This is a genomic window from Bradyrhizobium sp. 41S5 (assembly GCF_011516665.3).
In the GTDB taxonomy this organism is placed as follows: domain Bacteria; phylum Pseudomonadota; class Alphaproteobacteria; order Rhizobiales; family Xanthobacteraceae; genus Bradyrhizobium; species Bradyrhizobium quebecense.
Map to the genome: position 1 here is coordinate 2,384,308 of NZ_CP083721.1, position 115,343 is coordinate 2,499,650.

The 115,343-nt window shown below is 63.7% G+C and carries 91 protein-coding genes, 1 tRNA gene and 2 pseudogenes (2 of these 94 only partly in view); 40 read left to right on the top strand and 54 right to left on the bottom strand.

The window, feature by feature from the left end; all coding sequences use genetic code 11:
• Both HAP47_RS11255 and HAP47_RS11260 read right to left on the bottom strand, forming a co-directional pair.
• Nucleotides 1-695, bottom strand: partial view of a carboxypeptidase-like regulatory domain-containing protein gene (locus tag HAP47_RS11255; RefSeq protein ID WP_173638187.1) — the start only. Its footprint begins 1,819 nt before the window's first position; the window shows 695 of its 2,514 coding nt (coding positions 1-695); it begins with the start codon at nucleotides 693-695; its stop codon lies beyond the left edge, outside the window.
• Nucleotides 696-799: 104 nt separating this feature from the next.
• Nucleotides 800-3,028: a hypothetical protein gene (locus HAP47_RS11260; RefSeq protein ID WP_173638186.1), complete on the bottom strand. Its 2,229-nt coding sequence runs from the start codon at nucleotides 3,026-3,028 to the stop codon at nucleotides 800-802.
• 192 nt (nucleotides 3,029-3,220) lie between these two features.
• Between HAP47_RS11260 and HAP47_RS11265 the strand changes: the two genes are divergently transcribed.
• Nucleotides 3,221-3,655, top strand: coding sequence for a hypothetical protein (locus HAP47_RS11265; RefSeq protein ID WP_173638185.1), 435 nt, complete (start codon nucleotides 3,221-3,223; stop codon nucleotides 3,653-3,655).
• A 28-nt stretch (nucleotides 3,656-3,683) separates the two neighbouring features.
• Here the strand turns inward: HAP47_RS11265 and HAP47_RS11270 are convergent, their stop codons facing one another.
• From HAP47_RS11270 to HAP47_RS11315, 10 genes are all read right to left on the bottom strand, one after another.
• Nucleotides 3,684-5,579, bottom strand: coding sequence for an HAD-IIIC family phosphatase (locus tag HAP47_RS11270; protein ID WP_173638184.1), 1,896 nt, complete (start codon nucleotides 5,577-5,579; stop codon nucleotides 3,684-3,686).
• Nucleotides 5,580-5,586: 7 nt separating this feature from the next.
• Nucleotides 5,587-6,285 (bottom strand): SDR family NAD(P)-dependent oxidoreductase, encoded by a 699-nt coding sequence (locus tag HAP47_RS11275; protein ID WP_173638183.1) that lies wholly within the window; start codon nucleotides 6,283-6,285, stop codon nucleotides 5,587-5,589.
• A 77-nt stretch (nucleotides 6,286-6,362) separates the two neighbouring features.
• The gene (locus tag HAP47_RS11280) at nucleotides 6,363-6,794 is read right to left on the bottom strand and encodes a MaoC/PaaZ C-terminal domain-containing protein (protein WP_173638182.1); all 432 of its coding nucleotides are present in this window, start codon (nucleotides 6,792-6,794) and stop codon (nucleotides 6,363-6,365) included.
• 1 nt (nucleotide 6,795) lies between these two features.
• Complete coding sequence (locus tag HAP47_RS11285) at nucleotides 6,796-7,041, bottom strand: acyl carrier protein (protein ID WP_092124791.1); 246 nt, start codon at nucleotides 7,039-7,041, stop codon at nucleotides 6,796-6,798.
• 103 nt (nucleotides 7,042-7,144) lie between these two features.
• On the bottom strand, nucleotides 7,145-8,158 hold the full coding sequence (locus tag HAP47_RS11290; RefSeq protein ID WP_173638181.1) for a hypothetical protein: 1,014 nt from the start codon (nucleotides 8,156-8,158) through the stop codon (nucleotides 7,145-7,147).
• Nucleotides 8,158-9,288, bottom strand: coding sequence for a hypothetical protein (locus HAP47_RS11295; RefSeq protein WP_173638180.1), 1,131 nt, complete (start codon nucleotides 9,286-9,288; stop codon nucleotides 8,158-8,160). Before HAP47_RS11295 ends, HAP47_RS11290 begins: the two co-directional genes overlap by 1 nt.
• Before the next feature lie 112 nt (nucleotides 9,289-9,400).
• Nucleotides 9,401-10,603, bottom strand: coding sequence for an MBOAT family protein (locus HAP47_RS11300; protein WP_173638179.1), 1,203 nt, complete (start codon nucleotides 10,601-10,603; stop codon nucleotides 9,401-9,403).
• A gap of 261 nt (nucleotides 10,604-10,864) precedes the next feature.
• Nucleotides 10,865-13,519 carry a carboxypeptidase-like regulatory domain-containing protein gene (locus tag HAP47_RS11305; RefSeq protein ID WP_173638178.1) on the bottom strand — a complete coding sequence of 885 codons (2,655 nt, stop codon included), beginning with the start codon at nucleotides 13,517-13,519 and terminating at the stop codon, nucleotides 10,865-10,867.
• A gap of 5 nt (nucleotides 13,520-13,524) precedes the next feature.
• The gene (locus HAP47_RS11310) at nucleotides 13,525-15,702 is read right to left on the bottom strand and encodes a hypothetical protein (RefSeq protein WP_176396220.1); all 2,178 of its coding nucleotides are present in this window, start codon (nucleotides 15,700-15,702) and stop codon (nucleotides 13,525-13,527) included.
• A gap of 1,142 nt (nucleotides 15,703-16,844) precedes the next feature.
• Nucleotides 16,845-17,441, bottom strand: coding sequence for a DNA-methyltransferase (locus tag HAP47_RS11315; RefSeq protein ID WP_371821756.1), 597 nt, complete (start codon nucleotides 17,439-17,441; stop codon nucleotides 16,845-16,847).
• Here HAP47_RS11315 and HAP47_RS11320 point away from each other — a divergent pair.
• A pseudogene (locus HAP47_RS11320) lies at nucleotides 17,323-17,823 on the top strand (tyrosine-type recombinase/integrase); the annotation flags it as partial. The gene HAP47_RS11315 and the pseudogene HAP47_RS11320 sit on opposite strands and share 119 nt — an antisense overlap.
• Before the next feature lie 191 nt (nucleotides 17,824-18,014).
• On the opposite strand, the gene HAP47_RS11325 reads toward HAP47_RS11320, so the two are convergent.
• Both HAP47_RS11325 and HAP47_RS11330 read right to left on the bottom strand, forming a co-directional pair.
• Nucleotides 18,015-18,090, bottom strand: a tRNA-Ile gene (locus tag HAP47_RS11325).
• 194 nt (nucleotides 18,091-18,284) lie between these two features.
• Entirely contained in the window at nucleotides 18,285-19,253 is a 969-nt protein-coding gene (locus HAP47_RS11330) for a Bug family tripartite tricarboxylate transporter substrate binding protein (protein WP_173638176.1), read from the bottom strand.
• A gap of 119 nt (nucleotides 19,254-19,372) precedes the next feature.
• On the opposite strand from HAP47_RS11330, the gene HAP47_RS11335 reads away from it, so the two are divergent.
• Nucleotides 19,373-20,341, top strand: coding sequence for a TAXI family TRAP transporter solute-binding subunit (locus HAP47_RS11335; protein WP_173638175.1), 969 nt, complete (start codon nucleotides 19,373-19,375; stop codon nucleotides 20,339-20,341).
• A 139-nt stretch (nucleotides 20,342-20,480) separates the two neighbouring features.
• Here the strand turns inward: HAP47_RS11335 and HAP47_RS11340 are convergent, their stop codons facing one another.
• Nucleotides 20,481-21,692 carry an ABC transporter substrate-binding protein gene (locus tag HAP47_RS11340; protein WP_173638174.1) on the bottom strand — a complete coding sequence of 404 codons (1,212 nt, stop codon included), beginning with the start codon at nucleotides 21,690-21,692 and terminating at the stop codon, nucleotides 20,481-20,483.
• 184 nt (nucleotides 21,693-21,876) lie between these two features.
• On the opposite strand from HAP47_RS11340, the gene HAP47_RS11345 reads away from it, so the two are divergent.
• Together HAP47_RS11345 and HAP47_RS11350 are read left to right on the top strand one after the other, a co-directional pair.
• A complete protein-coding gene (locus tag HAP47_RS11345) occupies nucleotides 21,877-23,010 on the top strand; it encodes a molybdopterin-binding protein (RefSeq protein ID WP_173638173.1) in 1,134 nt (377 codons plus the stop codon).
• A 9-nt stretch (nucleotides 23,011-23,019) separates the two neighbouring features.
• Entirely contained in the window at nucleotides 23,020-24,969 is a 1,950-nt protein-coding gene (locus HAP47_RS11350; RefSeq protein WP_173638172.1) for a molybdopterin biosynthesis protein, read from the top strand.
• Nucleotides 24,970-25,424: 455 nt separating this feature from the next.
• Here the strand turns inward: HAP47_RS11350 and HAP47_RS11355 are convergent, their stop codons facing one another.
• Together HAP47_RS11355 and HAP47_RS11360 are read right to left on the bottom strand one after the other, a co-directional pair.
• Nucleotides 25,425-25,736, bottom strand: coding sequence for a hypothetical protein (locus tag HAP47_RS11355; protein ID WP_173638171.1), 312 nt, complete (start codon nucleotides 25,734-25,736; stop codon nucleotides 25,425-25,427).
• Between the two features lie 164 nt (nucleotides 25,737-25,900).
• Nucleotides 25,901-28,462 carry a fused MFS/spermidine synthase gene (locus HAP47_RS11360; RefSeq protein ID WP_173638170.1) on the bottom strand — a complete coding sequence of 854 codons (2,562 nt, stop codon included), beginning with the start codon at nucleotides 28,460-28,462 and terminating at the stop codon, nucleotides 25,901-25,903.
• A gap of 244 nt (nucleotides 28,463-28,706) precedes the next feature.
• On the opposite strand from HAP47_RS11360, the gene mobB reads away from it, so the two are divergent.
• The 4 genes from mobB (at nucleotide 28,707) to HAP47_RS11380 (ending at nucleotide 31,906) form a co-directional block, all read left to right on the top strand.
• A complete protein-coding gene (mobB, locus tag HAP47_RS11365) occupies nucleotides 28,707-29,234 on the top strand; it encodes a molybdopterin-guanine dinucleotide biosynthesis protein B (protein ID WP_173638169.1) in 528 nt (175 codons plus the stop codon).
• 57 nt (nucleotides 29,235-29,291) lie between these two features.
• Complete coding sequence (locus HAP47_RS11370) at nucleotides 29,292-29,561, top strand: sulfurtransferase TusA family protein (protein WP_173638168.1); 270 nt, start codon at nucleotides 29,292-29,294, stop codon at nucleotides 29,559-29,561.
• Nucleotides 29,562-29,885: 324 nt separating this feature from the next.
• Nucleotides 29,886-31,538 (top strand): OFA family MFS transporter, encoded by a 1,653-nt coding sequence (locus HAP47_RS11375; protein ID WP_173638167.1) that lies wholly within the window; start codon nucleotides 29,886-29,888, stop codon nucleotides 31,536-31,538.
• A gap of 89 nt (nucleotides 31,539-31,627) precedes the next feature.
• A complete protein-coding gene (locus HAP47_RS11380; RefSeq protein ID WP_173638166.1) occupies nucleotides 31,628-31,906 on the top strand; it encodes a hypothetical protein in 279 nt (92 codons plus the stop codon).
• Between the two features lie 318 nt (nucleotides 31,907-32,224).
• On the opposite strand, the gene lon is transcribed toward HAP47_RS11380, so the two are convergent.
• Together lon and HAP47_RS11390 are read right to left on the bottom strand one after the other, a co-directional pair.
• Nucleotides 32,225-34,600, bottom strand: coding sequence for an endopeptidase La (lon, locus tag HAP47_RS11385; RefSeq protein ID WP_173638165.1), 2,376 nt, complete (start codon nucleotides 34,598-34,600; stop codon nucleotides 32,225-32,227).
• Nucleotides 34,601-34,611: 11 nt separating this feature from the next.
• Nucleotides 34,612-35,019 carry an Hsp20/alpha crystallin family protein gene (locus HAP47_RS11390; RefSeq protein ID WP_092116215.1) on the bottom strand — a complete coding sequence of 136 codons (408 nt, stop codon included), beginning with the start codon at nucleotides 35,017-35,019 and terminating at the stop codon, nucleotides 34,612-34,614.
• A gap of 260 nt (nucleotides 35,020-35,279) precedes the next feature.
• Between HAP47_RS11390 and HAP47_RS11395 the strand changes: the two genes are divergently transcribed.
• Together HAP47_RS11395 and HAP47_RS11400 are read left to right on the top strand one after the other, a co-directional pair.
• Nucleotides 35,280-35,555, top strand: a complete 276-nt coding sequence (locus tag HAP47_RS11395; RefSeq protein ID WP_173638164.1) for a hypothetical protein — start codon at nucleotides 35,280-35,282, stop codon at nucleotides 35,553-35,555.
• A 1-nt stretch (nucleotide 35,556) separates the two neighbouring features.
• Nucleotides 35,557-35,721 carry a hypothetical protein gene (locus tag HAP47_RS11400; protein WP_173638163.1) on the top strand — a complete coding sequence of 55 codons (165 nt, stop codon included), beginning with the start codon at nucleotides 35,557-35,559 and terminating at the stop codon, nucleotides 35,719-35,721.
• A 112-nt stretch (nucleotides 35,722-35,833) separates the two neighbouring features.
• Here HAP47_RS11400 and HAP47_RS11405 read toward each other — a convergent pair whose 3' ends face one another.
• The 6 genes from HAP47_RS11405 to HAP47_RS11430 all read right to left on the bottom strand — a co-directional run bounded on the left by HAP47_RS11405 (nucleotide 35,834) and on the right by HAP47_RS11430 (nucleotide 40,183).
• Nucleotides 35,834-36,595: a slipin family protein gene (locus HAP47_RS11405; protein ID WP_173638162.1), complete on the bottom strand. Its 762-nt coding sequence runs from the start codon at nucleotides 36,593-36,595 to the stop codon at nucleotides 35,834-35,836.
• Nucleotides 36,592-37,989, bottom strand: coding sequence for an NfeD family protein (locus tag HAP47_RS11410; protein ID WP_173638161.1), 1,398 nt, complete (start codon nucleotides 37,987-37,989; stop codon nucleotides 36,592-36,594). The genes HAP47_RS11405 and HAP47_RS11410 overlap by 4 nt, the downstream gene beginning before the upstream one ends.
• Before the next feature lie 122 nt (nucleotides 37,990-38,111).
• A complete protein-coding gene (gene dapA, locus HAP47_RS11415) occupies nucleotides 38,112-39,053 on the bottom strand; it encodes a 4-hydroxy-tetrahydrodipicolinate synthase (RefSeq protein ID WP_173638160.1) in 942 nt (313 codons plus the stop codon).
• 8 nt (nucleotides 39,054-39,061) lie between these two features.
• Nucleotides 39,062-39,316 carry a hypothetical protein gene (locus tag HAP47_RS11420; RefSeq protein WP_173638159.1) on the bottom strand — a complete coding sequence of 85 codons (255 nt, stop codon included), beginning with the start codon at nucleotides 39,314-39,316 and terminating at the stop codon, nucleotides 39,062-39,064.
• A gap of 113 nt (nucleotides 39,317-39,429) precedes the next feature.
• Nucleotides 39,430-39,705 (bottom strand): hypothetical protein, encoded by a 276-nt coding sequence (locus HAP47_RS11425; protein WP_173638158.1) that lies wholly within the window; start codon nucleotides 39,703-39,705, stop codon nucleotides 39,430-39,432.
• A gap of 13 nt (nucleotides 39,706-39,718) precedes the next feature.
• Nucleotides 39,719-40,183: a hypothetical protein gene (locus HAP47_RS11430; protein WP_173638157.1), complete on the bottom strand. Its 465-nt coding sequence runs from the start codon at nucleotides 40,181-40,183 to the stop codon at nucleotides 39,719-39,721.
• Nucleotides 40,184-40,696: 513 nt separating this feature from the next.
• Here HAP47_RS11430 and HAP47_RS11435 point away from each other — a divergent pair.
• The 7 genes from HAP47_RS11435 (at nucleotide 40,697) to HAP47_RS11465 (ending at nucleotide 49,289) form a co-directional block, all read left to right on the top strand.
• Nucleotides 40,697-40,786 (top strand): K(+)-transporting ATPase subunit F, encoded by a 90-nt coding sequence (locus HAP47_RS11435; protein ID WP_016846764.1) that lies wholly within the window; start codon nucleotides 40,697-40,699, stop codon nucleotides 40,784-40,786.
• 119 nt (nucleotides 40,787-40,905) lie between these two features.
• Nucleotides 40,906-42,609, top strand: coding sequence for a potassium-transporting ATPase subunit KdpA (gene kdpA / locus HAP47_RS11440; protein WP_173638156.1), 1,704 nt, complete (start codon nucleotides 40,906-40,908; stop codon nucleotides 42,607-42,609).
• Nucleotides 42,610-42,633: 24 nt separating this feature from the next.
• The gene (kdpB, locus tag HAP47_RS11445; RefSeq protein WP_173638155.1) at nucleotides 42,634-44,745 is read left to right on the top strand and encodes a potassium-transporting ATPase subunit KdpB; all 2,112 of its coding nucleotides are present in this window, start codon (nucleotides 42,634-42,636) and stop codon (nucleotides 44,743-44,745) included.
• A 112-nt stretch (nucleotides 44,746-44,857) separates the two neighbouring features.
• The gene (locus HAP47_RS11450) at nucleotides 44,858-45,463 is read left to right on the top strand and encodes a K(+)-transporting ATPase subunit C (protein WP_173638154.1); all 606 of its coding nucleotides are present in this window, start codon (nucleotides 44,858-44,860) and stop codon (nucleotides 45,461-45,463) included.
• A gap of 39 nt (nucleotides 45,464-45,502) precedes the next feature.
• Entirely contained in the window at nucleotides 45,503-48,214 is a 2,712-nt protein-coding gene (locus tag HAP47_RS11455; RefSeq protein ID WP_173638153.1) for a sensor histidine kinase, read from the top strand.
• The gene (locus HAP47_RS11460) at nucleotides 48,211-48,900 is read left to right on the top strand and encodes a response regulator (RefSeq protein ID WP_173638152.1); all 690 of its coding nucleotides are present in this window, start codon (nucleotides 48,211-48,213) and stop codon (nucleotides 48,898-48,900) included. The genes HAP47_RS11455 and HAP47_RS11460 overlap by 4 nt, the downstream gene beginning before the upstream one ends.
• A gap of 149 nt (nucleotides 48,901-49,049) precedes the next feature.
• A complete protein-coding gene (locus HAP47_RS11465) occupies nucleotides 49,050-49,289 on the top strand; it encodes a DUF6496 domain-containing protein (RefSeq protein WP_173638151.1) in 240 nt (79 codons plus the stop codon).
• A 114-nt stretch (nucleotides 49,290-49,403) separates the two neighbouring features.
• Here HAP47_RS11465 and ku read toward each other — a convergent pair whose 3' ends face one another.
• Nucleotides 49,404-50,291 (bottom strand): non-homologous end joining protein Ku, encoded by an 888-nt coding sequence (gene ku, locus HAP47_RS11470; protein WP_173638150.1) that lies wholly within the window; start codon nucleotides 50,289-50,291, stop codon nucleotides 49,404-49,406.
• A gap of 125 nt (nucleotides 50,292-50,416) precedes the next feature.
• Here ku and ligD point away from each other — a divergent pair, with 125 nt between their 5' ends.
• Entirely contained in the window at nucleotides 50,417-53,041 is a 2,625-nt protein-coding gene (ligD, locus tag HAP47_RS11475) for a DNA ligase D (RefSeq protein ID WP_173638149.1), read from the top strand.
• 174 nt (nucleotides 53,042-53,215) lie between these two features.
• On the opposite strand, the gene HAP47_RS11480 is transcribed toward ligD, so the two are convergent.
• Nucleotides 53,216-53,380, bottom strand: a complete 165-nt coding sequence (locus HAP47_RS11480) for a DUF3309 family protein (RefSeq protein WP_076865768.1) — start codon at nucleotides 53,378-53,380, stop codon at nucleotides 53,216-53,218.
• A gap of 166 nt (nucleotides 53,381-53,546) precedes the next feature.
• On the opposite strand from HAP47_RS11480, the gene HAP47_RS11485 reads away from it, so the two are divergent.
• Nucleotides 53,547-53,855: a polyhydroxyalkanoic acid system family protein gene (locus tag HAP47_RS11485; RefSeq protein WP_173638148.1), complete on the top strand. Its 309-nt coding sequence runs from the start codon at nucleotides 53,547-53,549 to the stop codon at nucleotides 53,853-53,855.
• A gap of 9 nt (nucleotides 53,856-53,864) precedes the next feature.
• On the opposite strand, the gene treY is transcribed toward HAP47_RS11485, so the two are convergent.
• The 6 genes from treY to HAP47_RS11515 are packed head-to-tail and all read right to left on the bottom strand — an operon-like array spanning nucleotide 53,865 to nucleotide 67,907.
• On the bottom strand, nucleotides 53,865-56,648 hold the full coding sequence (gene treY / locus HAP47_RS11490) for a malto-oligosyltrehalose synthase (RefSeq protein ID WP_173638147.1): 2,784 nt from the start codon (nucleotides 56,646-56,648) through the stop codon (nucleotides 53,865-53,867).
• 4 nt (nucleotides 56,649-56,652) lie between these two features.
• Nucleotides 56,653-58,425: a malto-oligosyltrehalose trehalohydrolase gene (gene treZ, locus HAP47_RS11495; protein ID WP_173638146.1), complete on the bottom strand. Its 1,773-nt coding sequence runs from the start codon at nucleotides 58,423-58,425 to the stop codon at nucleotides 56,653-56,655.
• On the bottom strand, nucleotides 58,422-60,494 hold the full coding sequence (gene glgX / locus HAP47_RS11500; protein ID WP_173638145.1) for a glycogen debranching protein GlgX: 2,073 nt from the start codon (nucleotides 60,492-60,494) through the stop codon (nucleotides 58,422-58,424). Before glgX ends, treZ begins: the two co-directional genes overlap by 4 nt.
• Before the next feature lie 3 nt (nucleotides 60,495-60,497).
• Nucleotides 60,498-62,645, bottom strand: a complete 2,148-nt coding sequence (gene glgB / locus HAP47_RS11505) for a 1,4-alpha-glucan branching protein GlgB (RefSeq protein WP_173638144.1) — start codon at nucleotides 62,643-62,645, stop codon at nucleotides 60,498-60,500.
• On the bottom strand, nucleotides 62,642-65,947 hold the full coding sequence (treS, locus tag HAP47_RS11510) for a maltose alpha-D-glucosyltransferase (protein WP_173638143.1): 3,306 nt from the start codon (nucleotides 65,945-65,947) through the stop codon (nucleotides 62,642-62,644). Before treS ends, glgB begins: the two co-directional genes overlap by 4 nt.
• Nucleotides 65,948-65,957: 10 nt before the next feature.
• Nucleotides 65,958-67,907: an alpha-1,4-glucan--maltose-1-phosphate maltosyltransferase gene (locus HAP47_RS11515; protein ID WP_173638142.1), complete on the bottom strand. Its 1,950-nt coding sequence runs from the start codon at nucleotides 67,905-67,907 to the stop codon at nucleotides 65,958-65,960.
• A gap of 203 nt (nucleotides 67,908-68,110) precedes the next feature.
• Here HAP47_RS11515 and malQ point away from each other — a divergent pair, with 203 nt between their 5' ends.
• Together malQ and HAP47_RS11525 are read left to right on the top strand one after the other, a co-directional pair.
• Nucleotides 68,111-70,057, top strand: a complete 1,947-nt coding sequence (gene malQ, locus HAP47_RS11520) for a 4-alpha-glucanotransferase (protein WP_173638141.1) — start codon at nucleotides 68,111-68,113, stop codon at nucleotides 70,055-70,057.
• 18 nt (nucleotides 70,058-70,075) lie between these two features.
• Nucleotides 70,076-71,884 (top strand): glycoside hydrolase family 15 protein, encoded by a 1,809-nt coding sequence (locus tag HAP47_RS11525; RefSeq protein ID WP_173638140.1) that lies wholly within the window; start codon nucleotides 70,076-70,078, stop codon nucleotides 71,882-71,884.
• 43 nt (nucleotides 71,885-71,927) lie between these two features.
• On the opposite strand, the gene HAP47_RS11530 is transcribed toward HAP47_RS11525, so the two are convergent.
• From HAP47_RS11530 to HAP47_RS11565, 8 genes and pseudogenes are all read right to left on the bottom strand, one after another.
• Nucleotides 71,928-72,734: an HAD family hydrolase gene (locus HAP47_RS11530; RefSeq protein ID WP_173638139.1), complete on the bottom strand. Its 807-nt coding sequence runs from the start codon at nucleotides 72,732-72,734 to the stop codon at nucleotides 71,928-71,930.
• The gene (locus HAP47_RS11535) at nucleotides 72,731-73,219 is read right to left on the bottom strand and encodes a gluconokinase (RefSeq protein WP_173640545.1); all 489 of its coding nucleotides are present in this window, start codon (nucleotides 73,217-73,219) and stop codon (nucleotides 72,731-72,733) included. The genes HAP47_RS11530 and HAP47_RS11535 overlap by 4 nt, the downstream gene beginning before the upstream one ends.
• A 66-nt stretch (nucleotides 73,220-73,285) precedes the next feature.
• The gene (gene pgl, locus HAP47_RS11540; RefSeq protein ID WP_173638138.1) at nucleotides 73,286-74,038 is read right to left on the bottom strand and encodes a 6-phosphogluconolactonase; all 753 of its coding nucleotides are present in this window, start codon (nucleotides 74,036-74,038) and stop codon (nucleotides 73,286-73,288) included.
• 2 nt (nucleotides 74,039-74,040) lie between these two features.
• The gene (gene zwf, locus HAP47_RS11545) at nucleotides 74,041-75,534 is read right to left on the bottom strand and encodes a glucose-6-phosphate dehydrogenase (RefSeq protein ID WP_173638137.1); all 1,494 of its coding nucleotides are present in this window, start codon (nucleotides 75,532-75,534) and stop codon (nucleotides 74,041-74,043) included.
• A gap of 21 nt (nucleotides 75,535-75,555) precedes the next feature.
• On the bottom strand, nucleotides 75,556-76,539 hold the full coding sequence (gnd, locus tag HAP47_RS11550) for a phosphogluconate dehydrogenase (NAD(+)-dependent, decarboxylating) (protein WP_173638136.1): 984 nt from the start codon (nucleotides 76,537-76,539) through the stop codon (nucleotides 75,556-75,558).
• An 11-nt stretch (nucleotides 76,540-76,550) separates the two neighbouring features.
• Nucleotides 76,551-79,397, bottom strand: a complete 2,847-nt coding sequence (locus HAP47_RS11555) for a bifunctional transaldolase/phosoglucose isomerase (protein ID WP_173638135.1) — start codon at nucleotides 79,395-79,397, stop codon at nucleotides 76,551-76,553.
• Between the two features lie 218 nt (nucleotides 79,398-79,615).
• Nucleotides 79,616-79,951 carry a DsrE family protein gene (locus HAP47_RS11560; protein ID WP_173638134.1) on the bottom strand — a complete coding sequence of 112 codons (336 nt, stop codon included), beginning with the start codon at nucleotides 79,949-79,951 and terminating at the stop codon, nucleotides 79,616-79,618.
• Nucleotides 79,952-79,992: 41 nt separating this feature from the next.
• Nucleotides 79,993-80,610 (bottom strand): annotated as a pseudogene (locus tag HAP47_RS11565) (hypothetical protein).
• A 508-nt stretch (nucleotides 80,611-81,118) separates the two neighbouring features.
• Between HAP47_RS11565 and HAP47_RS11570 the strand changes: the two are divergent.
• From HAP47_RS11570 to HAP47_RS11585, 4 genes are all read left to right on the top strand, one after another.
• Nucleotides 81,119-83,062 carry a PrkA family serine protein kinase gene (locus HAP47_RS11570; RefSeq protein WP_173638133.1) on the top strand — a complete coding sequence of 648 codons (1,944 nt, stop codon included), beginning with the start codon at nucleotides 81,119-81,121 and terminating at the stop codon, nucleotides 83,060-83,062.
• Between the two features lie 111 nt (nucleotides 83,063-83,173).
• Nucleotides 83,174-84,442, top strand: a complete 1,269-nt coding sequence (locus HAP47_RS11575; RefSeq protein WP_173640544.1) for a YeaH/YhbH family protein — start codon at nucleotides 83,174-83,176, stop codon at nucleotides 84,440-84,442.
• Nucleotides 84,443-84,446: 4 nt separating this feature from the next.
• Nucleotides 84,447-85,991, top strand: coding sequence for a SpoVR family protein (locus tag HAP47_RS11580; RefSeq protein WP_173638132.1), 1,545 nt, complete (start codon nucleotides 84,447-84,449; stop codon nucleotides 85,989-85,991).
• A gap of 258 nt (nucleotides 85,992-86,249) precedes the next feature.
• Nucleotides 86,250-87,440, top strand: a complete 1,191-nt coding sequence (locus HAP47_RS11585) for an ABC transporter substrate-binding protein (protein WP_173638131.1) — start codon at nucleotides 86,250-86,252, stop codon at nucleotides 87,438-87,440.
• A 96-nt stretch (nucleotides 87,441-87,536) separates the two neighbouring features.
• Here the strand turns inward: HAP47_RS11585 and HAP47_RS11590 are convergent, their stop codons facing one another.
• From HAP47_RS11590 to HAP47_RS11605, 4 genes are all read right to left on the bottom strand, one after another.
• Nucleotides 87,537-88,592, bottom strand: coding sequence for a 2-oxoacid:ferredoxin oxidoreductase subunit beta (locus HAP47_RS11590; protein ID WP_173638130.1), 1,056 nt, complete (start codon nucleotides 88,590-88,592; stop codon nucleotides 87,537-87,539).
• Nucleotides 88,589-90,436 carry a 2-oxoacid:acceptor oxidoreductase subunit alpha gene (locus tag HAP47_RS11595; protein ID WP_173638129.1) on the bottom strand — a complete coding sequence of 616 codons (1,848 nt, stop codon included), beginning with the start codon at nucleotides 90,434-90,436 and terminating at the stop codon, nucleotides 88,589-88,591. Before HAP47_RS11595 ends, HAP47_RS11590 begins: the two co-directional genes overlap by 4 nt.
• Nucleotides 90,406-92,205, bottom strand: coding sequence for an FAD-dependent oxidoreductase (locus tag HAP47_RS11600; RefSeq protein ID WP_173638128.1), 1,800 nt, complete (start codon nucleotides 92,203-92,205; stop codon nucleotides 90,406-90,408). The genes HAP47_RS11595 and HAP47_RS11600 overlap by 31 nt, the downstream gene beginning before the upstream one ends.
• 319 nt (nucleotides 92,206-92,524) lie before the next feature.
• Entirely contained in the window at nucleotides 92,525-93,196 is a 672-nt protein-coding gene (locus HAP47_RS11605) for a DUF4286 family protein (protein WP_173638127.1), read from the bottom strand.
• A 195-nt stretch (nucleotides 93,197-93,391) separates the two neighbouring features.
• On the opposite strand from HAP47_RS11605, the gene HAP47_RS11610 reads away from it, so the two are divergent.
• The 4 genes from HAP47_RS11610 to HAP47_RS11625 all read left to right on the top strand — a co-directional run bounded on the left by HAP47_RS11610 (nucleotide 93,392) and on the right by HAP47_RS11625 (nucleotide 98,801).
• A complete protein-coding gene (locus tag HAP47_RS11610; protein ID WP_173638126.1) occupies nucleotides 93,392-95,698 on the top strand; it encodes a caspase family protein in 2,307 nt (768 codons plus the stop codon).
• A 35-nt stretch (nucleotides 95,699-95,733) separates the two neighbouring features.
• Entirely contained in the window at nucleotides 95,734-97,278 is a 1,545-nt protein-coding gene (locus HAP47_RS11615; RefSeq protein WP_371821758.1) for a DUF1800 domain-containing protein, read from the top strand.
• Nucleotides 97,279-97,293: 15 nt separating this feature from the next.
• The gene (locus HAP47_RS11620) at nucleotides 97,294-98,487 is read left to right on the top strand and encodes a DUF1501 domain-containing protein (RefSeq protein WP_173638125.1); all 1,194 of its coding nucleotides are present in this window, start codon (nucleotides 97,294-97,296) and stop codon (nucleotides 98,485-98,487) included.
• A 122-nt stretch (nucleotides 98,488-98,609) separates the two neighbouring features.
• Complete coding sequence (locus HAP47_RS11625; protein WP_173638124.1) at nucleotides 98,610-98,801, top strand: hypothetical protein; 192 nt, start codon at nucleotides 98,610-98,612, stop codon at nucleotides 98,799-98,801.
• A 9-nt stretch (nucleotides 98,802-98,810) separates the two neighbouring features.
• On the opposite strand, the gene HAP47_RS11630 is transcribed toward HAP47_RS11625, so the two are convergent.
• The 7 genes from HAP47_RS11630 to pqqA all read right to left on the bottom strand — a co-directional run bounded on the left by HAP47_RS11630 (nucleotide 98,811) and on the right by pqqA (nucleotide 103,729).
• Nucleotides 98,811-99,281 carry a hypothetical protein gene (locus HAP47_RS11630; protein WP_173638123.1) on the bottom strand — a complete coding sequence of 157 codons (471 nt, stop codon included), beginning with the start codon at nucleotides 99,279-99,281 and terminating at the stop codon, nucleotides 98,811-98,813.
• On the bottom strand, nucleotides 99,278-100,258 hold the full coding sequence (pip, locus tag HAP47_RS11635; RefSeq protein ID WP_173638122.1) for a prolyl aminopeptidase: 981 nt from the start codon (nucleotides 100,256-100,258) through the stop codon (nucleotides 99,278-99,280). Before pip ends, HAP47_RS11630 begins: the two co-directional genes overlap by 4 nt.
• On the bottom strand, nucleotides 100,248-101,468 hold the full coding sequence (gene pqqE, locus HAP47_RS11640) for a pyrroloquinoline quinone biosynthesis protein PqqE (RefSeq protein ID WP_173638121.1): 1,221 nt from the start codon (nucleotides 101,466-101,468) through the stop codon (nucleotides 100,248-100,250). Before pqqE ends, pip begins: the two co-directional genes overlap by 11 nt.
• Nucleotides 101,465-101,773 (bottom strand): pyrroloquinoline quinone biosynthesis peptide chaperone PqqD, encoded by a 309-nt coding sequence (gene pqqD, locus HAP47_RS11645; protein WP_173638120.1) that lies wholly within the window; start codon nucleotides 101,771-101,773, stop codon nucleotides 101,465-101,467. The genes pqqE and pqqD overlap by 4 nt, the downstream gene beginning before the upstream one ends.
• 9 nt (nucleotides 101,774-101,782) lie before the next feature.
• Nucleotides 101,783-102,538, bottom strand: a complete 756-nt coding sequence (gene pqqC, locus HAP47_RS11650; protein WP_173640542.1) for a pyrroloquinoline-quinone synthase PqqC — start codon at nucleotides 102,536-102,538, stop codon at nucleotides 101,783-101,785.
• A gap of 20 nt (nucleotides 102,539-102,558) precedes the next feature.
• Nucleotides 102,559-103,488 carry a pyrroloquinoline quinone biosynthesis protein PqqB gene (pqqB, locus tag HAP47_RS11655; protein ID WP_173638119.1) on the bottom strand — a complete coding sequence of 310 codons (930 nt, stop codon included), beginning with the start codon at nucleotides 103,486-103,488 and terminating at the stop codon, nucleotides 102,559-102,561.
• A 160-nt stretch (nucleotides 103,489-103,648) separates the two neighbouring features.
• Nucleotides 103,649-103,729: a pyrroloquinoline quinone precursor peptide PqqA gene (pqqA, locus tag HAP47_RS11660; RefSeq protein WP_035635412.1), complete on the bottom strand. Its 81-nt coding sequence runs from the start codon at nucleotides 103,727-103,729 to the stop codon at nucleotides 103,649-103,651.
• A 324-nt stretch (nucleotides 103,730-104,053) separates the two neighbouring features.
• On the opposite strand from pqqA, the gene HAP47_RS11665 reads away from it, so the two are divergent.
• The 8 genes from HAP47_RS11665 to HAP47_RS11700 all read left to right on the top strand — a co-directional run bounded on the left by HAP47_RS11665 (nucleotide 104,054) and on the right by HAP47_RS11700 (nucleotide 111,146).
• A complete protein-coding gene (locus tag HAP47_RS11665; RefSeq protein ID WP_173638118.1) occupies nucleotides 104,054-104,311 on the top strand; it encodes a DUF6894 family protein in 258 nt (85 codons plus the stop codon).
• A gap of 183 nt (nucleotides 104,312-104,494) precedes the next feature.
• Nucleotides 104,495-105,769, top strand: a complete 1,275-nt coding sequence (locus HAP47_RS11670; protein WP_176396219.1) for a PQQ-dependent sugar dehydrogenase — start codon at nucleotides 104,495-104,497, stop codon at nucleotides 105,767-105,769.
• Between the two features lie 72 nt (nucleotides 105,770-105,841).
• Complete coding sequence (locus HAP47_RS11675) at nucleotides 105,842-106,408, top strand: c-type cytochrome (RefSeq protein ID WP_173638117.1); 567 nt, start codon at nucleotides 105,842-105,844, stop codon at nucleotides 106,406-106,408.
• Between the two features lie 72 nt (nucleotides 106,409-106,480).
• Complete coding sequence (locus tag HAP47_RS11680; protein ID WP_173638116.1) at nucleotides 106,481-107,872, top strand: amidase family protein; 1,392 nt, start codon at nucleotides 106,481-106,483, stop codon at nucleotides 107,870-107,872.
• Between the two features lies 1 nt (nucleotide 107,873).
• Nucleotides 107,874-108,350 (top strand): glutathione peroxidase, encoded by a 477-nt coding sequence (locus tag HAP47_RS11685; protein WP_173638115.1) that lies wholly within the window; start codon nucleotides 107,874-107,876, stop codon nucleotides 108,348-108,350.
• Nucleotides 108,347-108,607, top strand: a complete 261-nt coding sequence (locus tag HAP47_RS11690; protein ID WP_092116110.1) for a DUF3297 family protein — start codon at nucleotides 108,347-108,349, stop codon at nucleotides 108,605-108,607. The genes HAP47_RS11685 and HAP47_RS11690 overlap by 4 nt, the downstream gene beginning before the upstream one ends.
• Nucleotides 108,608-108,744: 137 nt before the next feature.
• Nucleotides 108,745-109,914 carry a mandelate racemase/muconate lactonizing enzyme family protein gene (locus tag HAP47_RS11695; RefSeq protein ID WP_173638114.1) on the top strand — a complete coding sequence of 390 codons (1,170 nt, stop codon included), beginning with the start codon at nucleotides 108,745-108,747 and terminating at the stop codon, nucleotides 109,912-109,914.
• Nucleotides 109,915-110,084: 170 nt separating this feature from the next.
• Nucleotides 110,085-111,146, top strand: coding sequence for a hypothetical protein (locus tag HAP47_RS11700; RefSeq protein WP_173638113.1), 1,062 nt, complete (start codon nucleotides 110,085-110,087; stop codon nucleotides 111,144-111,146).
• 56 nt (nucleotides 111,147-111,202) lie between these two features.
• Here HAP47_RS11700 and HAP47_RS11705 read toward each other — a convergent pair whose 3' ends face one another.
• Together HAP47_RS11705 and HAP47_RS11710 are read right to left on the bottom strand one after the other, a co-directional pair.
• The gene (locus tag HAP47_RS11705) at nucleotides 111,203-112,567 is read right to left on the bottom strand and encodes a malonyl-CoA decarboxylase (RefSeq protein ID WP_173638112.1); all 1,365 of its coding nucleotides are present in this window, start codon (nucleotides 112,565-112,567) and stop codon (nucleotides 111,203-111,205) included.
• Nucleotides 112,568-112,725: 158 nt separating this feature from the next.
• Nucleotides 112,726-113,526 carry an AraC family transcriptional regulator gene (locus tag HAP47_RS11710; RefSeq protein ID WP_173638111.1) on the bottom strand — a complete coding sequence of 267 codons (801 nt, stop codon included), beginning with the start codon at nucleotides 113,524-113,526 and terminating at the stop codon, nucleotides 112,726-112,728.
• Nucleotides 113,527-113,615: 89 nt separating this feature from the next.
• On the opposite strand from HAP47_RS11710, the gene HAP47_RS11715 reads away from it, so the two are divergent.
• Together HAP47_RS11715 and HAP47_RS11720 are read left to right on the top strand one after the other, a co-directional pair.
• On the top strand, nucleotides 113,616-114,806 hold the full coding sequence (locus HAP47_RS11715; protein WP_173638110.1) for an MFS transporter: 1,191 nt from the start codon (nucleotides 113,616-113,618) through the stop codon (nucleotides 114,804-114,806).
• A gap of 212 nt (nucleotides 114,807-115,018) precedes the next feature.
• Nucleotides 115,019-115,343, top strand: the 5' portion of a protein-coding gene (locus HAP47_RS11720) for an SUMF1/EgtB/PvdO family nonheme iron enzyme (protein ID WP_173638109.1). Its footprint extends 1,229 nt past the window's final position; 325 of the gene's 1,554 nt are visible here — the first part of the coding sequence; it begins with the start codon at nucleotides 115,019-115,021; its stop codon lies beyond the right edge, outside the window.

Consider the following 115,343-nt stretch of genomic DNA (forward strand, 5'->3'; position numbering starts at 1 on the left):
CGGCTGAAATTGTCCCTCTCGATTCCAGTAATCTTGGTATCGCATCCGGTGGTGCAAGAGGGAGCGCGCAGAAGCAGGGCGGTTACGGCCGGTAACGGTGCGGAGACGTCGTTGATCCGCGAACCAAGAGGCCATTCTTCATTCAAAACCAGCGTTATGGTGCGAGGCGTCTGCGTCTTGGCGTCGCCGTCGCTCTCCATGCTTCTGATGACGTCATTGGTATAGCTTGATGAGGAGCCGTCAGCAAAGCGGACTTCGATGGTCAGATCCTGTGGCGCCGTTCCATCCAGCAGAAGCCGAAGTTGCTGATAGCCTCGGCGCTTTTCGAAGCTCTTCAACCACGGAGCATCGGGGAGCGAAACCTCGGTCGTACTGCGCGAGAGTTTCACCGGCTCGGGAAATGCTGCTTTATACTGAGGCACCATATCATCCGACCATGAATGGAGATGATCGATATTGCCCCGGTGCCATTCTCGAGTAAGCAGTTCGAACACAGGCAGGTTGTCAACCAATGAAGGCTGTCTGTTCAACCCGCTGAAAGAGTCGAAAAAGGCTCCCACATCGGGTAGTCCGCTGGAGCTGCTCACCCAGACACTATCGGAAATAGGCAGTCCTAGATCTTCGTTAAGGAACCTGTGAATGGCTGCCTCGTGCCATGGCGCCTCGTAGTCGGCGTCGCTGGAGATGGTGACCATCTGACCGAAGGGAAATGGCAACCGGCGAAGATCAGAGCTCGCTGCGTCAGCTGAGCCGCAAAGGCTCGCGCACAGGATCGCGCACAGAATCCGAGATCGCACGTTCAAAACCTCTTGCTTCCCGCCAGCCCTTCGTCGCGCACGATCTTCTCAAGGCCGTTGGCGAGCAGACGCCCCATCCATTGGTGTCCATGGACAGAGAAATGCGCATCGTCCGCATATTGGAGCGGTTCATGTGCTGCAACCGAGCCGTCAGGGGCGGGTGCCTGAATGCAGCTGATTCCCGCTTCCTTGCAGAGCGCTGAAAAATTCTGCAACTCCTGCTCAATGCCCATGGGAACGGTTCGCTGATCCGGCAGGGTTATCTTGCTGGCGCATGTCGTGGATTTGCGACAGTTTGCCTGGTCAAGAGCTGTTAACATCGCAATATGGGTCCGCGGGAAATCACTTTTCAATTTCTTGATGATCGCCAGCAGCAGATCGAATGATGCCTTTGCCTCCGGAATAAAGTCTTCGCGTGGAATCGAGAACGCTTGGTACATAGGTAGACCCGGGAGCAGCGGGCTGGGATCAGGCGCGACCGCATCGAGCGCCCACACCGCGTCCCAATTCCGGAATGTAAGTTGGCCTCCCTTGTCAAAATAAAAATCGTCGAGCGGGCTATGTTCGTAATTATAGCCGAGACTTTTCTTTATGAGAGCGGCATTCAACTGTAGCGCGTAGGCGGCATTGTGCTCGAACACGATGATGTCGGGATCGAATCTCATGCCGTAGTCGCGTATGGCTCTGTAGTTTGCGCCAAGATTTCCGTTGTCTCGCCCCGCCGAGATTACTTCGACACAGCGCCCCATCTTGATGCCTAGCTCTGACTCGGCAACGAGATTAAATTTTTCACCAGGTTTGACCTGCAGTGAAACGAGACCGCTTCCGCCAACAACAAAGATACGCAAACAGCGATCTCTGTTTTCAGATACTCGGTCTCGATCCAGTTGCCCGAAATTGTTGGCGAAACTGATCCCGGCAAATTCCTGGACAGAACCTCCGCCGGGCCAGCTCGTAACGCGATGCGGCGCGTATCGATAATAGCTGGGGACGCCTTCGACCGTAGCAAAGCCCCCCTCAAGCTTGACCGCCTCCGGATTGGGAGGCAAGTGCGCTGGATTGGGGAATTCTGGTCCCACGGGGATCGTGACATGGATTTGGCCTACCGGGAAAAGCCAACGCCCGGAGCTCGCATAATAATCAACTCCTCTCAAACGAAATCGGAGCGAGACGGGCTGGTTTGGTGGCAAGTCCGTAACTCCAAAGCCATCGTCGAGCGAAAGCTCAACATGGCGTCGGCGGCCATCCTCAAACACCAGCTCCAGTGACGATCCAGGTTCAGGTGCCGCCCCGGTTATCCGGCCATAAATACTTGCCGCTTCGGATGGATCAAAGATTGTTCCACTCTTCGTGAACGCTATGGCGCGAACTGCAAAAGCGGTATTCGTCATTCCCTCAATAGTCAGGATCCAACGACGAATGTGATGATCCTGCCCGCTACTCAATAGTGCATCGTGAAGTTCGCGCGGAACAGATCCAACCAGACGATGGTGTGCGGTCTCAGTCAGCGATAGGTGTGTCCCATTCGCGATACTCGCATCGATACCTTCCGGCTCATTGCCGCCTGCGGGCGCGGCTTGCGGAAGCCTGTCATCCCCCAATCGAGATTGCCACACAAAGACACGATGATCGTCGAGTGCCACTGCAATCGAGATCTGTCCAGCGTCAAGCGTATCGCTCGACAGTTCGACATTGATTTGATCAACATCTGCCGGCTCCGAACGATCGGGAGACCAGATCAGGCGCGCAACTTGCTGCTCGGAGGTCAGGATTGCAGCATCAACACGAATCGGACCAATACGGCGTTGGGTAAAGACACCACCATACACTTCTACCAGGCCGGCCTTTTGATACAGATCGACGGGATCTAGGAAAGCCAACCTTTCGTTGGCACCACTTTGCGACTTCGCTGCACTTTGGGAGTTCGCTACGGAAAGCTTTTCGCTTGCAGCCAAACGCTCGAAGCGAAATTGTAGCGCTGCCAGATCATTTGCGAGACTACTGGCCTTCTCCGATTGTGCTTTAGCTGGAGCGAGTTGTGCTTTAACTGCAGCGAGTTCCTTGGAAATTACTTCGATCCTGGCGCCCTGCTCATTTTGCACATCGTGGATGCCCGTAATCACATTTTTGATGCGCAACCATTGATGCTTTGCAATGGGGAATCCAACGGCGCCCACAAGGGCCACAGCCACCACAAGGGTGACGATCCCGATCGTGTTTGAACGCTTCATCTTCCCCAACCCTGGAGACACCAAGCTAACCGGAAGCGAATGCCATCGGTCGGCCTTATTGAACATCTTTTATGTGTTTAAGCCGACGCTACAAACGTGACAAGGGACTTGACACACCCCCGGCCATCAGAGAGATCTGGCCGCAACCTACGAGCGATTGAAATGACATGCTGCTTTAAAAAGGCTTTGGCCGTGGCCACGCTGGCCTTGTTCGCGCCAGATGGGCACGGTGCGGGTTCGTTGAGATGGATCGTTGCAAGTGCAACTGCTGCAGAGGCGCAAGGGGCCACTTCCGGGCTTACGCTGGATGAAAAAGATCAGGCCGCCGCGGTTCGTGACGATAAACTCATAATTCTGCTAAATTTTCAAAACGTGCGCGACGGACTTGAGCATAGTCCCGATAGTACCGCGGTCGTCGTCGCGACTTCAGCCCAATATGCGAAAGCTTACCTAGCCAAGCCAGAATACAAACAAATCAAGCAGACGACGGTTTATCCTGTTTTCATACAGAGCATGGATGAGTACAGAAACGCAAATTTTGCCGGAATGAAACGGCTCGGCACAATTACGTTTGAACGAACCGACTCTGGCGTATTGATCAGCGACAATAAATTGATGCTTCACTAGGTCGGGCCGACCTTCTTCTTTAGTATCATCAATCGACGGTCCCCGCACGCTTGATAGCCATCGGCACATCTTTGGGTTGGTAGTTGATGAGTTCAAGCGACCACACGGAGCTGCCATCCGGCTTCGTCTCCACTTGGGCAAAGCCAAGTTTTCGGTAGTGGTCGGCCACCATATCGTTTCGGCCACTCGGGCGGTAGATACCGATAAGCTCCTTGCCGCCCGATTGCTGGACCCGCGCGACAAGTTCGTTCAGGACGGCCTGTTCGACCCCGCGCCCCAACACCCTGCAGCTCATCAGCCATGTGTCCACCGTCCAGCGAGCGCCATCCGCTCGTGCAATAATGACGCTAATCATGCCGTTGTCGCCGTAAGAATCGGCCAAGCGTACTTGATAGGTCAGTACGTCTGAATTGCCGCCCAGTTGCTCGATATCGGCCTCGGTATAGCGCCGCGTCGTGAGATTAAATTGATTGGATTTGTTAATGAGCTGCGTGATCCGGCTACGACCGGCGTTGTCGAAGGGGCCGATCGTCATCACCATGTTCAGCGACTTCAAATATGAATTCAGGTCGCGGGCCTGGCTCAGCAACGATGCCCGTTGCGCATTGGCCTGGTATTGCGCCACGCGCTGACGATCTTCGTCCAAAAACGCTACCGCTTCAAAATAACCTGCGCCCATCACGTAATGCGGATACAGCGCTGGATCTTCGCCCAGCTCAGGTACAGCAACTTGGGGAAGGGCTTGTCGAACCTGGCCGCGTTCCACCGGGTTGTCGTCGACAAAGACCAGAGCATCGAGGCCTATATTCAGTGCTTTTGCTACCGCTTCAAGATTACTCGCCTTGTCGGTCCAGTTGGCCTGAAAGACGGAAACATGTTCCTCCCGCAACAACATTTCTGGATGTTCGGAAAAGGCGGAGCGAGCGACGCGCTCGTCGTTCTTGGAGCTGATCGCGAGCATAATTCCACGATCGCGAAGGTCGAGCGCCATTTGCTGAACGGCAAGAAACGCCTCGCCCTCGGCCGAACCCTGTCCAAGCACGATACCGTCCAGGCCGTCATCGCCGATCACGCCTCCCCACAGGGTATTGTCGAGATCGAGCACAAGACATTTGCGCGACTTGCCCATGAGCGCGCCGATAATCCGTGCACAATAGTCCGCGTAGATCGGTACATATTGCTGCGCGAATGGAAGCTTCGCCATATGCCATTGAACGGCATTGAACCAATTCTGACTGCCGAGATTCTGCGCAAGGCCAGAGACGTCAAATATCACGTCGGGACTTTGACGAAGCGTCTCACCAATATCCTGATTGAAGCGCTGGATTCGTCCGCGTTGGGTTAGCTCAAGTTTCGCGTCCAGGCTTCCGAACAGTTGTTCCGGCGGGCAGGCGACGGTTTGGAAAATGAGTGTTCCTTTGTACCGTTGCCTGAAAGCATCGCGCAGCGTGTTTAAATAAGCTACGGCATTTTCGACGCTGCCTGTTATTCCAAACTGCAGGTCTTCGTAAGCCCGATGATCCAGCGCCAACAGAATCGCATTCGGCTCTGACCTAATGACCTTGGAGCTGGATTCCGTCGCAGCCTGCATCACCTGGTTGAACTCTGCTTCGACGATGCGAAGGTCCACGCCATATCGTAATGCGCTTGCGCATAGCGACGGTGCGATCAATTTGGTCGTGGCATTGCTGACCAAGCCCAGCTTGAATGGCTGCAAGCCGGCAATCTGCCCGCCCTGCTTTTCGCGTACCTCACCCAACGTCCGTGCCAAAACGTTCAGCTGGCTCTCATTGAGCGAGTGCTGCGACAACGCCCGCAACGCGTTGGCCCCATTTGCCGGGGCGCCATCGATCTCACGGCACAATCGCCTGAAGCTCTCAGGCGCGGGCGGGAGCCAGGGCAGTAAGGATAGGTCGAAATTCATGGAAGGCTCACTTGATTGCGCTCAGCGCGAGACGATCAACGATTTCAACGGCGACATCCTCGGGCTTCGTAAATGCACCTTGCAGGCGCAGTTGGTCGAGAAAGCGCTCGTCGAAGACTTTCAGCATATCGGTCTCTGTAAATCCTGGCATAACCGAGGTCACGCGGAGCCAGGGAAATTCTGAATCTAGCTGCGCTATAACACCGAGAAGGCCGAATTTCGAGATGCTGTAGGCGCCCATGCTGCTCATTACCTTCGGAAGAGCGGATGCGGCCCCCGGGACCCCGATTGCCCCGGTCAACACGGCGGCGACGGATCCGGCCTTTCGGGGCCTGAAAAACTGCCGGACCAGCCCGGCCAACAGGTATTGCGGGCCGACTACATTTGCTGTCCAGAACAGGGAATGATCCGCAGCAGAAATCTTGCCGAACGGAGCAATCACGGGGGGCGGAGAAGCTGCGAGAACCGCGCCGACAACGGGGCGGCCGTCCTTGGCTAGCAGCGCGATGCCATGATCGATCGATGACGGGTCGGCCATGTCAAAGGCAATTGACAGTCCCCCGCACGCTTCCGCGATCGCGCGCGCCTCCTCGCTTTTATGCCGACGATGTCCAACGACCGGCACCAGTCCCTGGTTGCCGAGTTGTCGTGCGACACATCGACCAATCCCGCCTGTAGCGCCCGTGATGACAACAAGACCGCTCACACTTCCTCCGGAGGTGGTTCAGGGCGGCTCTAATCGACGTGGAACGTGCAGCGAGCGGCCCGGTGCATGCAAGTCAACTATGAGAGATGCAGCGTTGCCAAAGCGCTGGCCGTCGCGATGGTGCGCCCACCGGACGCTACCTTTATCTTAAGCGACAGGCTACGTGCGGCTTCTGAATAGTGCGTGACTTGAGCAAAAATGTGCGCGGCCTCTCCGACATATAGCGGTTCGCGAAAGTCGATCTTCAGCGAACTCCAGATGCCGGCGCTTCCCGGCAGTCGCATACCGATAATCCTGGAAATCTGGGCGACAATCATAGCGCCATAAACGACAGCCCCCTTAAGGCCGCGGCCACGCGCAAATTCCGGATCAAGATGCAGGGGATTGAAGTCACCTGAAATGCTCGCGAACGCCTGTTGCTCCTTTTCGCCGACAACGAAATCAAATTCGGCCGTCGCGGAGCTAAGCTCGGTTATGTCAACGAGACTGATCGGTGAATCCGTCTTCAACTTATCGGCCGTCCTTTTTAATGATGCTTTCGACCACCTGGCCGACGTTTTCGAACGATGATACCTCGGCGGCCGTGAAGCGTACGTGAAATGCCTGCTCTAGCGCTACGACGAGACGAATGTGGGCCAGGCTGTCCCAGCCATCGACATCAGCCGCGACCGTCGTTGGCTTAATGACAATGCCGTCATCATCGAAGACGTCGGCGAAAACCGGCTTCATGCGTTCATAGATTTCCGCCTCTGTCATCGAAACTCCAGCTCATTCTTCATGTCGCCCGGGCAACACGGCTAAACACCAGAACCATTCGGGCATGTTATCAGGCGAGACGTCTTTCGCAAGTTTCGCGAGATCACGCCGGTGTTCGAAACAGCAGGCCGCCCCATTGTGCGGCAAAAGCAGGAGAGGCTACCATCAACCATGCGCCGGCGGGCGGCTGCCGACGTTCGAGGTATTGTCGAATCGCAAAAATCGGATCTACGCCGCCGAAATGGGCAAATCGGAAGTCTGTTTGAAGACGCATCAGCAGTTCGCGATGTTCGCTAAAAAGAATGGGAACGCGGTTTTTCCCGGTCGAAGGCAAAAATATCGCCTCGATATCGTGCTGCGTCAAACCTTGCTGCGCAAGAAGCGCGTCCGTAACCGCAGCGAAATGCAGCTGTTCGCCGCGAACATAGTTGATCTGTGCCTCGGCATTCTTGAAATGAACCTTGATCAGGTGGTCGTCAGCACTTGGTTCGCCGCCGGGCGCGTCGCCGAAATCGATGCGCATCGCTCCCCAGTCTTCATTACTCGACGACTCAGAATAGCCGGCGACTTCGAGGCCGGGACCCTGGCTTGCCGTCAGGACAATCGCCGCCGCGGCGTCCCCCCAAAAAAACGCACCGTGATTCATATTTCTGGTGTGAGACGACGCGCGACAACTGGTAACGACCATAATGTCGCCTCGGTCAGGATCTGCTGCGAGCAGTCGCACCGCCAGATCAATTCCTCGGAGAACGCCGACACAGCCCTGAGCCAGATTAAGGCATTCCGCCTTGCTCGATCCAAGCGCAGCCCGGACGGCAACGGCCGGAATTTCCAAACCGTAAGATGTAATCAGCGAGGGCGCCGAGATCACCATGCGGATATCGTCCGGTGCAATCTGGCATTGCCTCAGCGCATCACGGCCCGCGTGCACCATAAGCGCCGTTGAGTCCTCGGTAGAAATATGCGTAATTTGTTGCCCGAGGCGCGGAAGTCGCTTGACCTCATCAGCCGTCAGAGGCAGCGTCAAGATCTCCACCGGCTCGCCCGGAAAGTGAAACCCAAACCCTCGGATCCGGATTCGCGGTCGATTGTCGGCCCGTACATTCATGCTTGCCATCAGGGCTCCCTCCGCAGCTGCGGGACGGATCGGCTTAGGCCGTTCTCAACGATATTTCTGGCGACGATTGCGTTCCCCGCATCATTTAGATGACCGTAGTCGAGATAGTACTCCTTGCCGATGGCGGGGAGGGGCGGCAGGAACATAATTCCGCGATTCTTGTAGGGCAGGAAAATCGCCGTAAGCGCGTCCTGCAACTTCTCATAATGCTGCGCATCCATCAGTTCGGCGAGCTGGCCTTTTTCTTCTGTCGCATAGAAAAATACAGCGCATTGCGCATTCGACGCCAAGCCATCAAGCGTTCGCTTCAATGCGGCGATCTGAGGGTTGTCATCTGTAAGGGTGACCGCGCCATATCTGTTCTTTGCCTTTATCGTCAGCAAGATATCATCGAGCGGATCGGCTTCCGCCGGTGGTCTTCCTAGTCGGCGATCCAGCCGATCGCGCAAACGCCTTATCACGCCGGAAGGCTCTCCGTCGAAAACGCGCCACTGGACAAAATCGCGCATCCGGTAAAGCCGCCAATGACTAAGCGCGAAGTCCTGCAGCGTGGTTTCCGTCCGCGACGTCCACGTCCGGCGTGTATCGTCGTCATGCAAATTAAAGGAGCTGTCGATAACCATGGTCGAGAGCCACGGCCGACTGTATCGATTGCTTTCCTGTGAAAAGTCGGTTGAAAAGGCGCGAAGACTAATATCCGCGACGATACAATCAGGTTTGAGCGGCGAGAGTAGCCGCACGACCTGTTCAACATCGGCCGGCAAGCCGCCATTCATGGCAAGGTTCATGATCGAAAGTGGCTGTTGAGGAAACCTCTCGTGCAGGATCTGTCCGACGTGCGCGGGAATGGTGTGCTGCCGCCAGTTTGCGTCGCCGGCTTCCTCCATGCGGCGACCGTAGACCACGGAGTCGCCCACGAATGCGATGCGACGTCCTTTTAGTTCCCGGAAATAATCCAGCTTCGCGTAAAGCGTGGCGGGTGTCTGGATGTCGACGGCATCTGCCAGAAAAGTAGTCGTCTTGGTGGCGTACGCGATCGCCGCGTCAATCGCTACAAAGGCAATCAGTACAGCGAGCAGCAGCCGTTGCAGACTTGGCGGAGAAGCTTTCTTCACTGGATCCGCCGGCATCAGAAATTCTGGTAGGCAAAGATCGCCAGTTTCGAGTTCATGAAATACAGGATGATGACGATCTTCACGACGATAACGGCGACTTGCAGGATCGTTGGTTGCAATGATCGCATTAGTGCCACCCGACCAGCCGTTGATAGGTCATGATCGCGTCAGGTAGCGACCCTTGCCACCAGATCATTGTCAGCGACACGAAGGCGTAGGTCGAAATTCGCCCCGTCCACAGACTGAGTGCTGTCTGCGACGCCGCATACCGTACGCCGCTTGCTTTTGCCCTGGCGCGGGCAAATTCACGTCGGATCTGGATTGCAAACAACACGGCGCCCTGGAGTATTCCGAAAATCAGGAACCCGATGGTCGTCCCGTGCCACATCGCCACGAGTACCATGGTCACGACATAGATCGACGCGATCGCGTACATCTGCTTCTCGCGTGGTATGTTGACAATGACGGCTTTGCTGAGCGGCGAAAAAACGTAATCCTGGATAACGGAGCCGAGCGACATGTGCCAGCGGCCCCAGAATTCCTGCAAATTACGTGAGGCGAATGGTGCGTTAAAGTTCTCTACGATCCGGAAACCCATCAGCGCAGATACTCCGATGACGATATCGCAATAGCCGACGAAATCGAGATACAGCAGTGCCAGCGTGGAAATCGCGCCAATCCAGAGAACAGGAGTTGAGAGGTCATTTGCGTGCGGCATCATTGAAAAGATGCCGAGATCCATGAAGTTGTCGGCAATGACAAACTTTTTGATAAAACCGTTGAGCACTCGGTTCAGGGCATCGAAGCTTGCTGGCTTAAGCGGCACGGGCTGGTCGGTTGTTTCATTGAACCGATGAAATCGCTCAATCGGACCCGCCAGAAGTGTCGGAAAAAAGATCATGTAGTTGAGGAACGTCAGCGGACTCAGCCGGTCGCCGGGAGCGACTTCGAGCACAAACGTGATCGCCCGAAATACGATATAGGAAATGCCGATAAGCTTTACCGGATGGGCATGAAATGGATTGACGGCGCCGAGAAGGTTGGGATCCTTCAACAGAAACAGGGCGGACCAAAACAGCGCGACAATAAGAAACGACGTGGCAATCGACCAGAAGCTTGCATTCGCAGCCTTGCTCACGCCCAACAGATAAACGATGGCCAGAAATGCGGCCAGCAGCGCTAGCTGGTCCCATTCCGTGATGAAGGTTGCGAGGAAATAGAGGCTCAGCAGCAGGACCACGAGCTCGCGCATCAGCCGCGGCGCACATAAGCGGCAGGCCAGAATCGCCGCAAACGTGATGAGGATGAAGCTGAACGAGTTTAGAGCCATTTTTCTACTGAAAAGACGTTTGCGAGCGGTCTCGCCCCGGCGACCCTAGCGAAAAGCCGAATGCGGGAAAACGGCCTCAATTCCGTGCTTTCCGGTCGGGATCTGGAATGAGGCCGATATCCCCTATTTTATTGGCGGTCAACTGAGACTGAAGACAGGGCCTATCCTGTCGGCGGCCCCGTGTGCCGGTCGTCCTTGAGCTGCGGGCGGCTCGACCCACCGGACCAAACAGGCAAATGGAGTGAAATTGGCTACTATGGTCTAATGCCTGCACTCGTTTATCGCAATGTCGAGTTCCGCTTCGTTTTTGACAACCTCGATTTTACGGCCTTGCTGCGGGAAGCACGATAATCCGCTGGAACCGAGCGCGCGGATCGTAAGCTGCTCTTCCCGCTTTCGGTGGTAGAAGAAATAGTATCCATCCACGTCTGTGGTGGTGTCGACGACTTCGCCGGACGAGGAGGTGAGTTGTACCGGCACCAGGGCCAGCGGAGCGCTTCCGTCGCGCGTGACGCGGCCGGCAATGAGCTTTCCGCCGTCCGGAGCCTCGCCGTTACCTGAGGGACGCAGCGCCCTGAGGTCACGAATGTCGATGGCTTCGCCGGGAGCCGCATTAGCCAGCGAGATCCGCACCTCCCGAATCCGTCCGAGCGGCAACGGCGGCCGCCGCCAGTCTTGCTGGTTTGCCAGTGGCTTTGGCCAGGCGAGACGCGCGACGTCAAGCGTGTGCGTTCGCCACTGGTCCGGGACCGTCAATGGGGGGACCACCCAGACGCTCGAGCCTTCGTGGTCTGCTGGCGGCTGTGCCGATTCCAGAGCCGTTACAACGCCGCCGTCTTGCATCAGCATTTCGATTTTCAACGCGGCATCAGAAGATGCGGCTGAACTACCGGCCGTCGATAAACGTTTCCGGATCGCAAAATGCAAATGACTGGTGTTCCAGAGATCGAGCTTCCAGGGCTCGAAAACGATCTCGGCTTGCCCCGCAGCATCCGCCTCGAGGCTGACGAAGTCGTTGGCCGGCGTCGCGTCGACAAACTTGCCGGAGCGGATTTCGACATCGCCGCGGTCATGCAACGCAACTTTTCCGATAATCGGCGTTGGGGCGTTATCGCCGACAATCGTAATCGATGGCTTGCCGGTCTCATCGGGTGGGTTGCGGGTAAAGGTATCGACGGATTTGCCCCCGACGTCGACCGAAGCCTGCTCTGGATCGCTAACATAGAGTGTAAGCCCATGCAGGTCGCGCGTTCCTGCCTTCAAATCCGGGACAGTGACATGCGTGACGGGATCTTCCCAAGGCGTGATTTCGACTGAAGATCCGCCCGCGCCGACCTTGAGGTTGGGCTTAATTCCCGCCTGCATGATCTGGTAGCCAAACCAGGTATTCGCAGGTGGCGACCACGGGCGCCGATCGACGCTCACGCTTCCATCAAAATTATAGACCTGGTTGGCGAGCTTCCTGATCCACTTCAGTGTTTTAGGTGTGAGCGGTTCTTCCTGCGAGGCCTCAAAATCCGAGCCGCCTGACCCGAAGTGCGTATACCAGAAATGCCTTACTTTCTGCCCCTTGTTGATCAGATAAAGGCTGTCGCTCAACAGTACCGGCAGCGCATCGCCTTGAGAGATATCGCAAGTGGGTGCGCAATACAGCGAACGGCGATCTTCTTCTGACATTTCCGGCGCGGTCAATCGCATACCGTCCGCAAAAGCTTGGACACCCGAAGGGTCGAAGTTAAGTATTGATGTTCGTCTAACATCGTAGAGGCCGTTGTAAGTCGTGGTCAAATTCGTAAGGTCGGAAGCTGTGCTATCAGAAACCACGAAGCTATACTGGTCCGTTCCGTGGGCAGGGAAGTATGACCAGACGGCTCGGACAGAGAGTTCACGGAGCAAGTCGGAGTAATACGCATACGTGTCTATGCGATCGGCCATCGCTTCACGGTGAACCACTGTTGCGGGGTCGGTAAAGAAGGTACCAGGCGTTCGTGGGAGATCGAGTGCTGCGCCTTCAATTCCAAACCCTGAGATCAGGGTGTTTCCGCCGTGCGATGTCGTTATCTGGGGCCGAATATTCCAGCGCTTCAGCCATGGGATTTCGTCCAGCACGATCTGTCGGCTGAAATGATCACGCTCCACCCGGGTGAGGCTTACGGGACAGCCCCCCGCGCAAGAGGGAGCGATGAAGTCTACCCGATCAATAAGCATTGGATTGATTGCCAGTGGCGTCGATCCGGAATTGGCGGACGGAACGATGGCTTCGACGATCCATCCGAGTTTGCCGACTCTGACCAGGACCTTTTTTCCCCGGCCGATGGAGCCCGAATTGAAAGATATGCTTTTGCCCTGGGTATCGTGCAGGGCGATCGTCAAATCGGCTGGCGGCTCTGCGGAAAAATAGAATCGAACACTTTGGGCCTCTTGACCGGAGATAGCGACGGGAACCTTGGGTAGTTCTTGACTGGTTCGGACGGCAGACAGCGCAAGGGGAGGATCAATCTGATTTTGTAGTTGTAAAACTCCGTCCTCGCTCCAACCGTGGAAATGATCGATGTTACCACGGTGCCATTGGCGGAGTAACAACGCGAAGGTGGGTTCGCTGCCGGCGCCTGAATTGCGTCGATTTAGCCGCCCTGGTCCCAAGAAAAGTGCTGACGTCAGGGGAGTGCCGCCCTGCGGCCACAGCGAGTCCGATATCGTCAAGCCGAGGTCTTCGTTAAAGACCCGATGGATCGCTGCCCCGTGCCACGGGCGCTGCTCATCGACATCGCTGATGAAGCTCACGACGTGGGAAAATGGATACGGAAGCGAACGAACGACAGGATTGGGCTCTGCTGCCTTCGCCGCGATCGGAAACAGCGCAATGCAGAGCAAGAGCCGGGTGCTTACCCGAGCGGCGGCTTGGGTTGATCGCAATGCCCTCATCTTGAAGCCGCACGCAAGATATCCACCAACGGCGCGGTCAACTGCTGAGCCAGCCATTGATGACCGAGCGGCGAATAGTGACCGTCGAATTCGAATGTCAGCAGGTTTGGCATCTGGCCATAGGCATCCGAGAAGGTCGGATTTATGCACTGATAGTCGTTTTTCTGGCAGTATTCGGTCACGTCTTTCGCGTAGATTTTTGCGCCGGCGGGGACAGTCCTGCCATCCGCAAGCGTCAATGTCGTCTCACAGCCTTTGCGGCATTGGGCCTGGTCGATGCCGGTGTGGAAGATGAATTTCTGGCCAGGATGATGCTGCTCGATGTACTTGACTATCTCTGTCCAGTACCGAAAAGCCTCCTTGCCGGGGTCGGGCATCACGTCAAAAGGCACACTCAACGTGTAGCCGAACGGAATGCCCTTGACGTACTCCGGATGGGTTGGCTTGCTCATAAACACCGGATAGACGGGTGATGCCGCACGAAAAGTGAAGGATCCGCTCTTGTCATAGTAGAAGTTCGGCAAGGCGCTATTTTCCGGATCGAAGCCAAGGCCATCGTGCAGCATTTGCGGGTTGACCTGATAGACCAGACCGGAAGCCATCGACACCAGCGTGTGATCGACATTGAACTTAGACGTATAGTCACGAATGCGAGGATAATTCGTACCAAGGTCGCCATTGTCGGCGCCGGCCGAAATTACTTCGACGCACTTTCCGAGCGCGATGCCGAGCGATTCCTCCAGGATGATATTGAATTTCTCGAAGGCGCGAACCTGAAGCGCGACCATGTCGCTGCCGCCCGTGCTCGCCAGACGAACGCAATGATCAGGATTGTCGAAAAAACGGTCGCTATCTTGATAGCCGTGATTGTTGGTGAACGTCGTTGAATCGTATTCCTGCACCTGGCTTCCGCCGGGCCAATATTGACGTGAATGGGGTTCATAGAGAGCGGAGTCTGGCGAAGGCACGCGCGGTCCCACAAATCGTGCTGTCTTTGGATCGGGAGCGTGTCCATCGCTATTGAAGTAGTGTGGTCTCATGTCGATCGAAATATCGTCCCGACCGTAACCCGGCACGAACCATCTTCCGAGAGTCGCGAAATGCTCCAGCTGCGGATACCGCACGCGTAGCGAGACCGGTTGCGCGGGATCGATGCCTTTAAAGGCAAAGCCGCCATCGGCCCCTAGCGTTTGTTTGGTCACCCGGCCGGAATCGTCAAGCAGTTCGATCGGCGTTTCCGGGGGAAGATCTGCTCCCGACACGCGCCCCGATAACGTGACGCCAATGGTGGTGACGGCGGGCATTGGCCGGATCAACGCCAGACGCTTGAAGCGTACCGTTGTCCCGGCTGCGCCATTTATTTTCACAAACCACTGCTGGATCTGGTCGGGCTGCCCATTGCGAAGCTGCAGCATTAGATTTGCCGGCAGTGGAGCAATCACTTTGTTTGCCGACGGATGAGGTTCTCCAATTGAGTTCGCCGCATTCGCTTTTGCGACGATGTCGGCTGGAAGCAACGGAGGTAGAAGCCCTGTTGGAGCGAGGGTGGGCGGTCCAAGATTGATCGTATAGGCGCTGGCCTGACCGTCCTTGCCAATAAAGCCAATGGTGAGCTTTCCCGCGGTGGGAACCGCTGAGAAATCCACCTCCAGATGCGTCGCATCGCGGGCTGGACTATAATCCGGTGACCAGATGACCCAGGCTTCGTCGTGCGTGATTTCGAGATCAGCCTCACTGACCCGAATTGCTCCGGTCCGGCGTTCGCGCAGGCTTGCTCCATAGATCTCGAAAAGACCATTCTTGCGATACGGACCGACCCGGTCGAACAATGCAAACACCGGGGCGCCGACGCCGCGGTAATCGCTGACAAGGGGGGGGCGATCGGAGTTGCTTCCGAAATTTGTCGCCAATGACAGCGATTCAAGTGCCTTGATACGCGCGTCAAGAGCCCCGATGCTCGCGATAAGCTGCGCGTTTCCAGCCGGCTGCCCTTCAACGACGGCCGTCTTCTGAGGCGAGGGCGGCACCATCGCCGGGAGTTTCTGAGCCAACATTCGATCAATGCGAGTGTTGATATACTTTCGTGTCAGCTCATAGCCGCTCGCAACGACGACGCAACCCACGACGATCAATATCGTCGTTACAATATTCTTTCTTACCTGGGTCATTTTCATGGTCGCAGAAAACTATGCCTTCGGCGGTTTCAGTTGGGGCGGCTGGGTACCGTGATTCGTCTCGCAAATACTGGGCTTCTTGAACGTCGTGTTTCTTTGGGCGCGCCGTTCGGCAAACTGTTCACGTTTTTTGCAAGGGCCGATAACTCAACCATAGCATCCGATAGCCGAAGATCACCGGGCGATCCAGTGCTTTGTCCTACATGACAGGGGCACGGTGAACGGAATTGCCTTCAGTGACAGATGTTCGGGCTGGTTGCGCCCTGCAGGCTTACGCACTATCAAATTGCACGAAGGGTCGCGCCGTAAACAGCGGGTCCGCCTTGTCTGCCGATGTTGTTATATGTATTGCGCAAATCTGCCAGGAGCCCCGTTGGGTCCCCCCGAGGCCCCAACCCCTACGGCCCAAACGCGCGCCGAAAACTCGCCAGCCGCAGCCGGAATTTTCTGACCTGACAACCCTGCCAACTTGACGAAGGTCGCGCGTCAACCGTGTCAACCAAGAATCTGAAGTCTGCCGCTGGAGGATTTTGGGGGTGCTCACCGTTCAGAGGAACAGAGACGCACTTCGTGTTCCCTGTAAGGTCCCATGACGTCATCCGCATCAATCGCGTCCTGCCGACGTCGATCCCCTGAGCGCCCTGCTTGTACCCGAACGTCTCACCGCCGTGGTCGATATCGGCGCCAACCCGATCGACGTTCCGCCCTATGTGCCGCTGCTGCAGAAGCGGCTATGCTGGCTGCCACCGCACCATGGCAGCCTCTCGCAGGCTCGAACCGCGGACCACTCGGCTCAGAGGGGAGCCGAAAGACTTCCGCAACCAGTGGTGGAGAGCGAGCCGGGTTTTCTACGGGGGCTACTTATTGCCTTCAGGCCGATCTCCACCAGCCGGCGGATGGCCTCGGAGCGGCCGCCCCCGCGCGCGGACTCTCCATTTTGTGGATAAGTATAATTTCCTATGGGCCGGTCGGAGCCCCTTTCTGCCAAGGACTGACCTCCCCCTAGTACTTGGTCCGATAGGCGCTTCGAATTCATTTCCCTCAAACCGTCGCTTCTATTTCATTCGGCAAGCCTGTCGACTGAAAGTGCGCGGGCGCTTTGCTGACTGCGTGTGATCCGTTCGGCACCAGGATCGGCTTTTCTAGGGGCGATGAACGGGCTGCCCTTTTTCAGCAAGCTTCACGCGCCGCTTGGCAATCTTAACATATTTGCTTTCGATATCGCAGCCCATGAAGCTGCGTTGCTCCAACACCGAAGCGACGGCAGACGAGCCGGAGCCCATGAAGGGGTCTACAACCAATCCTCCCGAGGGGGTCATCGATCTTATGCATCGTTGCACGAGCGCTACTGGAAACTGGCAAGGATGGGCTGTCTTTTCTATATGCAACGATTTCACGTTGGGGATTTCCCAAACGTCTGAGGGATTCTTTCCTGCCGGATTTCCGCTGAAGTCACCCTTCTTTGGGCCTCTGTAATGCCGTTTGCCCGGATACTTCTGCGGAACCTGAACTCGATCCAGATTGAAGTAGTAGTCGTCGCCTTTGGTGAACCACAGGATAGTTTCGTAACGACCACTGAATCGATGTGCTGCGTGGGCGCCGTGCCCGAATGTCCAGATGATGCGATTGCGAAGAGCAAGCTCAGGATATCGTGAAACCCAAACCGTGCATGTGGGGCCGCTTAAGGGGAAAAAGATCGAAACGGACAAAAGGCCGCTGAGGCACATTGCGCGCTTCATCTTGATCGGCCTCTACACGGGAACGCGGGCAGGCGCCATCGCCAGTGCGTCGCCATTCAAAGTCGAAGGCAAGTCCTACGTCGATCTTGCGCGCGGCATCTTCTATCGGTTGGCGATCGGCAGGCGGGCCACCACGAAGCGGCAGACGCCCGTACCGCTGCCTTCACGGCTGCTGACGCACCTAGAACGCTGGACGCGGCTTGGCATAGCGAAGAGCCACTTCGTGGAGTGGAATGGAAAGCCCGTTGCCTCGGTGAAGACAGGCTTCGCATCTGGCGTGCGTCTTGCGGCGCTCGATCTTGTGGTAGGCAACGTCACGCCGCATACCCTGAGACACACGGCGGCTACGTGGCTGATGCAGGCAAGCGCTCCGATGTGGGAAGCGGCCGGCTTTCTCGGCATGAGCGAGAAGACGCTTCGCGAGACGTATGGGCATCACCATCCGGACTACCTGCGCGGCGCCGCGAACGCTGTTGGTGCGCGTCGAGCACCAACAAAGAACGTAATATTGGTTGATCGATTGGTTGGCGAGAAATCTAAACCGGCTAAGGCTCTGCAAGTGACTGATTTCACTGGTGGGCCCGGCAGGACTCGAACCTGCAACCAGACCGTTATGAGCGGCCGGCTCTAACCATTGAGCTACAGGCCCCGCCGCCTTGCGGGCCGCGGGGCGCGGCCGGCAACGGTGCGGGCTCCGTTTACAGGGTGCGTGGGGTTTCGGCAATGCCAACCCCGGGCCTGTGCCACCGCGGTCGTGCCGCCACGTCGCACGGACGGCATCGTTGGAACGCCGGCCCGGCAGCCATCTACCGTGACCATCCGGCGCGCTCCACGATCGGCGCCTTAGTCCACCGAGACGCCGGCGAACTCGACCACCTTGCGCCATTTCTCGGTCTCGTCGGCGACCAGTCTGCCGAATTCGGCCGGGGTCATCGGCTTCGGGATGCCGCCGACCTCGGCGAGACGCGCCACCAGCTTGGGGTCCTTGAGGGCCTCGCCGACCGCCTTATTCAGGGTATCGATGACTTCCGGCGGCGTACCCTTCGGCGCGGATATGCCGTAGAAGCCGACCGCCTCGAAGCCCGGCACGGTCTCGGCGATCGCGGGCACATCAGGCACGCCTGGCCAGCGCTGCGGCGAGGTGACGCCGAGCGCACGGACGCTGCCGCCTCGCGACTGCTCCAGCGCCGACGGCAGGTTATCGAAGATCAGCTGCACCTTGTTGGAGATGATGTCGGGGAAGGCGATCGCGGATCCCCGATACGGCACGTGCTGCATGTCGCACTTGGTCATCGCCTTGAACAGCTCGGCCGACATATGCACCGAGGTGCCGTTGCCGGATGAGGCGTAGGCGATCTTGCCCGGGTTGGCCTTGCAGTAGTCGATGAACTCCTGAACCGTCTTCACCGGCATCGCGTTCGATACCACCAGCATGTTGGTGAGTTGCATGATACTGGCGACCGGGGTGGTGTCGCGCAGGAAGTCGTAGGGCAGCTTCTTGTAGAGCGAAGTCGAGATCGCGTTGTTGGGCGCGACGAACAAGAGCGTATAGCCATCCGCCGGCGAGTTGATCGCGGCGGCGGCTGCGATGTTGCCGCCGGAGCCGGCGCGGTTCTCGACCACGAATTGCTGGCCGAGATGATCCGACAGCCACTGGCTCATGATGCGCGCCACGATGTCGACCGGGCCGCCGGCGGCAAAGCCGATCAGCCAGCGCACCGGACGGTTCGGATAGTCGGATGCGGAGGAGGGGGCAACGGAGGCCAGGCAACAGATCAAACCAAGCAACGCGGAACGTGCGAACCGGAACATCGTCTCTCCCGTCATTTTCTTGTGACTGTTGCCTTCATGGTTTCACAAAACGCTGCCTTTGCCTACGACCCCGCCCGTGCGACGATAGTCGCGCTCATGTGCAATGCTTGAGGCTCGGGATGAAATTCGCTGTTATGATCTGCGCCGGCGCGCTGCTGCTCGCGGGCGGCGCGGCGGCGCAAGAGGGGGGCAAGACCATTTCCAAAACCACGATCAGTTTCGCCACGGCGACGCCGGGCGGCGGTTTTCCGCTCTATGGCAATGCCTTCGCCGAAGTGATGAACGCGACCGATGCGACGCTGTCGATCGAGCCGCGCAACACCAAGGGCTCCAACGAGAACATCCCGCTGCTCGAGGCCGGCAGCGTCGACATTGCAACCGTTGCGGGCGAGCCGTCCTACGAGGCCTTCATGGGCATCGGCCGGCCGCCGGCCACCAAGCTGAAGATCCTCACCGCGATGTATTCGAGCCCGGGCATGTTCGTGGTGCGGGCCGACAGCCCCTACAAGACGATCCAGGACCTGGTCGGCCAGCCCGTTGCGTTCGGCGCCAAGGGCTCCGGCCTGCCGATCCTGTCGCGCAACATCCTCGACGGCATCGGGCTGAAGCAGGACGAGGACTTCAAGTCGATCTATCTCGATCGCGCCGGCGATGGGCCTGCGATGGTCGAGGACGGCCGCGCCGCGGCGCTGTGGGGCGCCGGCATCGGCTGGCCCGGATTCAGCAAGGTGGCCGAGAGCACGATCGGCGCTCGCTTCATCGCGCCGACCGCGGACGAGATCGCCCGCATCCGCGCCAAGCACACGTTCCTGAAGCCGCTGACGATCCCGGCCGGCAGCTATCCGAAGCAGATCGCGGCGATTTCCTCGGTCGGCTCCTGGAGCTACATCCTGGTGCGCGAGAGCCTGCCCGACGATGTCGCCTATCGGCTGGCGAAGACGCTGCACGGCGTCGAGGCGACGTTCTGCAAGAAGCTTGCCCAGGCTTGCGAGACCACGGCGGCGAACACCGTCGCCGCCGCGCCCGATATCAATCTGATCCACCCCGGCGTGCTCAGATATTTCCGCGAGATCGGGGTGACGCGCTAGCGCGGTGCGAGGCATGTCATTGGCACAGTCGTTCCGGGGCGCGCATAGCGCGAACCTCAGGGGCGCAATTGCGCCCTGGGGAACCTCGAGATTCCGGGTCTGGTCCTTCGGATCATGCCGGAATGACGACCCTCGGCCGTCACTTCTTCACCATCGGACACGCCGGGTCCGGCGGGCCGAACGCGTCCTCGCCCGAGATCTTGGCCAGGATCTTGTAGTAGTCCCACGGATACTTCGACTCGGCCGGGGTCTTGACCTGCACCAGCCAGAGATCGTGCACCATCAGATTGTCCTCGCGCAGTCTGCCGTTGCGGGCGAAGAAATCCTCGACCGGCTTCTCGCGCATCTTGGCCGCGACCTTGAGCGGATCGTCGGTGCCGCTGTCCTTGATCGCGTTCAGATAGGCGGTCACGGAGGAATAGACGCCGGCTTGCCACATCGTCGGCATCCGGTTCATCTTGGCGAAATAGCGCTTCGACCATTCCCGGGTCTTGTCGTCCATGTCCCAGTAGAACGACGTGGTCAGCAACAGGCCCTGCGCAGCCGACAGGCCGATCGAGTGGACGTCGGTGATCAAGGCCAGCAGCGCGGCCATCTGCTGCCCGCCGGCGAAGACGCCGAACTCGGCGGCGGTCTTGATCTCGTTGGTGTTGTTGGGCGGTCCGCCGGCAATGCCGATGATCTTCGCCTTCGAGGCCTGTGCCTGCAGGATGAAGGACGACAGATCGGGCGTCGCAAACGGCGGCCGCACCGCGCCGAGCACCTTGCCGCCGTTCTTGGTCACGATTGCGGAAGCGTCCTTCTCCAGCGAATGGCCGAACGCATAGTCGTCGGTGATGAAGAACCAGCTGTCGCCGCCGCGCTTCACCACCTCCTGGGCGGTGCCGACCGCGAGCGCGCGGGTGTCGAACACCCATTGCATCGCATAGGGCGAGCAGAATTTGCCATGGAAGTCGGTCGCGCCGGTCGAATGCGTGATGAACAGCTTCTTCTTCTCGTTGGCGATGTTCTGCACCGCGAGCCCGACCGCCGACACCGGTACGTCGACGATCAGATCGACCTGATCGACGTCATACCAGCGCCGCGCGATGGTTGCGCCGATGTCCGGCTTGAGCTGGTGATCGCCGACGATCACCGAGATCGACTTGCCGAGCACCTTGCCGCCGAAATCGTCGACCGCCATCTGCGCGGCGGTGACCGAGCCCTGTCCGGTCGGCGTCGAGGCCGGGCCGTTCATGTCGGTCAGCACGCCGATCTTGACGATGTCGTCGGATACCTGTGCCGATACGGCCGAGGAGGCCAGCACCGCGGCTGCGAGCGTCCCGAACATGGCTAGTCTGGTGGCGATCATTCTGTCTCCCTCCTGAATTGGCGCATTGGCCATTATGGTTGTGCCGGGCCTTCTGGAACCCGGTCATATTGGTTTCTTTTGCAACTACTTTGGGGGCGGCGTCAACGCGCCATCGGTCTAATGGGGGTGCCCCGGAAAGGCGCTAACCGGTTTCTTTCGGGGCCGATTCAGTCCATAGCGGGCCATGGTCACCGCCCAGCGCCTTCCGGCTTCGCTCACCCCGCTCGATGCGGCGCTGGCTGCCGTGTTGCGCGACCTCGCGCCGGTCCAGCCGATCGAGCTGCCGCCGGCCAATGCACTGCGCTGCATTGCGGCCGAGATGCCGGCCCTGCGCGCTTATCCGCCGCACGATGTCGCCGTCAGCGATGGCTGGGCGATGCGCGCCAACGATTTGGTCGGCGCGTCGTCCTATGCGCCGCTGCCGCTGGCCGGACTCCCGGTCTGGGTCGCGGCCGGCGCGGCGATGCCCGACGGCACCGACTGTGTGGTCGATGCCGATGCCGTCGACACCTCCGGTCCGCTTCCGCAGGTGCTCGCCGAAGCCATCCCGGGGCAGGGCGTCCGGCGTGCCGGCAGCGACATTGCGGCTGGGCGTGCCGTGATGCCGGCGGGAGAACCGCTGCTGCCGCGCGGCCTGCTGCTCGCGCGCGCGGCCGGACTGGAGCTGTTGCGCGTACGGAGGCCTCGGCTTCGCATCGTCAACATCTGCAATGGCCAGCTGACCGCGCAACTGGTCGCTGACACCGCGCGCCTCGCGGGCGCTGAGATCGTCTATGCCGAGGCGGCGCCCGATGTGGGGGCGATTGCAAACGCGCTCGAGGCAGATGGTTGCGATCTCATCATCACGATCGGCGGCACCGGCGTCGGCCACACCGATGCGGCGGTGAATGCGCTGGCGACGCGTGGAGCGTTGCTCGCGCACGGCATTGCCCTGCAGCCCGGGCGCACCGCGGCGGTCGGCCGGATCGATGTAACGCCGGTCGTCGCCTTGCCGGGCGCGCCGGATCAGGCTTTCGCGGCCTGGTGGGCGATTGCGCTTCCGGTGCTCGATCGCCTGTCGGGCCGGCGCCCGCACAAAACGCTCGCCCTGCCGCTGGAGCGCAAGATCGCGTCCGGCGTCGGGATCGCCGAGGTCGCGCTGCTGACGCGTCAGCAGGATTCTCGGCAGGGCCTTCAACACGGTTCCTGGGCGGTGCTTGCGATCGGGGACCTGTCGCTCGATGCCATCGCGCGCGCCGAAGCCCTTCTGATCGTGCCCGGCCCTGCCGAGGGCTTTGCTGCGGGCGCGGTCGTCGATGCCTATATGTTGCGGGAGTGAGTTCCCGAGATGACCCATATCTTCACGCCGAAACGCAACCCATCCGTCGAGCAGGACCAGTTCCTGACCATCCTGTCGCGCGAGGAGGCGATCGCGCGCTTCGAGGCGGCGCTGTTCCCGCGCCAATTGCCGTCCGAGACGCGGCTGCTCGCTGATGCGCTCGGCCGTGCGCTGGCGGAGGACGTGGTGGCGCCGATCGACGTGCCGCCGTTCGATCGCTCCAATGTCGACGGCTTCGCCGTGCGCTCCGCCGATCTTGCGTCCGCCGGCGAAGCCACGCCGCTGCAACTCGCGCTGAACGACGAGATCATTTCGTGCGGCACTGTGCCGGGCCGGCCGGTGCTGCCGGGCACCGCGACCGCGATTGCGACCGGCGGTCCGGTGCCGCGCGGCGCGGATGCGATCGTGATGGTCGAGCACACCCAACCCGCCAGCAATGGCGCCATCGAGGTCCGGCGCGCGGCGTCGCCCGGGCAGTTCGTGTCCTATGCCGGCTCCGACATCGCGCGCGGCGAGGCACTGTTGCGCGCGGGAACGATGATCGGGTCGCGCGAGATCGGTATGCTTGCGGCCTGCGGCATTGCCGACGTTCAGGTGGTGCGCCGTCCGCGTGTTGCGATCCTCTCCACTGGTGACGAACTGGTGCAGCCGGGTGAGACGCTGCGGCCGGCCGCGATCTACGACACCAATGGCGCGATCGTCACCGCGGCGATTGCGGAGAATGGCGGTGACGCGTCGTTCCTCGGCGCGATCGCGGACAACGAGACGATGCTCGAAGCCGCGATGCGCAAGGCGCTGGCGGAGAGCGACATGCTGGTGCTGTCGGGCGGCACCTCCAAGGGCGCGGGCGACGTCTCGCACCGGATCATCACAAGGCTCGGCAAGCCCGGCATCATCGCGCATGGCGTGGCGCTGAAGCCGGGCAAGCCGCTGTGCCTTGCGGTCTGCGACGGCAAGCCGGTGGTCATCCTGCCGGGCTTTCCGACCTCGGCGATGTTCACCTTCCATGACATGATCGTGCCGGTGCTGCGGCGGATGGCCGGCCTGCCGCCGCGCTCCGATGCCAGGGTGGCGGCGAAAGTGCCGGTGCGGATCGCCTCCGAGTTCGGGCGCACCGAGTTCGTGATGGTGTCGCTGGTCGAAGGCGCCGACGGCCTCATCGCCTATCCGAGCGGCAAGGGCTCGGGCGCGATCACTTCGTTCGCCCAGGCCGACGGCTTCCTGAAGATCGAGGCGCTCGCCGACCAGCTGCCGGCCGGCAGCGAGGCCGAGGTAACGCTGTTTACGCCGCATGTGCGGGTGCCCGATCTCGTCATCGTCGGCAGCCATTGCACCGGGCTCGATCTCGTCACCGCGCCGCTGGCGCAGGCCGGCCTTGTGGTGCGTTCGATCGCGGTCGGCAGTCTCGGCGGGCTCGCCGCCGCCAGGCGCGGCGAATGCGATCTCGCTCCGATCCACCTGTTCGACGACAAGACCGAGACCTACAACACGCCGTATCTGACCGACGGTATCGAGCTCGTGCCGGGCTGGCGGCGCATGCAGGGCATCGTGTTCCGCAAGGACGACCCGCGCTTTGCCGGCCTGATCGCAGAAGAGGCGGTGCGCGCCGCGCTCGCCGATCCTGCCTGCATCATGGTCAACCGCAACCAGGGCGCCGGCACCCGCATCCTGATCGACCGCCTGCTGGCAGGCAGCCGGCCCGACGGTTACTGGAATCAGCCGCGCTCGCACAATGCGGTCGCGGCCGCGGTGGCGCAGCATCGCGCCGACTGGGGCATGACCATCGCCCCGGTCGCGCGCGCGTCCGGGCTCGGTTTCATTCCGCTTGCCGAAGAGCATTACGACTTCGCGCTGGTGGCGGCGCGCAAGCAGCGGCCGGCGGTACAGGCCTTTCTCGACGCGCTGGCATCGGATGAGGGCCGCGCCGCGTTGACGGCGGCAGGGTTCAGGCCGGTGTAGGCGATTGTTGGCGTCTGCATGGTAGATTCAAGAATGCCGCAGCAGTCACCGCTGTCGTCCCGGCGAAGGCCGGGACCCATACGCCGCGGCCGGTGTTGTGAACAAGACTCGTCGTGCCAACGTCGCGCAACAAGCAGCATTCGTGGTTATGGGTCCCGGCCTTCGCCGGGACGACAGTGAGTGTGTGGCGCGGCCTGCAAGTCACAGTTTTGCATTCTCGCGACGTGAATCGCCCGAGCCTTGCATTTCGGTCCGCCCCCTTCTTGAAGAGGGCGCAGGGAAAGCCGGGTGCCGATCGCACCCATGGGCCCCGTGCAAAAGGTAGAAAGCACGGGGAAGGACCACAGGTGTAACCGGAGCAATCCGGCTTTCCCGGCGCGATGGGTTACAGCTTACTTCGTGCTCTCCCCGGCGGGTTGTTTTGCCGCGGGTCTCGGTGCGACAGCGGATCCGGCTCAGTGCCGCATGGCCGTCTCGACGAACTCCAGCACGGAGCGCGGGACCTCATCGTATTCTACGAAGCGGCGCCGCAGCTCGTCGGCAATATCGGTCGTGACGTCGCGCGACCATCCTTCGCTGGTATTGAAGGCCACGATGCGGACCGGGCGGCTGTAATGGTCATCCAGCAGGCGGCGGATCAGCGTCTTCCGGTCGCTGCCTTCTTCATCGGTTTCGCACCAGGCGCGGCCAAGCCGGCCAAAATCGTTCAGCACCAGATAGGTGTCGTGGTCGATTTGGTGCGGCACGATCGAAGGCGAGCGAGGCATGGCTGATGCTCCAGCGCTGCACATTATCGCGTTCCGGTCGCACCGTGCATTGGAAACTTCGAGGTATATCCGCTGGATAGTCGGATGGCAGCGTGACGTGATTGATCCTGGGCACGCCCGGCGGCGACACCGGCTTCCAGTGGCCCTCTTGGGAGGTTGCCCGATCACTCACGCAGCTTGCGGTCCAGGAAGCCGACATAGGAATTATCCGGATCCAGTTTGACGGCCAGGCGAAGCGCGGCACGGGCGGCCGACTTGTCACCCTCAGCTGTGGCTTGGTGCTCATCCAGAATCGCATTGGCTACCGTGCGCGCGGTGTCGAGACGGGCCTCGTCGATGGATTTGTCGGCAAGGTAAGTTTCCACGGGCTCGCGGAGGCGCTTCAGTTCGTCCACGCTGACCGAACTCAGCGGATACCAGTTGTAATATTCGAGACGTGGTCGATCATCCGTGAGGCTCGGCACATCCCTGACAAAGGCCGCGAGCTTTTCATCAGCGGCGATGAACGTCGCCAGGAAATCCTCGGGCGAGCGCAGGCCGTTTGCTGTCAGGTCTTCAGCCACCCCAGGCTTGGACATGCGCGTGGCGAGCACGCGAGGATCGATTTTCAGCGGTTCATCGGAGGCGATGGCCACGCCTTCCATTCTGGACGGCAACCACAGGGAGACGTGCTTGAACTGGCCCATCATCGCCTTGAGGATCATCTTCGGAAGAATGCCGCGGTTGAAATCCAGCGGCACCCATTGCGCGAGAACGGCGCCGGGGCGCATCTTCTGCTTTGCCAGCGCATAGAATTCCTCTGTGTAGAGGTTGATGACGCCGGCGTCATGGGGCGGCGGGGGCTCGAGGGTGATGACGTCGAATGTCTCGTTTGTCCCCAGCAGGAAATGGCGTCCGTCCGCGACGATCTGGTGGACCTTGGGGTTCTGATAGAACTGCTTGTTGATCGGCACGAAACGGGGCGCAAACTCGAAGACCGTCGAGGCCAGATCGACCGCGTCGATGGATTGTAATTCCTGATGGGTGCTGACCGCACCCACCGTGGTTCCGGTCCCGATGCAAATGACGACCGCCGTTTCGACCGGCCCCGGGTGCAGCAGAATGGGATAGTGCCCCATCGCGGCCATGTAGCGTCGGCCCTCCGGACGGTTATTGGCATAGCTCTTCGAATTCACCACCAATTGCTGATAGGTGCCCGCCGCCTTCTCGCGATACTCGACCACCGCAAATGTTGCTTGTTTGGTCTCGCGCAGCTCGAGAACATTGCCGCCTTCGATCGAGGTCAGGACCCGTTCAAGATAGTGCGGGGTGAAGAGCAGGAGCGCTGCAGCGATGATGCTTGCTGCGACTGCCCCTTGCCGCCAAAGGCTGCTTTCTTTCAGAAGACCCGGTTGCGATACGGTCGTCGCGACAAAGAGCAGGACGTTCAGAACAATCAGTGCGGTAAGTGAGCCCTGGCTGCCCAGATAAGGGATCAGAAGAAACCCGGCCGCCAGGGAGCCCAGCACGCCGCCAATCGTGTTCAAGGCGTAGAGCGTGCCGATTCGACGGCCCAGCGCGCTCATCTGCATCACGGTCAGTTCGCTGGCCAGGGGAAAACTGATGCCGATCAGGGTGGTCGGCAGCAACAGGGCGACGGCACAGATCAGGAAGAATGAAACATCACCTCCCAAAAGCTCCTTCGCCGGGACTGGAACGAGGCCTGATACAATGGGAGACAGCACTGCTTCCACGGTGCGCGCCTTGCCGAGGATTCCGACGGTCAGCGTGGCCGCAACCGCGATGAGCAGCTGTGTTAGGGCGAAGTACCGCAGCAGTTGATCCTTGCGGGGGGCGAGCAGCCTCGCGCAGATCAGGGCGCCGATCACCAAGCCCAGCAGGTAGACGCCGAGCATGCCGGAGAAGGCGTAGACACTCGAGGTGCTGACATTGGTCAGGAAGCGGAACCAGACGACTTCATAGGCGATGGACACGAATCCTGAGCACGCGAAGATCGCGATGAGGATGGACGTCCCGCGATGTCCCGGCCCGGCGGTTTGCGCCGGTGCTTCCGCAGCGACCGGCGACAGGGGGCTTGTGCCGTGCGCGAGGAGCAGCGCCACGCCGCCGACGCAGACATACAGGCCTGCCGCGACCAGGCTCGATCCTGTGATCCCCCAGAGGCCCATCAGGACAAAGCCGACCGCCAGGGTGCCGATCGCGGCGCCCAGGGTGTTGAACCCGTAGAGCAGGCCGATGCGATTGGCGAGGTCGGTTTGCGTGCGGGTCAGGAACTTCACGAGGAAGGGCAGGGTCGCGCCCATCAGCATCGTCGGCAGCGACAGGATGGCGAGCGACAGCGCGACCACGAGCGGCAACCGGAGTGGAGACTCGAGGTCCAGCATGGGCGACAGCCAGCCCACCCAGGTCGACCAGTGCGACAGGAACGCGGTCACCGCCAGGGAAACGACCGCGAGCGCGAGTTCGAGAAGGCCGTAGATTTTCAGGGGGCGGCTGACAGTGTCGGCGATCCGGCCTCCGAAAGCGCTGCCCAGGGAGAGGCCGAAAAAGAAGCTCGCCACCGTGACGCTCACGGAGACGGTCGCGCTTCCCAGCACGAATTGCAGTTGCTTGAACCAGAGAACCTGGAGGATCAGGGATGCCGCGCCCGATGCCAGGAAGATCGTGGTGACCAGAACCTTGTTCTTGAGGCTTATGGCGTCTCGAACACCATCACGATTGGGCACTGGACAGGCCTCCCATTGATCGGGAGAACTGGTACGGCAAATGCCGTTAATATTGCCCTTATGGGGCGGTCTGCTGGCGTTTGCGCTGCCGCGGGCGCAGCTGCTCCGGAAGCTTCCCAAGGCGCTTACCAAGGCGATCCCCTTCGGGGCCTGATCGATCGCCATCCGCCGGCGGGGCTGGCATGACATTGCGTCAAGGCTGATATAAGCAGCACTGGACGTTATATGTCTGCGGAGATTGCGTATGAAAGTGATAGGCCTCGCGGGCTGGAGCGGAGCCGGCAAGACCACCCTGCTGTCGCGGGTGATCCCCTATCTGCTTGGCCGGGCCTTGCGCGTCTCCGTGATCAAGCACGCCCATCACGAGTTCGATGTCGACATACCCGGCAAGGACTCCTGGGTGCACCGGCAGGCCGGTGCGACCGAGGTGCTGGTGTCCTCGACGCGGCGCTGGGCGCTGATGCACGAGCTGCGCGGAGCCCAGGAGTCGCGGCTGCCGGAACTGCTCGCCAAGATGGCCCGGGTCGATCTGGTCGTGGTCGAGGGATTCAAGCGCGAGCCGGTCAACAAGATCGAGGTGTATCGCGCCGCCAACGGCAAGCCGCTGCTGTTCCCCGACGATCCGCGCGTGGTCGGGATCGCCAGCGACGTCGCGGTCGAAACCAGGCTGCCGGTCGCGCATCTCGACGACATCGAGGACGTCGCCGAATTGATGCTGCGCTCCGCTATTCCGGTCGACGATGCGCTGGCTTCGGCCGCGGCGGAAAGCTGAACGGGGTGAGAAGGTGCCGCCGTTGACGATGCATGACGGCTTCGCCATGGTCGAACCATGACCACGACGAAGCTCGATCTTACCGGCCTGAAATGCCCGCTCCCCGCGCTGAAGACGCGCAAGGCCCTGAAGAGCGTGACGGCGGGTGATTTCCTCGAAGTGCACTGCACCGATCCGCTTTCGGTGATCGATATCCCGGCCCTCATCCAGGAGACCGGCGACAAGGTCGAGATCACCGAACGAAGCGATGTCCGGATCGTTTTCCTGATCGAAAAGGCGAATGGAACGATAGATAACCCAAATGCTGCAGCGCCGCGTATGCGCTAGATCCGGCTTGATATCTACCTTTTGCCAATCGACACCTATTTTCCATTCTGCGCGAATTGATAATCTCCGCCGGGTTGCGGAGATGGAGGTGTGCCCGGATTTGGGCACACCGACGGACGGCGGTCGGCCAGCATCCAGATCACGGGCCGCACGGCTGGGCATATCCGGTCGTATTGGGGGTTAGCATTTGCGGAATGCGCGTGGTTGGTCCCGGCGCATCGAGGAAATGTGCGGAGTAGCCGCCTGACGGTGGCCGCAAAGGGCTGAGACGGGATCGAAGACGCAGATGCGCCTGACGTAACGGCGGCTGCAGGGGAGGAGTCAATGACCACAGTGAGCAGCGCCGAACGCGTATCCGCGGCAGGCGCAGGTTTCCTCGACAAGGAACACACGATCGCGACAGCCGGCTTCAACCGCTGGCTGGTGCCGCCGGCGGCGCTGTGCATCCATCTGTGCATCGGCATGGCCTATGGCTTCTCGGTGTTCTGGCTGCCGCTGTCGCGCGCGATCGGGCTGACCGCGCCGAAGGCGTGTCCCGATATCTCGCTGATGCAGGAATTGTTCACCACGACCTGCGACTGGAAGGTCGCGAGCCTGGGGTGGATGTACACCCTGTTCTTCGTCGTGCTCGGCGTTTCCGCCGCGGTGTGGGGCGGCTGGCTCGAGAAGGTCGGACCGCGCAAGGCCGGCTTCGTCGCCGCGCTGTGCTGGTGCGGCGGCCTCGTGCTCGGCGCCATCGGCATCATCACCCATCAGCTGTGGCTGATGTGGCTTGGCTCCGGCGTGATCGGCGGCATCGGGCTCGGCCTCGGCTACATCTCGCCGGTATCGACGCTGGTGAAATGGTTCCCGGATCGGCGCGGCATGGCGACCGGCATGGCCATCATGGGCTTCGGTGGCGGTGCGATGATCGGCGCGCCGCTGGCCGACAAGCTGATGAACTATTTCAAGACCCCGACCTCGGTGGGGGTCTGGGAGACCTTCCTCACTATGGGCGCGATCTATTTCGTGTTCATGATGATCGGCGCGTTCCGCTACCGTCTGCCGCCGTCTGGCTGGCAGCCGGACGGCTGGACGCCGCCCGCCAAGACCAACGCGATGATCTCGACCAAGAACGTCCATCTCGACAATGCGCACAAGACACCGCAATTCTGGCTGATCTGGTGGGTGCTGTGCTTGAACGTGTCGGCCGGCATCGGCGTGATCGGCATGGCCTCGCCGATGCTGCAGGAGATTTTCGCCGGCAAGCTGATCGGACTGCCCAATGTCGGCTTCAACGCGCTCGATGTGTCGCAGAAGGCGCAGATCGCGGCGATCGCCGCCGGCTTTGCCGGCCTTCTGTCGCTGTTCAACATCGGCGGCCGCTTCTTCTGGGCGTCGCTGTCGGACAAGATCGGCCGCAAGAACACCTATTACACGTTCTTCGTGCTCGGCATCGTGCTCTACGCACTGGCGCCGACCTTCGCTGCGATGGGCTCGAAGCTCTTGTTCGTGCTCGGCCTCGGCATCATCCTGTCGATGTATGGCGGCGGCTTCGCCACCGTGCCGGCCTATCTCGCCGACATGTTCGGCACCCAGTTCGTCGGCGCGATCCATGGCCGTCTGCTGACGGCGTGGTCGACCGCGGGCATCATCGGTCCGGTGGTGGTGAATTACCTTCGCGAATTCCAGCTCGCCGCCGGCGTGCCGCGCGACCAGCTCTACAACACCACGATGTACATTCTGTGCGGCATGCTGGTCGCCGGCTTCATCTGCAACTATTTGATCAAGCCGGTCGATCCGAAGTGGCACATGAGCGACGCCGAGGTGGCCAAGCTGCAGGCGGCGACGGCGACTGGCGGCAACGGCGCGACCGGATCGTTCGGCATCGGCAAGGGCGGCCTGGACGGCAGGGCGGCGCTGTTCTGGCTGTTCGTCGGCATTCCGCTGGCCTGGGGCATCTACATGACGCTGCTCAGCGCGGTCAAAATCCTCTGATCGCGACCATCATCGCCGCGGGCCGCCGATTCCCGGCGCCCGCGGCATTCGCTCTATTCCATGAACAGAAATCGGATTGGGGGATTTCAATGTTTCGCACCCGGATTTGCCTTGCCGTCGCGCTGCTCGCCTTCGGACTTCATGCTGCGTCGGCCCAGACCGCGGCGCCGGCAGCACCAGCACCGGCCGCCACCACCACGGCCAAGCCGTCGAAGATCAAGCTGACGATGGAGAAATTGAAGGCCATGAAGGAGCAGTGGCGCGCCAACAAGCCCAAGCTCAAGGCCTGCCGCAAAGAGGTGAAGCAGAAGGGACTGACCGGCGACGACCGCTGGTTCTACATCTCGGACTGCATGGCCAAGAGCTGAGCGCGACCGCTTCCAATGCGTTGAACTTGAGCGGAGAGAGTACGCCGCGCGGTACCCCTCTCCCTAACCCTCCCCCGCAAGGGGGGAGGGAACCCTTCCGCCGGTAACTCCCTTACACATTCGCTGCCGAGACCGTCCGAACGAGTTGGTGCTCGCAGCGCTTCGTGTGCATGACAGACCTTGCAGCTATCCAAACATCGCCTGCGGTTTTTGCGCGACGTAACGTGGGGTGAGCACGCTGGTCGGACTCCCTCCCCCCTTGCGGGGGAGGGTTGGGGAGAGGGGTAAGCCCCGGGCGCGATGCTCGATGCGAAGCAATCACTCCGCCGCGGCGGGTGTCGCCTTGGCGGGCTCCAGAGCTGCCGCAATCGCATCGTCGACGCGCTCGAGCCAGATGAACTCGAGCTTGGCGCGGGCGCCGGCGGGGATGTCGTCGTAGTCGCGCTTGTTGCGCGCCGGCAGCATCACGCGTGTCAGGCCCGCGGCCGCGGCGGCGACGACCTTCTCCTTGATGCCGCCGACCGGCAGCACGAGCCCGCGCAGCGAGATCTCGCCGGTCATCGCGGTGTCGCTGCGCACGGTGCGATCGGTCAGGAGCGAGGTGAGGGCGGTGAACATCGCGACACCCGCGCTCGGGCCGTCCTTGGGCGTGGCGCCGGCGGGAACGTGGACGTGGATGTCGCTCTTCTCGAACACGGCGGGGTCGATGCCGAGCTGGGAGGCGCGGCTCTTCACCAGCGTCAGCGCGGCCTGCACGCTCTCGCGCATCACGTCGCCGAGCTGTCCGGTGATCATCAGCGCGCCACGGCCCGGCGTGCGCGAGGCCTCGATGAACAGGATGTCGCCGCCGACCGGCGTCCAGGCAAGCCCGGTTGCGACGCCCGGAATGCTGGTGCGCATCGCGATCTCGTTCTCGAACCTCGGCTGGCCGAGCAGCGCCACGATGTCCTTCGGTGCGATGGTGACGTGGCTGGTGCTGCCTTCGGCGATCTGCACCGCGACGTTGCGCAGCACCTTGCCGATCTCGCGCTCCAGATTGCGGACGCCGGCCTCGCGGGTGTAGCTCTTGATGATCAGCCGCAGCGCATCCGGATCGATCTCGACCTGCTCGGCCTTGATCCCGTTGGCCTCGAGCTGGCGGCGCACCAGATAACGCTTGGCGATCTCGAGCTTCTCGTCCTCGGTGTAGCCGGGGAGGCTGATCAGCTCCATGCGGTCGAGCAGCGGACCGGGGACGCCGTCGAGCATGTTGGCGGTGGCGATGAAGACGACGCGCGAGAGGTCGAACGGCACGCCGAGATAGTTGTCGCGGAAGGTGCCGTTCTGCTCGGGGTCGAGCACTTCGAGCATCGCGGCCGACGGATCGCCCTGGATGCCGCGGCCCATCTTGTCGATCTCGTCGAGCATCATCACGCAATTGCGCGCGCCGGCCTTCTTGATCGCCTGGATGATGTTGCCGGGCAGCGCGCCGATATAGGTGCGGCGATGGCCGCGGATCTCGGCCTCGTCATGCACGCCGCCGAGCGAGACGCGGACGAACGGCCGCGACATCGCGCGCGCGATCGATTGTCCGAGCGAGGTCTTGCCGACGCCGGGCGGCCCGAGGAAGCAGAGGATCGGCGCCTTGCCGCCGGGCGCGAGCTTGCGCACCGCGAGATATTCGATGATGCGGCTCTTGATCTTCTCCAGGCCATAATGGTCATGGTCGAGGATCTTGCGCGCCTCGGCGATGTCGATCGGCTTCTCCTCGGGGATGCTCCAGGGCAGGTCGATCAGCCAGTCGAGATAGCTGCGCACCATGCCGGACTCGGCCGCCGCCTCCGGCATCCGCTCGTAGCGGCGCAATTCCTTCTGCGCCTGGCTCTCGGCCTCCGGCGGCATCTTGGCGTCCGCAATTGCCTTGGTCAGCTCGGCGACCTCGGCGGCCTTGCCGTCGCCTTCGCCGAGTTGGCGCTGGATGGTCGCCATCTGCTCGCGCAGGATCGCCTCGCGCTGCCGCTCGTCGAACACCGCCTTGGTCTTCTGCCCGATCTCCTGGCTCAACCTGAGCACCTCGATGCGCTCGGCGAGATGCCGCGAGACCTTGTCCATCCGCGCCACGAGATCGACGGTTTCCAGGATGTCCTGCTTTTCCGCCGGCTTGATGTCCATGTAGGAGGTCGCAAGATCAGCCAGTGTCGCCGGCGAGGTCGCGCCCTGCAGCGCGGCGATCAGCTCGGGCGGCGTCTGTGGCAGCAATTGCGCGGCCTCCAGCGCCTGGCGCTGCAGATTGAGGAAGCGCGCCTCGATCTCCGGCGAGGTGGTGGTCGGCTCGGGGATCTGCAGCACGCGCGCGGCGAGGAACGGCGTGCCGGGCAGATAGTCGAGCACGCGCATGCGCTGCACGCCCTGGCAGACCAGGTGGTGGCTGTCGTCGGCGCCGGTGATGTAGCGCACGATGTTGGCGATGGTGCCGACGCGGTAGAGCCCGTCGGGGCCGGGATCGTTGGTCTCGGGATCACGCTGCAGCAGGATGCCGATCGGCCGCTGCTCGCGCACCGCCTGCTGGGCCGCGGCAATCGAGGTCGCGCGCGCGATCGTGATCGGGATGATGACGTCCGGAAACAACACGGTGTTGCGCACCGGGACGATGATCGTTGCGTCGCTCGGGATCGGCGCCGAACTCGCCGGATTTGAAGCGCCTGAAGCAGCCATGTCGAAATCCCTCAGCTCGATTTTCCGAGCCGCAGGCCGACGCAGCCATGCGCGGCAAAACGGCTGATGGTGTAGCGCCCGGTCGGCAGCGCGATGCGGCGCTCGAACCGGCCCTGCGGCAGCTCGAGGCGCAGGATGCGGGCGTTGCGCAGCTCAGCGGGCAGGATGCGGCGGCCCGAGATCACCAGCGTGCCGCCGTCGAGTGCGGCCTCGACCTCGTCGGGATCGACCCCCGGCAGCGCGACCAGGATGAGGATTTCCTCCTCGGTCTCGATCACGTCCATTGGCGGTTCCCAGCTCGGCTCGCTGCCCTCCCCGCGCGGGTGCAAATTGAGGAAGCTCTGGTGCAACCGCTCGGCGCGGGCGAGCGCCTCGATCGCATCCGTCAGCATCCAGTTGGTCTGATCCTTGGGCCGCATGGGCACTCTCCACGTCGTATTGGGAGGCGACGTTACCGGTCTTGCAGCCGACCGTAAACCGCCCCCGGGCGGGGTCGTTCGAGGCAAAAATTGTCCAAAATGCTCGCGATTAGCACATGGTCGCGAAACGCACGCCATATGGGCCGTATATGCCGCGGCTATGTGACAGGGCTGCGGGTCGTCTCGAATTCCTACGGCCGTCCCAGCATGTTTGGCCTGACGCGGTGCGCTCGCGCGCGCCGCCAACAGGAAGGTGGGACATGACCTTGCTCCATTACCACGATATCCGGCCGCATGGTTCGGCCGGTGCGACGCCCCCGGCGCTGCGGCGGATCATCCGGCGGATTGGCCTTGCTTTCAGAACCATCCACCGCGCCATCGCCGCCGCCAAGATCCATCGGCTGCGCAACGAGCTGTTGCTGCATCGCGGCCATGAGGACTGGGCGCGCGCCAATCTCAATGTCGGCATGCTCGGCGGCGATGCCGAGAAATATCCCCGGGCGCCGGTCGTGCTCGGCGAGAAGTGGGACTACTGAGATGCGCGCAGCTTCATTCATCGCTGCCCTGCTGCGCCGCGCCGCGGAAGGGATGCTGAAATTCCTCGCCTCGATCGGCGAGGAGCCGATCAGCGGCTACCGGCCCGAGGCGCATTATATGCGCGGCCCGGGTCCGGCGTGGCGGGCCAAGCATCACGGGCATTAAAGCGGATGAGCTTTGGCTGAATCGGCTCGCCGCAATTTCGGTTCACCTCTCCCAAGGGAGAGGTGAGTCTTCGCCGTTCGGGCTCAAACTACTCTCACGCCAGCAAATCGGATCACGTCGTTCCACCTCGCGGCGTCAGGTGATCGAGCAGGTCCATCGGGAGCGGGAAGACCACGGTCGATGGGCGCTCGCCGGCGATGTCAAGCAGCGCGGCGAAATAGCGGAGCTGCATCGCCTGCGGCTCCTGGGCGAGGATCCGGCCGGCCTCGACCAGCTTCTCGGCGGCCTGCTGCTCGCCCATCGCGTTGATCACCTTGGCGCGCCGCAACCGTTCCGCCTCGGCCTGCTTGGCGATCGCCCGCACCATGGTTTCGTTGAGATCGATATCCTTGATCTCGACTGCGGTGACCTTGATGCCCCAGACGTCGGTCTGCTTGTCGAGGGTCTCCTGGATATCGGCGTTCAATTTGTCGCGTTCCGCCAGCATCTCGTCGAGCTCGTGCTTGCCGAGCACCGAGCGCAGCGTGGTCTGGGCAAGCTGGCTGGTCGCAGCCATGTAGTCGCCGACCTTGATGATGGCGCGCTCGGGGTCGACTATGCGGAAGTAGAGGACGGCGTTGACCTTGACCGAGACATTGTCGCGGGAAATCACGTCCTGCGGCGGCACCACCTGCACCATCACCCTGAGGTCGACCTTCACAAGCTGTTGCACCACCGGAATCAGGATGATGAGCCCCGGGCCCTTCACCCCGGTGAAGCGGCCGAGCGTGAAGATGACGCCGCGCTCGTATTCGCGCAGCACGCGCACGGCCTGGGTCAGGAATATGATGACAAGCAGGACGACCGCCGCATAGGTGAAATAATCAAGCATCATGCTGTACCTCCTTCGCCGGCGGAAGCCGGCGCACGCCGCACCACCAGCGTCAAATCGACGATGTTGGCCACCTCGACCGTCTCTCCGGTCTTGAACGTCTCGGTGCCCCGCGCCTGCCATCGTTCGCCATTGGTGAAGACGTGACCCGTGGTCTCAGACCAGTCGAGCACCTTGGCCGGTAGCCCGCGCATGGCTTGCGCACCTGTCCGGAGCGGACCGTTGCGCGCGCGGCGCAGCGCCCCGAGCACGACGAGAGCAAGGCCTGCGAACATCGCCGCGACGATGCCGATGAGCGGCCATGACAGGTGGTATCCGGGCGCCTCGATCCGGAACAGCATGGCGGCTCCCAGGACAAAGGCGACGATGCCTCCGAGGCCGATCACGATGGTTGGGTTGAAGGCTTCGATCGCGAGCAGCGCCATCCCGACCAGCATCAAGGCGAAGCCGGCATAGTTGATCGGCAGCATGTTGAGCGCGTAAAGGCCGAGCAGCAGGCAGATCGTGCCGACAACTCCGGGCGCCACGGCACCGGGGGACATGAATTCGAAGATCAGGCCGTAGATGCCGACCATCAGGAGAACGAATGCGATGTTGGGGTCGGTGATCACAGCAAGCACGCGCGAGAGCCAGTTGGGATCGATGGCTTCGATCACGGCGTCCTTCGTCGCCAGGCGTTGTGTCTTGCCGCCGGCAAGCTCCACCGTCCGGCCATCGATCTGCCTGAGCAAGTCGGCAGGATCATGCGCGGTGAACTCGATGACACGGGCCTGCAACGCGGCGTTGGCGGAGAGGGTGACGGCATCGCGGACCGCCTTCTCGGCCCAGTCGGCATTACGGCCGCGCAGTTCGGCGAGGCTGCGGATGAAGGCAACGGCATCGTTCGTCACCTTCGCCGTCATGGTATCTTTCGTCGTGGACAGGGTGCCGCCGTCCTTCGGCTCCTTGCCGTCCTTGTCCGGGGTGCTGCCCGGCAAACCTGGCACCGGGCCGCCGATCTGCACCGGCGTCGCGGCGCCGATATTGGTGCCGGGAGCCATGGCTGCGAGATGGGTCGCATAGAGAACGTAGGTCCCGGCGCTCGCGGCATGGGCGCCGGAGGGCGCAACATAGCCGACAACGGGAACGGGCGAGGCCAGCACGTCGGTGATGATCTCGCGCATGCTGGTGCTGAGACCGCCCGGCGTATTCAGGCGCAGAATGACGATCTCGGCGTGCCGCTCGGCCGCCTTCGCCAGGCCGTCCTTGACGTAGCTGGCCGATGCCGGCCCGATCGCTCCGTCGATTGAAATGGTCAGAGCAAGACGGTTGTTGTCCGCGGCCGTACCGGGACCAATGGAAACAACCAGAGCGACCAGGGCGATCGCCACAACGAGAGCCGCCTTGAAGGTCTGCACGGCAAGCACTCCCTTGCCGTGGATATGGGATGCCGTTCCGGAACCTCAATATGGCGCGGTGTCAAGGACGCCATTCGCTGATCCATTGTGCGTCGCGATGGCTGGCGTCGGGTCGGTAAAGCTCACTGCGCAGCGGCGAGGTACTCGTCGGCAAGCTCGGCCATCGCGTGCGCGAGTTCGGCCTTTGCCGTTGTATCCAGTTGCACGATCGGCAGCCGCGTCACCGGCTGCATGAACCCCAACAGTGCCAGTGCGAATTTCAGGGCGGCGGGATGCTCACGCTCCAGCAGCGTCGCGAGCGGCACCAGCCGCTGATGCAACTCACGCGCCTGATACAGCCGGCCCTCACGCAGATGCCGGGCCACCGCCACGCACAGATCGGGCGCGACGTTCGAGACCGACGAGATGCAGCCATCGCCGCCGGCGGCCATATAGGCGAGCGACATGGTGTCGTCGCCGGTCAGCATCCGGAATGTCGCCGGCAGGCGTGGACGCAGGCGCCTGAGGCGGGCGACATCGCTGCTGCCATCTCGCAGTCCAATGATACGCGGCGATGCTGCGAGCTCAATCAGCGTCTCGTCCGTGAGGCCTTTCACCGTCCGCGCGGGAATGTCGTGCAGGATCACGGGCAGTGTCGTGGCGGCGACGACGGCGCGGAAATGCGCCGCCATGCCCCGCGGCATCGGCTTGTTGTAATACGGCACGACCGACATGATGGCGTCGGCGCCGGCCGTTTCCGCCGCGCGCGTGAACGTGACGGCACGATCCGTCGCGTTCGACCCGGCGCCGGCGATGATGCGGACCCGCTTGCGCGCGACACGGGCCGCGATGCGAACCAGCTGCGCGCGCTCCGCGGGCTCGAGCGTCGCGTTTTCACCCGCGGTCTCGCCGACCACGAGCGCCGAGGCGCCGGCCGCGATCTGGCGCTCGCACAGCCGGCCGAACGCATCAGCGTCGATTTCGTCCCGGTGGTTGAAGGGGGTTGGAAGGTCGGGGATGAAGCCTGACAGCCATGCCGCTGAATCCGCTTTCGCAACCGTCTTCGCAATGACTTTCGCAGTCATGGGGCGGCTCAGGCGACGCGGCTGGCGGGGAGAGGCGCGGTCTCGCCGCGCATATCGAGCTCGAGCTCGCGCGACAGCTCGACGATCATTTCGGGGTGCTGACCGTTCTCGAACAGCGCGTATTTGACGGCCTGGGCGCGGTTGACGAACAGGCCGCCATAGAGGCCGTTCTGCTGCTGGGCGACCCACTGGCCGCGGTGATTTCGGCCGATGAAGACAATGGTGGACGCAGCGCTACACGAGGGAGGTTCGACGAGTTTCACGATTGTAGTCCTTCAGGTGGGAGTCACACGTTCAATGTCTGTCTTGCCGGATATGAAATCGAGCGCGGAGGACGGCCGACTTCATAGGAGCGGCATAGGATTTGAGGGTGGGCCTAGACGTGCTGGACGATGCCGGTGCCGAGCGCGCACAGCGCGACATAGGCGGTCATCTCGTCCCAGTGATTGAGGTTTGCGGCAAACGGCATCTCGCGCTTGACCAGTCCGGCCAGCGCGCAGATCAGCGCCGACATCCACAATAGCGTGACAAGGCCCCTGCCGAAGCCTGCGCCCGCGAAGACGGCGAAGCCGATCATGATGGCAAGCCGGAAACCGAACCGGACCAGGACCTGGACCGACTGCAGCTGCTGCGGCAGTTGTTTCGCGTTCATGACGGCGCCGCCATCAACCGATATTATCGACGAACAGCGGCTCGTAGAGCGAGCTGGTGTTGCGGCGGACGGTTGGTACGCTGGTGCGGCTCTCGGGCGCCGAGATCCGCTGCGCCTCGACGAAGCCGCTGAGGATTGCGAGCGCGAGATCCGCATGGCGGGTCTCAATCGACTGGTCGAGCCAGTCGGGCAACTCGCGTTCGCGCGACAATGCGCAATGCCACTCACCCTCGTCATAGACCAGCCGGCGGATCTGCCATTGCGGCAGCTCGAGATCGAGCAGCGCGATCGCGGCATCGGTCCAGGCGCCGGACTGGATCAGGCGTTCGACACGGGCGCTCTTGCCGCCTTGACCGGCCGAGGGAAAACGCCGGCAGGTCTGGCTGACGATGTCGGCCATGAACTCGGCTGTGACAGCATAGGCGTCGCGCAGCCGGTCGCCGAGCTCGGTGGAGGTGTGTTGGGATAGCACTGACATGGCGTCATCTCGTCGAAGGCGCGGCCCAACAAGGTGAGGCTCAAGGCTCAAGGCATTGGCCGCACGCCCAAAATGGCCTGATGGCCATTTGAAAACGAGATGAGGCAGAGGGCGGAGATATAGGGATTCCATAAAGATGGGTGACCTTGTGGTCCTCGCGAAAGCCGCAAGACGCGTCGATCTGAGAAGCGTGCCCTGTCCAGCGCGGGCGCAATGAATTGCGCCATGTCAACATCTGAAGCTGCCGCGGGCGCAAGGTGGTTTTAGTGAAGGTGGAGCATGTCGGGCCTTTATAGGATTCCTATAATGTCGTTATTCGCCACATCTCGAAAACCTATGCGCAGGATGGCACGTCACGACCATCCGGCGCGGAGCGCTTATACGCTCGCCCGCGCCCTGTGACGCATAGGAGTCTCTCATGATGGACATTCTCATGGCGGCGCTCGCGATAGGCTTCTTCGCGGCCGGCATCGGTTATGCCTACGCCTGCGAACGGCTTTAAGGGAGGCGGCGATGATCTTCGATTACTCGCTCGCCGGCCTCGTCTCGCTCGGCCTTCTGTTTTACCTCACCTACGCATTGCTGCGGCCCGAACGCTTCTAGGCGGCCCGCGATGTCAGCGCTTTGCACAATTCTGTTGGCTGACGCGATGCTGACCGGGCTGCTGCTCGGCGTGTTCGTGTCGCTGCTGCGCTTCGCACCCATTCGAAAGGTTTGACGCAATGACCGTCATCGGTTGGATTCAAATTATTCTGTTCTGCGCGATCGTGGTCGCGCTGGTCAAACCGCTCGGCTGGTACATGACCCGCGTGTTCAACGGCGAGCGCACCTTCCTCTCGCCCGTGCTGCGCCCGGTCGAGCGCGGCATCTACTGGGTCGGTGGCGTCGACGAGCGGCGCGAGCAGCACTGGCTGACCTATACGGTCGCCATGCTGCTGTTCCATGTCGGCGGCTTCTTCATCATCTACGGCCTGATGCGGCTGCAGGCGCTGTTGCCGTTCAATCCTGCCGGCCAATCCGCCGTTGCCGAGGATCTCTCCTTCAACACCGCGGTGTCCTTCATCACCAATACCAACTGGCAGAATTACGGCGGCGAAAGCACGCTGTCCTATCTGGTCCAGATGCTCGGCCTGACCCACCAGAACTTCCTGTCGGCGGCGACCGGCATCGCGCTGGCGATGGCGCTGATCCGCGGCTTCACCCGTTCGTCGATGCGCACGGTCGGCAATTTCTGGGTCGACGTCACGCGCTGCACGCTCTACGTCCTGCTGCCGATCTGCATCGTCTATGCGCTGTTCCTGGTATGGCAGGGCATGCCGCAGACGTTAGGTGCCTATGTCGATGCCACCACGCTGGAGGGCGGCAAGCAGACCATCGCGCTCGGACCAGTCGCCTCGCAGGTTGCGATCAAGATGCTCGGCACCAATGGCGGCGGCTTCTTCAATGCCAACGCCGCGCATCCGTTCGAGAACCCGACCGCGCTGTCGAACCTCGTGCAGATGATCTCGATCTTCGCGCTGGGTGCTGCGATGACCAATGTGTTCGGCCGCATGGTCGGCAACCAGCGCCAGGGTTGGGCGATCTTCGCCGTGATGGGCATCCTGTTCGTCGCCGGCGTCACCGTCACCTATTGGGCGGAAGCCAACGGCACCTCGGCGCTGCAGGCGCTGGGTCTCACCGGCGGCAACATGGAGGGCAAGGAGGTCCGCTTCGGCATCGTCGCGTCCTCGCTGTTCGCCGTCGTCACCACCGCGGCGTCCTGCGGCGCGGTCAACGCCATGCATGACAGCTTCACCGCGCTCGGCGGCATGATCCCGCTGATCAACATGCAGCTCGGCGAGGTTATCATCGGCGGTGTCGGCGCCGGCTTCTACGGCATGCTGCTGTTCGTCGTGCTGGCGATCTTCGTTGCCGGCCTGATGGTCGGCCGCACGCCGGAATATGTCGGCAAGAAGATCGAGGCGCGCGAGGTCAAGATGGCGATGCTCGCGATCCTGGTGCTGCCGCTGATGTATCTCGGCTGGACCGCGGTCGGCGTGGTGCTGCCGTCGGCGGTGGCTTCGATGGCCAATGCCGGCCCGCATGGTTTCACCGAGGTGCTCTATGCCTACACGTCCTCGACCGGCAATAACGGCTCGGCGTTCGCGGGCCTCACCGGCAACACCTTGTTCTACAATTTGACGCTCGCTTCGGCGATGTTCGTCGGCCGGTTCTTCATGATCGTGCCGGCGATGGCGATCGCGGGATCGCTGGTCGAGAAGAAGTCGATCCCGGCCTCGGCGGGCACCTTCCCGACCACCGGCGGGCTGTTCGTCGGCCTCGTCATCGGCGTGATCCTGATCATCGGCGGCCTCACGTTCTTCCCGGCGCTGGCGCTCGGGCCGATCGTCGAACACCTTGCGATGAACGTCAACACCCTGTTCTGATCGAATACGTCCGGAGTGACATCCATGGAAACCATGAAACTGCAGAAGCAGGTGACGGCGTCGACCATGCTCGACCCGAAGATCCTGGTGCCGGCGATCTGGTCGGCTTTCGTCAAGCTCGATCCACGGCTGATGATGAAGAACCCCGTGATGTTCGTGGTGGAGGTAGTGGCCGCATTGACCACAATCATCTTCGTGCGCGACCTCGTCACCGGCGGCGCCAACCTCGGCTTCACCTTCCAGATCATCGTCTGGCTCTGGTTCACGGTGCTGTTCGCCAACTTCGCCGAAGCCGTCGCCGAGGGCCGCGGCAAGGCGCAGGCGGAGTCGCTGAAGAAGACCCGCACCGAGAGCCAGGCCAAGCTGCTGACCGGCACCGACCGGACCTATCGCATGGTGCCCGGCACCTCGCTGAAGGTCGGCGATATCGTGCTGGTCGAGGCCGGCGACAATATCCCGTCCGACGGCGAGGTGATCGAAGGCGTGGCCTCGGTCAACGAAGCCGCCATCACCGGTGAATCCGCGCCGGTTATCCGCGAGTCGGGCGGCGACCGTTCGGCGGTCACCGGCGGCACCCAGGTGCTGTCGGACTGGATCCGCGTCCGCATCACCGCGGCGCAGGGCTCGACCTTTATCGACCGCATGATCAGACTGGTGGAGGGCGCCGAGCGGCAGAAGACGCCGAACGAGATCGCGCTCAACATCCTGCTCGCGGGTCTCACCATCATCTTCGTGTTCGCGACGGTGACGATCCCGAGCTATGCGGCCTATGCCGGCGGCTCGATCTCGGTCGTGGTGCTGGTGGCGCTGTTCGTCACGCTGATCCCGACCACGATAGGCGCGCTGCTGTCGGCGATCGGCATCGCCGGCATGGACCGCCTGGTGCGTTTCAACGTGCTGGCGATGTCCGGCCGCGCCGTGGAAGCCGCGGGCGACGTCGACACGCTGCTGCTGGACAAGACCGGCACCATCACGCTCGGCAACCGCCAGGCCACCGCGTTCCGGCCGATCCGCGGTGTCACCGAGCAGGACCTCGCCGATGCGGCGCAGCTCGCCTCGCTCGCCGACGAAACGCCGGAAGGCCGCTCGATCGTGGTGCTCGCCAAGGAGAAATACGGCATCCGCGGCCGCGACATGCACGAGCTTGCCGCGACCTTCGTGCCGTTCACGGCGCAAACCCGCATGAGCGGCATCGATGCCGGCACCTCGTCTGTCCGCAAGGGCGCGGTGGATGCCATCCTCGCCTATGTCGATGGCGGCTCGTCCCGCGCCGTCGCGTCGGGCAACACGGTGCGCGCGGTCGCGGCGACGATGAGTCCGGAAGCGCGCGAGATCCAGGCGATTGCCGACGAGATCGCCAAGGCCGGCGGCACCCCGCTGGCGGTGGCCAAGGACGGCAAGCTGCTCGGCGTCGTGCACCTGAAGGACATCGTCAAGGGCGGCATCCGCGAACGCTTTGCCGAGCTGCGCCGCATGGGCATCCGCACGGTGATGATCACCGGCGACAACCCGATGACGGCGGCGGCGATCGCGGCCGAGGCCGGTGTCGACGACTTCCTGGCGCAGGCAACCCCTGAGGACAAGCTCAAGCTGATCCGCGACGAGCAATCCAAGGGCAAGCTGGTGGCGATGTGCGGCGACGGCACCAACGATGCGCCGGCGCTCGCGCAGGCCGACGTCGGCGTCGCCATGAACACCGGCACGCAGGCGGCCCGCGAGGCCGGCAACATGGTCGACCTCGACTCCAACCCGACCAAGCTGATCGAGGTGGTCGAGATCGGCAAGCAGCTGCTGATGACCCGCGGTGCGCTGACCACGTTCTCGATCGCCAACGACGTCGCAAAGTACTTTGCGATCATCCCGGCGATGTTCCTCGCGTTCTATCCGCAGCTTCAGGTGCTCAACATCATGCACCTGGCGAGCCCGCAAAGCGCGATCCTGTCGGCGATCATCTTCAACGCGCTGATCATCATTGCGCTGATTCCCCTGGCGCTGAAGGGCGTCAAGTATCGCGCCGTCGGTGCCGGCGCGCTGCTCAGCCGCAACCTGATGATCTACGGTCTCGGCGGCATCATCATCCCGTTCATCGGCATCAAGGCGATCGACCTCATCGTCGCCGCCCTGGGCCTCGCGTAACCACAACGTCATTGCGAGGAGCGAAGCGACGAAGCAATCCATCGATCCCCGTGCCGAGCCATGGATTGCTTCGCTTCGCTCGCAATGACGAAGCAGACTGAGGAGACCTACAATGCTTAAAGAAATCCGCCCCGCCATCCTCGTGCTGGTGCTGCTGACCGCGATCACGGGCCTTGCCTATCCGCTCGCCATGACGGCGATCGCCGGCGTCATCTTTCCGAAGCAGGCGCAAGGCAGCCTGATCGAGATGGACGGCAAGGTGATCGGCTCCGCCCTGATCGGGCAGGAGTTCAAGGAGGATAAATACTTCCACGGCCGGCCTTCGGCGACGGTCGCGCCCGATCCAAACGATGCCTCCAAGACCGTACCGGCGCCCTACAACGCGGCCAACTCGGGCGGCTCCAACCTCGGCCCGACCAGCAAGGCGCTGAACGACCGGGTCAAGGAGGATGTCGAGAAGCTGAAGGCGGAGAATCCGTCGGCCAACGTGCCCGTCGATCTCGTGACCACCTCGGCCAGCGGGCTCGATCCGGACATCTCGCCGGACGCCGCGCTGTTCCAGGTGCCGCGGGTGGCCAAGGCGCGCAGCCTGTCCGAGGACGCGGTGCGCGAGCTGGTGACACAGAACACACAGGGCCGCTTCGCCGGCGTGATCGGTGAGCCCCGCGTTAACGTTCTTGCGCTCAACCTGGCGCTCGATGCGGCAAAGGCGAAATAGGGGAGTAGGCCCGCTCTCGCAGGATGACTATATTGCGGTATGGCCAATCAGCGTGACCCCGATAAACGACCCTCGCCGGATGCGCTGCTGGAGGCGGCGCGCCGGGAGACCGAGCGATCGGGGCGGCTGAAGATCTTCATCGGCGCCGCCCCCGGCGTCGGGAAGACCTACGAGATGCTCTCGAGCGCCCACGCCCGCCTCAAGGCGGGCGTCGACGTCGTGGTCGGCGTTGTCGAAACCCACGGACGGGCGGAGACCGAGGCGCTGCTGAAGGGCCTTGAGGTCATACCGCGGAAGCGGCTGGCCTATCGCGACCAGACGCTCGAGGAGATGGACCTCGACGCCCTAATCGCGCGGCGGCCGCAGCTCGCGCTGGTCGACGAACTCGCCCATACCAATGCGCCGGGCAGCCGGCATCCCAAGCGCTATCTCGATGTCGAAGAGCTGCTGTCGCACGGCATCGACGTCTACACCGCGATCAACATCCAGCACATCGAGAGCCTCAATGACGTCGTCGCGCAGATCACCCATGTGCGGGTGCGCGAGACCGTGCCCGACTCGGTGGTCGATCGTGCCGACGCCATCGAGCTGATCGACCTCACGCCCGACGACCTGATCCAGCGGCTGAAGGAGGGTAAGGTCTATGTGCCCAAACAGGCCGAGCGGGCGCTGGAGCACTATTTCTCGCCGGGCAATCTGACCGCGCTGCGCGAGCTGGCGCTGCGGCGAACTGCCGAGCGGGTCGACGAGCAATTGCTCACCCACATGCAGGCCAATGCCATCCAGGGGCCCTGGGCCGCCGGCGAGCGCATCCTGGTTTGCCTCAGCGAGGATCCGCGCGCGGCCGGCCTCGTGCGCTACACCAAGCGTCTGGCTGACCGGCTGCATGCGCAATGGACCGCCATCAGCATCGAGACCCGCCGCAGCCTGCAACTGAGCGACGAGCAGCGCGACCGGCTGGCCGACACCATGCGGCTTGCCGAGTCGCTCGGCGGCGAGGCGCTGACCATTCCCGGCGTCGGTCGCCGCATCGCCGACGACGTCATCAATTTCGCCCAGGCTAACAACGTCACCCAGATCATCATCGGCAAGTCGACGCGTTCGCGCTGGTTCGAGCTGACGCGCGGCTCGGTGGTGCACGATCTGGTGCGCCGCGCCGGCAACATCAGCGTCAACGTGATCGCTGGCGACGAGCTGCCGGTCGGCAAGGCGGCGGTGCAGACCGCGCAGCGGCAGGAGCCTTTCAACCCGCGGCCCTATCTGATGGCGCTGCTGCTGACGGCCATCGGGCTCGGCGCGGCCAAGCTGATCCAGCCGTTCTTCGGCATCGAGAATGTCGATCTCGTCTTCATCACCGCGGTGGTCGGCGTGGCGGCGCGCTACGGCCTATGGCCGTCGCTCTTGGCCAGCGTCGCGGCCTCGCTGTGCTACAATTTCTTCTTCCTGCCGCCGGTGTACACCTTCACCATCACCGACCCGACCAATGTCGCGGCGTTCTTCTTCTTCATGCTGATCGCGCTTCTGGTCTCCAACGTCGCGGCGCGGGTGCGCGTGCAGGCCGACACCGCGATCGGTCGTGTCCGCACCACCGAGTCACTCTATGCGTTCAGCCGCAAGCTCGCCGGCACCGCGACGCTCGATGACGTGTTGTGGGCGACCGCCTACCAGATCGCCCTGATGCTGAAGGTGCGCGTGGTGCTGCTGCTGCCGGAGGACGGGATGCTGACCGTCAAGAGCGGCTATCCGCCGGAGGACCAGCTCGATCAGGCCGACCTCGCCGCCGCCAACTGGGCCTGGGGCAACGATCGCCCGGCCGGGCGCGGCTCCGACACGCTGCCGGGCGGCAAGCGATTGTTCCTGCCGATGCGCACCGGCCGCGGCCCGATCGGCGTGATCGGCATCGACGACGACCGCACCGGCCCGCTGCTGACGCCCGACCAGCGCCGGCTGCTCGATGCGCTGGTCGACCAGGGCGCGCTGGCGATCGAGCGTGTGCTGCTGGTCGAGGACATGGATCGCGTCAAGCGCACGGTCGAGTCCGACCGGCTGCGTGGCGCGCTCTTGACCTCGATCTCGCACGACCTCAAGACGCCGCTGGCCTCGGTGCTCGGCTCGGCCTCGGCGCTGCGCGATCTCGGCACCAGCCTGAGCGACGCCCAGAAACACGATCTGCTGGCCACCGTGATCGACGAGTCGGAGCGGCTGAATCGTTTCATCGCCAATCTCTTGGACATGACCAAGCTGGAATCCGGCGCGATCGTGCCCAACACCGCGCGGCACGATGTCGGCGAGATCGTCGGCAGCGCGCTGCGCCGCGCCGCCAAGATCCTGGTGCATCACCGGGTGTCGCTGGAACTCGCGGCCGACCTGCCAATGCTGGAGCTCGATGCCGTGCTGTTCGAGCAGGTGCTGTTCAACCTGCTCGACAACGCCGCCAAATACGCCCCCTCGGACACCACGATCTCGATCCGCGGCGCGCGCGACCGCGACACCATCACGCTGCAGATCCTCGACGAAGGCAACGGCATTCCTGCCGCCGAGCTCGAGAGCGTGTTCGACAAGTTCTATCGCGCCGAGAAGGGCGACCATGTCCGCCCCGGCACCGGCCTCGGCCTTGCGATCTCGCGCGGCTTCGTCGAGGCGATGCGCGGCACGATCGCGGCGGCCAATCGCTCCGACCGGAGCGGCGCCGTCATCACCATCCGCTTGCCGATCACCGCCGACACCAACGCGCTGGACACTGCCGCATGAACGCGACGCCAATCAAAGTCCTGGTCATCGATGACGAGCCGCCGATCCGCAAGCTGCTGCGGATGGGGCTGAGCACGCAGGGCTACGACATTCTCGAAGCCTCCAGCGGCAAAATTGCGCTGGAGATGCTGGGCGAGGGGCCGGCGCTGATCATCCTCGATCTCGGTCTGCCCGACATCCAGGGCCACGACCTCTTGCGCATGATCCGCGGCCGCAACGAGAGCGTGCCGATCGTGGTGCTGTCGAGCCGCGGCGACGAGGCCGGCAAGGTGCAGGCGCTCGATCTCGGTGCCGACGATTACCTGACCAAGCCGTTCGGCATGGACGAATTGCTGGCGCGGCTGCGCGCGGCGCTGCGCCACCAGTTGCAGGTACAGGGCGAGCGGCCCGTGTTCCGCTCCGGCGATCTCTCGGTCGATCTGGTGCGCCGGATCGTCAAGGTCGCCGACAGGGAGATCAAGCTGTCGCCGAAGGAGTATGATCTCCTACGCGTGCTGGTGCAGCATGCCGGCAAGGTGCTGACCCACCGCTTCCTTCTGAAGGAATTGTGGGACGAGCTGACCGACGCGCAATATCTGCGCGTCTATGTGCGCCAGCTCCGCCAGAAGATCGAGGCCGATCCCGAGCGTCCGCAATTCGTGCTGACCGAAACAGGCATCGGCTATCGGCTGCGCGCGGCGGATTAGCATGTAGTCCGGATGAGCGAAGCGGCATCCGGGGCATCTCCCGCATGTCGCTCCGCTCATGCGGGTTACATCCGTATCAGTCGTCCGATGACGTCCAACGGAACTTTCGCTCCCATCGAGGCTTGTTTTCCGTTACCGGGAGAGAAGCCATGGCAAGAAAATACTCGCGGAAGGCATCAAGCGATGTCGAACGTGTGATGAAGAAGCGCAAGGCCGGCACACTGCGCAGCGGCCGCTCCAAGAAGAAGGTGACGAGCCGCAAGCAGGCGATCGCGATCGGTTTGTCAGAGGCCCGCGCCGAGGGGCGGAAAGTGCCGAAGAAGGCTTCCAAGAAGACGGCGAAGACGCGCAAGACGTCGAAGAAGCGAAAGAGTTCGAAGAAGAAGTAGGACGCCAAACCTATCCTGTCATCATTGCGAGCGAAGCGAAGCTATCCATCTGTCCACGTCTGCGGAAAGATGGATTGCTTCGTCGCGTCGCTCCTCGCAATGACGCGGAGAGGCTTACCCCGCCTTGCGCGACCGCGCACTCGACCGGTGTGCCTTCTTGGCGGCACGGCGGTGCGGGGCCGGGCGCCGCGCGACGGAGCGTGAGCGCCTGGCGCCACCCTTCCGGTCCTTCAGGCTCTGCTTCAGCGCGTCCATCAGGTTCACCACATTGCTCGGCTTCTCCTCGCGCGCGGCGGCCTTGATCGGCTTGCCGGCGGCCTTGCGGCGGACCAGCGCCTTCAGCGCGGTCTCGTACTCGTCCTTGAATTTCGACGGATCGAAATGCGCCGCCTTGCTGTCGAGGATGTGGCCACCGAGCTCGATCATGTCCTTGGTCACCTTCGGGTTCTTGATGTCGTCGAAATAGTCGCCGGCGTCGCGCACCTCGTAAGGATAGCGCAGGGTCGTGCCAAGCATGCCCTTGTCGAGCGGTTCGATCGCGATCACGTGCTCGCGATTGGTCAGCACTATGCGCGCCAGCGCGACGCGGTCCTGGTCTTTCATGGCGTCGCGGATCACCGCGAATGCGTCGACGCCGGCCTTGCCGTCCGGCCTGATGTAATAGGGGTGGTCGAGATAGCGCTTGTCGATCTCGCCCTCGGGCACAAAGCTGTCGATGTCGATGGTGTGGTTGCTTTCGATCTGGACCGCAGCGAGCTCGTCCGTCTCGATCTCGACATATTTACCCTTGGTGACCTCGTAACCGCGGCCCTTCTGGTCGCCCTCGACGACGTCGCCGGTCTCGGCATCGACCATCTGCTGCTTCAGCCGGTTGCCGGTCTCCCGGTTGATCATGTGGAAGCGGGTTTTCTCGACCGTGGTCGAGGCCGGGTAAAGCGCCACGGGGCACGACACCAGCGAGAGTTTGAGCGTGCCTTTCCAGTAGGCGCGGGGAGCGGCCATGATCGTCTCCAAACAGCTTGAGTTTGGAACTTGAACGGATACCGTAGGTTTTGGTTCCTGATGGCCGCACCGAGGGCGGTGGCCGGGGTTTGCGCCGAGGCCTGGATGTGTCGCTGAGAAATCACGTGTCGCTGAGAAATCTCACCACCTATCGCAAGAAGCGCGATTTCGAGAAGACCAAGGAGCCGTCGGGCGACGTCAAGGTGGCGCCCGGCAAGCAGCGGCGCTTCGTCATCCAGAAGCATGACGCGACGCGGCTGCATTATGACTTCAGGCTGGAGTTCGACGGCGTCTTCAAGTCCTGGGCGGTGACGCGCGGGCCCTCGCTCGACCCGCATGACAAGCGGCTGGCGGTCGAGGTCGAGGACCATCCGCTCGACTACGGCGACTTCGAAGGCACCATTCCGGAAGGCCAGTATGGCGGCGGCACGGTGCAGCTCTGGGATCGCGGCACCTGGGAATCCGACGATCCCGAGCGCGGCTTCAAGAAGGGCGACCTCAAATTCACGCTGCACGGCGACAAGCTGCACGGCAGCTGGGTGCTGGTGCGGATGAAGAACGACCGCTTCGGCGGCAAGCGCACCAACTGGCTGTTGATCAAGCATCGCGATGAATACGCCGTGGACGGCAACGGCGAAGCGGTCCTCGACGACGACCGCTCGGTTGCCTCCGGCCGTTCGATGGCAGAGATCGCAGCCGGCAAGGGCCGTGCGCCGAAGCCGTTCATGCTGGCCAAGGGCAACGGCAAGGCCAAAGCGGATGCGGTCTGGCAGTCCAATCACGGCATGGCCGCCGACGCGCGCGCCAGGACCAAGGCGCCGGCGCCCAGGGAAAAACTCAAGGCGCAATTGAAGGCGAGGACGAAAGCGCAACCGAAGCAGGCAACGGAGATGCCGGACTTCGTTTCGCCCCAGCTCTGCACCGTGGTCGAGAGTCCGCCCAATGGCGCAGGCTGGTGCCACGAGATCAAATTCGACGGCTACCGCGTGCAGCTTCGCGTCGAGGACGGCAAGGCCGTGGTGAGGACCCGCAAAGGGCTCGACTGGACCGACAAGTTCGGCGCGATCGTGAAGGAGGCCGGCAAGCTGCCGGATGCCCTGATCGACGGCGAGATCGTCGCGCTCGACGAGAACGGCGTGCCGCATTTCTCGACGCTGCAGGCGGCATTGTCCGACGGCAAGACCGGCCAGCTGATCTTCTATGCGTTCGACCTGCTGTTTGCCGGCAACGAGGATCTCCGCCCGCTGCCGCTCACCGAGCGCAAGGCGCGGCTGCAGGCGCTACTCGCCGCGCGCAAGGGCAGGCTGATCCGCTATGTCGAGCATTTCGAGGAGCATGGCGGCGCTGTCCTGGAGTCCGCGCGCAAGCTCGGTCTGGAAGGCATCGTCTCCAAGCGGCTCCATGGCGCCTATCGCTCCGGCCGCTCGGACGACTGGACCAAAGCGAAGATCCGCGCCGGCCATGAGGTGGTGCTCGGCGGCTGGAAGACCACCAACGGCAAATTCCGCTCGCTGATGGCCGGTGTCTATCGCGATGGCCACCTGGCCTTTGTCGGCATCGTCGGCACCGGCTTCGGCCAGGACACGATCCGCCGCATCATGCCGGCGCTGAAGGCTGCGGCATCGGACACCAGTCCGTTCGGCGGCAAGGACGCGCCGAAGAAGACCCGCGACGTGCACTGGCTGAAGCCTGAGCTGGTCGCCGAGATCGAGTTCGCCGGCTGGACCGGCGCCGGCAATATCCGCCAGGCGGCCTTCAAGGGCATGCGCCAGGACAAGCCGGCGCGTGAGGTCGAGGCCGAACGGCCGGTCGTAACCAGAGTGGTGAAGCCGATGGCCAAAGGAAAATCCAGCGAGGTGTTGGGCGTCGCCATCTCCCACCCGGACAAGGCCTTGTGGCCCGATGCCGGCGACGGCGAGCCGGTCACCAAGCTCGATCTCGCCAATTACTTCGAGGCGGTCGGCGGCTGGATGATCTCCTATCTCAAGGGACGGCCATGCTCGATCGTGCGCGCTCCTGATGGCATAAAGGGCGAGACGTTTTTCCAGCGCCACGCGATGGCCGGTACGTCGAAGCTCCTCAAGCTCGCCAAGGTGTCTGGCGACCGCAAGCCCTATCTGCAGATCGACCAGGTCGAGGGCCTCGCCGCGGTCGCGCAGCTTGGCGGCCTCGAACTGCATCCCTGGAATTGCGCGCCCGATGCCTATGACACGCCGGGCCGGCTGGTGTTCGATCTCGATCCCGCGCCCGATGTCGCGTTCTCCGATGTGATCGCGGCCGCCAAGGACATGCGCCAGCGGCTCACTACAGTCGGCCTCGAGAGCTTCTGCAAGACCACAGGCGGCAAGGGCCTTCATGTCGTGGCGCCGCTGCTCGCAGGCGCCAGGGACAGAGTGACATGGAGGGAGGCCAAGGCGTTCGCGCAGGCGATCTGCCAGTGGATGGCGCAGGACGATCCCGAGCGTTATCTGATCAACATGTCCAAGGCCAAGCGCACCGGAAAGATCTTCCTCGACTACCTGCGCAACGACCGGCTTTCGACGGCGGTCGCGGTGCTGTCGCCGCGGGCGCGGCCCGGCGCGACGGTGTCGATGCCGCTGACCTGGACCCAGGTGCGCGGCGACCTCGATCCGAAGAAATACACGGTGCGGTCGGTGCCGGCGCTGCTTGCGAAGAGCAAGGCGTGGAGCGGCTATGAGGATGCTGCCTCGTCGATCAAGGCAGCGATGAAGAAGCTCGCGGCCGAGTAGCAAACGTTTAGGCAAGCTTGTGCCGCTGGCTTATCCGTCATACCCCGCGAAAGCGGGGTATCCAGTACGCTGCGGCTCATCGGTTCAATCGTCGACGTCTCTGGAATACTGGATCACCCGCTTTCGCGGGTGATGACAGTTGTTGATGCGGATCGTGCGCGACCTCCGCGCAGGCTACAGGCGTCCCAGTAGCAGCAGGATCAGCAGGATCACGATCACGAGGCCGAGGCCGCCGCCGCCATAATAGCCGGTGCCGTAGAACGGTCCGCCGCCGATGCCGCTGAAGCCGCCAAGCAGCGCGATGACCAGAATGATAAGAATGATCGTTCCAAGTGACATTGAGTTTCTCCTCAGCCCGTGGGCCCATTGATCTCTGCCCTTCGGGAAAGGAAACACGTGGGAACTACGAAGGTTCCGGATTCGGCGGTGCGATAAACCTGTGTGGTCCTTCCATTTGCGGTGGAACAGAATTACATCAACGCAATCCATGGAGGAGTGCACCGCGATGTCGGCTCCGCTGATTGTCTCGATTCCCCACAGCCTCGGCCGCGACGAGGCGATGCGCCGCCTGAAGACAGGCCTGTCGCGCGCAGCGGCGAACGTGCCTGTGATGAGCGTCGACGAAGAGCGCTGGGAGGATAATCGCATGAGTTTCCGCGTCCGCGCGCTGGGGCAGGTCGCGGCCGGCCATCTCGATGTCGAGGATACCCATGTGCGGCTGGAGGTGACGCTGCCGTGGCTGCTGCAGCGCTTCGCCGAGGTCGCGCAGGCCGCGATCCAGAAGAGCGGGCAGTTGTTGCTGACCAAGCGTTGACGCGCTGCGCTAGCCGTGCACGCGCGCACGGCTTGAAGCTTGCTTGGCTCCGGCCCGGACTCTCGCCTTCAGCATCGCCGCGGGCAGTTTGGCGAACAGCGTCGAGAGCTGAATCCTGTTGTCGCCGCACGTGATCGTGTATCCAGCCACGTCGATCTCGCCTTCAAAGGCTTCGGGACGCGGCCAGCTGCGTCCGCCCTGCGTGAACGGGGCAAATGATTTCGCCACCGCGACGATGACCGCCTCGCGGCCATGACGCCGTACGAAGGCGATGACATGATCGCGATGCGGGCCGTTGACCGTGAGCGGCTGGTAGTCGCCGCTGCTGAAGACCGCGGGCAGCTCGTTGCGCAGCCGCAGCAGTTGCCGCGTCCAGGCGAACTTCAGGCGGCCGTCGCGCCAGCTCTGCGCCAGCGCGTCCCAGTCCGGCGCCTCCAGCGCCGCGAGCATGCCCGCGCGTGCGGCAAAATCGACCGGACGGCGGTTGTCGGGGTCGACAAGCGAAAGATCCCAGCTTTCGGTACCCTGGTAGAAATCCGGCACGCCGGGCATCGTCGCCTTCAGGGTGATCTGGCTCAGCGAGTTCAACGCGCCGATCAGCGCGGTGCGTTGTGCCAGCGTGTCCAGCGCGTCGAGGAATTCAGGCGAGGCCTTGCGATCGAGGATCCGATCGATGAAGGTCTTCACGCCCGCCTCGTAAGCTTCGTGCGGATTGAGCCAGCTGGTCTCCTGCTTGCCCTCGCGCGCGGCCTTCAAGGCATAGGCCTGGATGCGCCTGACAAGCGATGTGTCGTCCGGGTCCCAGGCGCCGAGCAGGGCCTGATACAGCATGTATTCGAATGTCGCCGACGGGGCGCGCGTTTCGCCGTCGAGCACCAGATGCGGCGCGTTCAGCACCTTCCAGCGTGCCACTGCGCTGGTCCATTCGCCGGGGATTTCCGCCAGCGCCATGATCCGGGCGCGGGCGTCTTCGCCGCGCTTGGTGTCGTGGGTCGCGGTCGCCGTCATGCCGTGCGGCCATTCGCGGGCGCGGGTCTGCATCATGGCGTGGAAGGTCTCGGGCGTAATCCCGCTCGCCGCCGGATCGCCGCCGACCTCGTTGAGCGCCAGCAGGCGGTGGTAGCGATAGAAGGTGGTGTCCTCCAGCGACTTCGCCATCATCGGGCCGGTGAATTGCTGCACCTTCAGTGCGAAGCGCCGGATCCGTGGCGCACCGTGCGGCGGCCGGCCGGGATTCAAGAGGTCCATGGTCAGGGCATCGCGCAGGAAGTCGAAGATGCCTTCGTCGGCGGCGAACCAGTCGGCACGGGCGCGCTCGATGGTCGCGCTGATCAGCGCGCGGTCATGCGCGGTCGGGCCGGAGGCGGTGAGATAGGTGCGATAGACCGGGAAGTGCAGCACATAGAGTTCGAGCGCCTGCCGCAGGCTGTCGGCGGAGAAGTCGCGGGTCGAATAGTGCCCGCTGGCGATACGCGCGAGCAGCCGCGCCAGCACGGTGAATTCGCTGGTCAGCAAGGTCTCCAGCACGCGGCGCTTGGCCGCGCGCAGCACCGGCGTCAAATTCGGTGACTGGTTGCTGATCTGGCGCCAGATCTCGTTGAGCGGATCGAGCCCGCCGCCATCGACCAACGCCTGGCTGATCGTGTTCATCCATTCATAGCCGGTGGTGCCATGGACGCCGCTGAATTTCATCAGCTTCTCGTCCTCGCCGAGGATCTTCTCGATCACCATGTAGATCGGCTTGACCTTGGCGCCCTGCGCGGAGCGGATCAGGCGGCGCAGGCGCTGGAAGTATTGGGCGGGATCGCGCAGGCCGTCGATATGGTCGAGCCGCAGGCCTTGCAGCCGGTCTTCCGCGATCAGCCGCTTCACGAGACTGTGGCTCGCCTCGAAGGTGGCGGCGTCCTCGACCCTGAGACCGGCCAGGGTGTTGACGTCGAAGAAGCGGCGATAGTTGATGTCGCTGGAAGCAAGCCGCCAGTGTCCGAGCTTGTAGTGCTGGCGTTCCAGTAGATGATGCAGCGCCAGCGTCTGGGTGGGACGATCCTCGCCGGCGCGATAGGCGTCGAGTCCGTGCGCGATGACCTCGGCGCCGCCTTCGATTGCCTTTATCGCGGCCTTCAGGGCCGGCGCTTCCTTGCGGTTCGGGTGACGCAGCCCGCGATACCTGGCGGCGAGCTCGAGCAGCGCGCGCCCGGCTGTGCTGTCTTCGGCGCCTGCCTCACGGACGACGGTCCGCAGCACCTCGCCATAGCGCTCCGGCGCGATCGGCAGGCGGTGCTCGAAATACCAGGCGGAGAAACTGCCTTCGCTTGCGTCGTATCGCAGCTCGATCTCGCCGTGCTCCAGCGCCTGGCCATAGGACGAGCCGAGGATCGGCAACAGCACGCCGCCGCGCGCGCGATAGGGCAAGAGGTCCCAGTCGATGTCGAAGGAGACCGCATGCGGCGACAGCGGTCCCCATTCCAGCACGTCGAGCCACCACGGATTATCGGCAAAGTGCACGCCGACATGGTTCGGCACGAAATCCAGGATCAGGCCGAGGTCATGGCGCTTCAGCGCATCGCTGAGCCGCGCAAAGCCCTCTTCGCCGCCGAGCTCTGGGTTGAATTTGGTGTGGTCGACGACGTCATAGCCATGGGTCGATCCCTTGCGCGCCTTCGTGAACGGCGAGGCATAGACATGGCTGATGCCGAGCGCCTTCAGATACGGCGCCACGGCGGCGGCGGCATCGAAGTCGAAATCGGCAGTGAGTTGCAGTCGGTAGGTTGCGATCGGGATCGCCGGAGGCATTGTACTATCCGATGTGCCAGCGCACCGCCCAGCCGGGGAGGTCGTTCGACAACGCGCCGCCCCAGATCGCAGTTCCCTTCGGTTCCGCTGCGCCGCTGATCTCCCGATCCGACAAATTGGCTTCCAGCCAGAGCGTGCGGCCGTCGCCCATCCGCCAATGCGCGGTCAAGAGATCGCCCGTGACGCGGTCGCCGCCGAATCGTGCCCCGATGAGCCGCGGTGTGATCTCGCGCCGCCGCACGGCGAGCAGGTCGCGTACCAGCGCGAGCCGCGCGCGGGCGGGATCGTGGCCAAGCGCAGCCCAGTCGAGCACAGCCGATTGCACCGTCTCCTCGGCGAGCGGGTCTGGAATGTCGTCGCCATATTTGGCGTAGGCCCAGGCGAATTCCTTGCGCCGGCCGGCGCGGACGGCGTTGGCGAGGTCGCCCTTGAAATCGCAGAAGAACGGGAAGGGCGTCGTCGCGCCCCATTCCTCGCCCATGAACAGCATCGGCGTGGTCGGCGCGATCAGCGTGACCGCGAGCGCCGCCTCGATCGCCGCCGGTTTTGCAATGCTCTCGAGACGATCGCCCAGCGGCCGGTTGCCGATCTGGTCGTGGTTCTGCAGGAAGTTGATGAAGCACATCGGCGACAGCGCGCCGCTCCGCTCGCCGCGGGCCTTGCCGCCCCAGAATGTCGAGACTTCACCCTGGTAGATATAGCCGGACGACAGCGCGCGTGCGAGGTCCTGCTTCGGCGTCCGGTAGTCGCCGTAGTAGCCTTGGGATTCTCCGGTCAGCAGCACATGCCAGGCGTGATGATAGTCGTCGTTCCATTGGCCGCGGAATTTGCCGTGCGGCGGGTCCTCGGCGGCATCGAGCAGGCTTGCAATGTTGTCGCCGTTCTCGAGCACGAGGTTGATGCGCCGGCCGGTCTCCGTGGCGAGCTTGCCGGCAGCCACGCTGAAGTCATGCAGGATGGAGATTTCGCCGGCTTCGACGATGGTGTTGACGGCGTCGAAGCGCAGCCCGTCGAAGCGATAGTCGCGTAGCCAGTTGACGACGCTGCCGATCGCAAACGCGCGCACCTCGGGTACGCGATAATCGATCGCGCTGCCCCATGGCGTATGCGCGTCGCTGAAGAAGGCGGGCGCATAGCGGCCGAGATAATTCCCCTCCGGCCCGAAATGGTTGTAGACCACGTCGAGCATCACCATAAGCCCGCGCAGATGCGCTTCGTCGATCAGGGTCTTGAGGTCCTCGGGGCGGCCGTAGGCACTGTCGGGCGCATACCACAGCACGCCGTCATAGCCCCAGTTGCGCTTGCCTGCGAAATCCGCCAGCGGCATCAGTTCGAGCGCGGTGATGCCGGTTGCAACCAGATGATCGAGCTTGTCGATCATGGCGCGGTAGGTGCCTTCCGACGTGAAGGTGCCGACATGGGCCTCGAGGATGACGGCCTCGTGCCAGGGCCGGCCGCGCCATTCCGTCGCGCGCCATTTGAAGGCTGAGTGATCGATCACCTCGCTCTGGCCGACCAGGTCGTCCGGCTGGAACGCGGAGGCCGGATCCGGCACATCGACGTCGTCGTCGATGCGGAATCTGTAACGCGTACCGGCGCGCGCGCCCGCGATCTCGGCGATGTACCAGCCGGCGGCATCGCGCGTGAGCGCATGCGCATCGCGGCTTCCCGTATGCGGCTTGTCGAGCAGGAGATCGACACGCTTCGCCGCCGGCGCCCAGAGCCGGAAGCGCGTGCCATCAGGGGTCAGTTCGGGTCCGAAATGCTGCGCACTCATGCGGAGCCTGCGAATGCCAGGACCGAGCGCGGCGGTGCCGTGGTGTCGGCGCCGGCTGCGAATTGCTCGGCCGTTTGTTCTGCCATGGTCGTGTTCAAGACTTGCTGCCAGCTCGTGTATTCCGCCATCCGCGGCATCCTGAATACGATCTCCTGCGGCGCGGCGTTCAGCACGATAAAGATCGGCGCCTGCCCTTGTTCCATCGGCCCCAGCACGTAGGCGAGGAACCGGCTTTCCGGGAATTTCCAGTCGGACTCCGTCATTTCCTCCGCTGATGGCGTCAGCCAGATCACGCCATAGGTGCCGTCGGCGCGGCGCCCGTCGAGCCAGCTCTGGCAGCGGATCTGGCCGAAGCGCTGGCGCAGCGCGGTGAGATGACCGATGAAGGCGACGGCGTCGTCGTCCGTGCCGAGGTTCTCCCAGCCGATCCAGCCTGTTTCGTTGTCCTGGCAATAGGCGTTGTTGTTGCCGGCTTGCGTGTTGGCGACTTCGTCGCCGGCAAGGATCAGCGGCGTGCCCTGCGCGAGCAGCAGGCAGGCCAGTGCGTTCTTCCTGAGCTGGCGGCGCAGCGCGATGATCGCGGGATCATCGGTCGGGCCTTCATGGCCGCAATTGTTGCTGTGATTGTCGTTCGAGCCGTCGCGATTGTCCTCGCCATTGGCCTCATTGTGCTTCTCGTTGTAGCTGAAGAGATCGGCGAGCGTGAAGCCGTCATGCACCGTGATGTGATTGACGCTCGCGCGGGTCGCGCGGTTGTCGTGGTGAAATAGATCCGAGGACGCGGTCATGCGGCCCGAGATGTCACCGATCAGGCTGCCTTCGCCGCTCCAGTAGCGCCGGATCGCGCTGCGATAGCGGTCGTTCCATTCCGACCATTGTGACGGAAACGCGCCGACCTGGTAGCCGCCGAGACCGAGGTCCCAGGGCTCGGCGACCATCTTGGCGGTTGCCAACACCGGGTCTTGGCGGATCGCGGTGAGGAAGGGATGGTTGCGATCGAATCCGTTGGGCCCGCGAGCCAAGGTCGTAGCGAGATCGAAGCGGAAGCCGTCGACATGGCAGACCTCGACCCAGTAGCGCAGCGAGTCCATCACCATCTGCAGCACGCGCGGATGGGTAAGGTTGACCGAGCTGCCGCAGCCGGTGAAGTCGTCGTAGAAGCGCGGGTTCTCGCGGTTCAGCCAGTAGTAGGAGGCGTTGTCGATGCCGCGGAAGCACAGCGTCGGGCCCATGTGGTTGCCCTCGGCGGTGTGGTTGTAGACGACGTCGAGCAGCACCTCGATGCCGGCATCGTGCAGCCGCGCCACCGTGGTACGGAACGAGTCCAGCGCATTGTCCTGGGCGTAGCGCGCCTCCGGCGCGAAGAAGGCAATGGTGTTGTAGCCCCAGTAATTCGAAAGCTTCTTCTCGACCAGGACGCGGTCGTCGATCAGGCCGTGGATCGGCAACAGCTCGATGGTGGTGACGCCGAGCCGCTTGAGGTGGTCGATCATCGCCGGCGACGACAGGCCGCCATAGGTGCCGCGCAGGTTCGGCGGCACGTCCTCGCGCTTCTGCGTCAGGCCCTTGACGTGGGCTTCATAAATGATGGTCTCTTGCCAGGGAACCTGCGGCCGGATCTCGCGGCGGCCCCAGTTGAAGGTCTCGTCGACCACGACCGCCTTGGGCATGCCGCGGGCATTGTCGCGCCGGTCGAACGAAAGGTCCTCGCGCGCGCTGCCGGTACGGTAAGCGAAATGCGCATCGCTCCACACCAGCCGGCCGGCGAGCCGCTTGGCATAGGGATCGAGCAACAGCTTGTTGGCATTGAAGCGGTGGCCGCGCTCCGGCGCGTAGGGCCCGTAGACGCGATAACCGTAGAGCTGGCCGGGCGAGACGTCGTTGAGATAGCAATGCCAGACGTCCTCGGTGCGCTCCGGCATCTTGATCCGCTCGAGCTCGCGGCGGCCCTGGCCGTCGAACAGGCACAGCTCCACCTTCTCCGCGTTCGCCGAGAACAACGCAAAATTGGTGCCTCTGCCGTCCCAGCTTGCACCGAGCCGTGCGGACGTACCCCCGGTCAGTCGCATGGATCAGCTTTCCGGTACGAGAAAGATCGCGGCCAGCGGCGGAATGGTCAGGCTCAGCTCGGGCGTGGCGCCCTCCGAGGCACGGACCTCGCCGATATTGCCGACATTGGTGCCGCCGTAATGGGAGGAATCCGAGTTGAACACCTCATGCCACTTGCCCGCGAACGGCACCCGGACGCGATAGTTGCGGTAGACGTTGGGCGAGAAGTTCAGGACCACGAGGCAGCGGGCGCGCGCATCATTGCCCTTGCGGATCCAGCCGAACACATTGTTGCTCGCGTCGTCGGTGATGACCCATTCGAAGCCAGCCTGGTCGCAGTCGAGCTCGTGCAGCGCCGGCAGCGCGCGATAGAGCCGGTTGAGGTCGCGGACCAGGTTCTGGATGCCGCCATGTCTCGGCTGTTGCAGCAAATGCCAATCGATCGAGTGGTCGTGATTCCATTCGCGCTCCTGGCCGAACTCGCAGCCCATGAACATCAGCTTCTTGCCGGGGTGGCCGAACATGAAGCTGTAATAGGCGCGCAGATTGGCAAAGCGCTGCCAGTCGTCGCCGGGCATGCGGCCGAGGATCGAGCGCTTGCCGTGCACGACCTCGTCGTGGGACAGCGGCAGGATGAAGTTCTCCGAGAAGGCGTAGTGCAGGCCGAACAGGATGTCGCCGTGATGGAATTTGCGGTGGATGGGATCCTTGCTGATATATTTCAGCGTGTCGTGCATCCAGCCCATGTTCCACTTGTAGCCGAAGCCGAGCCCGCCATATTCGACCGGACGCGACACTTGCGGCCACGCAGTGGATTCCTCCGCCGCCGTCATCGCCTGCGGGAAGTGTGCGTAGAGTTCGGTGTTGAAGCGGCGCAGGAAGTCGATCGCCTCGATGTTCTCCCGGCCGCCATATTTGTTCGGAATCCAGCCGCCGGCCGGACGGCTGTAGTCGAGATACAACATGGAGGCGACGGCATCGACGCGCAGCCCGTCGACGCCGTAGCGATCGAGCCAGAACAGCGCGTTCGACACCAGGAAGTTGGTGACCTCCGTGCGTCCGTAATTGTAGATCAGCGTGCCCCAATCGAGGTGACGGCCCTGCAGCGGATTGGCGTGCTCGTAGAGCGCGGTGCCGTCGAAATTGCCGAGACCGTGCGGATCATCGGGGAAATGCCCGGGGACCCAGTCGAGCAGCACGGCAAGGCCTGCGCCGTGGCAGGCGTCGATCAGCGCGGCGAAATCATCAGGCGAGCCGAAACGGCTGGTCGGCGCGAACATGCCGGTCGGCTGATAGCCCCAGGAGCCGTCGAACGGATGCTCGGTGATGGGCAGGAATTCGATATGGGTGAAGCCCATGTCGCTGGCGTAGGCCGGAAGCTGCTCCGCCATCTCGCGATAGGTCAGCCACTCATTGCGGCCCTTGCGGCGCCACGACCCGAGATGGACCTCGTAGATCGACATCGGCGAGCTCAGCGCGTTGACGCGATCGGGTGCCGGACGCGGATGCGGGATCTTGCGCTCGTCGATCACGATCGAGGCGGTCTTCGGGCGCACCTCGGCGGCGAACGCCAGCGGATCTGACTTCAGCGGCAAATGCTGGCCGTTGCGCCCGATGATCTCGAACTTGTAGTGGTCGCCGACGCGTGCGCGCGGGATGAACAGCTCCCAATAGCCCGGGCCGCGGACGCGCATCGGATGGCGCCTTCCATCCCAGAAATTGAAGTCGCCGACCACGCTGACCCGCCGCGCGTTCGGCGCCAGCACCACGAAGCCGATGCCGTCGACGCCGTCGAGCATCATCGGATGCGCGCCGAGCGTGTCGTAGACGCGCAGATGCGTCCCCTCGCCGAGCAGATAGAGGTCGAAATCGCTCAGGATCGGCGGAAAGCGGTAGGCATCCTCCAGTTCAACGACGTTGTCGCCGAAGCGGGCGCGGAGCTGGTAGCGCGTCGAGCCGTTCGGCAAGGGACCCGCGAACAGGCCGGCGTCATGGATTTTGGCCAGCGGCGCCGCCTCGCCATGCTCCCCGATCGCCTCGACATTGCTGGCATCAGGCAGGAAGGCACGCACGACGTTGCGATCCCCCTCGGCATGAAGCCCGAGATAGTGGAAGGGATCGGAGTGGCGGCCCTCGATGATGGCATAGGCCTCGGCGGGCAGTTTGGTCATGCAACCTCATGCGGCTGTTGGGCCAGGAGTCTCAACAGGCCAGTCAGTGGGACGCGGAGCCAATCCGGTCGGTTGGCCAGCTCATACTCGATCTCGTAGAAGGCTTTCTCAAGCAGGAAAAAGTTGAGCAGGCGGTCGGCCGCCCTGGCGTCGGCAGGCCACAGCCGCTGGCCGGCCATGGTTTCGCGATAGGCCGCCAGCAGGGCATGCGCGGCCTGGTCGCGCCATTCGGCCAAAGCGAGGCTCAGCCTGCCGCTCTCGTCGGGCGCGACCTTGAGAGCCCGTTCCAGCGCGGCAGTCGCGGCATAGTCGATCGAGCGGATCAGGCCAGCGACGTCGCGCGCCGCCGGCGCTCTGCGGCGCCGCTCGGCGATGGTGCGGCCCGGTCCGCCATCAAAATCGATGATGAAGATGTCGTCCTTGACGACCAGCAACTGACCGAGATGCAGGTCGCCATGATGGCGGATGCTGAACCCGTCGGTCTCGCGCGGCAGCAGCGCCTTGAGCCGCTCCGGCAGCATGTCGTGCTGGGCCTGCAACTGATCGGCCAGCAGCCGGTCGGCCTCTTTCAGGGAGCCGCGCCGCTGCCTCAGCGTATCGAACACGCGCTCGGCGCGCGCCATGATCTCGTCGCTCCAGCGCTGCAGGTCTTCGGGCCTGGTCGGTTCGGGCGCGAAGTCCGGCAGGTCGCGGTTGCCAGCGAGCGCGATGTGCAGCTCGGCGAGACGTTTTCCGCCGTGCGACAGATGGCGCAGATAAGTCGCATGATCACCGTGCTCATCAGGATTTTCGCTCGCCGCCAGCAGGCGCTGCCGCTCGACGAGGCGATCGAGGTGCGCAGCGGCCACGGTCCAGAGGTCGCCCTGGTTGACCACCATGGCGTGCAGCACCGCGATCGCGCTGCGATTGGCTCCCTCCACCAGTTCCGAAGTGCCGAGCAATGCCGGTGTGTTGGGGAAATTGACCACTTCGGTAAGGAAGCGGCCCATCTCGATCTCCGGATTGATGCCGACCTCGATCTTCCGGTAGATCTTGGTGACATACTCATTGTCGACCAGAGCAGTCGAATGCGGCTGGTCGTTCTCGAAGACGCGGATCCGCTCCGGCTGCCGGACCGGGCGGTCGGAGAAGCGGCTGGTCGGCCGGAATTCGAGCTTCAGGCCCTGTTCGCCCTCGTCGACCGTGAGGTTTTCCCTGAGATTGCGCAGGAACAGGCCGGTGAAGATCTGGTCGGTGGCGACATCGAGCAGCGTGCCCTCGCGCGCGCCCTGACGGATCGCGGCAAAGGCGCGCGGGTTGTAGCGCTCGCGGTCGAAGCGCACCCATTCGATCTGCATCGGCAGCACGTAGCGGCTGGTGGTGCCGCGCTCCGTGGTTTCGAAGAAGATCAGCCAGGGCCGGTTGTCACCGATGTCGCAGAACGGAATCGCGGACACCAGCGTCGGCTGGATCGCTTTCGCGGAATGCTCCGGGTACCAGCGCGAGCGAGCGAGATGGCCGGGCAGCACGTCGTGCTCGAACACGCCGCGCTCCCGCGCCAGCGACGTCCAGGTCGAACCGAGCGGCACGACCAGCGTCTCGAACTCCGGCACCGCCCGCGGCTTCACCGGCTCCGACTTGTCGCGCTCCTGCAGCTGGAACCAGTAGAAGCCGTAGGGCGCCAGCGTGATCATGTAGGGCAGCTCGCCGATCGCCGGGAAGCGCGTGCGTCCGAGCATCTCGAGCGGAATGCGGTCCTTGAAGGCGGAGAGGTCGAGTTCGGTGGCCTGCGCCGAGCGCGACAAATTGGCGACGCACAGGATCGCCTCGCCCTGGTATTGCCTGACATAGGCGAGCACCGAGCGGTTCTCGGGGCGGATGAAGGTCATGGTGCCGCGCCCGAAGGCAAGCGTCGACTTGCGCACCGCGATCAGCCGCTTGGTCGCCGACAGCAGCGACGACAGACTGCGCGACTGCGCCTCGACATTGACGGCCTCATAGCCATAGACCGGGTCCATGATCATCGGCGCGTAGAGCCGCGCCGGGTCGGCGCGCGAGAAGCCGCCGTTGCGGTCCGGCGACCACTGCATCGGCGTCCGCACGCCGTTGCGGTCGCCGAGATAGATGTTGTCGCCCATGCCGATCTCGTCGCCGTAATAGATGATCGGCGTGCCGGGGAACGACAGCAGGAGCGAGTTCATCAGCTCGATCTTGCGCCGGTCGTTGTCCATCAGCGGCGCAAGGCGGCGGCGGATGCCGACATTGATGCGGGCGCGCGGGTCGTTGGCATAGGTCGACCACAGATAGTCGCGCTCGACGTCGGTCACCATTTCCAGGGTCAGCTCGTCGTGATTGCGCAGGAACAGCGCCCACTGGGCGGCGGCCGGAATGTCGGGCGTCTGCCTGAGGATGTCGGTGATCGGAAAGCGGTCCTCCTGCGCGATCGCCATGTAGATGCGCGGCATCAGCGGGAAGTGATAGGCCATGTGGCATTCGTCGCCATGGCCGAAATATTCCTGCACGTCCTCCGGCCATTGATTGGCTTCGGCCAGCAGGATCTTGCCCTTGGCATAGGCGTCGAGCTCCTGGCGCAGCCGTTTTATGATGGCATGCGTCTCCGGCAGGTTCTCATTGTTGGTGCCGTCGCGCTCGCACAGATAGGGAATGGCGTCGAGCCGGAAGCCGTCGACGCCGGTATCGAGCCAGCGCTTCATCACCTGCACGATGGCGCGCACCACGCGGGGATTGTCGAAATTCAGGTCCGGCTGGTGCGAGAAGAAGCGGTGCCAGTAAAACTGGCCGGCTTCCGGATCCCAGGTCCAGTTCGACTTCTCCGTGTCGGTGAAGATGATGCGGGTATCGAGGTATTTCTGGTCGGTGTCGCTCCAGACGTACCAGCTGCGCGCGCTCGAATTCGGCGGGCTGCGGCGCGCGCGCTTGAACCAGGCGTGCTGGTCCGAGGTGTGGTTGATGACGAGTTCGGTGATGACGCGCAGACCGCGCTTCTTGGCCTCCTGGATGAAGCGCTTGAAGTCCTTCATCGTCCCGAAATCGGGATTGATGTCGCCATAGTCCCCGATGTCGTAGCCGTCGTCGCGGCCGGGCGAGGGATAGAACGGCAACAGCCACAGCGCAGTGACGCCGAGCTCCTGCAGATAGCCGAGTTTCTCCGTCAGGCCTGCGAAGTCGCCGATGCCGTCATTGTTGCTGTCGGCGAACGCCTTGACGTGCAGCTGGTAGATGATGGCGTCCTTGTACCACAGTTGGTCCGCGGTCTCGGTCGCGACCTTCTCCTGGGTATTGACGGAGGAGAATACGTTCATGACGGCTCCTTCAGGCGACACAGCGCAACAGCAACGCGGGATCGCGCGCAGGATCCAGACGCAGGCGGATGCCACCCCATTCGAGCGCGTGGCGCTCGCCGGTGACAAGGTCTTCCACGGCGGCGACGGGGCGGCGGGCATCGCCAAGGCCGACCGTGACGTCGCCGAGCGGAAGCCAAACGTCGCGAGGCTCGGACGATAACGCAATCGCGGCCACGATCACATTGCCCTGATCGGCCGCTTCCTTGACGAAGCCGATCACGCCGCCGTCATCGACATTGATAAAGCGCAGATTGGCGAATTGTTGCAGGGCCGGATTGCCGCGCCTGATCTGGTTGACGGCCGCGATATAGGGCTTGATGTTCCCGGCCTGATCCCAGTCGCGAACCCTGATCTCGTACTTCTCGGAGTTGAGATATTCCTCGCGGCCGGGCACCGGCGTGTGCTCGAGCAGCTCGAAGCCGCTGGTGATGCCGTAGTTGCTTGAAAGCGTCGCGGCCAGCGCGAGACGCGACTTGAACATCCAGGATTCGCCGCTTTGCAGGTGGAAGGGCAGGATGTCAGGTGTGTTGACGAAGAAATTCGGCCGAAAGAAGTCGCGATCGGGATAGGATATCAACTCGCCGAGATACTGTTCGAGCTCGGAACGCTGCGTGCGCCAGGTGAAGTAAGTGTATGACTGCGTGAAGCCGAGCTTGGCGAGGCCCTTCATCAGTTTCGGCCGCGCGAAGGCCTCCGAAAGGAACAGCACGTCCGGATCGCGGTCCTGCACCTCGCGGATCAGCCATTCCCAGAACGCCAGCGGCTTGGTGTGCGGATTGTCGATCCGGAAGATTTTCACACCCTGTTCGACCCAGAACAGCACCACATCGCGCAGCCCGCGCCACAGCGCTGCGGCATCCTCGGATCCGAAATCCGGGCTGACGACATCGTCCCAGCGCTGCGGCGGATATTCGGCCGTGCGCATCGATCCGTCCGGACGCCGCTTGAACCACTCCGGATGCGCCGTCAGCCAGGGATGATCGGGCGAGCATTGCACGGCGAAATCGAGCGCAGCCTCGAGGCCATGGGCCCGGCATGCCGCCACGAAGGCGCGGAAGTCGTCGAGCGTGCCGAGCTCCGGATGGACCGCGTCGTGGCCGCCCTCGGCCGCACCGATCGCGTAGGGGCTGCCGGGATCGCCCGCCTGCGCGATGGCGGCATTGTTGCGGCCCTTGCGATGGGTCCGCCCGATCGGGTGGATCGGCGCCAGCAACACGACGTCGAAGCCCATCGCGGCGATATCGGGCAGCCGCGCGATGCAGTCGTTGAAGGTCGCGTGCACGCCCGGTGTCTTGCCCTGGCTGCGCGGAAACATCTGGTACCAGGCGCCGCTGCGCGCCCGCGGCCGGTCGGCGGTGAGGGGATAGAGCTGCGATCGCATCAGGTCGCGGCGAAACTGGCTGTCGGCCATCGCCTCCCGCAATTCCGGTACGAGCAGCGCGCCCGGCTCGCCGGTCTGCAGAAAGATTTCGCACTGCCTGATGATGATTGCGGCCGCGGCCGGGCCACCGGCCTGCGCCCGGGTCAGCATGCCCGCACCTTCGACGGCATCCAGCGTGTGGTCGCCACCGTCGCGCTGCTTCTGCTCGAAGCGATGCCGCCAGCTGGCGAATTCGTCGGTCCAGGCCTCGATTGCGAAGCTGTAGCGGCCGGGTCGGTCGGGCACGAAGGCGCCGCCCCAGCGGTCGTCGCTGTGCGGCGTCATCGGCGCGTGTTGCCATTCGCCGTCGCCCTCATGTCGCCACACCAATGCCGCTGCGATCACATCACGTCCGTCACGGTAGATGTCGGCCCACACCTCGACAGGTTCGCCCGCGATGCGCTTGACCGCAAAGCGGCCGCCATCAACCGACGGATAGACATCGGTAATATGAAAAGTGCTGTGGGCACTCTCGACAGGCCGGGCGGTTTTGTTCACGGTGATGCCGCCATTGAATAGGCAAATGAAGTCCCGGCGCCGGGAAGGAGGCACGCCAGACCCATATAGAAAGCCGCTCGCCGGGCAATGGTTCCCGGTGGGAACGCCGGATAGGGTAGAGCGTTGAACATCAACTATCCCTTTCCCGTATCTGTACAATTTAGCAACGATCCCAATACCGTTGCGAGCAGGCAGCGTGCCGAATGGACCTTTACGCCAAAGCCCAGACCCTGGGAATCCAGACCGAGTATATCGATGGTAGCGGTCACCGCCGTGTGACAACCCCCGAGGCGCTGACGGAGATCCTCGCGGCGCTGCCGCCCCAGGCGCCGCGACGGATGATCGCCGATCCCGTGGTGGTCAGAGGGGGCCAGCGTGGACAGACGCAGCTCGCCGAGGCGGCCCGGCTTCCGGTGCAATGGAAGCTCACCAACGGCACGACAGTGCTCGCGCAAGGCGAGGCGCATGAGCGGAGTGTGACGTGGCCGTCGGGCCTGCCCGAGGGCGTGCACCGGTTGCAGCTCAAGGACGCATCGGGCAACGAGGAGCTGCCGTTTCTGGTGGCGCCGGACGGCGCATTCGGCGGCGTGTTCGACCGCTGCTGGGTGATCGCGGTCCAGCTCTATGGCGTGCGGTCCGCGCGTAACTGGGGCATCGGCGACTTCACCGATCTGCAGGGCCTGCTCGAATTCGCCCATCGGCTCGGCGCCGACGGCATCGGGCTCAATCCGCTGCATGCGCTGTTCGACGATCGGCCTGGCGATTGCAGCCCATACTCGCCGAACAGCCGGCTGTTCCTCAACGCGCTTTATATCGACGTCGCGAAGATTCCCGAATTCCGCGCCGATGCCGAGACGCAAGCCGCGCTGGCGCAGCTCCGCAGCCGAGACATGGTCGACTACATCGGTGCCGCGGCGCTGAAATGGCCCGCGCTGCGTGCCGCCTTCGCGGCCTTCAAGGCCAATCCCGGCCTCGGCCGCTGGCAGGATTTCGAGGCCTATCGCAAGGAGCAGGGCGTGCTGCTGTCGCGCTTCGCCTGTTTCGAGGTGATGCGGCACAAATTCAACACGCCATGGTGGGAATGGCCGGACCAGTGGCGTCAGCCCGACGATACGGCGTGCGCGAAATTGCGCCGGGCGCGCGACACCGCCACTGAGGTCGAATTCGTCGAATTCGTGCAATGGACCGCGGACCGGCAGCTCGGCGCCTGCCAGGTGCTCGCGCACAAGCTCGGCATGCGGGTCGGACTCTATCTCGACGTCGCCGTCGGGGTGCAGTCGGATGGCTTCGACGCCTGGAATGAGCAGATCGCGATCTCGCGTCATCTCGGCGTCGGCGCGCCGCCCGACCCGCTCAACACCGCGGGCCAGGACTGGGGGCTTGCCGGCTTCAATGCCGCGGGCCTCGAGCAGCGCTCGTTCGAGCCGTTCAGGCAGATGCTGCGCGCCTCGATGCACCATGCCGGCGCGATCAGGCTCGATCACGCCTTCGGGCTGAAGCGGCTCTATCTGGTGCCGCGCGGCTTCGGCCCGGCCAATGGCGCCTATGTGCTGATGCCGTTCGAGGCGCTGCTGGCGGCGACCGCGCAGGAGAGCGTTGCAAGCCGCTGCGTCGTGATCGGCGAAGACCTCGGCACCGTGCCCCCGGGGTTCCGCGAGCAGATGAACGGCTGGGGCATCTGGTCCTATCTCGTGATGATGTTCGAGACCGACGACCAGGGCGTCTTCCGCAACGCCGACTACTATCTGCCGAACGCGCTGGTGACGTTCAACACCCACGACCTCTCGACCTATGCCGGCTGGCGCTCGTTCAGCGACCTCAAGACCAAGCGCGCGCTCGGGATCGATCCCGGCGAGACCGACCAGGGGCGCTGGAATGCGCTCGGCCATCTCGACGACGAGCTGCGCCGTCACGACATCCAACACAATGATTTCTATTCGGTGGTGAACTTCATGGCACGGACGCGGTCGCGGATGATGGCGGTTTCGATGGAGGATCTGCTCGGCATTGTCGAGCAGCCGAACATCCCCGGCACCGTCTATGAGCATCCGAACTGGAAACGGCGGCTGCCGGTCTCGATCGAGCATCTCGCGTCGGCGATCGATATCGACGCGCTCAAGCGTGCAACCCGCGAGCGGTCGCACGGCTGACAACGCGGAGTACGGCGCGTGGCCTCTCGTATCGAAGACTATGGACTGATCGGCGATTGCGAGACCGCAGCGTTGGTCGGCCGTGACGGCTCGATCGACTGGCTGTGCTGGCCGGCGTTCGATTCCGACGCCTGCTTTGCGGCGCTGCTCGGCACGTCGCGGAATGGCCGCTGGCTGCTGGCGCCGGCCGGGGCGATCAGGCAGACCTCCCGCCGCTATTGGGACGATACGCTGATCCTCGAAACGCGGTTCGAGACCGAGGACGGAGTGGTCGCGCTGATCGACTTCATGCCGCCGCGCGGCAATGCCTCCAACGTGGTCCGCCTGGTTCGCGGCATCAGCGGCCGCGTCAAGATGCACATGGAGCTGGTGATCCGCTTCGGCTTCGGGGTCGATGTCCCCTGGGTGAAGAAGAACCCGGACGGCGACGGACTGTTGGCGATCAGCGGACAGGACATGACCGTGCTGCGCACGCCGGTTAAGACATCGGGCAAGGACCTGACCACGGTCGCCGAGTTCGAGATCGGCGAGGGCGACTCCGTGCCGTTCGTCCTGACATACGGTGCGTCGTATCAGCCGGTGCCGGGGTCGATCGCCCCCGAGGCAGCGCTGAAGGATACCGAGGCATATTGGAAAGAATGGTGCAGCCGTTCGACCTATGACGGCAGCTACCGGCGCGACCTCGTGATGCGCTCGCTGATCACGCTGAAGGCGCTGACCTTCAGGCCGACCGGCGGCATCGTCGCCGCACCGACCACGTCATTGCCGGAAAAACTCGGCGGCGCGCGCAACTGGGACTACCGATTCTGCTGGCTGCGCGACGCCACCTTCACGCTGCTGGCGCTGATGAATTCGGGCTATACCGAGGAGGCGGCCGCCTGGCACAATTGGCTGCTGCGGGTCGCGGCCGGCGCTCCTGCAGATATGCAGATCATGTACGGCATCCTGGGGCAGCGGCGCCTGCTGGAGTGGGAAGCCGAATGGCTGCCCGGCTATGAGGGCGCGCAGCCGGTTCGCGTCGGCAATGCCGCGCATGCGCAGCTGCAACTCGACGTCTATGGCGAACTGATCGACGCCTTCCACCAGTCTCGCATGGCCAAGCTGAAACTCGATGATCAGAGCTGGTCGCTCGAATGCACCGTCGTCGGTCATCTCGCCGACGTCTGGGACCAGCCGGATCACGGCATCTGGGAGCGTCGCGGCACTCCCAGACACTACGTGTTCTCCAAGGTGATGTGCTGGGTCGCCTTCGACCGGGCCATCAAGAGCGCGGAGCGGTTCGGCTTCAAGGGGCCGCTGGTCAAATGGCGGGTGTTGCGCGAGGCGATCCATCGCGACGTCTGCCGGCGCGGCTTCGATCCCGGTCTCAACAGCTTCGTCGAGAGCTATGACTCAAAGATGCTCGACGCCAGCCTGCTGTTGTTGCCGTCGGTCGGCTTCCTGCCGCCGGCCGATCCGCGCATCCGGGGCACGATCGCGGCTGTCGAGCGGCACATGATGCGCGACGGGTTCGTGCTGCGGCACGATCCGCGCGAGGTGTCCGACGAAATCCAGCCGATCGAGGGCGCGTTCCTGGCCTGCAGCCTGTGGCTCGCCGACGCCCATGTGCTGGCAGGAGATCTCGATAAGGCGCAAACCATGTTCGACCGCGTCGTCGCGCTCGCCAACGATCTCGGGCTGCTGGCGGAGGAGTTCGACTCCGGCGCCGGCCGGCAGACCGGTAACTTTCCGCAGGCGCTGACCCATATCGCGCTGATCAACACGGCGCACAATCTCAGCGCCGCCAAGGCCGACGCCGAGAAGCCGGCGGTGCAGCGGTCGACCTGATCGGAGCATTTGTCTTGCGCAGAATCTTTTTAGAAGAACCGCCTTAACGGCCCATCGTCAGCACCGTGTGCATGGCGCGCGCGAAGCCGTCGCGCTCGTTGGTTTCGGTCACATGCGTGGCGCGCGCCTTGACGTCATCGCTGGCATTGCCCATCGCGAACGAGACGCCGCTTCGCGCGAACATCGGCAGATCGTTCTGCATGTCGCCGATCGTGGCGACGTTCTCGAGCGACACGCCGAGGCGCTTCGCGATACCCTCGACGAAGGTGCCCTTGTCGTGGCCGGGCGGGGTGACGTCGAGATAGTAGGTCTGCGAGCGGACCGCGGTCGCATCATTGCCGACCATCTGCTGCATCTCCGCCTCGCAGCGCTGCAGCAGAGGCGCATCCGAGCTCGCACCGACGATCTTGCAGGCCTGGTCGAGATAGGGCGTGAAATCGCCGACGATGGTCGGATCATGCTTGATCGCGCGCTTTTCGTGCGCGTTGTACTCGCCGTCAGGATTCCGCGTCAGCCAGCGGTCGTTGGTGAACAGCCAGATGTCGACACCGCGCTCGCGGAGCAGGTCGATGCTGCCTTTGGCGACCGCAGGGGGGATCAAATGCTGCTCGATCGGCTGCAATTGCGGATCGACGATCGAAGAGCCGTTGAAGGCGCCGATCGGCAGTGTGATCGCGAGCGGCTCGACCAGGAAGCCCATCCCGATGGTCGGCCGGCTGGAGACGATGGTGAAGCCGATGCCGGTCTCATGCAGCCTGCGCACGGCCGCCAGGGCGCCGTCGGTCAGGGTCTTGTCCTTGGTGAGCAGCGTGCCGTCGACATCGGATACGACAAGGGCGATGCGGGTCATGGGCGGTCCAGCTTCAGTTGACTGACAATGTCTTCGACGATGGTGTCGACCGAACGGTCGATCGCAACCGTGATCGGGCGTTCGTCGGGCGTCGGCGGCTCCAGCGTCTTGAACTGGCTGGCGAGCAGGCCCGGCGGCATGAAATGGTCCTTGCGTGCGGCCAGCCGCGTGGCGATCAGCTCCTCTGTGCCGTCGAGGAAGACGATGCGGATATCGTCGCGGCCGTGCACCAGGATGTCGCGATAGGCGCGCTTCAGCGCGGAGCAGGCGATGACGGCGCGCTCGCGGACGCCGCAGGTGCGGTCGATCTCATTGGCGATCGCGTGCAGCCAGGGCCAGCGATCCTCGTCGGTGAGCGGCTGGCCGGAATGCATCTTCGCGACATTGCTCGGCGGATGAAAGCTGTCGCCGTCCTCGAAGCGCCAGCCGATCCTGATCGCAAGGCGGTCGGCGATGGTGCTTTTGCCCGAGCCCGAGACGCCCATCACGACCAGTGCGCAGGGGTTTTGCCCGTCACCCAAGAAAGTCACCCAAGAAAGTACCCAGGAAAATCATCCACGAAAATCCTCCGGCAGCGCGGCCTGATCGATCAGCCAGACGGTTTCGCCCAGCGATCGCGCGCGGTTTGCCGGCAGGTTCTCGCCTGCGAGCAGGCGCGTCAAGATCGCGCGCTTGTTTTCGCCCGCGACCTCGAACAGCATCTCGCGGCAGGAGGCGAGCGCGGGCAAGGTCAAGGAGACTCGCGGCACGAACGGCTCGACATTCGCCTTGGGCACCCCGACCACCCAGCGCTCGGTTTCCTCGACCGCGGGGTAGCCCGGAAACAGCGATGCGGTGTGGCCATCGGGCCCGATGCCCATCAGCACCAGGTCGAACAGCGGCCGCTTCGGATCGAGCTGTTCGGCGCCGTAGAAGGCCATCAGCTCGTTCTCATAAAGCGCCGCGCTGACGTCGGGATCCCTGAGATCGGCGGTGTCGGTTGCGATCGGATGGACGTTCGCGGCCGGAGCGCAGCGGTCGAGGAAGGCCTGGCGCGCCATGCTCATATTGTGCAGCTTGTCCTTGCGCGGCACCAGGCGCTCGTCGCCGATGAACCAGTCGATGCGATCCCACGGAATCCGCCGGCGATAGTCCGGTGTCGCCAGCAGCTGGTAGAGCGCCTTGGGGCTGGAGCCGCCGGTGAGGCAGATCGCGATCCGGCCGCTGTTCTGGTCGATCCTGGCGATCACCCGTTCGGCGGCCATCTGCGCCAGTGCGGCCGGATCGGCGACCGTGATGATCTTGCGCTCGCCGCTCGTGGTCATGGTCAGCTGAGCTTCCGCCAGCTGCGGCCGTCGCGCGTCAGTAGCGCGTTGGCCGCCTCCGGGCCTTCGCTGCCGGCCTTGTAGGGTTGCAGGCCACGCCCGCCGGCAGTCTTCCAGGCGTCGAGGAAGGGCTGCACCGCCTGCCATCCGGCCTCGACGCTATCGGCGCGCTGGAACAGCAAATTGTCGCCGATCATGCAGTCGTAGATCAGTGTCTCGTAACCGGTCGACGGCTCCGCCTTGAAGTAGTCCTTGTAGCGGAACTTCATCTCGACGCCGTCGATGTTGATGGCCGGGCCCGGCACCTTGGTATTGAACTGCAGCTCGATTCCCTCGTTCGGCTCGGTCGAGATGATCAGGAAATTCTGCGACAGCCGATCAACCGATGTGTCGCGAAACATTCCGATCGGCGCCTGCTTGAACTTGATCGCGATCTCGGTGCGCTTGGCGGCGAGCGCCTTGCCGGTGCGGAGATAGAAGGGGACGCCGGCCCAGCGCCAGTTGTCGATCGTCAGCTTCAGCGCGGCATAGGTTTCGGTGGTGCTGTCAGGCTTGACGTCCGCAGTCTTCAGATAGTCCTTGATCTCGGTATCGCCGATCTTGCCGGCGCGATACTGGCCGCGTACCGAATTGTTCAGGGCTTCCGCTTCGCTCTGCAGCTGGATCGCGCTGAGCACCTCCGCTTTTTCAGAGCGCACCGCATGGGCGTCGAAACGGGCTGGCGGCTCCATCGCCACCAGCGACAACAGCTGGAACAGATGGTTCGGCACCATGTCGCGCAGCGCGCCGGTGGCATCATAGAAGCTGCCACGATGGCCTACGCCGAGTTTCTCGTCGACCGTGATCTGGATGTGGTCAATATGGTTGCGATTCCAGATCGGCTCGAACATGCCGTTGGCAAAGCGCAGCACCAGGATGTTCTGGACGGTTTCCTTGCCGAGGTAATGATCGATGCGATAAATCTGGTGTTCGTCCATCAGCTTCAGCAGGGCGGCGTTCAGCGCCCTGGCCGACGCGAGATCGGTGCCGAACGGCTTTTCGATGATCAGCCGCCGCCAGGCGCCGTTCTCCTTAAGCATGCCGGTGCGGCCGAGTTGCTCGCTGATCGGCTGGAACGCACTCGGTGGCGTCGCGAGATAGAACAGGCGATTGCCGCCGGTGTCACGCGCCTTTTCAAGCTTGTCGAGTTGCTCGTCCATGGCATCAAAGGATGCGGGATCGCTCGGGTCAGCCTCGATCGATGTGACGCATGCGAACAGCCGCTTCGCGATCGCCTCGTCGACGGGGCGGGTGGCGAACTTGCGCAGCCCCTGCATCAGGCTGTCGGTCATCTGCTCGCTCGACATGCCCTTGCGGGCGATGCCGACGACGCAGAATTTCTCCGGGAGCAGGTTGCTGGCGGCGAGATTGTAGAGCGCCGGAACGACCAGCCGGTGTGTCAGATCACCGGTGGCGCCGAAGATGATGAAGGAGCAAGGGTCGGGTTTCTTCTGCACGTGACCTTCCGCGGTTTCGTTTCAAGCCTTCTTCGGCGGCTCCTTGTGGCCGCCAAAGCCTGCGCGCATCGCCGAGAGGATCTTCTCGGCGAAGGTATGATCCTTGCGCGAGCGGAAGCGGGTGTAGAGCGCCGCCGTCAGCACCTCGGCCGGCACCGCCTCGTCGACCGCGGCGTTGACGGTCCAGCGGCCTTCGCCGGAATCCTCGACAAAGCCGGAGTAATTGTCGAGCGTGTGGTTCTGTGCCAGCGCCGAGGCGGTGAGGTCGAGCAGCCAGGACGGGATCACGCTGCCGCGCCGCCAGACTTCGGCGATGTCGGCGATGTCGAGATCGAAGCGGTGCTCGGGCGGCAGCGCCTCGATATTAGCGTTCTTCAGGATGTCGAAGCCTTCGGCATAGGCCTGCATCAGGCCGTACTCGATGCCGTTGTGGATCATCTTGACGAAATGCCCGGCGCCGATCGGACCGGCGTGGATGTAGCCCTGTTCAATGCGGGGATCGCGCCCCTCGCGGCCGGACGTGCGCGGGATGTCGCCAATGCCGGGCGCCAGCGTCTTGAAGATCGGATCGAGCCGGTCGACCACGCCCTTGTCGCCGCCGATCATCATGCAGTAGCCGCGCTCGATGCCCCAGATGCCGCCGCTGGTGCCGACGTCGACATAATGCAGTCCGCGCTCCCTGAGCGCCTTGCCGCGGCGGACGTCGTCCTGCCAGAAGGTGTTTCCGCCGTCGATGATGACGTCGCCGGGCTGCATCAGCTTCGACAGCGCCTCGATGGTGGCTTCGGTGATCTTGCCGGCCGGCAGCATCACCCAGGCGGTGCGCGGCGCTTCCAGCTTGAGGACGAAATCCTCCAGCGACGAGGAGCCGGTGGCATTGTCGGCGACCAGCGCCGCGACCGCCTTGGGGTCCTTGTCGTAGACCACGGTGGTGTGGCCGTTGCTCATCAGGCGGCGAACGATGTTGCCGCCCATCCGCCCGAGGCCGATCATGCCGAGTTGCATCCTCGCCTCCGTCAGTTCAGTGCGGCCGAGATCGCGGCATCGAGTGCTGCAAGCCCGGAGGTGAGATCGCCCTTGAGATGCACGCGCAGCGCCCGCCGGCCGCGCTCGGTGAGCACGTCGAAATCACCGCGCGCCTGCGCCGCCTTGATCACGCCGAAGCTCGCCTTCTGGCCGGGCACCGGCAGGTCCAAGCCGTCGTCGGTAGTGACCTGCAGGAACACGCCGCTGTCGGGCCCGCCCTTGTAGGCCTGTCCGGTCGAATGCAGGAAGCGCGGGCCGAATTCGGCGCAGGTCGCAAGGTGTTTCGCATCGCGCACCTTCAGCCGCATCGCCTGCATGGCGTCGATGGTGTCGCCATCGCGCTCGATATAGGCGAGCAGGGCGACATAGTCGCCGCGGCCGGAGCGGGAGAGATGTGCCTTGATCCAGGAATTGAGGTCGCCATTGGCGCCGGCCTTGCGCAGCTCCTCTGCGTTCTGCGCGTCGGTGTAGAGCTCGACTCCATCCGCCGACACCACCGGCTGCTCGGCCGGCAGCGATCCGGTCTTCTCGAATGCCGCCGTCAGCTCGCGCGTCTTGATCTTGGCAGCCTCGACGTCGGGCTGGTTGAACGGGTTGATGCCGAGGATCGCGCCTGCGACCGCGGTCGCGATCTCGAAGCGGAAGAACTCCTGGCCGATATGGTCGATCGATTTCATCACGATCCGAACCACGGGATGGCCGGCGGCCTCGAGCGCGGCGAGCTTTGCCTCATGCGCGGCGTCGTTCTCGCCCTCGGTGCGGAGGTCGATGAAGAAGCGGTCGTTGCCGTAGACCGCGGCGTCGCCGATCGTTTCGCCCTCGATCGGGATCAGGCCCTTGCCGTCCTTGCCGGTCGATTCCGCGATCAGCTGCTCGGCCCAGGCGCCGAAATCGGCGACGTCGGGCGAGGCGAAGATCGTCACCTTGTCGCGGCCTTCGAGCCCGGCGATGCCCATCGCCAGCCCGAGCTGGACGCCCGGGTTTTGCTGCGGCGGCACGTCGGCGCCGCAGGAGCGCACCATGGCGAGCGTATGGCCGAGCAGGCTGCGGACGTCGATGCCCGCGGCCGCCGCCGGCACCAGGCCGAACGGTGACAGCACGGAATAGCGGCCGCCGATCGCGGGATCGCCGTAGAAGATGCGGGCAAAGCCCTGCTTGATCGCGACCTTCTGCAGCGCCGAGCCGGGGTCGGTCACCGCGATGAAGCGATGGCCGGCCTTGTCCTTGCCGATCGCCTTGGCCACCCGGTCGAAGAAATAATCCTTCATCACGTTCGGCTCGGTGGTTCCGCCGGATTTGGAGGAGACGATGAACAGCGTTTTCGCGATGTCGACATACTCCTCCATCGCGCGCACCTGCGCCGGATCGGTGGAGTCGAGCACGTGCAGCCGCGGGAAGCCGGACTTGTGCGGGAAGGTCTGCGCCAGCACCTCCGGCCCGAGGCTCGATCCGCCCATGCCGAGCACCACGGCGTCGGTGAAGTTCTGGCCCTTCACGCGCTTGGCGAAATCCTCGTAGTCGGCGACATCGGCGGTCGCGGCGCTGGTCAGCCAGCCCAGCCATTTGTCCTCGTCATCGCTGGTCCAGACCGACTTGTCCTTGTGCCAGAGCCTTCGGATCTTGGCCGAGGCGCGCCAGTCCTCGGTGCTCTTCTCGACCGCCTTCTCGATGTCGGCGCCGAGCGCAAGCTTCTGATGGTCGATGCCGCCGCCGAGCGAGGTCGCGCGCTTGTGGGCGACCGCGCCGTACAGCTTGTCGGCCGCGTCGGCGAACAGCTTGACGCCGTCCTTGACCAGCTCCTCGGTGATCGCATCGAGCGAGATGCCGGACTTCTCCAGCTCGTCCAGCACGTGGCGGGCGTCCTCGACATTCTCCTCGAGGCTGTCGCGGACCTTGCCGTGGTCGCGGAAGGCATCGAGGGTTGCCGGCGGCACGGTGTTGACGGTATCGGGGCCGATCAGCTCCTCGACATAGAGCACGTCGCTATAGTCCTTGTTCTTGGTGCCGGTCGAAGCCCACAGCAGCCGCTGCGGCTTGGCGCCCTTGGCCGTGAGTTTGTCCCAGCGCGCGCCCGAGAACAGCCGCCTGTAGTCCTGGTAGGCGAGCTTTGCATTCGCGATCGCGACCTTGCCCTTCAAGGCCGCGAGCCGTTCCTTCTCGGACGGGTCGTTGGCGCGCGCGATCTTCTCGTCGAGCTGCTTGTCCACGGCGCTGTCGATGCGGCTGACGAAGAAGCTGGCGACGCTTGCGACATGGGAGGGGTCGCCGCCCTTGGCGACGTACTTCTCCAGGCCCTTGAGATAGGCCTCCGCGACCCGGCGATAGACCTTCTGCGAGAACAGCAGCGTGATGTTGATGCTGATGCCTTCGCCGATCAGATACTCGACCGCCGGCAGGCCCTCCGGCGTCGCCGGCACCTTGACCATCAGGTTCTTGCGGTGGACGTCCTTCCAGAGCCGTTCGGCCTCCGCGATCGTGCCCTTGGTGTCCATCGCAAGATACGGCGACACTTCGAGGCTGACGAAGCCGTCGCCGCCATGGCTCTGGTCGTAGACCGGGCGCAGCACGTCGGCGGCGTGTTGGATGTCCTCGACCGCGAGGTGTTCGAACAGGTCGGCGACCGAGCGGTCGCCCTTCTTGAGGGCCTTGCCGATCGCCCCGTCATACTCGTCCGAGCTGCCGATCGCCTTCTCGAAGATCGAGGGGTTGGACGTCACGCCTTTGACGCCGTCGGTCTCGATCAGCCGCTTCAGATCGCCCTTGGCGACGAAGCCGCGGGCAAGGAAGTCCAGCCAGACGGCCTGGCGGTGATTTTCGAGTGCTTTGACGGGGGTCATGGGTGCCTGTTCTCGTTCGATCGAGGGTCGATTTTTGGGTTCCCGGGCAGCTTTCGGGGGCGGAGGCGGATTGTCAACATGACTGGGGGCCCGGGCGGAATATCAGCATTCCCAAGGGATAACGCCATTCACAACAGTTCGATCCCCTCGGACGCGGGTGCGAGCAGACCCTGATCTCGGCACATTTTTATGACGCGTTGCGGGCGCGCGGCCGCGGGTCAGGGCCGCAGGTAGAGGTAGCCTTGGGTTTGCAGCTCGGCGAGGCGGACCACGCCGCCGCGCTCGGCGGCGACGAAGCCGGGCAGCAGGTCCGCGAGGGTGATGTTCTGCGATTTCATGGTGTTGCCGCAGGCGGCGAGCTCAATGCCATCCTTGGTGAACTGCCCGACCTGCTTCGACAGGTCGGGGTTGGCGGCTGCCGAGTGAAACGCCTTCAGCGCCTGGCCGTGCACCACGAGCGCGATCGTCACATTGCCGGAGCCGCCGACCCGCGACACCGTAAAGGCAGCGCCGATCGCCGAGAGGGTGCCCCACAGGATGCTGCGTCGGTGCATGGCGTCCCTCGCGCAATGATTGTTGGCCGGCGCAAAGCCTATCACTTGTGGCGGAGCGCAGCGAGTTCCTTGCGGTCGGTCACAAGTTCGGCGCATTCGCACAAGTCCGCGCGATCGACGCGAAAGATCTTGTCGTCGGCGCCGGCGAACAGCGCTTCGCCCGCATCGTCGTCGGGCTTGTTGCGATTCCACACCACGATGCGGCCAAGGCGCGCGATCGCGGATTTGTCGTCTTTCGACAGCGCCACAGTGATACCGCCGCCCTCACAATCCACGCTGCATTCGAAGCGTATCTCGTGTCCGGTTTCGGTCGCGATCGCGTGGTTGCAGTAGCCGCTGGAGTCGAAATTGCCGGGGCGGTGGCGGTAGGCGACGCCGAGCCGGAACGAATAATTGGTGGTCTTGTCCTCCGGCGCATTCTCGGCGGCGACGAGCAGCTTCATCGCGCTGACCTTCTGCTTCGGATGCTGCGCCAGATGATTTGCATCGTATCGCCCCACGAAGCAGGCATATGCTTTCGCGCCGGGCGGGCCTGCGAACATCCTGTTGTCTTAGGCGGCCGCCTTGGCCTTGTCGACGCCTTCCTGCGCCTCGACGGTTAACGCCGCGCCGGCGCTGGCTGCGGCGGCAAGTGCGACAACAAGGAACGTCTGCTTCATGGCCGCCTCGGGAATAGCCCGCGCCTCCAAGGTGTCATCTTTAATGCGCGGCAATGGTGCCGCGTGGAACTGCGCGGGCTCGTTGCCTTAGTCGCGGCGACAAGGAGGCACGTTCAGCCTCGTCTGACAGTTTGTTCATGCGAGTCTGTGACTTGCACATCTTGACGCCAAGGCTGGACAGTCACACCTTTTCAGGGAGCCCAACGTTCATCGCCGGACGGGGAAGTTGCCTCGCTCGGATGTCCGCCTCGGAAGCCTGGGCCCCGGTAAACCACGGATGTGGCTGAGGGGCTACAACCGTTAAAATCAGGCTACCAACGGGGGATATTGATGAACCATTAAGCTTCCTGCCTGTTGATAAGGCAGAGGCTGCACGCGCCGTGCATTGCCGAAATGAGTCGGTCGAGTGTCCAATGGACCCAGCGTGCCGACGCTGATTCGATCCTAGGACGCTCTGGTTGCGACTCGTGTCAGTCGTGCGGCGATACATATCGTGGAGAGAGGGATCATGTACAACGATTCTTTGTTCAACGCCTTCGCAAGGTCGTTTGAAGCGCGAAGCCAGACCGACATGTCGATGGCCGAGTATTTGGAGTCGTGTCGAAGTGACCCGATGCGATATGCCAATGCGGCCGAGCGGTTATTAGCGGCGATCGGTGAGCCCCAGATGATCGACACGGCCAAGGACCCACGCCTTGGCCGTATCTTTTTGAACCGTACGATCAGGTCGTATCCGGCCTTCGCCGGCTTCTTCGGCATGGAGGACACGATCGAGCGCCTGGTCGGCTTCTTCCGCCATGCCGCGCAGGGCCTCGAGGAGCGCAAGCAGATCCTCTATCTGCTCGGACCGGTCGGCGGCGGCAAGTCGTCGCTTGCCGAGCGCATCAAGGCGCTGATGGAGATTCATCCGATCTACGTGCTGAAGGCGGGTGACGAGCTATCGCCGGTGTTCGAGAGCCCGCTCGGGCTGTTCGACCCCGAGCAGCTCGGGCCGATGATCGAGGAGAAGTACGGCATTCCGCGCCGCCGGCTGAGCGGGCTGATGTCGCCCTGGGCCTACAAGCGGCTCGAGGCGTTCGGCGGCGACATCTCGCAATTCCGCGTCGCGCGCATCCAGCCCTCCCGCCTGCGCCAGATCGCGGTCGCCAAGACCGAGCCCGGTGACGAGAACAACCAGGACATCTCCTCGCTGGTCGGCAAGGTCGACATCCGCAAGCTCGAGACCTACGCCCAGAACGACCCCGACGCCTACAGCTATTCCGGCGGCCTCAACCGCGCCAACCAGGGCGTGCTCGAGTTCGTCGAGATGTTCAAGGCGCCGATCAAGATGCTGCACCCGCTGCTGACCGCGACGCAGGAGGGCAACTACATCGGCACCGAGAACATCGGTGCGATCCCGTTCACCGGCATCATCCTCGCGCACTCGAACGAAGCCGAGTGGCAGAGCTTCAAGACCAACAAGAACAATGAGGCCTTCATCGACCGCATCTGCGTCATCAAGGTCCCGTACTGCCTGCGGGTCACCGAGGAGCAGAAGATCTACGAGAAGCTGATCCAGACCTCCGAGCTTGCCGCCGCACCGTGCGCGCCGGCAACGCTGGAAACGCTGGCCCGCTTCTCGGTGATGTCGCGGCTGCGCAAGCACGAGAACTCGACGCTGTTCGGCAAGATGCGGGTCTACGACGGCGAGAGCCTGAAGGAATCCGATCCGAAGGCGCGCAGCGTGCAGGAATATAAGGACGCCGCCGGCGTCGACGAGGGCATGGACGGCGTCTCCACCCGCTTTGCCTTCAAGGTGCTGGCCTCGACCTTCAATCACGACACCACCGAGGTCGGTGCCGATGCGGTGCATCTGATGTATGTGCTGGAGATGGCGATCCGGCGCGAGCAGCTGCCTGACGAGGTCGAGAAGCGCTATCTCGAATTCATCAAGGCTGACCTCGCGCCGCGCTATGCCGAGTTCATCGGCAACGAGATCCAGAAGGCCTATCTGGAATCCTACGCCGACTACGGCCAGAACCTGTTCGACCGCTATGTCGACTACGCCGATGCCTGGATCGAGGACCAGGACTTCAAGGATCCCGACACCGGCCAGCTGATGAACCGCGAGCTCCTGAACCAGGAGCTGACCAAGATCGAGAAGCCGGCCGGCATCGCCAACCCCAAGGACTTCCGCAACGAGGTGGTCAAGTTCTCGCTGCGTTCGCGGGCGCACAATGGCGGCAAGAACCCGAGCTGGACCTCCTACGAAAAGGTTCGCGACGTGATCGAGAAACGGATATTCTCGCAGGTCGAGGATCTGCTTCCGGTCATCTCGTTCGGCTCCAAGAAGGACGGCGAGACCGAGAAGAAGCATGGCGAATTCGTCGAGCGGATGGTGGAGCGCGGCTATACCGAGCGCCAGGTCCGCCGGCTCGTCGAGTGGTACATGCGGGTGAAGCAGGCCGGCTAGTGCACGATCCGGAAAGCCGGCAACGGCTTTCCGTCTCGTTTCGTCCCGTCCAATAAGAATGCGATGCGACTGTCATGATCGCATCCGGCGTGAGGCAGATGCAACGTGGTCATGCATATCGTCGATCGGCGGTTGAATCCGGGTAGCAAGAGCCTGGAGAACCGGCAACGCTTCCTGCGGCGCGCCAAGGCGCTGGTGCAGGGGGCCGTCAAGAAGTCGTCGCAGGACCGGGACATCAAGGATGTCCTGGAGGGTGGCGAGGTGACCATCCCGCTGGACGGCATGGATGAGCCGCGGTTCCGGCGCGAGGGCGGCACGCGTGACATGGTGCTGCCGGGCAACAAGAAATTCGTCGAGGGCGACTGGCTGCAGCGTCCGAACCAGAGCGGCGCCAAGGGCTCCGGCGCGGGTGAGGGCGACAGTGAGGACGCCTTCCGCTTTGTGCTGAGTCGCGAGGAGTTCGTCGACCTCTTCCTCGACGACCTCGAATTGCCTGACCTTGCCAAGCGCAAGCTTGCGCAAACCGAGAGCGAGGGCATCCAGCGCGCCGGCTATGCGACGTCGGGCTCGCCCGCCAACATCTCGATCAGCCGCACGGTGGGCCGGGCACTGGCGCGCCGCGTGGCGCTGCGCCGGCCGCGCAAGGACGAGATCGAGGCGCTCGAGGCGGAGCTCGCGGCGTGCGAGGACGAGACGCGCCGCTTCGAGCTGCTGGCGCAGCTCGAAGCGCTGAAGGCCAAGGCCAGGCGGATCCCCTTCATCGATCCGATCGACATCCGCTACCGCCGCTTCGAGACGGTGCCGAAGCCGGTGGCGCAGGCCGTGATGTTCTGCTTGATGGACGTCTCGGGCTCGATGTCCGAGCACATGAAGGATCTGGCAAAGCGGTTCTACATGCTGCTCTACGTCTTCCTGAAGCGGCGCTACAAGCATGTCGAGATCGTGTTCATCCGGCACACCGACCGCGCCGAGGAGGTGGACGAGGATACGTTCTTCCATGGACCGGCGTCCGGCGGCACGCTGGTGTCGAGCGCGCTGGTCGCGATGAACGACATCGTCCGCACCCGCTTCCGTCCCGCCGACTGGAACATCTACGCCGCGCAGGCCTCGGACGGCGACAACATGACCTCCGACAGCGCGGTGACCGGGCATCTGTTGACCGACAAGATCCTGCCGGTCTGCCAGTTCTTCGCATATCTCGAGGTCGGCGAGGCCGCCAACTACACCTTCGACATGCCGGACTCCTCACTCTGGACGCTCTATGAGCGTCTGCGCAACGACGGCGCGCCGTTGTCGATGCGCAAGGTGAGCGAGCGCGGCGAGATCTTCCCGGTGTTCCAGGACCTGTTCAAGCGCCGCACCAGCCAGGAAAGGGTATAGTTTAATGGGGTCTTCCGGCGAACGGCTGTTCGAGGGCGCCGACTGGGATTTCCAGACGCTGCAGCGGATTCATGATGCCTGCGAGGAGGTCGCGCGCAAAGAGCTCGGCCTCGACGTCTATCCCAACCAGATCGAGGTGATTACCGCCGAGCAGATGCTCGACGCCTATTCGTCCGTCGGCATGCCGCTGTTCTACAAGCACTGGTCGTTCGGCAAGCAGTTCGCGTTCCAGGAAGCGTCCTATCGCAAGGGCCTGATGGGCCTCGCCTATGAGATCGTGATCAACTCCTCGCCGTGCATCTCCTATCTGATGGAGGAGAACACGGCGACGATGCAGACGCTGGTGATCGCGCACGCGGCGTTCGGGCACAATCACTTCTTCAAGAACAACTATCTGTTCAAGCAGTGGACCGATGCCGACGGCATCCTCGATTATCTCGAATTCGCCAAGGGCTACATCGCGGCCTGCGAGGATCGCCATGGCCGCGAGACGGTGGAGCGGACGCTCGATGCCGCGCATGCGCTGATGTCGCATGGCGTCGACCGCTATCCCGGGAAGAAGACGCTCGACTTGCGTGCCGAGGAGAAGCGCGCCGGCGAGCGCCGGCAGCACGAGGAAGCCGTGTTCAACGATCTGTGGCGGACGGTGCCGAACACCAAGGCCAAGAGCAAGGCTACGCTCAGCGCCGAACGACGCCGCGCGCTGCTCGGCCTGCCGCAGGAGAACATCCTCTACTTCCTCGAGAAGACCGCGCCGCGCCTGCAAGGCTGGCAGCGCGAGCTCATTCGCATCGTGCGTCACATCGCGCAGTACTTCTACCCGCAGGGCCAGACCAAGGTGATGAACGAAGGCACCGCGACCTACGTCCATTACCGCATCATGAACCGGCTGCATCAGCAGGGCCGGATCACCGACGGCAATTTCCTCGAATTCCTGCAGTCGCACACCAATGTGGTGTTTCAGCCCGAGTTCGACGATCGCCGCTATTCCGGATTCAATCCATACGCGCTCGGCTTTGCCATGATGCAGGACATCGAGCGGATCGTGAAGACTCCGGAGGACGAGGACCGCGCCTGGTTCCCCGACATCGCCGGCAAGGGCGACGTCGAGGGCGTGCTGCGCGATATCTGGAGCAACTACCGCGACGAGAGCTTCATCAACCAGTTCCTCAGCCCGGCGCTGATCCGGCGCTTCCGCATGTTCCATCTGCACGACGACCCGTCTGAAAGCCAGGGCATCAAGGTCGATGCGATCCATGACGAGCGCGGCTACCGCCGGGTGCGCCGCGAGCTGGCGCGGCAATACGACGTCGGCTTCGTCGACGCCAATATCGAGGTCGTGGATGTCGATCTCGACGGCGACCGCCGTCTGATGCTGCGTCACACCACCGTGAAGGGCGCGCAACTCAACGAGACCGACACGCGGCGCGTGCTGCAGCATCTCGCCGATCTGTGGACCTACGACGTGGCACTCACCGAACTCGACGGCACCGACAAGGTGCTGAAGGAATACGTCGTCAGCCCGCGCGCGGCTGCGGTCGCTGCCTGAGGAGTGCGCTCACGCAGCGATCCGTGCGCGGAGACCGTCGCGCGGAATGCGAGTCTTGCTTGGTGAACCTTCGTGTCTATCGAAGGCTCGCATCATGAACATCCCGGCAACATTCCGATATTGAAAGCGCGTCATGTTCCGCGCGCGAACGTGACTGCCGGCATGCGGAAATCTCGTTGAAGTCGTCTTGGTGATTGCCTGCGCGGGCGCGATTGATAATGTGCGCCGCGTCAAGAAAACCAAGAAAAGGATACGCTCTTGTCCACTCGCTCCCGCCTGGCGGGCTTTCTCGCCTTCACCGCGCTCACAGCCTCGTCGATCTCGCCGTCCGCTGCAGCCGATTCCGCGATCAGAATAGGAAACACCGCACCCTATAGCGGCCCGGCGTCCGCCTACGGCACGATCGCACGCGCCGAAGCCGCGTATTTCCAGATGCTCAACGATCAGGGCGGCATCGGCGGCCGCAAGATTGACTTCGAAAGTCTCGACGACGCCTATTCGCCGTCGAAGACTGTCGAGCAGACCCGCAAGCTCGTCGAGCAGGACGAGGTGCTCGCGATCTTCAGCGCAGTCGGCACCGCGCCCAACATCTCGGTGCAGAAGTATCTGAACATCAAGCACGTGCCTCAGCTGTTCGTGTCCTCAGGCGCGACGCGCTGGAACGATCCGAAGCAGTTCCCGTGGACGGTCGGTTTCAATCCGACCTACGAGCTCGAAGGCCGGCTCTATGCAAAGTACATCCTTAAGACCAAGCCGGACGCGAAGATCGCCGTCATCACGCCGAACGAGGACGCCGGCAAGGACTATCTCAGGGGCTTCAAGGACGGGCTCGGCGAGCATGTCGGCCAGATCGTTGCGGAGACCACGTACCTCACGACCGATCCGACCATCGATTCCCAGATGGTGACGATGCGCGAGTCCGGTGCCGACGTGTTCTTCGCCGAGGCGACGCCGAAATTTGCGGCGCAGGCGCTGCGCAAGGCGGCGAGCATGGGGTGGAAGCCGCTCACGATCCTGCCGACCGTCTCCAACTCGGTCTCTGCGGTGCTTGAGCCGGCGGGGCTCGAGAACGTCGTCGGTGTCGTGACCGGGCTCTATCTGAAGGACCCGACCGATCCGCGCTGGGCCGACGATCCGGCGCAGAAGGAGTTCTCCGCCTGGATGAAGAAGTATCAGCCGAATGCGAGCCCGGGCGATCTCTTCAACGTGCAGGGTTACACCGTCGCGCAGGTCATGACGGCGGTGCTGAAGAACTGCAACGGCGATTACAGCCGCGACAATATCATCAAGCAGGCGACCAATCTGAAGGCCCTCGAACTGCCGATGCTGCTGCCGGGCATCAAGGTGCAGACCGAGCCCGACAATGTGACGCCGATCCGCCAGATCCAGATGGCGCGGTTCGACGGCCAGTCGTGGGCGCTGTTCGGCGACGTCTTGAGCGACAAGTAGCCGTCACCACCTCCGCTGTCGTCCCTGCTTTCGCAGGGACGACAGCGGGTTTGTTGCACATCCCTGCCACGCCATCGTGACGGCTGGGATGAGTGCTCAGCGCAGGCTGGCGTTGATCTTGTCCAGCACGGCCGAGCCGGGGCAGAGCGCCTGTTCGTCCAGCGTGTTGAGCGGCGTCTCGACGGTGTCGAGATGGGTGTGCAGATCCTCGGCATCCGGATCGACGTAAAGGAGCCCGGTGACGATCTGGCCCTTGGCCGCGTGCTTCTGCAGGAAGGTCTGTGCTCCGAGCCGATCATGCGGATCGTAGTCGGCGTCGAGCTTGCGCAGCGCGAGCCGCGTGCCGTCATGCTGCTCGACCACCTGAACGGTGCCGGGCGCATAGTCGACGCTGATCGGATCGCGGCCGACCAGCACGTCGAGACGGTTCACCGCGTCATTGTGCTCACGGACATAGTCGAAGCTCTTGGTCGAGCCGGCGTGGTTGTTGAAGGCGATGCAGGGGCTGATCACGTCGATGAAGGACGCGCCCTTGTGCCGGATCGCGGCGGCGATCAAGGGGACCAATTGCGTCTTGTCGCCGGAGAAGCTGCGCGCCACGAAGGTGGCCCCTAACTGCAAGGCGATCGCGACCAGGTCGATCGCATTGTCGGTGTTGGTGACGCCCTTCTTGGACTTCGAGCCGCGGTCGGCGGTGGCCGAGAACTGGCCCTTGGTCAGACCGTACACGCCGTTGTTCTCGACGATGTAGGTCATGTTGACGGCGCGCCGGATCGAATGCGCGAATTGGCCGAAGCCGATCGAGGCGGAATCGCCGTCGCCGGAGACGCCGAGATAGATCAGGTCGCGGTTGGCGATGTTGGCGCCGGTCAGCACCGACGGCATGCGGCCGTGCACCGAGTTGAAGCCGTGCGAATTGCCGAGGAAATAGTCCGGGGTCTTCGACGAGCAGCCGATGCCGGAAATCTTCGCCACCCGGTGCGGCTCGATCGAGAGCTCGTAGCAGGCCTCGATGATCGAGGCGGTGATCGAATCGTGGCCGCAGCCGGCGCACAGGGTCGAGATCTTCCCCTCGTAGTCGCGATGGGTATAGCCCAGCTCGTTCTTCTTCAGGCCGGGATGATGAAACTTCGGCTTTGCAATGTAGGTCATGTCACGGCCTTGCGGAGAGGGGTCACCTTGAGATGATCCTGGTGGTCGCCGATCGCGTTGGCGATGAAGCGCGCGGTGATCGGCGTGCCGTCATAGTGCAGGATCGGCACCAGCCGCACCGGGTCGATGCCGTTCTCGTTGACGATCAGCTGACGCAGCTGTGCGTCGCGGTTCTGCTCGACCACGTAGACGAAGTCGTGATCGGCGATGAAGCTCGCGACGCTGGAGTGGAACGGGAAGGCGCGGATGCGCATGCGGTCGAGCTGATGGCCGCGGGCCTCCAGGATCCCGATCGCCTCGTCCATCGCGGGCGAGGTCGAGCCGAAATACAGCACGCCGTATTTGGTCGGCTTCGCCGCATTGGCCTGGAGCGGCCGCGGCACCATGTCCTGCGCGGTCTCGAACTTGCGCACCAGGCGCTGCATGTTGTCGGCGTAAACCGCGCCTTCCTCGGAGTAGCGCGCATAGCGGTCGCGCGAGGTGCCGCGGGTGAAGTAGGAGCCCTTGGTCGGATGCGTGCCGGGATAGGTGCGATACGGGATGCCGTCGCCGTCGACGTCGAGATAGCGGCCGAAGTCGCGGCCTTCGTCGAGCATCTCCGCAGTCATCACCTTGCCGCGGTCGTACTGCTTGGCGTCGTCCCACTTCAGCGGACGGCACAGCCGGTGGTTCATGCCGATGTCGAGATCGAGCATCAGGAAGATCGTGGTCTGCAGCCGCTCGGCGAGGTCGAAGGCGGCGGCGGCGAACTCGAACGCCTCCGCCGGATCTTCCGGGAACAGCAGCACGTGCTTGGTGTCGCCGTGCGAGGCATAGGCGCAGGCGATCACGTCGCATTGCTGGGTGCGGGTCGGCATGCCGGTCGAGGGACCGGCGCGCTGGATGTTCATGATCACGGCCGGGATCTCGGCGAAGTAGGACAGGCCGATGAACTCGGTCATCAGCGAGATGCCCGGACCCGAGGTCGCGGTGAAGGCCCGGGCGCCGTTCCAGGACGCGCCGATCACGATGCCGATCGAGGCGAGTTCGTCCTCGCCCTGCACGATGGCGTATTTCGCCTTGCCGGTCTCGGGATCGTGGCGATACTTCTTGCAGTGGCTGGTGAAGGCTTCCGCCACCGACGACGACGGCGTGATTGGATACCAGGCGCACACAGTGGCGCCGCCATAGACGGCGCCGAGCGCGGCGGCGCTGTTGCCTTCGACGAAGATGCGGTCGCCGACCTTGTCCGACTTCTTCACCCGGAGCCCGATCGGGCATTTCAGGTTCTGCAGCGCCCAGTCGCGGCCGAGATGCAGCGCATGGACGTTGGAGGAGAGCAGCTTCTCCTTGCCCTTGTACTGCTCGCCGATCAGCTGTTCGACCAGCTTGGGATCGAGGTCGAGCAGCGCGCAGAGTGCGCCGAGATAGATGATGTTCTTGAACAGCTGGCGCTGCCTGGGATCGGTGTAGGTCGAGTTGGTGATCGCGGTCAGCGGCACGCCGATGACGGTGATGTCCTCGCGGAATTTCGACGTCGGCATCGGCTTGGTCGAATCGTAAAACAGATAGCCGCCGGGCTCGATCGAGGCGACGTCCTTGTCCCAGGTCTGCGGGTTCATCGCCACCATCATGTCGACGCCGCCGCGGGCGCCGAGATGGCCGTCCTCGGTGACGCGCACTTCATACCAGGTCGGCAGGCCCTGGATGTTGGAGGGGAAGATGTTGCGCGGCGACACCGGCACGCCGTGGCGCAGAATCGAGCGCGCGAACAGTTCGTTGGCGGAGGCCGAGCCCGAACCGTTGACGTTGGCGAAGCGGACGACGAAGTCGTTTACGCTGCTGATCGGGCTTTGGACTGACATGTTGATCCCGCTTGAACCATATCGATGAGGTACTTCTGCATGTCCCAGGCGCCGGTCGGGCAGCGCTCGGCACACAGCCCGCAATGCAGGCAGACGTCTTCGTCTTTCACCATGACGCGGCCGGTCTTCAGGTCGCCGGAGACGTAGAGCGCCTGGTCGTGATGCGGCGAGGGGGCTTTCAGGCGCTGCCGCACGTCATCCTCTTCACCGTTCTCGGTGAAGGTGATGCAGTCCATCGGACAGATGTCGACGCAGGCGTCGCATTCGATGCAGAGCGGCGTGGAGAATACCGTCTGCACGTCGCAATTCAGGCAGCGCTGCGCTTCGCCGAGCGCGAGCTTGAGGTCGTAACCGAGCTCGACTTCGGCGCGAATGTCCTTCAGCGCGATTACCTTGTCGCGGTGCGGCACCTTGAAGCGCTTGTCGGCGGAGATGTCGTTGTCGTAGCTCCACTCGTGGATGCCCATCTTCTGCGAGGAGATCTGCACCTCGGGCAGCGGGCGCTCGGTGATGTCCTCGCCGGACAGCATCCGGTAGATCGACAGCGCAGCGTCATGGCCGTGCGCCACCGCCCAGATGATGTTCTTCGGCCCGAACGCCGCATCGCCGCCGAAGAACACCTTCGGATTGGTCGAGACGAACGTCTTGGGATCGACCTTCGGCATGTGCCACTTGTCGAATTCGATGCCGCAATCGGCTTCGATCCAGGGGAACGCATTCTCCTGGCCGACCGCAACGAGCACATCGTCGCAGGACACGGTCTCGTCCGGCTCGCCCGAGGGCACCAGATTGCGCCGGCCCTTGTCGTCGTATTCCGCCTTCACCTTCTGGAAGGTGACGCCAATCAGCTTGCCGGCCACATGCTTGAATGCCACCGGCACCATGTAGTTGAGGATCGGGATGTCCTCGTGGAGGGCGTCCTCCTTCTCCCACGGCGAGGCCTTCATTTCCTCGAAGCCGGAGCGGACGATCACCTTGACGCTCTCGCCGCCGAGACGGCGCGCGGTGCGGCAGCAATCCATCGCGGTGTTGCCGCCGCCGAGCACGATGACGCGGCGGCCGATCTTTTCGACGTGGCCGAACGACACGTTGGCCAGCCACTCGATGCCTATATGGATGTTGGCGGCGGCCTCCTTGCGGCCGGGAATGTCGAGCTCGCGGCCGCGCGGCGCGCCGCTTCCGACAAAGATCGCGTCGTAATTCTCGGAGAGCAGCTGCTTCAGGCTGTCGACGCGCTGGCCGCCCTTGAACTCGACGCCGAGGTTGAGGATGTAGTCTGTCTCCTCGTCGATCACGTTGTCGGGCAGGCGGAATTTTGGAATCTGGCTGCGCATCATGCCGCCGGCCTTGGGATCGCCGTCGAACACGGTGCAGTGATAGCCGAGCGGGACGAGATCGCGCGCCACGGTCAGCGAGGCGGGGCCGCCGCCGACCAGCGCGATGCGCTTGCCGTTCTTCGGCCCCGGCTTCGGCAGCCGGTGCTTGATGTCGTCCTTGAAGTCGGCGGCGACGCGCTTCAGGCGGCAGATCGCGACCGGAGTGTCTTCGACCCGGCCGCGGCGGCATGCCGGCTCGCAGGGACGGTCACAGGTGCGCCCGAGAATCCCGGGAAACACGTTGGATTTCCAATTGATCATGTAGGCGTCGCTGTAGCGCCCCTCAGCAATCAACCGGATGTACTCGGGAACGGGGGTGTGTGCGGGGCAAGCCCATTGGCAATCGACTACTTTATGAAAGTAATCCGGCGCCGAGATATCAGTCGGTTTCATTCCTACCTTTGACCCGCGCGAAAATGCCTGACCGCGCGGCCTTATTGTTGACGACGAACGCTCACATGGCGTTGTTCTGGTTTTTGAATTGGATCATAGGGTTATCTTATTAGAGCCGTTCCAGAGAAGGCAAAGGCTAAATTGTCCGATCATCAGCTTTCGCGCGGCTGATGCGCGTCTAGCGTTAATCTCGTTTGCGTTATGTGGCGGTGCAGCATGATCTGCATCGCGATACCACGCTTGTCCGAGCATGATCTCCGCGCAAGCGCTGCGCGTTGGTCGCGAGGCAAAACCGCTTCGCACTTTTCCGGACCACGCTTCAGTTGCGCGGAAGATCGCTCTTCGCGACATCCCACAACAGCCGGTAGACGCCACTGGTGACTACGAGCGGCTTCAAGGCTGCGTTGCCGGTGATGCCTGCCACGGCCGGGGGGACCGCGCCGACATCGGTGGCGTCGATCAGCACGAACCAGTCGCCGGCGCCGGGATCGCCTTTCCCGGCGTCCGGCGTCAGCGGTTTCGACAGGTCAGGGTCGTTCTCCAGCAGGTGCATCGAGATGATGCCGTCGCGCGCGGCTGGATCGAGTTGCTCCCGCAATGCAGCGCGGAGTCTGTCCGCCCCCTCGGCCGGCGGGCGCAGGCGGATGATGCCGAGGGCAGCGCCTCGGCCGACGCCGCGGCTGACCGTGATGCGCGCGACCCCGCGGATCATGTTTCGGAAGCGCGCGATGTTGGCCTTCGACCAGTCGGTCTGGTTGGCGAGCGCCTTGCGGTAGGCGGGGCTCTCAAGCACCTCGAAGGTCGCGGTCGAGTAGAGGCTGAGATATTTCGGCCTGCCGTCATGGGCGACGTAGCGGCGGGCCTCCAGGAATCCGTCGATCGCGACCCGTTCTTCGAGATGCTCGCGATCGTACCAGCGGTTGAATTCAGCTTCGTGTAAGCTGTCGATATCCATCGAGGTCAACAGCATGCCTTGTCCGGCGATTGGCATAGAGTCCTCCTTTCTTGCCTGTTTTATCTGCGCAATATCGCCTGATAGCGCGCGCCCGGGAAGCCGATTCCGGGTTGCCGGCGACCGTGCAGACCAAGGATTGCCACAATTGCCGCAATCCTGTTCAGCGCGCATTCACGGAAGTAGCCTTTCCATCCGTAACGCCAACTCTCGAGAAGAAAAGGGACGACCACTATGGCGCGCATTCTGTGGGCATTGATCGTCGGTCTGGTGTCGCTCTCGTCGCTTCCCGTCCATGCGCAGGATCAGGAAAAGCGCCTCGCGCTCGTGGTCGGCAACGGCGCCTATCAGGCCGGCGCGTTGCAGACCGCCGCAAACGATGCCGGCCTGATCGCGCAGACATTGCAGGCCGCAGGCTTCGACGTGGTCGGAGCGCGCGATCTCGATGGCGAGACGCTGCGCAAGTCGTTCCGCGATTTCGTCCAGAAAGTGCAGGACGCAGGGCCCAATGCCGTGGCCTTCGTCTATGTCGCCGGCTACGGCGTGCAACTCACCGGCGAGAACTACTTCGTGCCGGTCGACGCCAAGATTGCCCGCGACACCGACGTGCCGGTCGAGGCGATCCGCCTCTCCGACTACAGCCATCAACTCTCGGCATTGCCGATCAAGGCCGGCGTGATCGTGCTCGATGCGGCGCGCAGCAATCCCTTCGCCAAGGACGGCCCGCCGCTGGCCGGCGGCCTTGCGCTGGTCGATCCCGATCCGAAGCTCTTGATCGCCTTCAATTCGGCGCCCGGCACCGTCGCCCCTGACGGTGCGCCGCCTTACGGGCCCTACGCGCAAGCGCTGGCGGAAATGATTCGCGCCGGCGGCCTGACCTTGCCCGAGGTGTTCGACCGCGTGCGCCTCCGCGTCAACGAGATGACCAAGGGCGCCGAGATCCCGTGGAATGCCCAGAAGGTCGACGTGCCCTTCATGTTCTTCGAGCGCAAGCCGGACGCGCCGCCGCAGCAGGTCGATGCCGGACTGCGCACCAAGCCGATCCGCGATTTCCCGGCGCGCGACGCCTATGCCGCCGCGCTGGAGCGCGACACGCTGCAAGGCTACGAGGACTATCTGCAGGCCTATCCGACCGATCCGCTCGCCAGGCGCGTGCGCGCGATCGTGGCGGCGCGGCGCGAGGCCATCACCTGGCGGCGCACCTACAACGCCGATACGCCCGATGCGTATTGGTCGTATCTGCGGCGTTATCCGCGCGGCCCGCATGCATACGACGCCCGGCGCCGGCTCGCCTATCTGTCGGCCGCGCTGGAGCCGCCGCCGCAGTTCACGGCGCTCGACTACGACGTGCCGCCGCCGCCCCCCGACGAGATCGTCTATGTCGACCGCCCGGTGCTCTACTATAGCGATCCGGTATTCGACTTCGTGCCGCCCCCACCGCCGCCGGTGTTCTTCCTGCCGCCGCCGCCGCCCGACTTCGTCGTGCTGCCGCCGCCGCCGCCGCCGATCGGACTGTTCGTGCTGCCGACGCCGTTCTTCGTGGCGATGCCGGCCTATGTCGCCGCACCGGCCTACGTCGTGCCGCCGCAGAACAACATCGTGTTCAACAACATCCACAACACGACCGTGATCAACACGGTGATCAACAATCCAAACCCGACGCCGGCGCAGCTCCATGCGGCCGGGGTGACGGCGGCAATGGGCGGCGCGCCGGTCACGGCGGCGCCGCAACTGCCGGCCGCGGCGATGCAGCGCGCCAATCTGACGAGGCCGGGCGGTCCGCAAGGCGCGACGCCGGCGCAGGGTGCGGCGATGGGAGCGCCGGGCGCTGCGCCGAACGCGGCCGCCGCGCCGAACGCGATGGGTGCGCCGGGTGCGCACACTTTGCCGGGCGCCAAGAATGGACCGCCGCTGCCGCAGTCGGCGACCGCGCCGGCCAATCCCGCGCAGCAGCACGGCGCCGTGCAACCGGGCAACGTGCAGCCGGGCGGCACGCAGCCTGGGGCAAAGCCGAACGCGGTGACACCAGGCAAGCCGGCGACTGCCATGGCGCCTGCCAATGCGCAGCCGGCTCCGCCGACCAAGCCCGGCGCTGCCCCGGTGGCCAACGCGCCGGCCTCGCCCGCGACCGCCGGCAAGCCCGAGAGGCAGCAACCGCTCACGCATGCGGCGACCGCACCGACCGCGAACGTGAAGCCTGCAACAGCGCCGTCGCCGGCGACCCGCACGCCGCCAGCACGGCAGGCGCCGGCTGCGCGTTCGGCACCCGCGCATGCCGCGGTGTCGCCGGCACCGGTCTCCCGGCCTGCGCCGGCGCGGACCGCAGCTCCGGCCCGCGCGGCTCCCCCGCCGCCGCCCCGCGCCGCAGCCGTTGCGCCGCATCCGGCACCGGCTCCGCGTGCCGCGCCGCCGCCGCCACCACGGCCGGCTGTGCAGGCGCAACGCGCAGCGCCGCCGCCGCCGCGGCCGGCACCGCCGCCAAGGCCCGCAGCAGCACCCCGCGCCGCGCCGGCATGCCCTCCCGGCAAATGCAAACATTGAGGGCATGACACCATGAGCCGGGCAGGTCAGCCTACATGAGCAACACGGCCGCACTCGGAGCGCGGACAGTCGCGAAACTGATGATCGGGACGATCGCGGGGCTGGTGGCGTGCCACCAGCCGGCGCGGGCGGCCGAACTCGCAGCGCAGGACATCGCGCTGCTCGATCGCCTCACCTGGGGCGTCAGCGCCTCGAGCGCGGCGCATCTGCGCGAGATCGGCACCGAACGCTGGCTGCAGGAGCAGCTGCATCCGGCCAACACCGCACTGCCGGCCGCCGTCCAGAAGCAGATCGAGGCGATGCCGGACGTGCATCGCTTCCCGTTCGACATTGCGGCCTCGTTCGACCAGCAGGCGAAATCCGCCAACCAGGTCGTCGATCCGGAGCAGCGCAAGGCGGCGCAACAGGTCTATCAGCAGGCCATGAACGACCGCGCCAGGCAGGCCGCGGCCCGCACCATCCTGCACGCGCTCTACGCGCCCGATCAATTGCGCGAACGCCTGACCTGGTTCTGGTTCAACCACTTCAATGTCCACCAGTACAAGGCCAACATCCGCGTGCTGGTCGGCGACTACGAGGATCGCGCGATCCGCGCCAACGCGCTCGGCAAATTCCGCAACCTGCTCTCGGCAACGCTGCATCATCCCGTGATGCTGCGCTATCTCGACAATGCCGACAACGCGGCCGGCCACCTCAACGAGAACTACGCCCGCGAGATCATGGAGCTGCACACCATGGGCGTCGGCTCCGGCTACACCCAGGCCGACGTCGAGGCGCTGGCGCGGATCCTCACCGGCGTCGGCATCGACTTCAAGTCGGAGGATCCGAAGCTGAAGCTGGAACTGCAATCCCAGCTGGTCCGCGAGGGCGCGTTCGAGTTCAATCCGGCGCGCCACGATTTCGGCGACAAGACCTTCCTCGGCCATCAGATCAAGGGCCGCGGTCTCGCCGAGGTCGACGAGGCCCTCGCTATCCTCTGCCGTCATCCCGCGACCGCGACGCGCATCGCAAAGCAGCTTGCGACCTATTTCGTGTCGGACAATCCGCCGCCCGCGCTGGTGCAGCAGATGGCGCAGACCTTCCAGAAGACCGACGGCGATATCGCGGCCGTGATGTCGACGATGGTTCATGCGCCGGAATTCACCGCCAGCCTGAAGGGCGGCGCCAAGTTCAAGGACCCGATGCTCTACGTGATGTCGTCGGTGCGGCTCGCCTACGACACCAAGGTCGTCCTCAATACGCTGCCGATCCAGGGCTGGCTCAATCGCCTGTCGGAGGGCCTGTTCAATCACGAGACGCCTGACGGCTATTCGATGCTGTCGGCGGCCTGGAACGGTCCCGGGCAGATGATGCTGCGTTTCGAGATCGCGCGCGCGATCGGTTCGGGATCGGCCGGCCTGTTCAAGCCGAACGAGCCCAACGCCGTCGACCAGCCGGCGTTTCCGCTGGTGATGAACGGGCTCTACTTCAGCAACATCAGGCAGACGCTGAGCCCGACCACGCTCGCCGCGCTCGACCAGGCCGTCTCGCCGCAGGACTGGAACACGCTGTTTCTGTCGTCACCCGAGTTCATGCACTGAAAGGGAGGTTCGCAAATGAACCGCCGCGAACTGATCAAGGCCTTCGCCGCTTCCGCTTCGCTCACCCTTGCCGGCCGGGTCTGGGCCGCGCCCGCGACCGACGCGCGGCTGCTTGTGGTGTTCCTGCGCGGCGCCTACGACGCCGCCAATGTCGTCGTGCCCGTCGGCAGCGAGTTCTACTACGCCTCGCGCCCGACGCTTGCGGTCGCCCGGCCCGATGCCGGCAATCCGAATGCGGCGCTGGCGCTCGACGCCGGATGGGGGCTGCATCCAAGCTTGCGCGATTCGATCTATCCGCTGTGGGCCAAGCGAGAGATCGCGTTCGTTCCCTTTGCCGGCACCAGCGACGATCTCTCGCGCAGCCATTTCGAGACCCAGGACACGATCGAGCTCGGGCAGGCCGTCGGCGGCAGCCGCGATTACCGTTCCGGCTTCATGAGCCGGCTCGCGACCGAGCTGACGCGGGTGAAGCCGATCTCCTTCACCGACCAGCTGCCGCTGATCTTCCGCGGCCAGAACCAGATCCCGAACATTGGCATCGCCAGCGTCAGCAAGCCCGGTGTCGACGACCGGCAGGCGCGGCTGATCCGGGAGATGTATGCGAAGGGCGATCTCGCCAATTCGGTATCGGAAGGCTTTCGGGTCCGCGACGACGTCTACAAGTCGGTCTCCGAGGAGATGATGGCGGCCAACCGCGGCGCCGTGTCGCCGCGCGGCTTCGAACTGTCGGCGCGGCGGATCGGCCGGCTGATGCGCGAGCAGTTCAACCTCGGCTTCGTCGATGTCGGCGGCTGGGACACCCACGTCAACCAGGGCGCGGCGACCGGCTATCTCGCCGACCGTCTCGGCGAATTGGGCAGGGGCCTCGCCGGCTTCTCGGAAGAGATCGGCCCCGCGATGTGGCGCGACACCGTCGTGGTCGTGATCTCCGAATTCGGCCGCACCTTCCGCGAGAACGGCGACCGCGGCACCGATCATGGCCATGGCAGCGTCTATTGGGTGATGGGCGGCGGCATCAACGGCGGACGCATGGCCGGCGAGCAGGTCCAGGTCGCGCAGGCGACGCTGTTCCAGAACCGCGATTACCCTGTGCTGACCGACTACAAGGCGTTCTTCGCCGGCCTGATCCAGCACGTCTACGGCCTGCAGCAGGCGAGCCTCGAGCGCATCTTCACCGGCATCAAGCCGAAGGATCTGAACCTGGTTTAAAGGGGCACTGCCAAAATATCGAAAACAACCCCATGCAAAGGAGCCGGTTGCCGGTGTTTGGCACGGCAACTTGACACGTCGGGCAAATCAACGGCATTCTTCCATTATTCAGAAATCGTGCAGTGGCGGCCGCATGGCCGGGCGAACGAGTCCAGGTCGCGCAGGCGACGCTGTTCCAGAACGGCGACCATCCCGTGCTGACCGACTGCCGCGCGTTCTTCGCCGGGCCGATCCAGCACGGCTACGGCGTGCAGCAGGCCGGCCTTGAGCGGATCTTTGCCGGCATTGAGCCGAAGAATTTGAGTTTGGTTTAGGTTGAGGCGTTACGATCGCCCCAATGGTCGCACCTTCTGCACGAGGGCATTCACTGGATCGGGCGCGAGCTCCCAATCCTTAGCAATGCATTCAAACGTCTCGTCTCGCAGGTAGAACAGGAAATGCCTCGAGGCGGTCGCCGTCGTTTCGATAACTTGCCAGTCTGTCGGTTCGTCCAATCGGACATCCGTCCCGACGATCTCATAGAACTCTCCCCAAGCTGGGGCGATAGCGCTGTAACGACATTTTCCGCGATACCAGCCCTCATCGTTTGTCGCGCCGATGCGATATCGTGAACAAGTGGAAAAGCGAATGATTCCAAGTTCGTCACGATCAAACTGCGGAAACTGATAGGGATTGAGAAAGAACTTAAGGAAGACGTCGGTGCCCACTACCTTGATCCTTGGGTGTGGTGCATTTGGCTCGGCGTTCCAGCCCTCGTTGAGTTGGACAAACGAAGGGCCGACGTCAGGTGTCATCTTGCAATCCGGGCCGCCAAATCCGCGATCGCCTTCATCACGGCGTTGCGGATGCCGGGGTCGTAGAGTATGTGGCCGGCGCCGTCGATGATGCGGACCTTGCTGTCCGGCCAGCGCGCGGCGAGCGCGTGCGATGTCGCGGGCGGGCACAGCAGGTCGTAGCGGCCCTGCACCAGGATGCCGGGAATGCCGGCGAGCTTATTGGCCTCGTCCATCAGCTGGTGCGGCCGCATGAAGCAGTTGTTGGCGAAGTAATGCGCCTCCATGAACGGCGTCGAGGGCAGGGCGCCTGCTGTCTTCGTCAGGTCGAGCCGCGTCTGCTTCGGCGTGTGCTCCGACAGCGTGCGTTCGGTGTCGTGCCAGGCGCGTGCGGCCGGCGCATGCACGGCGATATCGGGATCGAGGATGCGGCGGTAGTAGGCCGCAAGCGGCGCCGCGCGCTCGGCCTCGGGCAGGAAGTTGAGGAAGTCCTCGGAGAGGCCGGGATAGAAGCGCGGCAAGGCGCGCAGGAAAACGTCTTCCAGCTCTTCGCTGGTGCCGAGGAACGTCGCGCGCAGCACCAGTCCGCTGACCCGTTCGGGATGCGCCTGCGCATAGGCCAGCGCCAGCGTCGCGCCCCAGGAGCCGCCGACCACCATCCAGCGCGAAAAGCCGAAGCGTTCGCGGATCTTCTCCATGTCGGCGATCAGATGCTGCGTGGTGTTGTGGTCGCGGCTGCCCTTCGGCCGGCTGCGGCCGCAACCGCGCTGGTCGAACAGCACGGCGTGAAAGCGCTCGGGATCGAACAGGCGGCGATGATCCGGCTGGCAGCCGCTGCCCGGGCCGCCATGCAGATAGACCGCGGGGATACCGCCCTCGCGCCCGACGCTCTCGACATGGAGCTCGTGGCCGTCGCCGACATCGAGCCATTCCGACGTCAGCGGAGCGAAGGGATCGGCGCGCCTTGTGGCCTTGCCGGCATCGGCGTCAGGCGCCATGCGGTTTTTCCTGGGGTTCGTCCGTCTCCAGCGTGCCGCCGGCGAAGTTGCGGTAGAGGAAGCGGTTCTGCGTGCCGGCGGATTCCTGCTCGGCCTGCTTGAAGATTTCCTCATGCCGCGGCGACAGCGCGCAGGCCGGGTCGGTGTTGCCGGCATCGCCGGTCAGCGCAAAGGCCTGGCAGCGGCAGCCGCCGTAGTCGACCTCGCGGAACTCGCAGCTCTTGCACGGCTCCGGCATCCAGCCCGTGCCGCGATAGCGGTTGAAGGCCTCCGAGTTCTGCCAGATCCAGGCGATCGAATGGTTCGAGCGCACCGACTCGAATTCGAGCCCGGTAATGCTTTCGGCGGCGTGGCACGGCAGCACCTTGCCGGCCGGCGAGATGTTGAAGAACTGGCGGCCCCAGCCGCCCATGCATTTCTTCGGCCGCAGCGCGTAGTAATCCGGCACCACATAGTCGATCGCGAGCGTGCCCTTCAGGCGCACTTGGGCTTCCTCGACGATCCGGCTGGTTTCCTCGATCTGCTCGATCGTCGGCATCAGCGCGGCGCGGTTCTTCAGCGCCCAGCCGTAATACTGCACGTTGGCGACTTCGAGCCGGTCGGCGTCGAGGTCGACCGCCATCTGGATGATGTCGGGCAGCTGATGCAGGTTCTGCCGGTGCATCACGGCATTCACCGTGAGCGGCATATCGAGCTCGCGCGTCCATTTCGCGACTTCGAGCTTCTTGCGATGCGCATCCTTCAGGCCCGCAACGCGATCGGCAACCATGGGCTCGTTGCCCTGGAAGCTGATCTGCACATGGCTGAGGCCGGCATCGGCCAGCGCCGAAAGCTTGTCCCTGGTCAGCAGCACGGCCGAGGTGATCAGGTTGGAATAGAGCCCGACATCGGTCGCGTGCTGCACCAACTCGACGATGTCCTTGCGCGCGGTCGGCTCGCCGCCGGAGAAATGAACTTGCAGCACGCCGAGCTCGGCGAGCTCGCCCAGCACCTTCTTCCATTCGTCTGACGTGAGCTCGGTCGAGCCGCGGTCGAGCTCCACCGGGTTAGAGCAGTACGGACATTGCAGCGGGCAGCGGTGGGTGATCTCGAGCAGCACCGCGAGCGGGATGCCGTAGGTCTCCGCCGCCGAGCGCGTTTGCTCGAGCACCGCGAGCCCGTCGGTCGGGCCTGCTGTCGTTGTCTTGTTACCGGCGAGCGTGTCACTCATGCCGTGCTCTCGCGCGCTTCGGTGAGAAAGCCCTTGTCGGCCAGATCCTGCAGCATCGCGATCACGTCGGTCGCGATCGCCTCGCGTGGCGCGGCGTATTTTTCCGCGAGCTGGTCCACCATCTGGGCGACGCTGCGCACGCCGTCGCAGAGCTGCAGCACCTCGACCGCGATTTCATCCGGCGCCAGCACGCGCTCCGGCGCCAGGATCACCCAGACCTGCCGTGTCTCGTCGAATTTCAGCCTGGTGTGGCGCGGCAGTTTCGGCCGGCTGGTCTCGCTGACGCTGATGTTGCGGCTGGCCATGTTACGTCTCTAGCTGGTTTTCGGCACGAAGGCGCCGGGCGGAATATGGCCGTCGATATAGGCGTGTGAGAGCGCGTCGAGCTGCACCCACAGCACGTTGGTCTTGAAGATCAGTGCGTTGCAGACCGCCTCGCGCTCGGCCGGCGTCCTGGCATGCTGCTTGACGTAGTCGAGCGCGAAGCCGGCGTCGCGCGGCGCCTGGGTCAGGCGGCGGCTGAAATAGCTCATGATGTCGGGGTTGACGAAGTCGTAGTGCTTCAGCATCCCGGAGATGCGCTCCTCGTGCAGGTTCGGCGCGAACAGTTCGGTGAGCGAGGAGGCGATCGCCTCGAGCGGCGTGCGGTCGCGGCAGAAATGCACATAGGCTTCCACGGCAAAGCGCGTCGCCGGCAAGATGCCTTCGGTGGACTCGACGTAGGCGGTGTCGAGGCCGAGGCCTTCTGTCAGCTTCAGCCAGCGCTCGATGCCGCCCTCATTGCCTAGATCGCCGTCATGGTCCTCGATGCGATGGCGCCACTCGACCCGCGTCATGCGGTCGCGGAAGCGTGTCATCACCATCGCATCCTTCAGCGGGATCGTGCTCTGGTAGTAGTAACGGTTCAGTGCCCAGGCCTGGACCTGGCCCTTGTTGAGCTTGCCGCCATGCAGCAAGCGGTGGAACGGGTGCAGGCTGTGATAGCGCGTTGCGCCGATCGTGCGCAGCGTCGCCTCCATCGCCTCGGCGCTATCGAGCGTGATGCCCTTGCCGATCGAGAGCGCGGTCATTCCAGAGGTAGGCACGACATTCACAGCACGATCTCCGTTCCGTCGGCGGGAATCTGCCAACCCGCCTGTTCGGCCACCTTGCGTTCGGCCGAAGTCCCAAGCAGCGCCGGGTTGGAGTTGTTGATATGCAAAAACACTTTTTGTCCGATGTCGAGCCCGGCGAGGCTCGCGATCGCGCCCTGATCGCCCGACATCGCGATATGTCCCATGCCCTGGCCGGTCTTGTTGCCAAGCCCCGCCGCGATCAGTTCGTCGTCGCGCCACACCGTGCCGTCGAAGAACACCAGGGGCGCGCCCTTGAGCCGTGATTTCAGGTCTTCGGTCACCCGGGCGCAGGCGGCCAGGAAGTAGAAGTATTTGCCGCTGCGCTTGTCCGCAATACGCAGGCCGAGCGTATCGCCGACGCCGTCGGCGCCCGCCGGGTGCGCCTTGCCCTCGAGATACCACGCACCCTTGCCGGGAACCTCGAACGGCAGCACCTCGAGCCCGGACGGCGATCCGTCGGGCAGGGCCGGCTCGAAGGCCTGATCGACCGCAATCGGCCGGCGCGCGACGTTCTTCTCGCTCAGTACGTTGAAGATGCTGTTCGCGCGCAGGATCGCCAGCACCCGCTCATGCGCGTAGATCGCAAACGGCGAGCCCTCGCGCATCGACAACAGCCCGGCGACCGCATCGATCTCACCATTGGTGAGGATGACGCCGGCGATCGGGCTGTGGCGCAAGGCGCCGTGCTTCGGATGCAGCTGCGGCGTCGCGTTCAACTGCTGACGCAGATCCGGGGAGGCGTTGATCAGGAACCAGTGCGCGCCATCGCCGCTGACGGCGATCGAGGCTTGCGTGCTCTGCAATTCCGGATGGTCGCTTCGCGCCGTCCTGCAAACGGCACATCCGCAGTTCCACTGCGGAACGCCGCCACCCGCTGCGGCACCCAGGACGACGACACGAAGCATGATCCGTCCCCTGGAGACGTCTAACTCAGATCCGAAAAATCCGAACCCAGAAACGTTACGAGGTGGACCCCGGCTTGGAACACACTCCCATGCTCGGGAGCGCGTTACGCCCGGATGTCCACCTGCGCTAAAACGCTAAACGTGTATAGGGCGCTGCCGCTTACTTGCGGGTGGCGCACATATACATGTTGATTTCCATGCCGACCGACACTTCGACGATCTTCGGTGCTTTCCAGGCCATTTGGCTCTCCTTGTTGCAACCGGACGAACTTTCCGCCCTGTAGTTAAACTACTGCGGTTGGAAAAGTTCGCCACTTAAATTTTTCGCAAGCAGCACTGCGGGAACGCATGCTGCACTGCGGGAAGCAAATCCGGCCCACTCACAAATTTGTGCGCGCATTTCCGGTCAAAACCCGGTGGGATCAGACCTTTTTACTGTTGTTCGCCACATCTCGAATGGTGATCTTGGACTATGAGACAGGGGCCATTCGATCCTCCGAAGGTCCTGATGACGATTCCGTGCTTCCCGGTGACGGGACGCGACTAACCGAGCCGAGTTCTGCCGATGCCACGTTATTTCTTCAATACCCGTATCGGCGACGAGCTGATCTCCGACCCCGACGGCGAAATCCTGCGGGATCCGGATCGTGCGTGGGAAATGGCGCGGGCGATGATTCGCGAACTGCTCAAGACCGAGGGGACCGACGGCGCGCTGCTCAACGCGGTCATCGAGGTCACCGACGACGAGGGCGAGATCGTGCTGGAGTTTCCATTCACCGAGGCGATTCTCGATCGCCCTGACCGCTCGATGACGAGGCACTGAGGGACGCCGACACAGAGGCGCACCTACAGGGTCGCGTGGCCACAACCATGCGTTGGCCGATGTCGGCATGTTTCCGATTGCAATTGTCCGGACAAATTCGCAAGACTATGAACGGAAAGCCGAACCGCGCCGGCCGACGTCAATGGCGCAATCAACAACGGCTTCCACCCAGGGGAGATCATCATGAAAAAACACTCGTTCGCACCGCGCAGCCTGCTGCTCGCGGGGGCCATGCTGGGAGCGTTCACGCTTTCCGCTGCGGCGCAACAGCCGGCGGCCGCGCCCGCCGCAGGTGCCGCGCCGGCCGCCCAGCCGCTGCCGCCGGGCTCGCCCATGATCGGGCGTCCGGACAATGAAGCCGCCGCCAAGCTCGCGCCGGTGGCGCCGCCGCCGCTGCCGTCCGCGCCCGACAAGCTGCCGCTCGCCAAGCTCAAGGTGCCGGCCGGCTTCAATGTCGAGGTTTACGCCGCGGGCATGGCCAATGCGCGTTCACTGGCGCTCGGCGACAAGGGCACCGTGTTCGTCGGCAGCCGGCTCGTCGACAAGGTCTATGCGATCGTCAACAAGGACGGCAAACGCTCGGTCAAGGTGATCGCTTCCGGCCTCTACCGTCCAAACGGCGTCGCCTTCAAGGACGGCACGCTCTACATCGCCGAGCTGTCGAAGGTCTCCAAGATCGACAAGATCGAGGACAATCTGGACAGCCCGCCGAAGCCGACCGTCATCTACGACAAGCTGCCGAAGGACGAGGCGCATGGCTGGAAGTTCATCGCCATCGGTCCCGACAACAAGCTCTATGTTCCGGTCGGCCAGCCCGGCAACAACGTGCTGCATGACGCCGACCATGGCCAGATCCGCCGCATGAATCTCGACGGTTCCGGCACCGAGGTCTACGCGCTCGGCGTGCGCAACTCGGTCGGCTTCGACTGGAATCCCGAGACCAAGCAGATGTACTTCACCGACAACGGCCGCGACTGGCTGTCGGAGACGGTGCCGGAAGACGAGCTCAACCGCGTCACCAAGGCGGGCGAGGATTTCGGCGCGCCTTACTGCTACCAGGGCAACATCATCGACCAGGAGCTCGGCTGGGGCAAGAACTGCAAGGACTACACGCCGCCGGTCGGCCTGATGGGTCCGCACACCGCCTCGCTCGGCATGCGCTTCTACACCGGAAGCCAGTTCCCGAAGGCCTACAAGAACGCGATCTTCGTCGCGCGCCACGGCTCCTGGAACAAGTCGCAGAAGCAGGGCGGTGACGTCGTCGTCGTCAAGCTGAACAAGGACGGCACCGTGAAGTCGGTCGAGCCGTTCATGACCGGCTTCCTCGAGGACAACAAGTATGTCGGCCGTCCGGTCGACGTGATGCTGCTGAAGGATGGCTCTCTGCTCGTCTCCGACGACTGGAACGGCGCGGTCTATCGCGTCAGCTACGGCAAGCCGAAGGTCGCCAACCAGTAAGCTGAAGCCAGAGATCGGGGGCAGCGTCTGCTGCCCCCGATTTTCTTTTGAACTGCACCTAAGGATGGACCGATGCGTAAGCTCGCAATCGCCGCGGCGCTGGCCGCTCTCAGCTTCTCCGCAAATGCCGAGACCATCCAGGAGCGCACAGTCGCGTGCTTTGCCTGCCATGGTGAGCATGGCACGTCGGAAACCGAGAACACGCCCTCGCTCGGCGGCCAGCAGGCGCCCTATGCGCTGATCCAGCTCTTCATGTTCCGCGAGAAGCTCAGGGTATTCGACCCGATGAACGAGATGGCGAAGGCGATGACCGACGACGATTTGCGCAGCTTCTCGGACTTCATCGCCACCTTGCCGAAGCCTGCGCCGCCCGCGGATACCGGCGATCCGGCGCGGATGGCGCGTGGCCAGGCGCTGGCGCAGCAGAACCGCTGCAACAGCTGCCACAACACCGACTTCTCGGGCAAGGAGAACGTCCCCCGCATCGCCAACCAGCGCGAGGACTACCTCGCCAAGACGCTGGTCGAATACAAGGACAACAGCCGCCACGGCTACGACGCCACCATGGCCGACGTGATGCAGACGGTTACCAAGGAGCAGATCGGCGACCTTGCCTATTACATCGCGCATGTCCGCTGAAACATCAGGCGGCGGGCCGCTGGCCTTGGCTTGCGTGCGGCGCTAAAAAGCCCGCGTCATACGGAGTGTCTCATGCAGGATATTTGGCGTCTGTCGGCGGCTGAACTCGCCTCCCTCATCAAATCCAAGAAGGTGTCAGCGAAAGAAGCGGCCGAGGCCGGGCTCGCCCGGCTCGATGCGGTCAACCCCAAGATCAACGCGGTCGTTGATCACCGGCCGGACGACGTGCTGGCGCAGGCCGCGAAGATCGATGCGGCCATTGCGCGCGGCGAGGCCGTCGGGCCGCTGGCCGGCGTGCCTGTTACGGTCAAGGTCAATGTCGACCAGGAGGGCTACGCCACCACCAACGGGTTGAAGGCGCAGCGCGACCTGATCGCCAAGGTCGACAATCCGGTGGTCGCCAATCTGCGCAAGGCCGGCGCGGTGCTGCTCGGCCGCACCAATTGTCCCGCGGTCTCCTATCGCTGGTTCACCACCAATCTCATTCACGGCGACACCAAGAACCCGCGCGATCCCGGCATCACGCCGGGCGGCTCGTCCGGTGGCGCGGGCTCGGCGGTCGCGGCCGGCATCGGCCACATTGCGCATGGCACCGATATCGCGGGCTCGGTCCGCTATCCGGCCTATGCCTGCGGCGTGCACGGCCTTCGGCCGAGCATGGGCCGCATCCCGGCCTTCAACGCGGCATTGCCGGAGCGTCCGATCGGCCCGCAGATCAGCGCGGTGTCGGGCCCGCTGGCGCGCACCGTCAACGATTTGCGCATTTCGCTCGCGGCGATGTCGGCGCCGGACTATCGCGACCCCTGGTACGCGCCGGTGCCGCTCGAGGGACCGCCGCGCGAGAAGCGTGTTGCGATGTGCCTCAATCCCGATGGCCTCAACCCGGTACCGGAGGTGATCGCCGCGGTGGCCGATGCCGGCAGGCGATTGCGAGAGGCCGGCTGGATCGTCGAGGAGATCGCCGATACGCCGTCGTTGCGCGAGGCGGCCGAGATTCAGACCAGGCTCTGGCTCGGCGATGGCTACGAGGCCCAGCTTGCGTTTGCCGAACGCGAGGGCGATCCCGGCGCGCTGGCCTGCCTGCGCGGCGTCCGCGCCAGGGTGCATCCGTTCGACCTGTCGCAGGCGCTGACCCGCCGCGCGACCTTGACGCGCGAATGGTTTGCGTTCCTCGATAAATATCCGGTGCTGCTGATGCCGGTCTCCGGCGAGCTGCCGTTCCCCGATCATCTCGACCGCAAGGACGAGGCGTCGTTCGCGCGGGTGTGGCACGCGCAGCTGCCGCAGATCGCGATCCCCTTCATGGGGCTTCCCGGGCTCGTCGTCTCCACGGGCCTCGTCGGGCGGATTCCGGTCGGCGTGCAGCTGGTGGCTGGCCGCTACCGCGAGGACCTCTGCCTTGCCGCGGGTGAGGCGGTGGAAGCCGGCGGCACGCCGTCGTCGCCGATCGATCCGGTGGTTTGAGATGACGACAGTCTACGATTTCACCGCCAGGTCGCTCGCAGGCGACGAGGTGCCGCTGCAACGGTTCGAGGGCCAGGTGCTGCTGATCGTGAACACGGCGAGCGCCTGCGGGTTCACGCCGCAATACAAGGGCCTGCAGGAGCTGCACGCCGGCCTCTCGGCGCGTGGCTTTGCCGTGCTCGGCTTTCCCTGCAACCAGTTCGGCGCGCAGGAGCCGGGCGATGCGAAACAGATCGCCGCGTTCTGCGAGACCAACTATGCCGTGACGTTTCCGATGTTCGCCAAGATCGACGTCAATGGCAGCGGTGCGCATCCATTGTACGAGCATCTGAAACGTGAGAAATCGGGCCTGCTCGGGCCGGCGATCAAGTGGAACTTCACCAAGTTCCTGGTGGATCGCGCCGGCAAGGTCGTGGCGCGGCATGCGCCGACCGCCCGGCCCGAAGGATTGAAGAAGGAAATCGAGGCGCTGCTATGAGCGACGACACCAACGACCAATTTCCCGACCGCCTCTCGGTCGACCCGAACAGCCCGTACTACAACGCGGAGATTCTTTCGCGTGACGTCGGCATCCGGTTCAAGGGGGCCGAGAAGACCAATGTCGAGGAGTACTGCATCAGCGAAGGCTGGGTGCGGGTCACCGCCGGCAACGCCAAGGACCGCTACGGCAATCCGCTGACCATCAAGGTGCACGGGCCGGTCGAGCCGTATTTCCGGGATAAGGCGAAGTCCTGACGGGCACTCTCCACTGTCATTGCGAGCGAAGCGAAGCAATCCATCGCGCCGCAAGTGGAATATGGATTGCTTCGTCGCTTCGCTCCTCGCAATGACGATGAGGAGAGAACGGCAGGCCTAACTCGGAGAGCGCAAGCATGTCTGTCCGCATCGTCGACGTCCGCGAGGTGACAAAACCGATCTCCTCGCCGATCCGTAACGCCTATATCGACTTCACCAAGATGACCACGAGCCTGGTCGCCGTGGTCACCGATGTGGTGCGCGACGGCAAGCGGGTGGTCGGCTACGGCTTCAATTCCAACGGCCGCTACGGGCAGGGCGGTCTGATCCGCGAGCGCTTTGCGCCGCGGCTGCTCGAGGCCGATCCGAAATCGCTGCTCGATGCCTCAGGCGCCAATCTCGATCCGGACAAGGTCTGGTCGACGCTGATGTCGAACGAGAAGCCGGGCGGCCATGGCGAGCGTTCGGTCGCGGTCGGCACCATCGACATGGCGGTGTGGGACGCGGTGGCGAAGATCGCGGGCAAGCCGCTGTTCCGGCTGCTTGCCGAGCGCCACGGGCTATCAGCCAATCCGCGCGTGTTCGTCTACGCCGCCGGCGGCTATTACTATCCGGGCAAGGATCTCGGTGCGCTGCGCAAGGAAATGCGCGGCTATCTCGACCGCGGCTACAACGTCGTGAAGATGAAGATCGGCGGCGCGCCGCTTGCCGAGGATCGCGAGCGGATCGAGGCGGTGCTGAAGGAGATCGGCCGCGACGCGCAGCTTGCGGTCGACGCCAACGGCCGCTTCGATCTGGAGACCGCGATCGGCTACGCCAAGATGCTGCGGGAGTATCCGCTGTTCTGGTACGAGGAGGCGGGCGACCCGCTCGACTACGCGTTGCAGGCCGCGCTGGCCGAATTCTATCCGGGTCCGATGGCGACCGGCGAGAACCTGTTCAGCCATCAGGATGCTCGCAACCTGATCCGCTATGGCGGCATGCGGCCGGACCGCGACTGGTTGCAATTCGACTGCGCGCTGTCCTACGGGCTCTGCGAATATCAGCGGACGCTCGCGGTGCTGAAGACCCACGGCTGGTCGCCGAGCCGCTGCATCCCCCATGGCGGCCATCAGATGTCGCTCAACATCGCCGCCGGCCTCGGCCTCGGTGGAAATGAAAGCTATCCCGACCTGTTCCAGCCCTATGGCGGGTTTCCGGACGGCGTGCGCGTCGAGAACGGCCACATCGCCATGCCCGACCTTCCCGGCATCGGCTTCGAGGGCAAATCCGACCTCTATGCGGAAATGAAGGCGCTGGCGGCGTAGCCGGTGCCCATCCGGCCAGCCCCCGGTCGGCGCGAGTCCGCTTGCAAACAAAATTGAGCGTCGCTCAATAAATTATTGAACGTTGCTCACGATCCGGTATACTCATCCAGGAGAGATGCCTCTTTCCGGGTTACTGGGAGAGGCGTGGAACCGGCCATGAGGATCACCGCATGCCATATTCAGCGAAGAATCTCCGGGACGCCGCCAATGCCGGGGTGATCAGCGCGGCTGATCTGGACCGGCTGCTCGCGTTCCTGGCGAGCCATGACGGGCAGGGCGCGGCGGGCGACGCAAGCCCGGCGGCCAGGTTCGATGCCGCCCATGTGCTCTGGTACACCGGCGCGCTGATCGTGATCGGCGCCATGGGCCTGTTCTCGACCCTGGCGTTCACCCAGATGGGCGGCCGGGCCCTCACGGCTTGCGCGATCGCCTACGCCACCGCTTTCGCTGTGGCCGGTCACCACCTCTGGTACGGCAAGAATCTGCGGGTTCCCGGCGGCCTGCTGATCGCGATCGCGGTCTCGATGGCGCCGCTTGCGGTCTATGGCATCCAGGACGAGCTCGGCTGGTGGGGCAAGTTCGGCAAGCCTGGAACCGTGCAGGATTTCTACATCTGGGTGAAGGGCAGCTGGATCTTCATGGAGATCGCGACCGTTGCCGCCGGCATTGTCGCGCTGCGCTACTTCCGCTTCGCCTTCATCGTCGCGATCATCGCGTTCGCGCTGTGGTTCATGTCGATGGATCTGGCGCCGTGGTTCAGCGGCACGAATTATGCCGACTTCGAGACACGGCGCCGGGTGTCGGTGTGGTTCGGATTGGCCGTCCTCGCGGTGGCCTGGATCGTCGACTATCGCAGCCGCAATGGTGACTTTGCGTTCTGGCTGCATCTGTTCGGCCTGATGGCGTTCTGGGGCGGCATTACCGCATCCGAAGGATCAACCGAACTCTCGAAAGCGGTCTATTGCCTGCTCAATATCGGTCTCGTCGCGGTTGCGGTGATCCTGATGCGGCGCGCCTATGCGGTGTTCGGCGCGTTCGGCATCTGCATCTATCTCGGACATCTCGCCGACGTCGTCTTCAAGGACTCGCTGTGGTTTCCGTTCTCGCTGTCGCTGATCGGAGTTGCGGTGATCGCCGCAGGACTGCTCTACCATCGCAATGAGCGTGCGATCGCCGCCTGGCTCGAGGCGCATCTGCCGGCGGGGCTGCGTCCGCGGTCTGCCACCGCGTGACGCCTGCCCGGGCATGACGACAATTGAGAGAGCTGGTTCGTATCTGGAAAAGGGTCCTACGACAGCCGCATGTCGAGCAGCCGCCGGCCTTCGCCCTTCAAGAGCTTCTTCACCGCGCTCGAGGCGATCACCTCGCCATTGTTGGCGTAGGCCTCGTGGTTTTTCTCGATGTCGTCGAGGCGGTAGAGGTAGTTGACCATGACGCCGGCGGATTCGCGCAGGCCCTTGGGCGAGAGGTCGCCGAGCCAGTTGATCCGCTCCAGCCGCGCACCATTGCCGAGATGGAAGCGCGCCACCGAATCGATCAGCCGTCCCTTCGGCGTGCGTGCCTTCAGGAAGTAGTAGGCGGCGAGCGGCTCCAGCACGGTCCGCAGCTGCGTGGCGAGTTCGGCGTTCTCGAACCAGCCGGGCTTGCCGAGGCCTTCCAGGAGCTGACGGTCCTCATCTGACAACGGCACGTCATCGGCCTGTTTCACCCACTGCATGAAGCCCGGAACCGGCGACAGCGTCACGAAATTGTCGAGCTTCGGCAATTCGCGGCGCAGCTCCTCGACCACCTGCTTGATCAGGAAGCTGCCGAACGAGATGCCGCCGAGCCCGCGCTGGGTGTTGGAGATCGAATAGAACACCGCGGTGCGGGCGCGCTCGACCGGCACCGGCTCGCGCTCTTCCGCAAGCAGCGGCGCGATCGCGCCCGGAATGGCTTCGGTCAGCGCGACCTCGACGAAGATCAGCGGCTCGTCGGCCAGCGCCGGGTGGAAGAAGGCGTAGCAGCGGCGATCCACCGGATCGATGCGGCGGCGCAGGTCGTCCCAGTCGCGAATCTCGTGCACGGCCTCATAGCGGATGATCTTCTCCAGAATATTGGCCGGCGACGACCAGTCTATCCTGCGCAGCACGAGGAATCCCCTGTTGAACCAGGACGAGAGCAGATGCACCACGTCGCGATCGAGCGCGGCGAGGTCCTTGTTGCCCTTCATCAATGAAAGCAGATCCGATCGGATCGACACCAACTCGCCGGTGCCGCCCGGCGCGCGGTTGAGCCGGCGGATCAATTCCTGGCGGCGCGGCTCGGAGGCGAAATGCAGGTCGCTGGCGTCGTCGCCATTGGTCTTGTCATTCACCTTGGTGCGCCAGCTTTCGATCGCCTGCGCCAGCTTGGCGTGATCGGGGCCGAAATCGCGCGCTAGCGTCTGGAAGAACGACAGGCGGCCGGCGGCATCGAGGTGGTGGTAGCGGTCGAGCACTTCGCGCGCTATCGCGGTGCCGGAGGCTTCGCCGCGGCCGGACAGCAGCGCCTCGCACAATTCCAGGAGTTCGGAGGCATCCTGCTTGTCGTCTGCCGGGCTGGCGCGGCCGAGCAGGACGCGGCCGCGTTCGGAAATCGTCGAGAGCAGGTCGGAGAAGAAGGCGTTGGCCATGTGCGGGTCGTATCCAGCGGGTCGCATCCAGTGAAGCCGGACCTTACACGGGATTTAAGGTCGGCAGGAATGCAATCAAGCGCATGGATCGTACGGAAATATGTCGCAGCGCGACAACGGTATAATTCTTCATCACTGCGCCCGATGACAAACCCCGCTCACGTCCGTTCTGCGAACGCGGTCGGTGTCTTGCCGGTGACCTGGCGGAATGCATGGGAAAATGCCGGCACGCTGGCATAGCCGAGGTCGGAGGCGACCTGCTTGACCGAAACGTTCGCATTGGTCGACAGGCGCTCAATCGCGGCCGCGATGCGGGCGCGCTGGCACCAGCTCTTGAAGGACAGCCGCGTCTCCGCCGAGAACAGGCGCGACAGCGTCCGCGCCGACGTGCCGACCGTGCGCGCCAGCGCATCGATCTCGTGGTCCCTGGTCGGATCGGCCAGCACGATGTCGGCGGCGCGGCGGCAGCGCGGCTCCTGCGGCAGCGGGATGAAGGTCGCGGAATCCTCGGCCTGGTGCAGTTCCAGCATCACGAGCCTGATGAGGAGGTCGGTGCGCTCGCGTCCACATGAGGCGTCGAACAGTGCAAGGATCGCCTGGTGCACCAGCGGCGAGACCCGCACCACGAATTCATGCCCGAGGCTGTTGCTGCGCTTTTCGCGGGCAAGCCAGGCCCGGTCGAAATAAAGCGTGCGCATCTCGATATCGGCGAGCACGTCGATCGCGTGCGGCAGCAGAGCAGGGACCCACACCGCGCGGTCCGGCGGTACCAGCCAGCGGCCCTTCGGTGTCGTCACCTGCATGGTGCCGCTCGCGGCATAGACCAGTTGCGCCTCGCGGTGCATGTGCGGGTCGAGTCGGACGCCCTTCCGGTAGCTGCGTGCGACCATGTGCACCCCGTCGCCGGTGACGCGCCGGTCCTTGTGGAGGGCTCTTATTGGCGGCTCAGCGATAGTCATTGGCGACATCCCGTCAGGACAAGGACCTATAACCTATTTTCGAGCAATTGAAGAATCGCGTGAGAGACTTGCCAGTGAAAGACCTGCCCATGAGCAGCCCAACGAACAGTCCAAGCCGGGTGATCAGCTTCGTCAACGCCGGCCATTTCATCGACCACTATGCGATGCTGATTTTCGCGGCCGCCGTCATCATCATGGGCCCGGCGCTCGGCATGGCCTATTCGGAACTGCTGCCCTATGCGACGCCGGGCTTCATCGCCTTCGGCGCCGGCTCGCTGATCACGGGCTGGCTCGGCGATCGCTGGAGCCGCCGCCATATGATGGTGATCTTCTTCGTCGGCATCGGCCTGTCGATGATCTCGGTCGGCTTCGTGCAGACGCCGCTGCAACTCGGGGCAGCACTGCTCGCGATCGGCATCTTCGCCTCGATCTACCATCCGGTCGGCACCGCGATGATCGTGTCCTATGCAGAGAAGCTCGGCGCCCAGATGGGGATCAACGGCGTCTGGGGCAATCTCGGCGTCGCCTCCTCGGCGCTGGTCACCGGCGTGATCGGCCAGTATCTCGGCTGGCGCTGGGCTTTCATCGTGCCCGGCACGGTCACCGTGCTGGTCGGCATCGCCTTTGCGATGACGGTGGTGCATGAGGACCGCAAGGGCTCCAGGCAGGCCGCAGCCCAGGTGCGGGTCGCCAAGGAGGACATGTGGCGGGTGGTGCTGTCGCTGCTGATCGTGGTGATCGCGATCTCGACCACGTTCAACGCGGTGACGGTGGCGCTGCCGAAGCTGTTCGCCGAACGGCTCGCCGATCTGACCAGGAGCCCGGCGCTGCTCGGCGTGATCGCGGCCGGGGTCTATGTGTTCGGCGCGATGACGCAGTATACGATCGGCAAACTGCTCGACAGACATTCCCTGAAGACGGTGGCGCTGCCGCTGTCGTTCATGCTGGCGCCGTTCCTCTATCTGGCAGCGAGTCTGTCCAACCTGCCGCTGATCGTGGTCTCGATCGGCATCGTGATGGGCGCATTCGGCCAGGTCACGGTGAACGATGCCATGGTCGGCAAGTACACCACCGAGGAATGGCGCTCGCGCGCCTATGCGGTGCGCTATTTCGTCGGCTTCACCGCCGCTGGCGCCTCCGTCGGCCTGGTGGCCTGGCTGTACGACCAGGGCGGCTTCGCGATGATGCTGCGTGCGTTCGCGGCGCTGTGCCTGCTGGCGATTGCGGCCGCGATCATCCTGCCGCGCGAGATCCGGACGCCCGCCACGCAGGCGGGTTGACGTCCTGGCGGTTTGCCGCATCCATTTCGGCTTGAAATAGGCCGCAGCGCCCATCCGCCCCAAGCGGGATGGCGCTTTTTCGCGCATCGCACAATTGTATCCGTAAACTTTGTCCGGACCCTGTGGTGTGATACGCTCCACACGGGCCTTCGGGCCCAAGGCGCCGGTTGCGCCGGTCACTGCCATTTGTGGTTTGTGGAGCAGCCGAGGCCATGGGCGAAATTCGCGACTTCAAATCCGGCAAGCCGGGCAAGCCACCGCCCGGCGAAGCAATGCCGCGGCGCCTTGCCGCGATCGTTGCGGGCGATATCGCCGGCTACAGCCGCCTGATGCAGCTCGATGAAGAGGGCACCCACAACCGCGTCAAGCGGCTCGAGCGTGATCTGGTCGAGCCCACCATTGCCGAGCACCACGGCAAGCTGGTCAAGACCACCGGCGACGGCTTCATCGCGATGTTCGACAGTCCGGTCGAGGCCGTCCGTTGCAGCATCGTGATTCAGCAGAACATGATCGGCCGCAACGCGGCGATCGCGAGAG

Bases quoted from the DNA above. Each gene is read 5' to 3' on its own strand.
- HAP47_RS11260 (WP_173638186.1), bottom strand. From the start codon at position 3,028: ATGAAGCGTTCAAACACGATCGGGATCGTCACCCTTGTGGTGGCTGTG.
- HAP47_RS11270 (WP_173638184.1), bottom strand. From the start codon at position 5,579: ATGAATTTCGACCTATCCTTACTGCCCTGGCTCCCGCCCGCGCCTGAG.
- HAP47_RS11285 (WP_092124791.1), bottom strand. From the start codon at position 7,041: ATGACAGAGGCGGAAATCTATGAACGCATGAAGCCGGTTTTCGCCGAC.
- HAP47_RS11290 (WP_173638181.1), bottom strand. From the start codon at position 8,158: ATGGCAAGCATGAATGTACGGGCCGACAATCGACCGCGAATCCGGATC.
- HAP47_RS11295 (WP_173638180.1), bottom strand. From the start codon at position 9,288: ATGCCGGCGGATCCAGTGAAGAAAGCTTCTCCGCCAAGTCTGCAACGG.
- HAP47_RS11300 (WP_173638179.1), bottom strand. From the start codon at position 10,603: ATGGCTCTAAACTCGTTCAGCTTCATCCTCATCACGTTTGCGGCGATT.
- HAP47_RS11310 (WP_176396220.1), bottom strand. From the start codon at position 15,702: ATGAAAATGACCCAGGTAAGAAAGAATATTGTAACGACGATATTGATC.
- HAP47_RS11315 (WP_371821756.1), bottom strand. From the start codon at position 17,441: ATGAAGCGCGCAATGTGCCTCAGCGGCCTTTTGTCCGTTTCGATCTTT.
- HAP47_RS11330 (WP_173638176.1), bottom strand. From the start codon at position 19,253: ATGTTCCGGTTCGCACGTTCCGCGTTGCTTGGTTTGATCTGTTGCCTG.
- HAP47_RS11335 (WP_173638175.1), top strand. From the start codon at position 19,373: ATGAAATTCGCTGTTATGATCTGCGCCGGCGCGCTGCTGCTCGCGGGC.
- HAP47_RS11340 (WP_173638174.1), bottom strand. From the start codon at position 21,692: ATGATCGCCACCAGACTAGCCATGTTCGGGACGCTCGCAGCCGCGGTG.
- HAP47_RS11345 (WP_173638173.1), top strand. From the start codon at position 21,877: ATGGTCACCGCCCAGCGCCTTCCGGCTTCGCTCACCCCGCTCGATGCG.
- HAP47_RS11350 (WP_173638172.1), top strand. From the start codon at position 23,020: ATGACCCATATCTTCACGCCGAAACGCAACCCATCCGTCGAGCAGGAC.
- HAP47_RS11355 (WP_173638171.1), bottom strand. From the start codon at position 25,736: ATGCCTCGCTCGCCTTCGATCGTGCCGCACCAAATCGACCACGACACC.
- mobB (WP_173638169.1), top strand. From the start codon at position 28,707: ATGAAAGTGATAGGCCTCGCGGGCTGGAGCGGAGCCGGCAAGACCACC.
- HAP47_RS11370 (WP_173638168.1), top strand. From the start codon at position 29,292: ATGACCACGACGAAGCTCGATCTTACCGGCCTGAAATGCCCGCTCCCC.
- HAP47_RS11375 (WP_173638167.1), top strand. From the start codon at position 29,886: ATGACCACAGTGAGCAGCGCCGAACGCGTATCCGCGGCAGGCGCAGGT.
- HAP47_RS11380 (WP_173638166.1), top strand. From the start codon at position 31,628: ATGTTTCGCACCCGGATTTGCCTTGCCGTCGCGCTGCTCGCCTTCGGA.
- lon (WP_173638165.1), bottom strand. From the start codon at position 34,600: ATGGCTGCTTCAGGCGCTTCAAATCCGGCGAGTTCGGCGCCGATCCCG.
- HAP47_RS11390 (WP_092116215.1), bottom strand. From the start codon at position 35,019: ATGCGGCCCAAGGATCAGACCAACTGGATGCTGACGGATGCGATCGAG.
- HAP47_RS11395 (WP_173638164.1), top strand. From the start codon at position 35,280: ATGACCTTGCTCCATTACCACGATATCCGGCCGCATGGTTCGGCCGGT.
- HAP47_RS11400 (WP_173638163.1), top strand. From the start codon at position 35,557: ATGCGCGCAGCTTCATTCATCGCTGCCCTGCTGCGCCGCGCCGCGGAA.
- HAP47_RS11405 (WP_173638162.1), bottom strand. From the start codon at position 36,595: ATGATGCTTGATTATTTCACCTATGCGGCGGTCGTCCTGCTTGTCATC.
- dapA (WP_173638160.1), bottom strand. From the start codon at position 39,053: ATGACTGCGAAAGTCATTGCGAAGACGGTTGCGAAAGCGGATTCAGCG.
- HAP47_RS11425 (WP_173638158.1), bottom strand. From the start codon at position 39,705: ATGAACGCGAAACAACTGCCGCAGCAGCTGCAGTCGGTCCAGGTCCTG.
- HAP47_RS11430 (WP_173638157.1), bottom strand. From the start codon at position 40,183: ATGTCAGTGCTATCCCAACACACCTCCACCGAGCTCGGCGACCGGCTG.
- HAP47_RS11435 (WP_016846764.1), top strand. From the start codon at position 40,697: ATGATCTTCGATTACTCGCTCGCCGGCCTCGTCTCGCTCGGCCTTCTG.
- kdpA (WP_173638156.1), top strand. From the start codon at position 40,906: ATGACCGTCATCGGTTGGATTCAAATTATTCTGTTCTGCGCGATCGTG.
- kdpB (WP_173638155.1), top strand. From the start codon at position 42,634: ATGGAAACCATGAAACTGCAGAAGCAGGTGACGGCGTCGACCATGCTC.
- HAP47_RS11450 (WP_173638154.1), top strand. From the start codon at position 44,858: ATGCTTAAAGAAATCCGCCCCGCCATCCTCGTGCTGGTGCTGCTGACC.
- HAP47_RS11455 (WP_173638153.1), top strand. From the start codon at position 45,503: ATGGCCAATCAGCGTGACCCCGATAAACGACCCTCGCCGGATGCGCTG.
- HAP47_RS11460 (WP_173638152.1), top strand. From the start codon at position 48,211: ATGAACGCGACGCCAATCAAAGTCCTGGTCATCGATGACGAGCCGCCG.
- HAP47_RS11465 (WP_173638151.1), top strand. From the start codon at position 49,050: ATGGCAAGAAAATACTCGCGGAAGGCATCAAGCGATGTCGAACGTGTG.
- ku (WP_173638150.1), bottom strand. From the start codon at position 50,291: ATGGCCGCTCCCCGCGCCTACTGGAAAGGCACGCTCAAACTCTCGCTG.
- HAP47_RS11480 (WP_076865768.1), bottom strand. From the start codon at position 53,380: ATGTCACTTGGAACGATCATTCTTATCATTCTGGTCATCGCGCTGCTT.
- HAP47_RS11485 (WP_173638148.1), top strand. From the start codon at position 53,547: ATGTCGGCTCCGCTGATTGTCTCGATTCCCCACAGCCTCGGCCGCGAC.
- treY (WP_173638147.1), bottom strand. From the start codon at position 56,648: ATGCCTCCGGCGATCCCGATCGCAACCTACCGACTGCAACTCACTGCC.
- treZ (WP_173638146.1), bottom strand. From the start codon at position 58,425: ATGAGTGCGCAGCATTTCGGACCCGAACTGACCCCTGATGGCACGCGC.
- glgX (WP_173638145.1), bottom strand. From the start codon at position 60,494: ATGCGACTGACCGGGGGTACGTCCGCACGGCTCGGTGCAAGCTGGGAC.
- glgB (WP_173638144.1), bottom strand. From the start codon at position 62,645: ATGACCAAACTGCCCGCCGAGGCCTATGCCATCATCGAGGGCCGCCAC.
- treS (WP_173638143.1), bottom strand. From the start codon at position 65,947: ATGAACGTATTCTCCTCCGTCAATACCCAGGAGAAGGTCGCGACCGAG.
- malQ (WP_173638141.1), top strand. From the start codon at position 68,111: ATGGACCTTTACGCCAAAGCCCAGACCCTGGGAATCCAGACCGAGTAT.
- HAP47_RS11530 (WP_173638139.1), bottom strand. From the start codon at position 72,734: ATGACCCGCATCGCCCTTGTCGTATCCGATGTCGACGGCACGCTGCTC.
- HAP47_RS11535 (WP_173640545.1), bottom strand. From the start codon at position 73,219: ATGGGCGTCTCGGGCTCGGGCAAAAGCACCATCGCCGACCGCCTTGCG.
- pgl (WP_173638138.1), bottom strand. From the start codon at position 74,038: ATGACCACGAGCGGCGAGCGCAAGATCATCACGGTCGCCGATCCGGCC.
- gnd (WP_173638136.1), bottom strand. From the start codon at position 76,539: ATGCAACTCGGCATGATCGGCCTCGGGCGGATGGGCGGCAACATCGTT.
- HAP47_RS11555 (WP_173638135.1), bottom strand. From the start codon at position 79,397: ATGACCCCCGTCAAAGCACTCGAAAATCACCGCCAGGCCGTCTGGCTG.
- HAP47_RS11560 (WP_173638134.1), bottom strand. From the start codon at position 79,951: ATGCACCGACGCAGCATCCTGTGGGGCACCCTCTCGGCGATCGGCGCT.
- HAP47_RS11570 (WP_173638133.1), top strand. From the start codon at position 81,119: ATGTACAACGATTCTTTGTTCAACGCCTTCGCAAGGTCGTTTGAAGCG.
- HAP47_RS11575 (WP_173640544.1), top strand. From the start codon at position 83,174: ATGCATATCGTCGATCGGCGGTTGAATCCGGGTAGCAAGAGCCTGGAG.
- HAP47_RS11580 (WP_173638132.1), top strand. From the start codon at position 84,447: ATGGGGTCTTCCGGCGAACGGCTGTTCGAGGGCGCCGACTGGGATTTC.
- HAP47_RS11590 (WP_173638130.1), bottom strand. From the start codon at position 88,592: ATGACCTACATTGCAAAGCCGAAGTTTCATCATCCCGGCCTGAAGAAG.
- HAP47_RS11595 (WP_173638129.1), bottom strand. From the start codon at position 90,436: ATGTCAGTCCAAAGCCCGATCAGCAGCGTAAACGACTTCGTCGTCCGC.
- HAP47_RS11600 (WP_173638128.1), bottom strand. From the start codon at position 92,205: ATGAAACCGACTGATATCTCGGCGCCGGATTACTTTCATAAAGTAGTC.
- HAP47_RS11605 (WP_173638127.1), bottom strand. From the start codon at position 93,196: ATGCCAATCGCCGGACAAGGCATGCTGTTGACCTCGATGGATATCGAC.
- HAP47_RS11610 (WP_173638126.1), top strand. From the start codon at position 93,392: ATGGCGCGCATTCTGTGGGCATTGATCGTCGGTCTGGTGTCGCTCTCG.
- HAP47_RS11615 (WP_371821758.1), top strand. From the start codon at position 95,734: ATGAGCAACACGGCCGCACTCGGAGCGCGGACAGTCGCGAAACTGATG.
- HAP47_RS11620 (WP_173638125.1), top strand. From the start codon at position 97,294: ATGAACCGCCGCGAACTGATCAAGGCCTTCGCCGCTTCCGCTTCGCTC.
- HAP47_RS11630 (WP_173638123.1), bottom strand. From the start codon at position 99,281: ATGACACCTGACGTCGGCCCTTCGTTTGTCCAACTCAACGAGGGCTGG.
- pip (WP_173638122.1), bottom strand. From the start codon at position 100,258: ATGGCGCCTGACGCCGATGCCGGCAAGGCCACAAGGCGCGCCGATCCC.
- pqqE (WP_173638121.1), bottom strand. From the start codon at position 101,468: ATGAGTGACACGCTCGCCGGTAACAAGACAACGACAGCAGGCCCGACC.
- pqqD (WP_173638120.1), bottom strand. From the start codon at position 101,773: ATGGCCAGCCGCAACATCAGCGTCAGCGAGACCAGCCGGCCGAAACTG.
- pqqC (WP_173640542.1), bottom strand. From the start codon at position 102,538: ATGACCGCGCTCTCGATCGGCAAGGGCATCACGCTCGATAGCGCCGAG.
- pqqB (WP_173638119.1), bottom strand. From the start codon at position 103,488: ATGCTTCGTGTCGTCGTCCTGGGTGCCGCAGCGGGTGGCGGCGTTCCG.
- pqqA (WP_035635412.1), bottom strand. From the start codon at position 103,729: ATGGCCTGGAAAGCACCGAAGATCGTCGAAGTGTCGGTCGGCATGGAA.
- HAP47_RS11665 (WP_173638118.1), top strand. From the start codon at position 104,054: ATGCCACGTTATTTCTTCAATACCCGTATCGGCGACGAGCTGATCTCC.
- HAP47_RS11670 (WP_176396219.1), top strand. From the start codon at position 104,495: ATGAAAAAACACTCGTTCGCACCGCGCAGCCTGCTGCTCGCGGGGGCC.
- HAP47_RS11675 (WP_173638117.1), top strand. From the start codon at position 105,842: ATGCGTAAGCTCGCAATCGCCGCGGCGCTGGCCGCTCTCAGCTTCTCC.
- HAP47_RS11680 (WP_173638116.1), top strand. From the start codon at position 106,481: ATGCAGGATATTTGGCGTCTGTCGGCGGCTGAACTCGCCTCCCTCATC.
- HAP47_RS11685 (WP_173638115.1), top strand. From the start codon at position 107,874: ATGACGACAGTCTACGATTTCACCGCCAGGTCGCTCGCAGGCGACGAG.
- HAP47_RS11690 (WP_092116110.1), top strand. From the start codon at position 108,347: ATGAGCGACGACACCAACGACCAATTTCCCGACCGCCTCTCGGTCGAC.
- HAP47_RS11695 (WP_173638114.1), top strand. From the start codon at position 108,745: ATGTCTGTCCGCATCGTCGACGTCCGCGAGGTGACAAAACCGATCTCC.
- HAP47_RS11700 (WP_173638113.1), top strand. From the start codon at position 110,085: ATGCCATATTCAGCGAAGAATCTCCGGGACGCCGCCAATGCCGGGGTG.
- HAP47_RS11705 (WP_173638112.1), bottom strand. From the start codon at position 112,567: ATGGCCAACGCCTTCTTCTCCGACCTGCTCTCGACGATTTCCGAACGC.
- HAP47_RS11710 (WP_173638111.1), bottom strand. From the start codon at position 113,526: ATGACTATCGCTGAGCCGCCAATAAGAGCCCTCCACAAGGACCGGCGC.
- HAP47_RS11715 (WP_173638110.1), top strand. From the start codon at position 113,616: ATGAGCAGCCCAACGAACAGTCCAAGCCGGGTGATCAGCTTCGTCAAC.